The organism is Bradyrhizobium sp. i1.15.2 (assembly GCF_040548425.1).
GTDB classification, from domain to species: Bacteria; Pseudomonadota; Alphaproteobacteria; order Rhizobiales; family Xanthobacteraceae; genus Bradyrhizobium; species Bradyrhizobium canariense.
Genome location: NZ_JBEPRQ010000001.1, coordinates 519,391 through 634,733, shown reverse-complemented (window position 1 = coordinate 634,733; position 115,343 = coordinate 519,391). Strand labels below are relative to the sequence as shown.

The following is a 115,343-nucleotide window of genomic DNA, read 5'->3' as shown; positions in this document are numbered from 1 at the left end:
GCCAGGCATGGAGATGTCGAGCAGGAACAGATCGGGCCGGCAGTGCTGGGCCAGTGCCAGGCAACCAGGTCCGTCGGGCGCGCTGAGCAGGATGAAGCCGAGTGGTGTCAACACCTCGCGCAGGAGGTCGCGATGCACGGGATCGTCGTCGGTAATGAGGATGGTCTTGCGCGTGCCGTGATAGCCGGAGATCGGGGCCTCCACCGGCGCAATGCGCTGCGGATTGGTGACTTCCGAGAGCAGCATCTTGACCTTGAACGTGCTGCCGCTGCCGACCGTGCTCAAGACCTTGATGTCGCCGCCCATGACGCCGGCGAGCAGCCGGCTGATGGTCAAGCCCAGTCCGGTGCCGGTCTGTGGCTGCGAGACACCGAGCGCGCCGCGCTCGAACGGTGCGAAGATGCGTTCGAGATCGTCGCCCTGGATGCCGGGGCCGGTGTCGATCACCTCGAACTCCGCGACCGGGCTGCGATAGTGCACCACGAACTGCACACTGCCGGTCTGGGTGAATTTGATCGCGTTGGACAGCAGATTGATCAGCACCTGGCGCAGCCGCTTTTCGTCGGCATAGACCACGATCGGTAAATGCGCCGGACGCCTGAACACGAAGTCGATGCTCTTGGCGGCGGCCTGAAGGCGGAACATGCCGACGAGCTGGTCGAGGAATTCGGTCAAGCGCACCTCGTCGCGCGACAGGTACAGCCGCCCCGCCTCGATCTTGGAGATGTCCAGAATGCCGTCGATCAGGCCGGAGAGGTGATCGGCGCTGCGGCGGACGACGCGGACCTGGTCGCGCGGCTTGGTGTTGAGCGTGGTGTCCTGCTCCAGGAGTTGGGCATAGCCGCTGATCGCATTGAGCGGCGAGCGCAGCTCGTGGCTCAGGCCCACCACGTAGCGGCTCTTGGCGAGGTTGGCGGATTCGGCGATTTCCTTGGCGCGCTGGAGCTCTGCGTCGGTGCGCTTGTGGGCATCGATCTCCTGGATCAGCAGCGTGGTCTGGCGCCGGGTCTCGGCCTCGGCGGCCCGTCGGCTCTGCTGCGCCAGCACGAACAGCCAAGCCACGACCCCGATGATGATGCTGAGCGAGAAGAACACCTTCCAGAGCACGTTGGAGACGAGCATGTTCTCGCCTGGCACGCTGACCGAGGTCTGGAGGTAGATCAGCCCCAGCACCAGCGCGACGAGGCCCGCGGAGACCACGAACACACCGATGTAGTGGCCGAACTGCGAATTGATCCGCTGATAGATCGACTGCGGCAGGATCCTGGCGAGCGCGTCGGCGAACTGCACCTGCGCCCGCGCATGCGGTTTGCACAAATCATGGCAGCGCGCGTCGAGCGAGCAGCATAGCGAGCAGATCGGGCCGGCATAGGCAGGACAGGAGGTCATGTCCTCCGGCTCGAAATGGTGCTCGCAGATGCAGCACTGGATCGATTCGATATTGGCCCAGCTCCTCTTCGGCTTGCGCGCGATGTAGTATTTACCGTCAGTGAGCCAGGCGATGACGGGCGCGGTGACGAAGGCGACCGTCAGCGCGACGAAGGCCGCGAGCGCTTTCATGGTCGAGCCGAACAGGCCGTAGAATGCCGCGATCGAGACGATGGTCGCGATCGTCATCGCGCCGACGCCGACCGGGTTAATGTCGTAGAGATGGGCGCGCTTGAACTCCATCTGCGGTGGGCGCAGGCCGAGCGGCTTGTTGACCACGAGATCGGACACCAGCGCCCCGACCCAGGCGATCGCGACATTGGAGTAGAGCGCGAGCGTCTGCTCCAAGGCCTTGTAGACGCCGATCTCCATCAGCAGCAGCGCCACCATCACGTTGAACACCAGCCAGACGACCCGGCCGGGATGGCTATGTGTCAGACGCGAGAAGAAGTTCGACCAGGCGATCGAGCCTGCATAGGCGTTGGTGACGTTGATCTTGAGCTGCGACAGGATCACGAACGCGCCGGTGAGTGCCAGGGCCATGTCCGGCTGCGACAGCACGTAGCGAAACGCTTCGAGATACATGTGCGCCGGCTCGGCCGCCAGCTCGCTGGAGAGACCGTGGCTCAGCGCGAAGAAGGCGAGAAACGAGCCCAGCAGCAATTTCAGCGCGCCGAAGATGATCCAGCCGGGGCCCGCGATCAGCAGGGCGGCCCACCACGACGTTCGCGAGGTGCGGCGGTCGCGCGGCAGGAACCTGAGGAAGTCGACCTGCTCGCCGATCTGGGCCACCAGCGAAAACACCACGGAAGATGCGACACCGAACAGCAGCAGATCGAAATGTCCGCTGGGGTCGCCGTGCTCGCCGGCGAATTTCCGCCACTCCGTGAATGAGTAAGGATTGGCCCAGGCGATCGCCGCGAAGGGCAGGATGTGCAGGATGATCCAGATCGGCTGCGTCCAGAGCTGGAAGCGGCTGATCAGCGTGATGCCGTAGGTGACAAGCGGGATGATTGCGACGGCGCTGATGAGATAGCCGATCGGGCGCGGAATGCCGAAGCACATCTCGAGCGCCGTGGCCAGGATCACCGCTTCGATCGCGAAGAAGATGAAGGTGAAGGAGGCGTAGATGAGCGAGGTGACGGTCGAGCCGATATAACCAAAGCCGGCGCCGCGGGTGAGCAGGTCAATGTCGATGCCGCATTTGGCGGCATAATAGGCAATCGGAACGCCGCAGCAGAAGATGATGGCGGAGACGACGAGGATCGCGGCGGTGGCGTTGGTAACACCGTAGTTCAGGGTGATGGTGCCGCCGATCGCCTCCAGAGCGAGAAAGGAGATGGCGCCCAGTGCGGTGTTGGCGACGCGGGCGGCGGACCACCGGCGCGCGCTCTTGGCGGTGAAGCGCAGCGCGTAGTCTTCCAGCGTCTGGTTGGCGACCCATTGGTTGTACTGGCGCCTGACGCGATCTATCCGCTGCCGCCCTGCCACTTAACCCCCACTCCCGAACTCCCGCATCCCTCGCAAAACCTGTACCAAAAGCCTACGTCGTCATTTTGCGGTGCAGTATACGCGATCTTGCGTATGCTTGCAGTGCACAAATTCGAGCCATCCTCACGGCACCAATCGCGTGTCCTCGAACAACAGTGGGGTGCTCATGTCAGACGAAGCGAACAAGGGCCTGTTATCGCCGCTCCGGCGCAAATTATTGATGGGAATGGCGGCCGTGCCGGCCATCACCCTGCTACCGCGAGCATCTTTTGCGCAGGCCCCGGCGACCTCGGCGGTCAATACCACGGGTGTCGCGGTCACCGACACCGAGGTGACGGTCGGCATCCTGCATTCGGCGACCGGCACCATGGCGATCTCCGAGACCGGCTCGATCGAAGCCGAAAAGCTCGCCATCGAGCAGATCAACGCCATGGGCGGCGTGCTCGGGCGCAAGATCAAGTTCATCCAGGAAGACGGCGCCAGCGATTGGCCGACCTTTGCCGAAAAGGCCAAGAAATTGCTGGTCAACGACAAGGTCGCGGCGATCATGGGCTGCTGGACCTCGGCGTCCCGCAAGGCCGTGCTGCCGGTCATGGAGCAGTACAACGGCATGCTCTATTACCCGACCTTCTATGAAGGTCTCGAGCAGTCCAAGAACGTGATCTACACCGGCCAGGAAGCCACTCAGCAGATCCTCGCCGGCCTGAATTGGATCGCCAAGGAGAAGGGTGCGAAGTCGTTCTTCTTCATCGGCTCCGACTACATCTGGCCGCGCACCTCGAACAAGATCGCGCGCAAGCATGTCGAGAACGTGCTGAAGGGCAAGGTTGTCGGCGAAGAGTATTATCCGCTCGGCAATACCCAATTCAATTCGGTCATCAACAAGATCAAGCTGACCAAGCCCGACGTGATCTTCACCGACGTTGTCGGCGGCTCGAACGTCGCGTTCTACAAGCAGCTCAAGGCCGCCGGCATCGACCTCTCCAAGCAGGCGCTGCTGACGATCTCGGTGACGGAAGACGAGATCGACGGCATCGGCGGCGAGAACATCGCGGGCGCCTATGCCTGCATGAAGTACTTCCAGTCGCTCGACAATCCCAACAACAAGACCTTCGTCCCGGCGTTCAAGAAGATGTGGGGCGAGAAGACCGTGATCGGAGACGTCACCCAGGCTGCCTATCTCGGCCCGTGGCTGTGGAAGTTGACAGTGGAGAAGGCGGGCTCCTTCGACATCGACAAGATCGCGGCGGCGTCGCCAGGCATCGAGTTCAAGGGCGCTCCGGAAGGCTATGTGCGCATCCACGAAAATCATCACCTCTGGTCGAAGACCCGGGTGGGGCGCGCCAAGCTCGATGGCCAGTTCGAGCTGATCTACGAGACCGCCGATCTGGTCGAGCCGGATCCGTTCCCCAAGGGTTACCAGTAAGACCAGAGCTACCAGTCAGTCACGGCGTTCGCCGCCGTTTCCCTCTCAGGCAAACCCTCTCCCTGGCGTGGACCGCAAATCCACGCCCAAGACCCCCGCGTCGCGAACCTGCTCGCGACGCGGGACCCTTTCCCGACGGAGGACATCGATGTTCGGCGACTACTCGCTTGGTGACCTTGGCTCCATCTTCGTCATGCAGGGCTTTGCAGGACTGATCCTGTTCTCCGTCTACGTCCTGATGGCGCTCGGTCTTGCGATCATCTTCGGCCAGATGGGCGTCATCAACATGGCCCATGGCGAGTTCATGATCCTTGGGGCCTACGTCACCTGGATGACCTCGAGTTTCTTCCAATCCTATTTGCCGAGCCTGTTCAGCGGCTACTTCTTCCTCGCGATGATCCTGGCCTTTATCGCATCCGGTGCGTTGGGGATGCTGGTGGAATGGGTGCTGATACGGCATCTCTACAAGCGCCCGCTCGACACGCTGCTTGCGACCTGGGGCCTCAGCCTGATCCTGCAACAGGCCTATCGCTCCGTGTTCGGCGCGCGCGAGGTCGGCGTCGAGCTGCCGCAATGGATGCTTGGCTCGCTGCACGTAACCGACAGCATCGAAGTGCCGATCAACGGCGTCTTCGTGATGTGCCTCACCGTCCTGATCACCGTCGGTGTTGCCTACGTGATGTACAAATCGCGCTGGGGTCGGCAGGTGCGCGCCGTCGTGCAGAACCGCATCATGGCCGGTGCCGTCGGCATCAACACCGAAAAGGTGGATCGCTACACTTTCGGCCTCGGTTGCGGCATTGCCGGTGTCGCCGGGAGCGCCTTCACCATGATCGGCTCGACCGGGCCGACCTCCGGACAGCTTTACATCGTCGATACGTTCCTGGTGGTCGTGTTCGGCGGCGCGGCAAGCCTGCTCGGCACCATCGCATCGGCCTTCTCGATCTCGCAGACCCAATCCACCCTCGAGTTCTTCCTGTCGGGCTCGATGGCCAAGGTGCTGACGCTGCTTGCCGTTGTCGGAATCCTGATGCTGCGGCCGCAGGGTCTCTTCGCCCTCAAGGTCCGCAAATAACAAGAAGCAGGCAAGTCATGGTCATCAACTCACGCTTCTTCAATCGATCCGAGCTCATGGGCTTCCTCGTGCTGGCCGTTGTGCTGTTCGTGATCCTGCCGCTCTCGCTGGATGTGTTCCGTCTCAACCTCGTCGCAAAATATCTGACCTACGCCTTCGTCGCGCTCGGTCTCGTGCTGTGCTGGGGCTACGGCGGCATTCTCAGTCTGGGGCAAGGCGTGTTCTTCGGCCTCGGCGGCTATTGCATGGCGATGTTCCTCAAGCTGGAGGCCTCCAGCGTCGAGAATACCAAGATCCAGTCGACGCCAGGCATCCCGGACTTCATGGACTGGAATCAGATCACGTCACTGCCACTGTTCTGGCAACCGTTTCACAGTCTCACCTTCACCATCCTCGCCATCATCCTGGTCCCCGGCATCTTCGCGCTGATCATCGGCACTGCGATGTTCAAGCGCCGCGTCGGCGGCACCTACTTTGCCATCATCACCCAGGCGGTGGCGGCCATCCTCACCATCCTGATCGTGGGCCAGCAGGGCTACACCGGCGGCATCAACGGCATGACCGACCTGCGCACCCTCAAGGGTTGGGACATAAGGCCCGACCACGCCAAGGTCATCCTGTACTTCGTCGAAGTGGTGCTGCTGTTCGCCTGCATCGGCATCGCGCAGTTCATACGCCTGACCAAGCTCGGCCGCATCCTGGTGGCGATGCGCGAACAGGAGGACCGCGTCCGCTTCTCCGGCTACAGCGTCGCCAACTTCAAGATCTTTGCGTTCTGCATGGCCGCGGTCTTCGCCGCGATCGGCGGGGCCATGTTCGCACTCAATGTCGGTTTCATGTCCCCGTCCTTTGTCGGCATCGTGCCGTCGATCGAGATGGTGATCTACACCGCGGTCGGCGGACGGATGTCGATCTTCGGCGCGATATGGGGAGCCATTCTGGTGAATTTCGCCAAGACCAGCCTGTCGGAGTCCTTCCCGCAACTCTGGCTGTTCGGTCTCGGCGCGCTGTTCATCGCCGTCGTGCTCGCTTTCCCGAACGGCCTGTCGGGGCTCTGGGCCGACTATGTGCAGCCGCGCATCGACCGCCTGTTCACCTCGCGCAAGAAGCCGGGCTGGAGCGACAATTCGGTTGCCGATGGCGCACCGGCAGAGTGAGGAGACCATCATGCTTGTTGGACATCAGCCGAAGGAATTCCTGCTCGCGGTCTCCGGACTGACCGTTTCCTTCGACGGCTTCAAGGCCGTCAACGATCTCTCGTTTTACGTCGAGGAGAACGAGATCCGCGTCATCATCGGCCCCAACGGGGCCGGCAAAACGACGGTGCTCGACCTGATCTGCGGCAAGACCAAAGCGACCGAAGGCTCGATCCAGTTTCGCGGCACCGAGCTGACCAAGCTCAAGGAGAACGAGATCGTCAAGGCCGGCGTCGGCCGCAAGTTCCAGACGCCGTCGGTGTTCGAAGACCTCACCGTGTTCGAGAATCTCGAGATTTCGTTTCCGCGCGGCCGCACCGTGTTCGGCTCGCTCACCTTCCAGCGCGACCAGCCGGTGAAGTCACGCGTCGCGGAGGTCGCCGAGATGATCTTCCTCAAGGACAAGCTCAACACCTATGCCTCTGAGCTCAGCCATGGCCAGAAGCAATGGCTCGAGATCGGCATGCTGCTGATCCAGGACCCGGACCTGCTGATGCTGGACGAACCCGTCGCCGGCATGAGCGTGTCCGAGCGCGCCAAGACCGCCGAGCTGCTCAACCGCATCATCAAGAACCGCTCGGTGCTGGTGATCGAGCACGACATGAAGTTCGTCGAGGACATCGCGCACAAGGTCACCGTGCTTCACCAGGGCCAGATCCTCTCGGAAGGGACCATGGATAAGGTGAAGAACGACCCCAAGGTCATTGAAGTCTATCTGGGGCACTGAGATATGACGAATTCGGGCCAGTCTGTTGCGGCAATGACAGTGCACCTCTCCCCCTGTGGGAGAGGTCGGATCGCCCAAGCGATCCGGGTGAGGGGTATCTCTCCGCAGCTCAAACTGCCTCTCGCCTTCGCGGACGCAGACCCCTCATCCATCGCGGACTTCGCCCGCGCCACCTTCTCCCACAAGGGAGAAGGGAGAAAGTTCACGGCAGAGCGGCCTCACCAGAATTCATGCTGATTTAGGGAGCGATCATGCTGGCAATTTCCGATCTTCACGTCGCCTATGGCCAGAGCGAGGTGCTGCACGGGCTCAACGTCAAGGTCGCGCCCAACGAGATCGTGGCGATCATGGGCCGCAACGGCATGGGCAAGACCACGCTCATGAAATCGCTGATGGGCATCCTGCCGGCGAAGAGCGGCTCGGTGACCATGGACGGCGCCGAGCTCGGTGCCTTGCCGAGCTACGCGCGCGTCGCCAAGGGCCTCGCCTATGTGCCGCAGGGCCGCATGATCTTCTCAACCATGACGGTGAAGGAGAACATCGAGACCGGTCTCGTGGTCTCCGGCGGAACCGAGGTGCCCGGCGACATCTACGAACTGTTCCCGGTGCTGCTGGAAATGAAGGACCGCCGTGGCGGCAATCTCTCCGGCGGCCAGCAGCAACAACTCGCGATCGCTCGCGCGCTGGCGACCAAGCCAAAAGTGCTGCTGCTGGACGAGCCGACCGAAGGCATCCAGCCGTCGATCATCAAGGAGATGGCGCGCACGCTCAAGCGCATCCGCGACGAGAAGGGGCTTTCGATCGTCGTGTCCGAGCAGGTCCTGAGCTTCGCGCTCGATATCGCCGACCGTGTGCTGGTGATCGAGAACGGCGAGATCGTCCGCGACGATCCGCGCGACGCCGTCGATGCCGCGCAGGTCTCGAAATATCTGTCCGTCTAACCAACCGTGTAAAAGGGGAGCCTCTCGATGCCAGAGACACTGATCAAGGTCGATCTCACCAAGTCGGCCTATGAAAATGACATGGTGCATAACCGCTGGCACCCAGACATTCCGATCGTGGCCTGGGTCAATCCGGGCGACGACTTCATCATCGAGACCTATGACTGGACCGGCGGCTTCATCAAGAACAACGATTCCGCCGACGACGTGCGCGACATCGATCTGTCGATCGTGCACTTCCTCTCCGGCCCGATCGGCGTCAAGGGCGCCGAGCCCGGCGACCTCCTCGTCGTCGACCTGCTCGACGTCGGTCCGATGAAGGAGAGCATGTGGGGCTTCAACGGCTTCTTCTCCAAGCAGAACGGCGGCGGCTTCCTCACCGATCATTTCCCGCTGGCGCAGAAGTCGATCTGGGACATCAAGGGCCTCTACACCTCGTCGCGGCATATTCCGGGCGTCAACTTCGCCGGCCTGATCCATCCCGGCCTGATCGGCTGTCTGCCCGATCCGAAGATGCTGGACACCTGGAACAAGCGCGAGGCCGAGCTGATAGCGACCAATCCGACTCGTGTGCCCGGCCTTGCCAATCCACCGTTCGCGCCGACCGCTCATGGCGGCCGCGCCAAGGGCGAGGTCAAGGACAAGATCGGCGCGGAAGGCGCGCGCACCGTGCCGCCGCGCGAGCATGGCGGCAATTGCGACATCAAGGATCTCTCGCGCGGCTCGAAGATCTACTTCCCGGTCTATGTGCCCGGCGCCGGTCTCTCGATGGGCGATCTGCACTTCAGCCAGGGCGACGGCGAGATCACCTTCTGCGGTGCGATCGAGATGGCCGGCTGGCTGCATCTGAAGGTCGAGGTGATCAAGGACGGCATGGCGAAGTACGGTGTCAAGAATCCGATCTTCAAGCCGTCGCCGATCACGCCGAACTACAAGGACTATCTGATCTTCGAAGGCATCTCGGTTGACGAAGCCGGCAAGCAGCACTATCTCGACGTCACCATCGCCTATCGCCAGGCCTGCCTGAATGCGATCGAGTACCTGAAGAAGTTCGGCTACTCCGGCGCCCAGGCCTATTCGATCCTTGGCACCGCACCGGTTCAGGGCCACATCTCTGGCGTGGTCGACGTGCCCAATGCCTGCGCCACATTATGGCTGCCGACGGAAATTTTCGACTTCGACGTGATGCCGTCCTCGGCGGGTCCGATCAAGCACATCAAGGGCGATATCCAGATGCCGATATCGCCGGACAAGTAATCCCTGCGCGACGGGATGCGGGACGGCGTAGCTGTCGCCCCGCATCCTTCGCCGGAACTCTCTCACAGACAACAGCGTAGGGATGATGCGATGCCGGTCTATGAATATCTCTGTGACGATTGCGGTCCGTTCAAGGATCTGCGCCCGATGGCCGAATGCGACGATCCGCAGGTTTGTCCGCAATGTGAAATCATGGCGCCGCGCGTCATCCTGACCGCCCCGAACTTCTTCTGCATGCCGTCGGAGACGCGCAAGGCTCACGCCGTCAATGAGCGCAGCACGCACGCGCCGCAGACGCTGGCGCAATACAAGGCCTCGCATGGCCCCGGCTGCGGCTGCTGCTCGACGGGAAGAAACTCCTCGGACATGAACTCATCGGACAAGAAAAAGCCGGCGCGGCTGGTGACCAAGACCAGGAGCGGCGCGAAGGGTTTCCCGACCGCGCGGCCCTGGATGATCAGTCACTGATTCATGCGGCAATCTCAAACAGAGTAGAGGAGCAATTCAAATGCTTCACGGTGACATCTCCAGCAGCAACGACACCGTCGGCGTCGCGGTGGTCAACTACAAGATGCCGCGCCTGCACACCAAGGCCGAGGTGCTCGACAACGCCCGCAAGATCGCCGACATGGTGGTGGGCATGAAGACCGGCCTTCCCGGCATGGACCTGGTGATTTTCCCGGAATACTCCACCCAGGGCATCATGTACGACTCCAAGGAGATGTATGAGACCGCTTGCGCGGTCCCCGGTGAAGAGACCGCGATTTTTGCGGAGGCTTGCCGCAAGGCCAAGGTCTGGGGCGTGTTCTCGCTCACGGGCGAACGCCACGAGGAGCATCCGAACAAGGCGCCCTACAACACCCTGATCCTGATGAACGACAAGGGCGAGATCGTGCAGAAGTACCGCAAGATCATGCCGTGGGTGCCAATCGAGGGCTGGTATCCCGGCAACTGCACCTATGTCTCCGACGGCCCGAAGGGGATGAAGGTCAGCCTGATCATCTGCGACGACGGCAACTTCCCGGAGATCTGGCGAGACTGCGCCATGAAGGGGGCCGAATTGATTGTACGCTGCCAGGGCTACATGTATCCGGCCAAGGAGCAGCAGATCCTGATTTCGAAGGCCATGGCGTGGGCCAACAACGTCTATGTCGCGGTCGCCAACGCCGCCGGCTTCGACGGGGTCTATTCCTACTTCGGTCACTCCGCGATCATCGGCTTCGACGGCCGCACCCTCGGCGAGTGCGGCGAGGAAGACTACGGCATTCAATATGCCCAGTTGTCGAAGCATCTGATCCGCGATGCGCGCCGCAACGGCCAATCGCAGAACCATCTCTACAAGCTCGTCCATCGCGGCTACACCGGCATGATCAATTCCGGCGAAAGCCCGCGCGGCGTAGCGGCCTGTCCCTATGATTTCTACAGGAACTGGATCGCGGATCCCGAAGGCACAAGGGACATGGTCGAAGCGATGACGCGCGCGACGCCCGGGACCGCCGAATGCCCGATCGACGGCATCCCGAATGAAGCGGGACCGAGCAACTACTGAGCCATGGCTGCATCAACCACACGGTCCTACGCCGACAAGGGCGGCGTCATGCACTCCGCGTGATGAGGGTCTACCGTTTCTGCTGCGCCGGCTTGCGTGGCGGTCGCGGAGCGGCGGCCGGCGTGGATGTCCCGCTCATCTTGTTGGCGGCCTCGCTGACGTCGAGCAGCGATCGGCGGATGTCTTCGAGGAAGTTCGCCGATTTCTTTCTCATGGTGTCGGCGAGCTCGTGCAATCCCTGGATCTTTTCGAACAGCTCGTCGGCCTTGCCGTCGGCAAAGCCGGGCACTACGCCTTCGATCTTTGTGACCGCCTTGTCGAAGCCCGCGAAGGCGCTGTCGACCTTGGCCATGACGGAATCGATTTCGCCGCCCTTGCTCCTGAGATCGGCGGTGTAGTTCTCGAACGTGCGCAGGCCCTCCTTGATCGCCGGGGCGTTGCTGACGATCGTGCGGTCGACACTGTGCAGGGTGTCGACGATTGATTCGGCGTCGCTGAGATCGGCGGTCAGCACGGGGACGCCGTCCGAATCCAGCGGCACTGGCGGTGCGGAGGGCGCGCCGCCGATCAGCGAGACCGCGGCGACGCCGGTAAGACCGAGGAACTCGATGCCCGCGACGGTGTCCTTGCGGATCGGCGCGGAGTTGTCGAGCATCACCAGGGCCACGACCTTGCGCGGATTGTCCAGCTTGATCGACAGGATCTGGCCTGCGGGGACGCCGTCGAAATTGACCGGCCCGCCGCGGCGCAATCCGCTCGCCGAGCCGCCCTCGAACACGACGCGCAACTGGCTGCGGCTCTGGAGGGTGCGCCATTTCTGCACGCCGAGCACGCCGCCGAACGCCACGGCGATCACCGCCAGCGTCGCCGTTCCGATCACCAGATTGCTCGCGCGTGCCATGCAGGGTGATTTTACGGCCAAACGAGGGAAGTTGGAAGGAGCTGCAATGGTACGTAGGGCGGGTTAGCGAAGCGTAACCCGCCAACGCCTCGTGCGGCCGTGGAGCGATTTGGCGGATTACGCTGCGTTAATCCGCCCTACGGTCTCAATGCCCGGCGGCGCGCTTGGCCGCAGCATTGTTCAGCACGATCAGGGCATCGACGGCGACGCCGGTCCCGGCATTGATCAGGAACGGATTGACGTCGATCGAGGCGATCCGGTCGCCGGCATCCGCGATCAGGTTGGAGAGGCCGACCAGCGCCTTCACTGCGGAGGTCTCGTGCAAAGCCGGCTTGCCGCGATAGCCGCGCATCTTGATACCGGCTTTGGTGCGGCCGATCAGGAGCCGGGCCTCAGCCTCGTCCAGCGGCGCGCCGGCGAGCGCGACGTCCTTCATCAGCTCGATGTCGATGCCGCCGGTGCCGAACAGCACGACCGGACCCATCTCGGCATCGAGGGAGGCGCCGACCACGAGCTCCAGATCGGCCTTGACCTGTTGCGCGATCAGGATGCCGTCGAGCTTCGGCTTGCCCTTCAGCCTGCTCACCCGCGCGGTGATGTCGGCGAACGCCTTCTTCACTTCGGCCGGGTTGGTAAGATTCAGCACCACGCCGCCGATATCTGATTTGTGCAGGATCTCGGCGCTGACGACTTTTGCCACGACCGGGAAACCGATCTGCTTGGCGATCTTCACGGCCTCGGCTGCCGTCTGCGCGATTGCCTCCTTCGAGATCGGGATGCCATAGGCCTTCAGCAGCTTCTTCGAGGCGACCTCGTCGAGCGCGGCGCCCGTTGCCGATTTCAGCGCCTTCTCAAGCACGGCACGCGCGGCCGGCTTCGAGCTCGAGACGATATCGGGCACTTCCTTGCGCAGCTTGGCGTAGTCGAGCAGCGACTTGATCGCAGTCACCGCGCGGTCCATGCCCTGCATCACCGCAAGATGCGGCAGCGACTTGCGCAAGGTCTTGGTGAACTCGGTGAAGCCGATCGACATCGCGCTGATATAGATCACCGGCTTGCCGGCCCGGCTCGCCATCTCGTCGACGATGCGCAGATTGCGCTCGCGCAGCTCGTGCGGGGCTTTCGGCAGCTCGGCATCGATGATGACGATGTCGATTTCGGGGTCGTCGATCATCAGCCCGATCGATTTCAGGTAGACGGAGGGATCGACCACCGCGGCGAAGCCAGCGTCGAGCGGGTTGCCGACGATCGAGCCCGGCCCGAGCATCTTTGCCAGCTCCGAGCGGACATGCGAGCTGAGTGGTGCAAAATTCAGGCCTTCTGCATCGAAGGCGTCGATCAGCATGCCGCGCTTGCCGCCGGATAGCGTCACTGCGGCGAGCCGGTCCCCCCTGGGCACAGCGGCATGGACGAAGCATTCGGTGGTCTCGATCAACTCGTCGAGCCCGCCGACCCTGATGACCCCTTCGCGCGTTGCAATGGCGTCGAATGTCTCGATCGAGCCCGCGAGCGCGCCGGTGTGTGCCATCGCCGCCGCGCGACCACCCTCGGAGGCCCCGAGCTTGAGCGCGATCACCGGTTTGCTCGCGGCGCGCGCCGCCTTGCAGGCGTCCCGGAATGCCTTGGTGTTGCGTACGCCTTCGAGGTAGACCACGATCACCTTGATGCTCGGATCCTCGGCGAAATAGCGCATCAGGTCCGGCGTCTCGAGCCCGGCCTCGTTGCCGGTCGTCACCATGTAGCCGACCCCGGCACCGCGATCTTCCAAAGCTTGGCGGATCGCCATGACGATGGCGCCGGATTGCCCGGCAATCGCCACCGCGCCCTGTTCCATGGTGACGATACGGTCGTCGATATTGGTGAAGAGTTTTTCGCCCGCGCTCAAATTGCCGAGGCAGTTCGGGCCGGTGACCGCCAATCCCGTCTCGCGCACGGCCGCTTGCAGTTCGGCGGCGAGCTTCTGGCTTTCCTCATCCTGCAACTCGCTGAAGCCCGAAGTGACGATGGTGGCCGAGCGCGCGCCGGCCGCGGCGGCGTCGCGGATCACTTGCACGGCAAAGCGCGCCGGCACCAGCACCAGCACGTGGTCGGGTTTTTCCGGGAGGCTTGCAAAGTCCTTGTAGCAGGGGACACCCCAGATGGCGTCGCGTTTGGCATTGACCGGATAGAGCCCGCCCTCGTAGCCGTATTTGACCAAATTGTTCCAGATGCGCTCGGCGTAGTTGCCGGGCTTGTCGGTCGCGCCCACCAGCACGATGTTGCGCGGATGCAGCATGGCGTGGATGCCCTTGACGATGTCGCTGGCATCGGGCGCCGGAGACCATGGGCGCGACGAAGCTGAGGCGGCAGATACGCGAGCTTCCATGGTGTGACCTCACCTGTTGTTCTTGTTGGTGGTGCGTCACTCTGTTCTATGGCGAGTTCTTCGGACTGGCAACCACGTGGGCAGGTATGCCGTGCGGTGGAATGGGCGCGCGTCAAGCCCTGGTGGTGATCGACATCTTCGGATCTCTGCTCGCGCCGTGGTTCAGTATCTCAGCATGCCGAGTTTGTAGGCGTAGTGATAGGCCAACTGCTTCGCCAGATAAGGAGCGATGGCGCGCCGGATCTGCATCTGTGTCGGTTCGAAGCCGAGAACGCGTCGCCGCAGGACGCCCATCTCCCTGACGCCGACCGCATAGGTGGATGCCGTCTTTTGTGCGTCATGGATTCGGAAGCAGGCGAGAAATCGCGGCAAGCGTGCGAATTTGAATCCTGCGGCTTGCGCTCGAAGGATGAAGTCCCAGTCCATCGCGTAGTGTAAACTCTCGTCGATCGGCCCGATCCTGTCCCACACGCGCTTGCGCCAGAACATCGTCTCTTGCGGAATGTAGTCGGCATATCGCAACGCCTTGCCGTCGTGGGGCGGCAGCACGGCGCGGCCGACCTCGAGTCCCTCGCGATCGATGAAGACGCGATGGCCGTAGACGACGTCGACATGCGGATGTGCGATGAAGTAATTTGCGACATAGGCAAGCGTCCCGGGCAGCAGCATGTCGTCGCTGTTGAGATAGGCCATGATCTCGCTCTCGATGCCGGCGAAGCCGAGATTGATGGCGCTGGATTGCCCCTTGTCCGGCTCGCTCCTCCAGCGCAGGCTATCGCCGCGCCCCTTCAGGAGATCGAGCGTGCCGTCGATCGAGGCGCCGTCCTGCACGTGATAATACAGGTCCGGATAGTTCTGGCTGACGATGCTGTCGATCGTGGCGTCGAGATATTGCGCATGGTTGTAGCTCGGCGTGACCATCGCGATTCGGGGCGCGCCCGGATGGATCGCAGGTGCTGGCGGGAAAGCCGTCAGGTTGAGCAGGCGCGGCGGATATTGCTCGAAGGTCCACATCGGCGGGCGGCGCCAGAGGCTCCGAAGCGAGGAGCGTCTTCGCCCGGCGGCGATAAGATCCTGGTTCCTCTCCAGGAGCGCGACGCGGTTCTCGAGCTGTTCGAGACGCTGCCTGAACTCCTCATCCATCCCCGTTCTTCTCGCAAATTGCAGCGAAAATGCTCAATGGGCCATTCTGATAGGTCTCGCGTCGACGGCGCCGGTTCACGGGTTCCATCATGCGGGATTGTCCCTACAGGCCGGGCGGATTCAAGAGGGGGGTGCGGATCGATTGCGAACCGCTATTCATCGGTTCCGATCAGGGTGGCATGCAGGATGTAGCGCTCGGGGCCGGACACGACGGCGTCGAACGGCCAGCAGGTCGCGAGCACGAGTTCGGCAGCCCGTATCGCAGGATCGATGCCCGAGGCATCGAAGCGAACCACAGCGGAGGAATCCGCGCGAAAACGAAAGTGCTTGCCATCACTGCGTGTGACATCGATCAGGTCACCAATGGCGACATTCCGCAGGAAGCGGAAATGAGTGTCGCGGTGCGCTGCATATACGGCGACACCCCGCTCGCCCGCGTCAGCCGTTTGGCGGATATGGCCGGGACCGAAGGCGAGCGCCTGGCCGCTCGCGCCTTCCAGCACGATCGCGCTGGCGCCGATCCGCCTCACCTCGATCCGCGCGACCGGCCATGTGTCGGCCCATGACCATGGCCTGACCACTTCGCCGGTCGCAACGCTCTTGTCGAACGCGCGCTCCAGCAGCACCTGCGCGAGCCACGCCTTCGCATGGATGTAGGCGCCGTCGCCGAACAGGATGATGCCGATCAAGGCAAGAACCAAGGGAGAGATGAAGCGGGGCATTGTTTCCACACTCGTCATTGCGAGCGAAGCGAAGCAATCCAGAATCTTTTCGCGGAGGCAGCCTGGATTGCTTCGCTGCGCTCGCAATGACAACAAAAAGGCGCGCGCGGCCGTTGGTGTGGGACGGGCAGCCGCGCGCGCTAACAGAGGAGTTCGGGGAGCTCCTCTCTCAAGCGGCGTCAGTGAGCAAGGACTGACGCCGGTTGAACACGAACAGGATCATGGCGAGCAGGATCAGGATCACGCCTGCGGTCATCTTCAACTCGGCCGAGGTCGCGGTCTTGGGCAGGCGGATCGTATCGGTTGCCGCCGGCGTCGGCCGCCTCGTGGCCGACTGGCTGCGCGCATCGGCGTGACGCTCGCGGAGTTGCGCCGGGACCTGCTGGCGTTCGCCAAAGACCTTCGCGAAATCCCAGCCGGCCGGCAGGTTGATCGGCAATTCGCTGAGCTTGAGCGGCTCACCCTCGGGACGGCTCGGCGTCTTGTCGACCGCGACGAGGCTGGTGAGTCGGGTGACGATCTGATGGTCGAGCGCCAGTGCCAGGATCGCCTTGTCGGAATCTTCGGGCGTCATCTCGCGCAGGGTGCGCGCCACTTCGGCATCGTCGATCTTGCGCTTGGCCCAAAGCTTCGACAAGCCTTTGCCTTCGGCCGCATTTTGCAGCGGCAGCGTCACCGACCATGGGCGGTCGCCGACGCGGCCCTTGATCTCGACCGAGCCCGCGAGCGTGTCGAGCTTTGCGGCCAGCACCAGCGGCTCGTCGCGATAGAGGTCGGGAATGATCGCCGGTGTGACGTCGGCCTTGGCTTCGGAGAACTTTGCGCTCAGGCCGGTCACGGCCGGGTTCTCGAGCTTGGCAAACAGGCCGCGCATGCGCTCCTCGATCTGCTCGACCGAGCCGATATGGGTGAAGGCACCGCGGCCGAGCTCGGCGGCGCGCGTCATCAGATAGGTGTTGGGCGCCGACCCGATACCGACCATGAACACGCGCGAGCGGCCGCGCATCGCCGTGATCGTTTCGAACAATTGCTGCTCGTTGCCGATCGCACCATCTGTCAGGAATACGACCTGGCGAACCATGCCGGCGTCGCCGAGCTTGTCGGTCAGCGCGGCCCGCATCGCCGGCACCATCTCGGTGCCGCCACGCGCCTGCAGCGCGCTGACGAACGAGGTGGCTTCACCGACACGCTCGGCATCCGCCGCCATTGAGGCCGGAAACAGCACGTCCATGGTGTCGTCGAAACGGATGACATTGAAACGGTCGGTCGGCTGGAGACGGGAGAGCGCGTAGGTGAGGCTCGCCTTGGCCTGAACGATCGACGTGCCGCCCATCGAGCCGGAATTGTCGATCACGAATATCACCTCGCGCGGCCGTGGCTTCTGCGTCGCCTGCTCGGCGGCGGGCGGGGTGACGAAGGCGAGCAGATAATCGGTGTCGCCGACGCGCTCGCGGAATAAACCAACCGACGGCGCCTTCGCGGCGGCCGGCTTCCAGGTCAGTTCGAAATCGCGGTCGGCAGGCACGGCACCGTCGGCAAGCGTGACGATTCGCGTCGTATTGTCCGGGCTCTCGACCTTGACGTTGTGGTGGGGGCTCTTGACCTCGCCGAGCGCAAAGCCGGCGTTCAGGCGTATCGTGATGCTGGTCGGGTTGACCGGTGGATTCCTGGCGGGATCCAGCACGGGCGGCGAGATGCGGTCGCGGTCCGGCACCGGGTCCGAATTCGTCGCGCCCCAGCCGGAGCCATCGTTGCGGAAATCGACGCTCTGGACGATCGGCGCCGGATTGTAGCGCGGTCCGACCACCAGCGGCAGGCGCAGCGAATATTCGTTGCCGGATTGATGCACCGGTTCCTGATATTCGATCTGCACCAGCACGGTTTCTCCGGGACCGATATTGGCGACCGAGTTCGTGAAGATATTCGGCCGCTCCTGTTCGGTGAGCGCGGCCTTCTGGCCGGCCCGGCGCGCCTCTTCGTAGATCACGCGCGCCTGCTGCCGCTCCTTGATGTCGCCGACGATGACGCGATTGCCGACCACCATCTTCAGCGAATCGACGGCACCGCCGGCGGGGAGCGGATAGACATAGGTCGCCTCGGCCCAGTCCTTGGTCGGATTGCGGAAGATCTGGGTGACGCGGGCGCGCAATGTCGGGCCCGACACCGTGATGTCGACGTCGATGCCGAGGCGGATCGCTTCCGTGTAGGCGCGATCCTCCTTCAGAAGCAGGGTGCCGGACTTGGCGTCGCCGGGCTGAAGCAGGCTGGCCTGCTCCGTCGTCGCCGACCAGCCCGGCTCCAAGCTCACCAGCAGCGCCACGAAGGCGACCAGCATCACCGCGATGCCCTGCGCCAGAAGGAACAGTCCGACCACGATGAGTCTGCCCAGCCAAGGGTGTTCGTTGCTGTCCGTCGTGTCGTAGGTATCCATTTGGCCTGCTCCCGAGGATGTTTGCTGGCTCTGAGCATCGGCCAGGACGGCGCGGTTTCGCGAGCAGAATGATCGGCAATGTTCCGCCACGGCCGGCCCCGCCGGCCGCCTCCGAGATGGCCAAGTGCGGTTTTGTGCTGGTTTGTCCGCCCTGCTAGGATGCTGTCCTGGAGCAGGGCCACGATGCAGACGCAGGACAAATTCACCGACAAGCAGCTTTCGGACGAGCAGAGCCGCGAGATTGCGGAGACCATCCGTGAGGAGCTCGCCAGGCGCCGGATCTCCCGGCAGGCGCTGGCCGAGCAGGCCAAGCTCAGCCTGTCGACGCTGGAGAAGGTGCTCGGTGGCCGACGGCCGTTCACACTGGCGACCACAGTGCGGCTGGAGCAGGCGCTGGGCGTCTCCCTGCGCAGAAGCGCCGCCGTGGTGACGCCTCCGGCCGCAAACGATGTCGCGCCCGACAGCCTCGGCTCCTATGCGCATCGCGCGGTGACCTGGCTCGAGGACGTCTACATCACGTTGCGACCGTCGTTCGGCGACAAGGACGCGATCTTCGCCTACCGCACCGAGATCGTCTGGGAGCCGAAGGTCTCTTCACTGGTGTTCCGCGAGGGGGAGCGGACCGATGCCGCCTATGAACACACCGGCGAGGTCGCCGTGCCGCATCAGTCCGGCTTCATCTATCTCGTCATCATCAAGCATGGCCAGCATCGCGTAATCACCGTGTCGCGGCCGACGGTCGCCGGCGAAATGTACGGGATCATCTCGACGCTCCGCGCCGGCCCCGGCTCGCAGCTGACGCCGATCGCAGCGCCGATCGCCTATGTGCCGCTTCGAAACTTCGCGAAGCCCTCGCTGGGTCGGGTCGCGCCCGGCGATGCCAACCATGAACTGTACCAAAAGCACCTGCGCCGAACGGTGGAAGAATCGTTCGCGCTGTTTCTGTCGGTATAGTCCGCAGGAAATTATCCGGAATGACGCGGCATGCGTCTATAAGGGGACATGCAGGACGCGCCCGCACTCGATGACGGCGAATCTCCGCTGTTCTCAATCATTATCCCGCTCGAATCTCACCGCGGGCAGTGGGAGATGTCCTGGCTCGGCTGGACGTCGCAGACTGCCGACAAATCGCTCTACGAGATCATTTTGGTCGTGCCACCGGATTTCACGGCACGCGAGCAGTTGAAGACGCTGGCCGGCAACAGGGCTCGACTCGAATTCACCGATTCCGAACACGACATCGGGCTCTGCGCATTTGGCGCGACGAAGGCGCGCGGCAGCTATCTGTTCTTCACGGAATCGCACTGCCGGCCCGAACCCGACGTGATCGAACTCTGCATTCGCGCGATCGATGCTCATCCCGACTGGGCCGGCTTTTCCTGCCGTTCGATCCCGATCTGCCATAACCGGTTATCCGTGGCAGAGGCCGCCATGTACAAGGCCGACATCGAGTTCGGTATGAAGCAGCATCCCTGGCGCAAGGTGCTGGATCAGTGTTTCGTGACGCGGCGAGACGTCTACTGGGAATGCGGCGGCCTGCGCGAAGAGCTCGGTCATTTCGCCGAATGGGTGCTTGCCGCCGCCTATCACGCGAGAGGCCATTCCATCGGCTATCTCGAGGAGGCGCGCTTCCATCACTACTATGTCGGCGAGATCGACGAGCTGAAGCAATTCACGCTCGACTTCGTGCAAGGCGAGATTCGCTATCTGAGCGAGGCCCGCAACGATCCCGGCAGCGAGCTGCTCGACGTTCCGATCGAGTGGAGCTCGCGGAGTGAGGCCGGCACGTCGCTCGCCCGCAATGCACTGAACGCGCTCCTGCGCTACAGCCTCGCTGGCGGCGGCCGAGGACGGTCCGGCGAGAAATTGCTGGCGTTATGGCGTTGGGCCGTGCCGGCGCTGCTCGGCGATCTCGGCGCGCGCGCTTTCGCGCGGCTGGGGGCATGGCACGCGCGGGCCGTGCTGGTCGTTCTGACGGCCGCCGGATCGAGCGAGGCGATCGCGCGATGGATGCGGCGATACATCGCTGCGCTGATCCGGCATCAGAGACTCGATTGCATTCATCGTCTCGGGCGAGATGCGCGGTCTGTCGGCGGCTTTCTTGGTGGCCACGTTATCGCGCAGATCGGATTCCATGCCGAGGAGTTCTCCGCCGGTTACACTTTCCGCTGGAGCGAACCGGAGGCTGCCGTGCGCATCAAGGGGATGCCTGGCCGCACCATCCTTCGCGTTCGAAGCCCCGCGCTTCGCGCGCCGCTGGATACGATCGACACGCGATTCTATATCGACGGCACGCCCGTCGCCCCCGAAGCGGTCGTGACCGGTTATGACGGCTACACGCTGAGACTCGATCTGCCGCCGTCAGGCATCGCCACCCTCGCCTGGGCATGCCCTGTGTTCAGGGGCGTCGGCGATTCTCGTCGTCTCGGTCTGGCCGTCGCGGGCGTCGACGTCGGCCACGACATGATCGAGGTCGAAAGCGCGGGCCCCCCCGCGCTCACCGAAGAGAATAGCGGCCCTTCATGAAAATTCGTTAAAATTCCTTGGGGTTTCTTCTGGGTTGGAACACGCACGTCAAAAAGAAAAGCGCCCGCGAGAGAGCGCTTTCATCAGGCGTTGGCGGCTTTCTTGTCGACTTCGGAAGTGACCGAGAATTCCTTGCGCAAGGTCGGCTTGTGGATCTTGCCGGTGGCGTTGCGAGGTAACGCGTCGACGAAGCGGACCTGGCGTGGACATTTGAACCGCGCGAGATTCGCCGCGCAGTGTGCGAAGACATCGGCCTCGGTCAACCGCTGGCCGGGCTTGGCCGCGACGATGGCGAGGCCGACCTCGCCCCATTGCACATCGGGAATGCCGATCACGGCGGCTTCCGCGATGGCGTTGAGTTGGTGCAGGACGTTCTCCACTTCGGCCGGATAGACGTTCTCGCCCCCGGAGATGTACATGTCCTTCCAGCGGTCGACGATGTAGTAAAAGCCTTCCTCGTCGACGCGTGTCGCGTCTCCCGTGTGCAGCCAACCGTCGGTGAACGACGTTTTGTTCGCCTCCGGCCTGTTCCAGTAGCCGGGCGTGATGTTCGGTCCCTTGACCCAGAGTTCGCCGAGCTCGCCGACATCGGCGTCGCTGCCATCAGGACGTACGATGCGCACTTCCGTGTGCAGCACCGGCTTGCCGGCGGAGCCGGCTTTCCGTGCCGCATCCTCGCGGTCGAGCACCAGCACGGCCGGCGAGGTCTCGGTCATGCCGTAGCCCTGCTGGAGCGCGACGCCGCGCGCCTCCCACACCTTGAGCAGCGGCACCGGCATCGGAGCGCCGCCGACACCGCCGACGATCAGCCTGCCGAGGTGGGTGGTTGCGAAGGCCGGATGCTGGGCCATGAATTGGTAGATCGCGGGCACGCCGAAGAACACGTTGATGCCCTGCGCGGGATCATTGATCAGGCCAAGCGCCGTGCCGGGATCGAAGGCGCGCATGATCATCACGGTGCCGCCCGCATGCAGCACCGGATTGGTGTAGCAATTCAGGCCGCCGGTGTGGAACAGCGGCAGCACGGTGAGCAGCACCGAGGACGGCCCGATGCAGGCGGGGCCGCCGAGATTGACGCAATTCCAGAAGGTCATGCCATGGGTGATGGTGGCGCCCTTGGGATGACCCGTCGTGCCGGAGGTGTACATGATGGTCGAGACGTCATCGAGGGTCACTTCCTCGATTTTCTCGAGTGGCTTTGCGGCGGCGATGCCGGCCTCGTAAGTCCCGCCGGGGCCAAGCAGCAGGCTCGTCTCAATGCCGCAGAGCCTTGCCACGGCAAGCGCCGTTTCGGCGAGATCGGTGTCGTGGATCATCACCTTCGGGGCGCAATCTGCGGTGATGAACTGGAGTTCGGGAACGGTGAGCCGGGTGTTCAGTGGCACGAAGATCGCACCTAATCGCCCGCAGGCGAATTGCACCTCCAGCGTATCGGTCGTGTTCAGCGCCAGCACCGCGACCCGCTCGCCGCGCGAGACTTTCAGTGTATTGCGCAGGAATGAAGCGAGACGAGAGATGCGCGCGTCGAGCTGCGCATAGCTGAAGCGGCGCTCGCTCGCGAGGTCGATCACCGCAATCTTGTTCGGCGTGCGGCGGCCATGGTGGGCGATCCAGTCGTAGTAACGAACGGCCAAGAATTCCTCCCTCGGCGGTTTGGTGCCGCCCGCGTCCCTATTGCCATGCACCATGCCCGGCATGGCCCTGGGGCCAGCCGGAGTTTGTGCACCACGCCTTTTTTTGATCCGGAGTTGGCGCGCGAGCGGTGAAAATCGTCTTGCGTTGAGTTGCTAGAGCGGGCGCTGCTCGGAAGCGGCCGCCGGCCAGCCACTCCGCGCAAGTGAGCCGCCAAGGTTCCGGCCATGGTGGACGAGACGAATCCGCCAGCGAGGCGAGAGTGCGATGATGAGCCCGTTCTATACCGCCGAGCATGACGCCTTTCGCGAGGTGATGCGCCGCTTTGTCGACAAGGAGATTGCGCCCTTCGCCCACGAGTGGGACGAGGCCGGCGAATTCCCGCGCGCGCTCTATCGCAAGGCGGCCGAGATCGGGCTCTTGGGGCTCGGTTTTCCCGAGGAATATGGTGGGATCGCCGCCGACCAGTTCATGAAGATCGTCGCCAGCCAGGAGCTGGCGCGGGCTGGCGCCGGCGGCATCAGCGCCAGCTTGATGAGCCATACCATCGGTTCGCCGCCGGTCGCGAGGGCTGCGCGCCCCGAGGTCAAGGCGCGCGTGCTGCCTCAGGTGCTCGCGGGTGAGAAAATCTCTGCCCTCGCGATCACCGAGCCGGGCGGCGGCTCTGATGTTGCGGGCCTCCGGACCAAGGCGCGGCGCGACGGCGATCACTACGTCGTGAGCGGCGAGAAAACCTTCATCACCTCGGGTATGCGTGCCGACTATCTGACCGTTGCGGTGCGCACCGGCGGCGAGGGCGCCGGCGGCGTCAGCCTGCTCCTGATCGAGGGGGATACGCCCGGCCTGTCGCGGACAAAGCTGAAGAAGATGGGTTGGTGGGCCTCTGACACCGCGACGCTGCATTTCGACGAGTGCCGCGTACCGGCGGAAAACCTGATCGGCGAGGAAGGCCATGGCTTCAAGATCATCATGCGGAATTTCAACAGCGAGCGCATGGGCATGGCGGCGGGCTGCACCGCGTTCGCGCGCGTCTGCCTCGACGAGGCGATCGCCTACGCCAAGGAGCGCAAGACCTTTGGCAAGCCGCTCGCGCAGCACCAGGTGATCCGCCACAAGATCGTCGACATGGCGCAGAAGGTCGCCGCTTCGCAAGCGATGCTTGAGATGCTGGCCTGGCGGCTGGAGCAGGGCGACAGCCCGGTCGCCGAAATCTGCATGATGAAGAACCAGGCGACCCAGACCATGGCATTCTGCGCCTCGGAGGCCGTGCAGATTTTTGGCGGCGCAGGCTTCATGCGCGGCATCAAGGCGGAGCGCATCTATCGTGAGGTCAAGGTCAACGCGATCGGCGGCGGCACCGAAGAGATCATGAAGGATCTGGCGTCGCGGCAGATGGGGTTGTGAAGGACGCCGTCTTTCCGGGGCGGCGCGTAGCGTCGAACCCGGAATCCATCGAGCCGCAGATGTCGCAGAAGAATGGATTCCGGGTTCGCGCTTCGCGCGTCCCGGAATGACAAAGGGAAAGAAATGCTGTTCACCGCCGACCACGACGAGATCCGCCGTTCCTTGCAAAAATTCATCGCCAACGAGATCAATCCTCATGTCGATGAATGGGAAAAAGCCGACATCTTCCCGGCGCACGCGCTGTTCAGGGAGATGGGCAGCCTCGGCTTTCTCGGGCTGAACAAGCCGGTCGAATTCGGCGGCTCCGGCCTCGACTATTCCTATGCGCTGATGATGGCGGAAGAACTCGGCGCCATCAATTGCGGCGGCGTGCCGATGGCCATCGGAGTGCAGACCGACATGGCGACGCCGGCGCTGGCGCGGTTCGGCTCCGATGAAGTGCGGCGCGAGTTTCTCAGCCCCTCGATCTCAGGCGATTACGTCGCCTGTATCGGCGTCTCCGAGCCCGGCGCAGGCTCCGATGTCGCATCGATCAAGACCAATGCGCGCGGGGACGGCGACGATTATGTCATCGATGGCGGCAAGATGTGGATTACCAACGGCACCCAGGCCGACTGGATCTGCCTGCTCGCCAATACCGGCGACGGACCCGTTCACCGCAACAAGTCGCTGATCTGCGTGCCCATGAAGACCAAGGGCGTCACCGTCGCGCGCAAGCTCGACAAGTTGGGCATGCGCTCCTCCGACACTGCGCAGATCTTCTTCGACAACGTCCGCGTGCCCAAGCGCAACCGGATCGGCGAGGAGGGCAAGGGCTTTACCTACCAGATGATCCAATTCCAGGAGGAGCGGCTCTGGGGTGCGGCGGCCTGCCTGAAGGCGCACGAATACATCATCAACGAGACCATCGAATACACCCGCAATCGCAAGGCCTTCGGGAAGTCGATCCTCGACAACCAGGTGGTCCACTTCAAGCTCGCGGAGATGCAGACCGAGGTCGAGCTGCTGCGCGCGCTGATCTACCGTGCCGGCGAGGCGTTGGTGGCGGGCGAGGATGTCACGAAACTGGCGACCATGGCCAAGCTGAAGGCCGGCCGGCTCGGGCGCGAGCTCACCGACGCCTGCTTGCAATATTGGGGCGGAATGGGCTTTACCAACGAGACGCCGGTCAGTCGCGCCTATCGCGACAGTCGCCTGACATCGATCGGCGGTGGCGCCGACGAGGTCATGCTGATGGTCCTGTGCAAGACGATGGGCACGTTGCCCGGGAGTAAAGGTAACGCCTGATGATCACGCTCTATCATTGCGACGCCGCGCGCTCGTTCCGTCCGCTCTGGATGCTGGAGGAGATGGGGCTGCCCTATGAATTGAAGATGCTGCCGTTCCCGCCGCGGGTCTTCGCCAAGGAATACCTCGCGCTCAATCCGCTGGGCACGATTCCCTTCATGGTCGATGGCGAGACGAAAATGACCGAGTCCTCCGGCATCTGCCACTATCTCGGCACCAGGCATGGACCGACGCCACTGATGGTCAGACCCGAAGATCCCGCCTATGGCGCGTTCCTGAACTGGATGTATTTCAGCGACGCCACGTTAACCTTCCCGCAGACGCTGGTGCTCCGATACACCCAGCTCGAGCCGGAAGAGCGCCGCAATCCGCAGGTCGCCGGCGACTATGCCAAGTGGTTCTTGGGCCGCCTGCGCGCGGTCGAGGCAGCCACCGCAAATACCGAGGCCTTGTGCGCGGGCCGCTTCACTGCCGCCGACATCGTGATCGGCTACGCGCTCCGCCTCGCGGACAATATCGGGCTCGCCAAGGATTTTGGGCCAAATGTCGCAGCCTATTGGGCGCGCTTGCAGCAACGCGATGGCTTCAAGCGCGCGGTTGCTGCGGAGCAACAAGCCGGCGTCGAGCAGAACGTGGCAGCAAGAGTGAGGGCGTAATTATCGTCCTGGCGAAAGCCAGGACCCATTACCCCAAGGATTTGTTTGGCGACGAGTCGCGGTTGTCGCCCTGGCGCTGCAACTTCCCACTGGAGTAATGGGTCCTGGATCGGCGCTCCGGTCCGCTGCGCTTGTCCAGGACGACGATGTTGGCACGAGTTCCGGGTCGTCCACCACGCTCCCGGACTGCCGCTGTTTTGCGCTTCATGATAGCGCTATCCCGCCGTGACAGCGCCCAGATTTCCGCTAAGGTGACCTCCGTCCGCAGCGGCCAAAGAGCCGCGCGAGGAGGATCCCAATGGAAGATACCGGTCGCGAATCCGACCATTTGATGCTGATCACGCCGGAGCGGGTGTTCTATGCCGGCCTGCTCGGCCGCCCCCGCAAGCGAACGCCCGGCTGCTGTCATGTCTATGTCGCGGTCAAGGGCAGCCTGCATCTGACGATCGACGATGCCCTCGCCACCGGCGAGCTGTTCGTTACCTTGCCGAACCAGCGGCATTCCATTGCCAGTGACTACCGCACCGCGATCAGCGTGACGCTGGAGCCGGAGAGCATGCCCGATGGCGTGATCGAGATCCTGGCCGAGCGGCTCACCGGACCCGACAGGGCCGTCTATGCCCGCAAGATCCTCGCCGCCTACGCGCTGCTGCGCCAGCGTCGCTACGGCGACATCACCACCGCCGAATTCGACGAGATGTGTTTTGGCGAAGCGCTGCCGCGCCGCGTGCTCGATCCCCGTGTGACGCGCGCGGTCGCCCGGATCGGCCGCTTCACGGGTGAGCCCTTGACGGCGGACACTTGTGCGGCGGACGCCGGACTTTCCGCTTCGCGTTTCCTGCATCTGTTCAAGGAAGAGACCGGCATCTCGTTCCGCTCCTTCCGCGCCTGGAAGCGTGCGCGTCACCTGCTGCACTTCGCCAACCAGGACCTCAACCTCGCCCATCTCGCGCAGGACATCGGCTATCCCGATTCCACCCATTTCAGCCACTCGATCCGCCGCTTCTACGGCCTGAAGCCGCGCGCGATCTTCGTCGGCTCGCGGGATCTTGCGATTTATCGCAGCACCGAGACGGTGAGGCTGGCGGAGGCGAGTTGATCGCTTCGTATGGTGGATTAGCCGAAGGCGTAATCCACCAATTCTGCCTCCGAGGAAGCTTAAGAGGTGGGTTACGCCTTCGGCTAACCCACCCTACGGCATCTCGTTTTCCAGCTTCTCCGCGCAAGAAGCCGCATGCCGCCCATCACATGATCGCAAACGTTGAACTATCAACGTGCGAGACATTCAAGGCATGAGCGACAAGGCTGTCATCACCTGCGCGCTGAACGGCGTGCTCACCGACCCGAAGCAGCACAACGTGCCTGTCACGCCCGAGCAGATGGCGCGCGAGGCCAAGGCTGCGTTCGATGCCGGCGCGTCCATCATGCACATCCATCTGCGCCAGCAGGCACCGGACAAGGGGCATCTGCCGTCCTGGGAGGTCAGCGTCAGCAAGGAGATCCAGCAGGCGATCCGCGAAGCCTGCCCCGGCGTGATCATCAACCACACCTCGGGCGTCTCCGGGCCGAACTACAGCGGTGCCCTGGATTGCATCCGCGAGACCAGGCCGGAGATCGCCGCCTGCAATGCCGGGTCGCTGAACTATCTGAAGGTGAAGGCCGACAATAGCTGGGCCTGGCCGCCGATGATGTTCGACAATGCGGTCGAGAAGGTGAAGGATTACCTCGACGTCATGAACGCGGTCGGCACCATCCCCGAATTCGAATGTTTTGACGTCGGTATCGTCCGCTGTGTCGGCATGTACCGCCAGGTCGGCATGTACAAGGGCCCGCTCGAATATAATTTCGTGATGGGCGTCGCCTCCGGCATGCCGTCGGATCCCGATCTGTTGCCGATCCTGATCAAGCTGAAGCGTCCCGAAGGGCATTTTCAGGTCACCGCGATCGGCCGCGAAGAGATCTGGCCGCTGCACCAGCGCTGCGCCGAACTCGGCGGTCATCTGCGCACCGGTCTCGAAGATGCCTTCTATCTCGCCGACGGCAAGAAGGTGACGTCGAACGGCCAGCTGATCGAGGCCATCGCCGCCTGCGCCCGTCGTGCGGGCCGCGAGATCGCGAGCCCGGCGGAAGCGCGGAAGATTTTTGGGACGAATCGCTGAATGTAGCCCCAGCCGTCATTGCGAGCAAAGCGAAGCAATCCAGAATCTTTCTGTTGAGGCAGTCTGGATTGCTTCGTCGCTTCGCTCCTCGCAATGACGGGTAGGAAATAATCATGTCCATTCTCGAAAACACCATTTCCCCCGGCAGTGCCGCCTATCGCGCCAACCGCGACGGCATGCTCGGCCTGATCGACCGCATGCGCGCGCTGGAAGAGCGCACGCGTGCGGCGTCGGCCGCGGCGAAGGATCGCTTCCACAAGCGCGGCCAGCTGTTGCCGCGCGAGCGCGTCGCGCTGGTGCTCGATCCTGGCGCGCCCTTCATCGAGCTGTCCACGCTCGCCGGCTACATGTTCGACGTCTCAGATCCGGACAAAAGCGTGCCCGGCGGCGGCGTCATCGCCGGCATCGGCTTCGTCTCGGGCATCCGCTGCATGGTCAGCGCCAACGATTCCGGCATCGATGCCGGCGCGCTTCAACCTTACGGCCTGGACAAGACGCTGCGGGTGCAGGAGCTCGCGCTGGAGAACAAGCTGCCCTACGTCCAGCTGGTTGAGAGCGCAGGCGCCAATCTCCTGCGCTACCGCGTCGAAGACTTTGTCCGTGGCGGCAACATCTTTCGCAACCTCGCGCGGCTTTCGGCGGCCGGGCTGCCCGTCGTCACCGTGACGCATGGCTCTTCGACCGCCGGCGGCGCCTATCAGACCGGCCTGTCGGATTACATCGTCATGGTCCGTGGCCGCACCCGCGCCTTCCTCGCCGGGCCGCCGCTGCTAAAGGCCGCCACCGGCGAGATTGCGACCGAGGAGGAGCTTGGCGGCGCCGAGATGCACACGCAGGTTTCCGGTCTCGGCGATTATCTTGCCGAGGACGACCGCGACGCCCTGCGCATCGCGCGCGAGATCATGGCGGCGCTGGAATGGGAGCGGCCGGACAAGGGAGCCGCGCAATACAAGCCGCCGCGCTACGACCCGGACGAGCTGCTCGGCATCATGCCGATGGACCACAAGCGCTCCGTGGACATGAAGCAGGTCATCGCGCGCATCGTGGATGATTCCGACTTTACCGAGATGGCGCCGAACTACGGCCCGGCCACCGTCTGCGGCCATGCCCGCATCGAGGGCCAGGCGATCGGCATCGTCACCAACAACGGCCCGCTCGATCCGGCGGGTGCCAACAAGGCGACGCATTTCATCCAGGCCTGCTGCCAGACCCGCACGCCACTCCTCTATCTGAACAACACCACCGGCTACATGGTCGGCAAATCCTACGAAGAAGCCGGCATGATCAAGCACGGCTCCAAGATGATCCAGGCGGTGACGTCGGCGACGGTGCCGCAGATCACCATCTATTGCGGGGCTTCGTTCGGCGCCGGCAATTACGGCATGTGCGGGCGCGGCTTCCATCCGCGCTTCTGCTTCTCCTGGCCCAACGCCAAGACCGCCGTGATGGGCGGTGAGCAGGCCGCCGAGACCATGGCGATCGTCACCGAAGCCGCCGCAGCCCGCCGCGGCAAGCCGGTCGAAAAAGAAAAGCTCGATGCGATGAAGGCGCAGATCATCGGCGTGTTCGACGGCCAGATGGACGTGTTCTCGACCAGCGCGCGCGTGCTCGACGACGGCGTGATCGATCCGCGCGACACCCGCGCGGTGCTGTCGGAAGTGCTCGCCATCTGCCGCGAGGGCGACGCGCGCACACCCCAACGCATGCAGTTTTCGGTGGCTCGCCCATGAGGAACGGTTCAACGCAGCACCGGCCGTTCTTCAAGGTCCTGATCGCCAATCGCGGCGAGATCGCGCTGCGGGTGATGCGCAGCGCGCGGCGGCTCGGCCTCGGCGTCGTCGCGGCCTATTCGGATGCGGATAGCAATGCGCTTCATGTGCAACAGGCCGATCAGGCCGTACGCATTGGCGAGCCGCTGCCGGCGCAGTCCTATCTCAACATTCCCGCGATCGTTGCGGCCGCAAAGGCCAGCGGCGCGGATGCCGTTCATCCCGGCTATGGCTTCCTCGCCGAGAACGAGGAGTTTGCGCAGGCCTGCAAGGATGCCGGGCTCGTCTTCATCGGCCCCTCGCCGCAGGCGATCGAGGCGATGGGTAACAAGGCCGGTGCCAAGGAGATCATGAAAAAGGCCGGCGTCCCCGTCGTGCCCGGCTATCAGGGCGCAGACCAGGGCGACGAGGTGATGCTCGTGGAGGCCAAGAAGATCGGCTTCCCCGTGATGATCAAGGCGGTCGCCGGCGGCGGCGGGCGCGGGATGCGGCTCGTGGCGGATGCCAATTCGTTCCCCGACGCACTGCGGAGCGCGCGGTCCGAGGCGAAGGCGGCGTTTGGCGATCCGACGGTGATCCTCGAACGCGCCATCCAGAATCCCCGTCACATCGAAATTCAGGTGTTCGGCGACAGCCATGGCAATGCCATCCATCTTGGCGAGCGCGACTGCTCAGTGCAGCGGCGGCACCAGAAGCTGATCGAGGAGGCACCGTCGCCCGCAGTGACGCCGGAACTGCGCGGAAAGATGGGCGAGGTCGCGGTCGCCGCGGTGAAGGCGCTGCGCTACGAGGGCGCCGGCACGCTGGAGTTTCTGCTCGACGCGAGCGGCGAATTCTATTTCATGGAAATGAATACGCGCCTCCAGGTCGAGCATCCCGTGACCGAGGCGATCACCGGGCTCGATCTCGTCGAATTGCAGCTGCGCGTCGCGCGCGGCGAGCCGTTGTCGGTCAAGCAGCAAGACATTCACTTCACAGGCCACGCCATCGAGGTGCGGCTGTGCTCCGAGGATGCCGCGCATGATTTCATGCCGCAGTCCGGGCGCATGGCGCGCTGGCAGGTGCCTGACGGCATTCGCGTCGAGCACGCGCTGCAATCAGGCTCCGAGATTCCGCCGTTCTACGATTCCATGATCGCCAAGGTCATCGGCCATGGCGCGACACGCGAGGAGGCGAGGGCGCGCCTGATCGTCGGCCTGGAGCAGCTCACCGCTTTCGGCGTCACCACCAATCAGGTCTTCCTGATGGCATGCCTGCGTCATTCCGGCTTCGCCAAAGGCGAGGCGACCACGGCGTTCATTGGCGCGCACCGCGACGAGTTGCTGGCGCCGCGCGCGGACGCCGCATTCGATATCGCTTTGGCCGGCCTGCTGCTCTACGTCACGAACCCGCAGGCACCGGCGTGGCGCCGCGGACGGAGCCTCGCGGCAACGTTCCCGCTACCGGCGAAGATCGAGATCGCAGGCCATGGGTATGAGCTCGAACTCTGGCGCGAACGCGATGGCAGCTACATTGTTGGCAGCGACGGCCGGCAGGACAAGTTCGAGATCGACCAGCTCGATTTCGACGTGATCCGCTTCCGCCATGACGGCGTGACGGACAGCGCGAAATTCCTGCGCGACGGCGACCGGCTGTACGTCCAGCGCCGCGGGATCCCGGTCGCTGCCGCCGATCTCACGCTCGCCGCGCCAAAGGCGGCCGCAAGCAACGGCGGCGACGGCAAGGTCCGTGCCGCCATGAACGGCCGCGTCGTTGCCGTCCTGGTCAAGCCGGGCGACCGCGTCACCGCCGGTCAGCCGGTGCTCACGTTGGAAGCGATGAAGATGGAGCACGTCCACAAGGCCGGCATCGATGGCGTCGTCGCCGCGATCGACGTCGCCGAGGGCGAGCAGGTGACGACGGGGAAGATTGTCGCCGAGATCGGGGCTGGGTAGAGCGGCAAGTGTAGCTATCGTAGGGTGGGCAAAGGCGCGCAGCGCCGTGCCCACCATCGTGCGGCGATTGCGATTGAATGGTGGGCACGCTTCGCTTTGCCCACCCTACGGCGTCGCATTTGGTCGCCCCGTCCCTTCGTTGAGCAAGCACGCCACCCGGTGCCCGTCACCGGCATCCACCAACACCGGCCGCTCTATCCTGCATCGCTCCATCGCAAACCGGCAGCGGGTGTGAAACGCGCATCCCGGCGGCGGATTGACCGGGCTTGGCACGTCGCCGTCGACCAGCGGCACGAGCTTTTTGGCGAGGGGGTTGGCGACCGGCACCGAGGCGAGCAGGGCCTGTGTGTAGGGATGCCGCGGATTGCGGAACAGCTCGTCTTTGTCTGCAATCTCGACGATGCGACCGAGATACATCACGGCGACGCGGTGGCTGATATGGGCGACCACGGCGAGGTCGTGCGCGATGAAAAGATAGGAGAAACCGTGCTGCCGTTGCAGATCGATCAGGAGGTTGATCACCTGCGCCTGGATCGAGACGTCGAGCGCGGAGACCGGCTCGTCGCAGACGATCAGGCGGGGCCCGAGCGCCAGCGCGCGAGCGATGCAGATGCGCTGGCGCTGGCCGCCGGAGAATTGGTGCGGGAAGTTGCGCATCTGGTCGGGCCGCAAGCCAACCTGCTCGAACAGGTTTGCGGTACGCGCCTCCAGCGCTTTCCCGGTCGCGAGCCCGTGCACGAACAGCGGCTCGCCGACGATGTCGCCTGCGGTCATGCGCGGGTTGAGCGAGGCGAACGGATCCTGGAATACGATCTGCATCGAACGGCGGTGCGGCCGCAGCGCGGACTTGGAGAGATGGGTGATGTCTTCGCCCTCGAGCCGGATCTGGCCCGAGGTCGGTTCGACCAGCCGCAGCACGCTGCGCGCCACTGTCGACTTGCCGCAGCCGGATTCGCCGACGAGGCCCAGCGTCTCGCCCACCTCAACCGAAAACGAGACGCCGTCGACTGCATGCACTGTGCCGATTTGTCGGCGCAACACGCCGGCGCGCACCGGATAGTGCTTCTTGAGATCGGTGACTTCGAGCAGCACCTCGGTCATGCGACCTCCGCAATCTCGGCCGCGCGCCAGCAGGCGGCGAGATGGCCGCCGCCCCAATCGATGAGCGGCGGATATTCGGCTTCACAGCGCTTGATCGCGAGCTTGCAGCGCGGCGCGAAGGCGCAACCCTTTGGCAGCCGCACCAGCGACGGGACCGTGCCGGGAATTTCGTTCAGCCGCGCCGGCGCGGCGACGCCCGGCGCTGGCACCGTCGGGATCGATGCCATCAATCCGCGCGTGTAGGGATGCTTTGGCGCGGCGAACAGTGCCTCGACGCTCGCTTCCTCGACCTTCCGTCCCGCATACATCACGATGACGCGCTGTGCGGTCTGCGCGACGACACCAAGATCATGCGTGATCAGCACGAGGCCGGTGCCGAGCTCCTTCTGGAGTTCCAGGATCAGCGCCAGGATCTGCGCCTGGATGGTGACGTCGAGCGCGGTCGTCGGCTCGTCCGCGATCAGCAGCGCCGGCCGGCACGCCAGCGCCATGGCAATCATGGCGCGCTGGCGCATGCCGCCGGAGAGCTGGTGCGGATATTCCCGCGCGCGCCGCGCCGGCTCGGGGATGCGCACCAGGCGCAGCATCTCGACTGCGACATCCTGAGCCTCTCGCTTCGACATCTTCCGGTGCAGCCGCACGGCCTCGACGATCTGGTCGCCGATTCGCATCACCGGATTGAGCGAGGTCATCGGCTCCTGGAAGATCATCGAGATGCGGTTGCCTCGAACAGCCCGCATCTCTGCTTCGTCCAGCGTCAGAAGATCAGTGCCTTCAAGCATGACGGAGCCGCCGACGATGCGGCCGGGCGGATCCGGCACCAGCCGCATCAGCGATAGTGCAGTGACGCTCTTGCCACAGCCGGATTCCCCGACGATCGCCAGGGTTTCGCCGCGCATCACCGTGAAGGAGACATCGTCAACGGCCTGGAAGAGACCGGAGTTGGTGAAGAACACCGTCTTCAGGTTCTTCACCTCGAGCACGAGATCGGATTTATCAGCCATCAGCCGCGCTGCCGGGGATCGAGGATGTCGCGCAAGGCGTCGCCGAACAGATTGGCGCCGAACACCGCGAGACTGATGGCGATGCCCGGGAAGATCACCAGCCAGGGCGCCGTGCGGACATATTCGGCGGCGGATTCCGAGAGCATGCGGCCCCACGACGGGTAAGGCTCGGGAATGCCGAGGCCGAGGAAGGAGAGCGAGGCTTCGGTGAGGATGGTCGAGCCGAGCTGGGCGGTCGCAAGCACGATCAACGGCGCCAGCGTGTTCGGCAGCACGTGGCGGAGCGCAATGCGTACTTCGCTCATGCCGATCGACTTGGCGGCCTCGATGAATGGCAGCTCGCGCAGCGCCAGCGTGTTGGCACGGATGACGCGCGAGACGGTCGGGATCAGCGGAATGGCGATCGCAATGATGACGTTCGGCAAGGACGGCCCAAGCGCTGCGGTCATGATCAGGGCGAGCACCAGCAGCGGCAGCGCCTGGAGAACGTCGGACACACGCTGGAATACGAGATCGACCCAGCCGGAGAGATAGCCGGAGGTGAGGCCCACGATCACTCCGATCGAGCCACCGAGCGCCGTCGAACCGATGCCGACCGTGAGCGAGATCCGCGCGCCATGAATGATGCGGCTGAAGACATCGCGGCCGAAGGAGTCCGTGCCCATCCAGTGGGTCAGGCTTGGACGCGCCAGTGCCCGGGCGGCGTCGATCGTCAGCGGATCGTAACGCGCGATGAACTCGGCGAATATCGCGGTGAACACGAACAGGGTCATGATGACGAGCCCGGCCGCACCCAGCACATGCCGCTGCGCCAAAAACAGCACGCGGCGCCAGCCGACGGTCGCGTGCGCCCCGGCGCGCCTCAGTTCAACGTCATAGTCGATCGCAGCCAACAATCTCTCCTAATCCGTGTACCGGATACGCGGGTCGAACACGGCGTAGAGCATGTCGACGATGAAATTCGCGCTCACCACGACGATGGCAATCAGCATCACCAGGTTCTGCACGATCGGATAATCGCGCCAGCGTATAGCCTCGACCAGGAAGCGGGCGACGCCGGGGATGTTAAACACGGTCTCCGTCACGATAAGGCCACCGATCAGGAACGCTGCCTCGATGCCGATCACGGTGATGACGGGCAAAATCGCGTTCTTGAGCGCATGCTGATAGTTCACGGCGGCGTCCGATGCGCCCTTGGCACGCGCGGTGCGGATATAGTCCTGCCGCAACACCTCCAGCATCGAGGATCGCGTGATCCGCATGGTCAGTGCCGCGCTGCGGAAGCCGACGGCGGCGGCGGGTACGGCGTAGGTCGCGAAGGCTTCCAGCCATGTCGCCGGATTCGGGTTGAAGATCGGCATCTGGTTGAACATCGCCACCGAGGCGGTGAGGATGAGCAGGCCGAGCCAGAACGAAGGCAGCGACAATCCGCTCAGGCTCACCACACGCAACGCGTAATCGAGCCTCGTTCCCTGTTTCACCGCGCTGATCACGCCCAGGGGAATGCCGATCGACGCCGAGAACAACAGCGCCAGGCCGGCGAGCCGTGCGGTGATCGGAATCCGTGGCAGGATTTCCTGAAGCGCCGGCTTCTCCGAGACATAGGAGTAGCCGAAATCGCCGCGCAGAAAACCGCTGATCCAGTGCCAATATTGCACCACCAGTGGCTGGTCGATGCCGAGCTCTTTCTCCAGATTGGCCTTGTCGGCGGGATCGACATAGCCGGCCGCGGCAAACAGGATGTCGACGATATTCCCGGGAACGATACGCAGCAGGAAGAAGATGACGACCGAGATCCCGAACAGGGTCACGAGCATCAGAAACAGGCGCCGCACCAGATAGGCAAACATCCCGCGCCCTCCTGTCGAGCCGCTAGTCGTCAGTCTTGCGCGCTACTTGTCGAGCCAGACGTCCTCGTAGCGAAAGCCGTTATAGGAGCTGTTCGACATGATCGTCACGCCCTTGACATAAGGCTGCCAGCAGGTGCCGGCCCGCGCATGGAAGATGATCGGGCGGGCGACATCCTCCTGCAGCTTCTTGTCGATGTCCCAGACCAGTTGCTTGCGCTTGCCGACGTCGATCTCCTGCGATTGCAGGTCGAACAGCTTCTCGATCTCCTTGTTGCAATAATTGGTGTAGTTCCGCTCCGAGCCGCAGGAATAGTTTTCGTAGAAAGACTGGTCAGGATCGTCGACGGAATTGCCGGTCAAGTTGAGGCCGAGCATGTAATCCTTGCGTGCAACCTTCGGGAACCAGTTCGCGGTTTCCACGACGTCGAGCTCGCCGTCGATATAGATGCTCTTGAGCTGGTCGATCAGGATCACCGCGGGATCGCGATATTCCGCGAGATTGCGCGTCGAGACCTTCACCGCCAAGTGCTTGTCGGGACCGTAGCCCGCCTTCTGCATCAGCTTCCTGGCCTCATCCCGGCTCGCATTCACGTTCGGGCCATAGCCTGGAATGGTCTCCAGCTTGTCCTTGGGCATGCCCCAGATGCCCTGCGGCGGCGGCAGCATAGTGCCACCGATATCGGCCTGGCCTTCGAACAGGATGTCGACGAAGGCCTTGCGGTCGAGCGCCATCGCCATGGCCCGGCGGATGTCGATGTTGTCGAACGGCGGGGACGCCGAATTGACGATGATGTTGGTCGAAACGTTGGTCGGCTCGACGACGCAGAGGGCGTTCGGCGCCTGCGACTTGATGTCCTTGAGGAGCGGGATCGTGATGTGCGTCGGGAAGGTCATGTCGAACTTGCCGGCGACGAAGGCGAGGATCGCGGTGGAGCGGTTCGTGATGATCGTGTACTCGATGCCGTCGAGATAGGGCAGGCCCTTCTTCCAATAGTCCGGGTTTCGCGTCAGCTTGATCGATTCATTGGCCTTGAACTCGACGAATCTGAACGGGCCGGTTCCGACCGGATGGGTGCGCATCTCCGCCGGCGAGACGTGACAGGGATAGATCGGCGTATAGCCGGATGCGAGCATCGCCAGCAGCGAAGGCTGCGGCCGCTTCAGATCGAAGGAGACCTCGAAATCACCGTTCGGCGTGACATCGTTAACCTCGCTGTACCAGGCTTTGCGCGGATTCTGCCGCAGCTTTTGTTGCGATTTGCCCATCAGGAGATCGAAGGTGCATTTGACGTCGGCCGACGTGAACGGCTTGCCGTCATGCCACTTGACGCCCTGGCGCAGTTTGAAGGTCAGCTTCTTGTTGTCGCCGCTCCAGGACCAGCTCTCGGCCAGCTCTGGCCTCAGGGTATCAGGGCTATTCTGCGCAATGTGCTGGTCGTAGATGACGAGATTGTTGAACACTCCCATGAAGGGCACGTTGATCGAATATGTCGCGCCCTCCAGGATGGACGCATTGGCCGGGCTGTCGCGGTGATACATCCGCAGGATCCCGCCCTGCTTTGGTTCGCCGGCCGATGCGATCGTCGAAAACGCCAGCAAAGACAGCGCCGCCGTCGCGGCGAGCGCCCGTACGCTCCGCATCCTCGTCCTCCCTGGACTTAGTCTTTTCGGCCTTTTGGCCTGTTTGTCAGGACGATAGCGACGCAGGCGCGGTGAGGCAACCGGCAAGGACGGAGGGCCTCTCGGCAATTCGGATGACGGCGGGCGCAGGGGCGGTTCTCTCACAAATTGTGAGAAGTCCCTCCGGCGTCGTCCTGGCGAACGCCAGGACCCAACACCCCAGGGAGGTGTTTGGCGAAGATTGGCCGCTCCGGATTGCTACCTTCTTCAGTTGTGAGATCACGCGGTATGGGTCCTGGCTTTCGCCAGGACGACAGCTGCGACTTCACACAATCCGCGACGCCTTGTTCCCCCAATACCGGTCCCTTAGCAGCCGCTTGTACAGCTTCCCCGTCGGCAGCCGCGGCAACTCCTTCTCGAAATCGACCGAGCGCGGCACCTTCTGCCGTGACAGCGACGCCCCGCAGAACGCGATCAGCTCTTCGACGAGCGCCTCGTCCGGCACGACGCCGGGCATCGGCTGCACCACCGCCTTCACCTCTTCACCGAGATCGGGATTGGGCACGCCGAACACCGCGGCGTCCGCGACCTTCGGATGGGTGATCAGCAGATTTTCGCATTCCTGCGGATAGATGTTCACGCCGCCGGAGATGATCATGAAAGTCGCGCGGTCGGTGAGGTACAGGAACCGATCGGCATCGACATAGCCGACGTCGCCAACCGTGCTCATGCTGCCGTCGGCCGAGCGCGCTTCCTTGGTCTTCTCCGGGTCGTTGAAATATTCGAACGGTGAGGCCGTCTTGAACCAGACCTGACCCGGCGTGCCTGTCGGGCATGGCTTCATGTTTTCGTCGAGAATATGGAGGTCGCCGAGCAGCACCTTGCCGACGGTGCCGCGATGGGCCAGCCATTCCGCGCTGTCGCAGGCGGTGAAGCCAAGGCCTTCGGTCGCACCGTAATATTCGTGGATGATCGGTCCCCACCATTTGATCATGTCGTCCTTCACCAGCGCCGGGCAGGGCGCGGCGGCATGGATCGCGATCTCGAGCGAGGAGAGGTCGTAGCGCGTGCGCACCTCCTCCGGCAGCTTCAGCATGCGCGAGAACATCGTCGGCACCAGCTGCGTGTGAGTGATACCCCATTGCTCGACGAGCTGGAGGTAACGCTCGGGATCGTAATTCTCCATGATGATCGCGGTGCCGCCCATCCGGATTGTCAGGTTGACCGCGGCCTGCGGCGCGGAGTGATAGAGCGGCGCCGGCGACAGATAGACCATGCCCTCGCGATAGTGCCAAAGCTTGGTCAGGAAATCGAACAGCGGCAGATTGTGCTTCGGTGGCTCCTCCGGCAGCGGCCGCAAAATGCCTTTCGGCCGTCCCGTTGTGCCCGATGAATAGAGCATCGCGGTACCCAGACATTCATCTGCAATCGGCGTCGTCGGCAGATCGGCCGTGACCTCGGCGAGGCCGACGATACGGTCACTCTCGCCGGGGCCGTCGGCGACGACGCAGAGCCTGATATCGGGGCAGGCCTTGATCGCCTCCCGTGCGATGTCGAGCTTCGCCATCGACGTGATCAGGATCTTCGACTGGCTGTTGACGAGGAGATAGGCGAGCTCGCCCGGCGTCAGGAAGGAGTTGATGCAGGTGTAGTACAGCCCGGAGCGCTCGCCGGCGCCGCAGGCTTCGAGATAGCGCGAATTGTTCTCCATGAAGATCGAGTAGTGGTCGAGCCGCTTCAAGCCGTGCCTGCGGAACAGATGCGCCAGACGATTGCTGCGCGCCTCCAACTCGCGATAGGTGACGGCCTCGCCGCTCGCCGCCATGATGAAGGCGGGCTGGAGCGGACGCAGGCGGGCATGCTGACCTGGATACATCGGTCCTCCGGCTTTAGATCATGCGGCAAGAAGCAGGATTTCGCGCACCTGCGCGGGACCGTCGATCTTGCGCGGGTTGCGCGGCACCCAGGGTGTGCGCATCGCCTGTTCGGCGATGGCGTCGAAATGCTCCGGCGTGACGCGTACATCGGCGAGGCTGCGCGGCATGCCGAGCGAGCGGATGAAGGCATCGAGCACGTCGGCCGCCTTGTGACCCGGAAAGCCCATTGCGGCCGCCACGATCATCTGGCGCTCGGCATTGTCGGGCGCATTCCAGCGCATCACGGCCGGCAGCATGATGCAGGAGGTGTAGCCATGCGGCACGTCGAAGGCCGCGCCCAGCACGTAGCCGATGCCGTGGCTTGCGCCCATCGGCACGCCGGCGGCGAGGGCGCCCATCGACAGCCAGGTGCCGATCTGCGCATCCATGCGCGCATCGAGGTCAGCAGGGTCAGCCTTCACCCGTGGCAGCGCGTCGGCGAGCATCGCGAGGCCCTTGACCGACTGCGCGTCGGCATAGGGATGCGTCTCCGGCGAGCAGATCGCCTCGACGCAATGATCGATGGCGCGGATGCCGGTCGAGAGGAACAGCCATTCCGGCGTGTGCACGGTGATGGCGGGGTCGAGAATGGTCGCGCGCGGCACCGTCAGCGGATGGCGCAGCATCTGCTTCACGTGCGTGCTGCGGTCGGTGACGCCAGCGATCGCGCTGAACTCGCCGCCGGCGATCGTGGTCGGCACGCTGATCTGGCGCACGACAGGCGCCGTCATTTCCGGCGCGACGCCCTTGTGCACGCGGATGCGCTCGATGCCGTCGACATCGTCGATGCCGTTGGCGAGGCAGAGCTGCACCGCCTTGGCGCCGTCGGTGATCGAGCCGCCGCCCACGGTGACGATCAGGTCGGCGCCGGCCTCGCGCGCCGCATTGGTGGCGGCGATCACCGCCTCCCGCGGGGTGTGCGCCGGCATGGCATCGAAGACGCCCGCGCAATTTGTGCCCAGGGCTTGTGTGATCTTCGCGATTTCGTCGGTCTGCCGGTTCAGCGTGCCCGACACCATCAGGAAGGCACGGCGCGTCCCCAGCCGGTCCATCTGGGCGACCACGGCCTCGGCCGCGGGGTGGCCGAACACGACTTCCTCGATCGCGCCGTAAACGACACGTCCCTGATGCACGTCTGTCCTCCCCGGACAATTCGTCTTGTTTTTGTGGGGGTAGTCTAACCGCGCTGGCGGCATTCGTCATGCGCGAAGACGCTGTCGCTCTCTCCTCCCCCTCTCCCGCTTGCGGGGGAGGGCTGGGGTGGGGGTGTCTCCGCGTCGGGATTGTCGAGAATTGCGGAGGATGTCCCTGCGTGGTGAGAGCCCTCACCCGCCGCGCGCGGGACGATGCTGCGCATCGCCCGGGGCGCGTCGGCCCCTCCCGCAAGCGGGAGAGGGGAGCAAGCCCGCGCTCCTCGTGAAATCCATATGCGATTGCCTTGCGGTTTACCGGGAGAGGCAAACAAGCCCTGTCAACCCGTCATCCGGCCAGGGCATTCCTCCGAGCATTGCCCGCGCTTTGGTCTTGAAGAGTTCATGATTGAAACCCATCTTGTGGCGCCCGCGGGTACGGGCGTACCCTGCTATTACCGCGGTTTTTATGCGAGGACCTGGGATGACTGGACCGGACGGAAGCGAGCAATTTGTCAAAACGCACGATTTCGTTTCGCCTCGGCCTTACGCCATGGTCGGCCTTCTCGCCGCGGCCTTTGCGCTCACCGGCTGCGGCCAGCCGGCCTCGCAAGCGAGTGCTCCCCCGCCGGCGCCGGTGACCGTCGCCCAGCCGGTCAAGCGCACCGTCACCGATTGGGACGAATTCACCGGCCGCTTCGAGGCGGTCGAGGAGGTGCAGGTCCGCCCGCGCGTCGGCGGCTTCGTCAACTCCGTCGAATTCCAGGACGGCGCCATCGTGCATCAGGGCGATCTGCTCTACGTCATCGACCCGCGTCCATTCGAGGCGGTGGCCGAGCAGGCAGACGGCCAGCTCTCCGATGCGCGCGCCAAGGTGGAGCTTGCCAAGCGCGAGCTCGACCGCGGCCTCAATTTGGTGCAGACCAGCGCGGTCTCCGAGCAGGCCGTCGACCAGCGACGCCAGGCCTTACAGGCCGCGCACGCCGCGGAGACGCAGGCCGCTGGCGCGCTGAAGGCCGCGCGGCTCAACATCGAATTCACCCATGTGACCGCGCCGCTCACCGGCCGCGTCAGCCGCCATCTCGTCAGCCCCGGCAATCTGGTGCAAGGCAGCGATACCGGCTCCTCGACGCTGCTCACCTCGATCGTCGCGCTCGATCCGATCTACGTCTATTTCGACATGGATGAGGCAACCTTCATCAAATACAGCAAGCTGTGGTTCGAAGGTAAGCGCCCGAGCTCGCGCGACACGGCGAACCCGGTGCAGGTGACGCTGGCCGGCGAGAGCAAGCCGTCGCATGAGGGTACCATCAACTTCCTCGACAACCGCCTCGACGTCTCCACCGGCACGCTACGCAGCCGCGCCGTGGTCAAGAACACCGATCTTTCGATCCTGCCCGGTCAGTTCGGGCGCATCAGACTGATCGGCAGCGCGCCCTATGAGGCGCTGCTGATCCCCGACGTCGCGGTCGCAACCGACCAGTCCCGCAAGATCGTGTTCGTGGTCAAGCCGGACGACACCGTCGAGGCGCGTCCCGTGACGCTCGGGCCGCTCGACGAGGGCCTGCGCGTGATCCGCGAGGGATTGAAGGCGGACGACCGCGTCATCGTCAACGGCATCCAGCGCGCCCGCGTCGGTGCCAAGGTCGCTCCGCAGACGGCACCAGCGCCCGCCGGTGGCAAATCATGAATCTTGGCCGTCTCTCCATCAACCAGCCCATCCTGGCCATGGTGCTGTCGATCGTGCTGCTGATCGTCGGCGCGCTCGCCTACACCACGCTGCCGGTCTCCGAATATCCGCAAGTGGTGCCGCCGACCGTCGTGGTCACTACGCAATATCCCGGCGCCTCCGCGCAGACCGTGTCCGACACCGTTGCCGCTCCGATCGAGCAGCAGATCAACGGCGTCGAGGACATGCTGTATCTCTACAGCCAGGCGACCTCGAACGGCCAGCTCACCATCACCGTCACTTTCAAGCTCGGCACCGACCTCGACAAGGCCCAGGTGCTGGTGCAGAACCGCGTCGCGATCGCGCAGCCGCAACTTCCGGACGAAGTGCAGCGCAACGGCGTCGTCACCCGCAAGAACTCGCCCGACATCCTGATGGTCGTGTTCATGCTGTCGCCCGACGACACGTTCGACCAGCTCTACATTTCCAACTATGCGCTGCTCCAGGTTCGCGACCAGCTGCTGCGGATCGACGGTGTCGGCGACATCCAGATTTTCGGCGCGCGCGATTATTCGATGCGGCTTTGGCTCGATCCTGACCGGATCGCCAATCTCGGCCTGACTTCGGCCGAAGTGCTCGCCGCGATCCGCGCGCAGAACGTGCAGATCGCGGGCGGCCAGATCGCCGAACCGCCGATCGCCGACCGCGCCTTCCAGCCGAACCTCACCTTCACAGGGCGTTTGAAAGACCAGAAGCAGTTCGAGGACATCCTGATCAAGGCCGGCTCCGACGGCCGCACGGTACGCCTGCGCGACGTCGCCCGTATCGAGCTCGGTGCTCTCGCGTACTCCACCAACAGCTTCCTGCTGCGCAAATCGGCGGTCGCGATGCTGGTGACGCAGCGGCCGGGATCGAATGCGCTCGCGACCGCGAAGAACATTTCGGACACGATGGCGAAGCTGAAGGAGACCTTCCCGAAAGGCCTCGACTTCAATATCGGCTACAACCCGACCGAGTTCATCGCGCAGTCCGTCCATGAGCTGATCAAGACCATCTACGAGGCCATGTTGCTCGTGGTCATCGTGGTTCTGGTGTTCCTGCAAGGATGGCGGCCCGCGATCATCCCGATCATCGCGATCCCGGTGTCGCTGGTCGGCACCTTCGCGGTGATGGCGGCGCTCGGCTTCTCCATCAACAATCTCACGCTGTTCGGTCTCGTTCTCGCCGTCGGTATCGTGGTCGACGACGCCATCGTGGTGGTCGAGAATGTGGAGCGGCATCTCGAGCACGGCATGAGCCGGCGCGACGCCGCGCTGAAGACCATGGAGGAGGTCGGCGGCGCATTGGTGTCGATCGCGCTGGTGCTCTGCGCGGTATTCGTCCCGACGGCGTTTCTGGGCGGAATTTCCGGTCAGTTCTTCCAGCAATTCGCCGTCACCATTGCGGTCGCAACCGCAATCTCCTGCTTCTGCTCATTGACGCTGTCGCCGGCGCTGGCCTCGCTTCTTCTCGTTCCGCACGAGGAGAAGCGGCCGCCGGCGCGCTGGAATTTTCTCGCACGCGGCTGGAACGCTTTCACGGGCGTGTTTAACCGCGTGTTCGACCGTCTCGCGCATGGCTACGCCGGCCTCGCCAATTTCGTGATCCGGCATTCGGCGGTGATGATCCTGATCTACGTCGTGCTGATCGGCAGCGCCGGCTGGCTGATCGGGACCACGTCGCAAGGCTTCATTCCGGCGCAGGACCGCGGCTACGTCATCATCTCCGTGCAATTGCCGGGCGCGGCGTCGCTGGCACGCACCACCGAGGTCGTGCGCGAGATCGAGCGGATCTCGCTGGATACGCCGGGTATCATCCGCGTTGCCGCTTTCGCCGGCTTCTCCGGCGCGACGCGCACGCAGGCAGGCAATGCAGCGGCGCTGTTCCCTGTTTTCGACGAGCCAGAGGCGCGGATCAAAAAGGGGCTGACTGCGAACGCCATCACGGCCGAGCTGCGCAAGCGGCTCGCTGCAATCCAGGGCGCGTTCATCATTGTCATTCCGCCGCCGGCCGTGCCCGGCATCGGCACCGGCGGCGGCTTCACCATCCGCATCCAGGACCGCCAGGGACGCGGGCCGGAGCTGCTCGCCGCGGCCACCGACGAGCTGGTCGCCGCGGCGCGCAAATCGCCGTCGCTGCTCGCTCCCACGGTGTTCTCGCCGTTCTCGGCCAACACGCCGCAGCTCTTCGTCGACATCGACCGCACCAAAGCGCAGAAGCTCGGCGTTCCCATCGCCAACATCAACGACACGATCCAGACCTATTTCGGATCGACCTATGTCAACGACTTCAACCTGTTCGGCCGCACCTACCACGTCACCGCACAGGCCGACTTCCCGTTCCGGAAAGAGCCGAGCGATCTTGCGCGGCTGCGGACGCGCAACGCCTCCGGGGACATGGTCATGCTCGGCAGCGTGGTCGACTTCAAGGATGTTTCCGGCCCTGACCGCGTCGCGCGCTACAATCTCTATGCAGCATCCGAGCTCCAGGGCGAGCCAGCCCCGGGTACCAGCTCGACCACTGCGCTCAACGCGATCAAGAAGCTCGCCGACGACACCTTGCCGAGCGGCTTTACCTTCGAATGGACCGATCTGTCCTATCAGCAGATCACCGGCGGCAATGCGGGACTGCTGGTGTTCCCGATCTGCGTGCTGTTCGTCTATCTCGTGCTCGCCGCGCAATATGGCAGCTGGACCTTGCCGTTCGCGGTGATCCTGATCGTGCCGATGTGCCTGCTGGCCGCCACCATCGGCGTGCGCATCATGGGGCAGGACGTCAACATCCTCACCCAGATCGGCTTTGTCGTGCTGGTGGGCTTGGCGGCGAAGAACGCGATCCTGATCGTGGAGTTCGCCCGCGACATCGAGAATGAAGGCAAGCCGCGGCTGGAGGCCGTGATCGACGCCTGCCGCCTGCGCTTGCGGCCGATCCTGATGACGTCCTTCGCTTTCATCCTCGGCGTGCTGCCGCTGGTGATCTCGTCCGGCTCCGGCTCGGAGATGCGGCAGGCCGTCGGCGTCGCCGTGTTCTTCGGCATGATCGGCGTCACCTTGTTCGGGCTGTTGTTCACGCCGATCTTCTACGTCGTGGTGCGGAACCTGGCCGAGGGGAAGAACGAGGGCAAGCCGAAGGCGCTGGCTTAATTCCTCTCCATGTCGTCCTGGCGAAAGCCAGGACCCATTACCCCCAGGGAGTGGTTGCTGTGCGAGCTGCTCACTCCGAGACTTCGCCAAACTGCTCCCTGGGGTAATGGGTCCTGGATCAGCGCTCGCTCCGCTCGCTTGTCCAGGACGACGGCAATTCATCAAAAATGGCCGCGCCCATACTAACGGCCTAGGCCGAAATGGATGGGCAGGCGCGGGGTTCTTCACTAGTATCCGCGCGATTTCAAAACAGAAAACTGCTGGGAGCTAACACATGAAATCAGCCCTTTTGGCCGCTGTCGCAATTTCGGCTTTGCTGCTGGCCGCGCCGGCCTCCGCCCAAGGCGTCAAGATCGGCATCCTCAACGACCAGTCCGGCGTCTACGCCGATTACGGCGGCAAATGGTCGGTCGAAGCCGCCAGGATGGCGATCGAGGATTTCGGCGGCGAGGTGCTCGGCCAGAAGATCGAGCTCGTCACCGCCGACCATCAGAACAAGCCGGATCTCGCGACCTCGATCGCGCGGCGCTGGTACGACGTCGAGAACGTCGACATGATCACGGAGCTGACGACCTCATCGGTCGCGCTCGCGATCCACGAGCTCTCGAAGGAAAAGAAGAAGATCGACATCGTCGTCGGCGCTGCGACCTCGCGCCTCACCGGCGATGCCTGCCAGCCCTACGGTTTCCACTGGGCCTATGACACCCGCGCGCTCGGTGTCGGCACCGGCGGCTCGCTGACCAAGGCCGGCGGCGACACCTGGTTCTTCCTCACCGCGGACTACGCCTTCGGCTACGCACTGGAGAAGGACACCAGCGAGATCGTCGCCGCCAATGGCGGCAAGGTGCTCGGTTCGGTGCGCGTGCCGCTCAACTCCTCGGACTTCTCCTCCTTCCTGCTCCAGGCGCAGAGCTCGAAGGCGAAGATCGTCGGCCTTGCCAATGCCGGCCTCGACACCACCAACTCGATCAAGCAGGCGTCCGAGTTCGGCATCGTCTCCGGTGGCCAGAAGCTCGCGGGCCTCTTGATGACGCTCGCCGAAGTGAACGGCCTCGGCTTGCAGGCCGCGCAAGGCCTGGTGCTGACCGAGGGCTATTACTGGGACATCAACGACCGCACCCGCCATCTCGGCGAACGCTTTCTCAAGCGCACCGGCCGGATGCCGAACATGATCCAGGCCGGCACCTATTCGGCAACGCTGAGCTATCTCAAGGCGGTCAAGGCCGCCGGCAGCAAGGATCCGGATGCAGTCGCCAAGAAGCTGAAGGAGCTGCCGGTCGACGACGATTTCGCGCAAGGTGGCAAGGTGCTCGAGAACGGCCGCATGGTCCACGACATGTATCTGTTCGAGGTCAAGAAGCCCTCGGAATCGAAGAAGCCCTGGGACTATTACAAGCAGCTCGCGGTCGTTCCCGGCGAGAAGGCGTTCTTCACGGCCAAGGAGAGCGGCTGTCCGCTGACGAAATAGGATGACGGCGGCTTAAAAAGCGCGATGTCGTCCTGGCGAAAGCCAGGACCCATTACCCCGATAGCGACTTGTTGAAACAAGCTGTCGCCACCATCGTGCCCATAGCTGCGCCCTGCGGCTATGGGTCCTGACCTTCGCCAGGACGACGGCGGGGCAAGTGGACGCATGTCGGCTACCTCACACCAGCCGCAGCACCGCCGCTCCCAGCGCCCCGGCCCACAGCGCAATGGCCGCGATACCCTGAATAAAAAATCCCGGGCCGCGTTTTGCTGCGGCCTTCGAATAGCCGATGAAGTAGACGATGCGGCCGACGATCCAGAGCGCGCCGATCGCCGCCGCGCCGGAATCGCTGATATAGATAGCGAACAGCCAGAGCGACGGCAGGAAGATCGGCATCCATTCCAGCGTGTTCATCTGGATCCGGAACGCGCGCTCGAAATCCGGATGGCCCGCCATCGCCGGCGCCTTGACGCCGGTTTTGGTGCGCGAGCGCGACACGTTGATGGTGATGAAGAAGTAGAACAGGATCGTCAGCAGCGTGACGAGGGCAGTGAGGTGATACATAACGGATTCCTTGGAGGACGCTGCGCTTCAATACCCGGTCAGCTCGAGATAGCCAACGCCGTCATGCGTGCCGGTAAAGCTGATCGGCCCTTCCCAATAGGAAAAACCGGTCCCCATCCACGCCTTTGGATTGAGCGGCTTGCACTGGATCGAGAACGACCGCGAGGGGATCGCGATCTGCCACTCCACCGGCAGCTTGCGCCCGGCCACCTCAGCCGTCGCTTTCGGAATCATCCGGATATCGGCACCCACGATCATCTGCGTGTCGCCTGTGGCGCTGATCCAGTTGCCGAATGGATAGTCCATGCCGTCCTTCTGCCGCAGCCGGTATAGCATCAGCTTGTCGCCGGACGCGAGATGCAGCGACAGCCAGTCCCAGCCGGTCTGGTCGGTGTCGAGCGGCTGGCTGCTCCATTCGCGGTCCATCCAGGCCTGGCCGGAAACATCGACCGGCCTATCATCGATGGTGAGCGTGCCGCGGGCGCGATAGAACGGCTGGCTGTAATAGTAGGAGGCCTGTCCGCGCTCCGACTTGCGGCTGTAGCCGCGATCGCCCTGCAGCACCACGGGACGATCGGCCTCGAGCGTCAGCGCGTAACTGAAGTCGGCGCCCGAGGCCTTCAGCGTCAGCGGCGCCAAAGCGCGATCTTCGGTGCGCTCGGATCCGTTCATCGCCCAATCGTCGATCCAGGCTGAGAACGGTTTCGCCGTGACGCCGGCCTGTCCCACGCCGCCGCGTGAAAACAGCTCGCTGAAGCGGTGGGTGTCGGCCCGCGTCACCGCCGCATGCGCCATCCACACCTGCTGGTTGGCCCAGCCCTCGCCCTGCGGTCCCGGCTGCGTCGCCTGGCGAAACAGCGTCCATTGCAGGCCGCAAGCCGCGCCGCTGCTGTCGACGAGATTCGCCGTGAGATACCACCACTCGATGCGAAACTCCGGATGCGGGCCGTGATCGGCGGGGAAGGAGAACGTCTTTCCCGGCTCGACCTTCGCAAAGCCGTCGGCGGTTTCACCGAGCCCGGCATAGCCCTGCGCGCCCGCACGGCGGGTCGCCACCAGCGCGGCGATGCCGCCGGCGAAGGTGCGTCGCGAGATGCTGTCAGCGCTCATTGGCAAACACCTTGACGAGGCTCGCCGGCTGCATCCGCGCCAGCCGTATCATTGGCAGCAGCGCGGCAAGCAACGAGGCGAACAGCGCGACCGCGACCAGCTCGACCAATTGCAACGGAAACACATGGAACGGCAGCCGCCAGCCGAACGCTTTTACATTGACGATCGCGATCAGGCACCACGCCACCAACAGCCCGAGCGGCACGGCCAGGAGTGACGTGAACAGCGCGACCGACAGCGTCTTGGTCAGTTCGATCGCGGCAAGGCGGGGCCGCGTGATGCCGATTGCCCAGAGCGGCGCAAGCTGCGGCAGGCGCGAATTCGCCAGCGTGAGAAGGCTGGTCAGCAGCGCGATCCCAGCGACGCCGAGCGTGAACGCATTCAGCGCCGACGTCACCGCAAAGGTGCGGTTGAAGATCCGGATCGACTCCGCTTTCACCGTCGCCTGATCGGCGACGCTGCGATCGTCGAGCGCAAACTGCTTCTGCAGCGCCATGATCAGGCCGGGGATATTCTCCTTCGCGACAATCAGGCCGATGCGCGTCTGCGGCGTCTGCGGAAACTGCCGGATCAGCGCCGCGACATTCACCGCAAGCTGGCCCTTGGGGTTGCCGTAGTCGGCATAGATGCCGACGATGTCGAGCTGCCAGGTCCCGCCCGGCGCCGGCACGTCGATGACGTCGCCGACGCGGACGTTGAGGCGGCGGCTCAGCTGCTCGCTGATGAACGCGGCATTGCCGGGTATGAGTTGTGTCCAGGCACGGGGCGCGGCTTCGAGCAGCGGCCAGCGCTCGCGATAGAGTGCATGATCGGGCAGGCCGAGCAGTTCCACCGGCTGCCCCTGAACCTGCGCCTCGGCGCGTCCGCCCGACAGGATCGCCTGGACATCGCTGCGCTCCTTCAGCCAATTGCGGATCGCGACGCCTTTCGCATTGTCGGAGGCGCTGATGTAGACGTCGGCTGCGAGCCGCCCGTCGAGCCAGCCGACAAAAGTGCGGCTGAACGTTTCCACCATGGTGGATACCCCGACATTGACGGCGAGCGCGAGCAGCAGCGCCATCAGCGCCAGCGACAATCCCGAGAGCTGCTGCCGGCTATCCGCCCAGAACCACAGGGCGAGCGGCTGTCGCGCGAAACGCTGCCCGGTCCGCAGGATGATGTCGAGGAAGGCCGGCAGGATCAACGCGGCGCCCAGCATCAGCGCTGCCAGCACGCCAAAGCCCGCGATCAACGATTGCCCGTACTGGAGCAGCAACAGCGCGACCGCGAACACGGCGCAGGCAGCCCCGCTTTGCAGGATCAGCCAACGGCGCTGCCGCTGTTGCCAGGCGCGCGGCTGCGCGGTCGCCAGCACCGGCATCCTGACAGCCTTGATCAGGCTGGTCGCCGCGGCCACCAGCGCGCCGGCAATGCTGATGCCGATCCCGGCGAGCCACCATTCGGGTCGCAAGCTGAGCTGCCCCGGGATTTGCGCGCCATAGAGTCCCCGCAGGGACGCCGCGACGTCGGGCAAGAGCGCAGCCGCAATGAAATAGCCGCAGGCAAGCCCGATCAGGCCTGCGACCAGCGACAACGCCACGAGTTCGACCACCAGCACGGTGTTGACCAGTCGCGCCGAGGCACCGCAGGCCCGCAGCGTGCGCAGCATCGGCAGCCGCTGCTCGAAGGCGAGACCGACGGCAGAATTGACGATGAAAAGACCGACGAAGAACGACAGCAGGCCAAACGCAGTGAGATTGAGGTGAAAGCTGTCGGTGAGGCGCTCCAGCTCGGTCTCCGCATTGGGCTCGACCCGCTGCAAGCGGTCGCCGACGACGCTCGCCAATGGCGCGGGCTTGCCCCTGGGCTTGCCGATCAGAAGTCGCGAGATTTGCTCCGGCTTGTTCAGCAGCCGCTGCGCCACGCCGATATCGACCACCAGCACGTCGGGCACAAGCTGCGGCAGCACGCGCAGTGGCGGCAGTTTTGCGCCGCTGCTGATCGCTGGTGCCGCGCCCTCCTGCTCCTGCAAATCGTTCAGCGTCTCCCGTGCCACCAGCGTCTGGCCCGGCGGCGCGATGAAGTTGCTCAGATCGGCGGCGCCTAGGCGCGGTGCATTGCCGACATCGACCGGCAGCGTCACCGGCTCGATGCCGAGCAGCCGGACCGAGCGCCCGTTGACCTGGATGCGTCCCTCCAGCATCGGTGAGACCGGCCAGCCGGCGCGGCGGAGCTTGACGAACAGCTCCTGCGGAAAAGTCGCGGCGTCAGGCGCGACCAGCATCGGCGTGCGCGCGCCGCCGAAGGTTGCCGCGGCGCGGTCATAGGCGTTGCGGGCCTGCTGGTTGATCGCCTGCACGCCGCTCCACAGCGCGGTCGCCGCGATCAGCCCGATCAGGAGCGTCGCGAACTGCATCTTGTGGCGCCGCCAATGGCTGAGCAGCACGGCGAGGACCCAGAGCGCGCGCCTCATGCGATCCGCCCGGCATGCAGATTGACGTGGCGATCGAGTGTCGCGGCCAGATGCAGGCTGTGCGTCACCATCAGAAAGCCGCAGCCGGTGCGCGTGACGAGGTCGCGCGTCAGGGCAAGCACGTCCTCGGCGGTGGCCTCGTCGAGATTGCCGGTCGGCTCGTCCGCCAGCAGCAACGACGGCTTTGTCGCCAGCGCCCGGCCGATCGCGACGCGTTGCTGCTGTCCGCCTGATAATTGTTCTGGATAACGCTTGAGCAGGCCGCCAAGCCCGAGACGCTCGATCAGCTCTTTATACCAAGCTGCGTCGTACCGGCCGGCGATCCGCGCCTGAAACACCAGATTGTCTCCGACCGACAGACTCGGGATCAAATTGTATTGTTGAAACACCAGGCCGATCCGGTCGCGCCGCAGGCCGGCGCGTCCCGCATCGGACAATTTGGTGACCTCGGTATCTTCCAGTCGGATCGTGCCGCTATCGGCGGCATCGAGCCCTGCGATCAGGTGCAACAGCGTGCTCTTGCCGCTGCCGGACTCGCCGGTCAGTGCGACGCGTTCGCCGGCCTTGAGGTCGAGATCGACGCCGCGCAGCACATGGACCGGCTCACCGGCCGAAGAGAACGTCTTGGAGAGGTTTCGGATGCTCAGCACGATGAATGGCGCCGGACGGAATTACTGGAATTGCTGCGTAGCACACCTGCTGCGGAAATGCCGGGTTGCGTTGGTCTTGAAGCCGTTGTTAGCTCCTAAGAGGACTACATCAAAAAAGTGCCAAAAACGGACGACGGGGAGAATGATGAGCGCTCAGGGAACGCCCGAGGTGGCGGGCAAGACGACTGGAACGCCTAAGGGCGCCTGGACCGTTACATTTCTGCTGTTTCTTTTCATGCTGGTGAACTTCGCCGACAAGATCGTCGTCGGTCTCGCGGGCGTTCCGATCATGACTGAGCTGAAGCTCGAGCCCGAGCAGTTCGGTCTGCTCGGCTCGTCGTTCTTCTTCCTGTTCTCGATCTCTGCGATCGTGGTCGGCTTCATCGTCAACAAGGTGCCGACGCGCTGGGTGCTGCTCGCGCTCGCGGTGGTCTGGGCGCTCGCGCAGTTTCCGATGGTCGGCACCGTCTCCTTCACCACGCTCCTGATCTGCCGCATCGTGCTCGGCGCCGGCGAAGGCCCGGCCTTCTCGGTCGCTGCGCATGCGATCTACAAATGGTTTCCCGACGAGAAGCGGACGCTGCCGACCGCGATCCTGTCGCAGGGCTCGGCCTTCGGCGTCATCCTCGCTGTGCCGGCGCTGAACTGGATCATCGTCAATCATTCATGGCACTATGCGTTCGGCGCGCTCGGCGTCGTCGGCCTGATCTGGGTTTGCGCCTGGCTCGCATTCGGCAAGGAAGGCCCGCTGGAGGACACACAGGCTCAGGCTGCGGCCGAGACGAAGATTCCCTACCTTCAGCTGCTCACCTCGCGCACCTTCCTCGGCTGCGTCGCGGCGACCTTCGGTGCTTACTGGGCGCTGTCGCTCGGGCTGACCTGGTTCACGCCGTTCATCATCAAGGGCCTCGGCTTCTCGCAGAGCCAGGCCGGCTGGATCTCGACCCTGCCCTGGGTGTTCGGCGCCACCATTGTGATCCTGACCGGCTGGATCTCGCAACTGATGATGGCCCGCGGCTCGACCACCCGCGTCGCACGCGGCGTGCTCGGCTCCGTGCCGCTGGTCATCGGTGGCCTGATCCTGGCCGCGATGCCGCATGTTCAGGGCGCGGGCTTTCAGCTCACCTTGCTTGTGGTTGGAACGGGCTTGTGCGGAGCGATCTACGTGGTCTGCCCGCCGATGCTCGGCGAGTTCACGCCGACGTCGCAGCGCGGCGCGATCCTCGCGATCTACGGCGCGCTCTATACGCTCTCGGGCATCATCGCGCCCGCCGTGATGGGCACCGTGATCCAGCGCGCCGGCAGCATGCTGGACGGCTACATGACCGGCTTCACCATCAATGCGGTGGTGATGGTCGGCTCCGGTGTGGTTGGCCTGTTGTTGCTGTGGCCGAACACCGAGCGCGCCAGGCTGACCGGCACCGCCGCGCCGCAGGCCAGCGCGCTGAAGGGCGCGGTATCGCCGACGTAAGGGGCCACTTCGGTCAACCCAATCACAACGTCATCCCCGCCCCTGTGCGCAATTGCGCGCAAGGCCGGGGCGACAATTGAGCTTGTTGCTCAAGCAGCGATTGGCCGCTTCCGCTCCGTGAACGGCGACAGCACCACGGTCGCGACCATGAAGATCACGGACGCCCCGAACACCCAATGCGGCGCGCTCTGGTCCATGATCCAGCCGAACAGCAGCGGGCTGACGATGCCGCCCAGATTGAAGCCGGTGGAGACGATGCCGAAGGCGCGCCCCGCAGCACCGGGAGGTGCTGCATTGCGCACCAGCATGTCGCGCGAGGGCGCGATCACGCCGGAGAGGAAACCCGCGGCCGCCATCGTGGCGGTCAGCGCCCAGCCCGGGAGCGTGACCAGCGCGATCAGCAGCACGATCGCCGCGTTCGCGGCAAAGCAGGCGGCGGCGACATAGCCGTGGCGCTCGGTATGGTCGGCGAGAAAGCCGCCCGCGAGCACGCCGGCGGCGCTTGCACCGAGGAACGCGGTGAGCGCGACATTGGCCGCGGAATAGGTCACGCCGTAGCCACTCATCAGCGCCACCACGCCGAAATTGTTGATGCCGGCGACCGACAGGCTGAGCAGCATGAACAGCGCCGTCAGCGTGATCAGCGCCGGCGTGATCACGGCTTGTTTTGGTGCGTTCTCGGTGCCCGGCTTCGTCTTGTGCGCGCCGGCATCGGGAATGTTCATCGTCACCAGCAGCAGCGCGACCAGAACACCGATCGCCCCCGATGCGATCAGCGCGCCGGCACCGCCAGATACGGTGACCAGCGCGGCGACGATCGCCGGCGCCACCGCGCCGCCGAAATAGCCGGCAAAGGTATGGATCGAGAAAGCACGGCCCATCCGCGCTTCGTCCATGTGCTCGGCGAGAATGGCGTAATCGGCGGGATGGTAGACGCTGTTGGCGAGCCCGAGCAGCACGGCGCAGGCGATCAGCGAGGCATAGCTGAGGTGCAGGCCGAGCAGGATCAGCGCGAGGCCGCCAAGCGTGAGGCCGCCCAGCAGGATTCTTCGCGCACCAAAATGGTCGACGAGATAGCCGGTCGGCGCCTGCGTCAGCCCCGAGACCACGGCCGACACGGTCAGTGCAAAGCCGAGCTCGACATAGCCGACGCCGAGTTGATTCTTGAGGAACGGAAACAGCATCGGCAGGACCAGCAGATGGAAATGGCTGACCCAATGCGCGATCGAGATTCCCGTCAGCGTGCGTAGCGCGCTGTCCGCCTTGCCTTGTTGCGGTGCGGCGAGAACGTCGACCATTGCAGTTCCGTTTCACGTCCTTTGGAGACGCGCAAACTATCGGGCAGAGCGGTTATTTGTCCATGAACGCAGGCGCATGGCAGGTAGTGTGGGTGGGAGATTCCCCGCCGTCGTCCTGGCGAAAGCCAGGACCCATTACCCCAGGAAGCAGTTTGGCGAAAACTCGTGGTCCGGTACTGCGACCATCCACGATCGAGAGATCACGCGGTATGGGTCCTGGCTTTCGCCAGGACGACAGTTGAGAGCGAGGCAAGAGCCGAGCCCTCAAAACGGCTCGTCATCCGGCCCGTAGCGGTCTCGCTTTGGTGTCGCGATGTCGCCGTCTTCGTAATCATCGTCTTCGGTGTCGCGCGGAGGCGGAGGCTTCTTCGCCTTGTCTTTTGCTGGCGTGTCGTCCGCAATTTTGGGCGGCGCGCTCGGCTTGCCGATCTTGGCCATGGCTGGTCCCGGATGGTGATGCTGCGGCCGATCCTATCCGGAAGATATGTGCGGTTCCTGACTTATCTCAAGTCGTCAGTGCACCACCGGCCCGCCGGCCTTCTTCCAGGCGTCGATGCCGCCGGCGATGTGGGCGGTGTTGGTGAGCCCGGCCTCCTTGGCGGCGGCGACGGCCATCGCCGAGCGTTCGCCGAAGGCGCAGAAGAACACGACGCGGCGGCCGGTGGCGGCCGCGACCTCGCGCAGCATGCCGCCGGGCTTGAGGCTGTCCTCGACGGACGGATAGGGCGTATGCAACGCGCCTTCGAGCATGCCGTGCTTCATCCGCTCATTGGTCTCGCGCAAATCGACCAGCAGGATATCGGGACGGCCGAGGCTGCGGATCGCCTCGACGGCGCGGAGCGCGCGGCCCTCTTTCTCCAGCTCCTCCTGGTGCAGGCCGACATGCATGTTGGCGGGCACCGCGACGTCCATCATCTTCGGGTTGGGCAGCTTCAGATTGGCCATCAGCTCGATATAGTCGTCGACCGAGCGAACCTGGAGCCGCGGATTGTAGCGCTTCTCCTCGCCGATGGTGGAGACGGTGTCGCCCTTGTAGTCATGCGCTGGGAACACCATGGTCTCGTCGGGCAGCTTCAGCAGCCGATTGAAAATAGACTCATACTGCGCGCGCGAAGAACCGTTCTGGAAATCGGTGCGGCCGGTGCCGCGGATCAGCAGCGTGTCGCCGGTGAAGACGCGGTCGCCCATCAAATAGGAATAGGAATCGTCGGTGTGGCCGGGCGTGTACATCACGTCGAGCGCCAGGCCCTCGATCGTCACCTTGTCGCCGTCGGCAACCCGCATCGCCACCACGTCGGCCTTGGTCTGGTCCCCCATCACCGTCATGCAATGGGTGCGGTCGCGCAGCTCGCCGAGGCCGGTGACGTGGTCGGCATGGAGATGGGTGTCCACGGCCTTGACCAGCTTGAGATCGAGCTCGCGCAGCAGCTGGCAGTAGCGGTCGACCTTCTCGAGGACGGGATCGAGGATCAGCGCCTCGCCGCCGGGGCGGCTCGCCAGGAGATAGCTGTAGGTACCCGAAACACTGTCGAAGAGCTGACGGAAGATCATGGCAAGACCCGGCGTGAATTACCCGGAGATTCTACTACATTTCGGGCTCACAAGAGAAGCAATTCACTGTGTAAGCAAGAAAATTTGGAAGATTTTTATTCCTGTGACCGGCGAGTGGGCGTCACTTGGCCACCGCTGTCATTCCCCGCGAAGGCGGGGAATCCAGTACGCCGCGCCCTTTCCGTATCCCTCGCGGTCTCGGAGTACTGGATCGCCCGCCTTCGCGGGCGATGACACCGACTGTGCCGCGACGCTTTGCCCCGACAAAAGGCTCAGGGCCGCACCAATGTGTACCCGTTCTCGCTGAGAAACAGGATCTGCCCGACTCCGACCTGCACCGGCGTGGCGGCGGGGATGAAGTCCGGCCGCTTGCCCGTTTCTCGCTCGATCGTGTCGACGGTGTTGAGACAGATGTCGAAGCGTACGCCTTGCGCGATCAGGCTCTCGACCTGCTTGCGGCGCTCGCTGCCTGATAACAGGAGATCGATGCCGGGACCGAACGCCACCACCTCGATTGCGACCTTGTCGGGGTCGTAGGCCTTCAGCAAATTGTTGGCGACGCTGAGCACCAGAGCTTGCTTCCTGGCATCGCCATCGGAGAGCTGCAGCACGATCTTGTGCTCGGCGAACGGCTTGTCCTGGAGCGGCACCTGTTGCGCAAACGCCGGCGGCATCGCCGCCCAGGCGAACAGCGCCAGTAGCATCGCGGATAGGGCTTGCGACCGCATCATCCCTGTCCTGCAATGCCCGGATTACCCTCGACGCCCTTTAGCGTGACGCCGGAGCCGAGCCGCTCCTGAAACATCCGGCCGGACCGCAGATATTTCGCCACCACATCCCACACCGGCGCGCCTTGCTGGCCGTTGACCGAGGCCCAGCCCGCGACCTTGTAGCGGTGGCTGGCACTGAGCGCCTTGCCGCCATTGAGCTTCAGCTCCGAGATGCGGCTGCCGATCGCCGCCGTCGGCGTACAGGTGTAGCTGAGCCCGCCGGCGCGGACCATGTCGCCGCCCTGCTGGTAGTAGGGATCGGTATTGAAGAGATTGTCGCAGACGTCTTCCAGCACGTCCTTGATCTGGGCTCCCGTCATCTCCTGCACATAGGTCTCGGGATAGCTGATCGCGGTTTCCGCGAGCAAATCCTCCATCGTCAGCGCCTGGCCGGACAGCCCGGTGACGCCCCAGCGGAAGCCCGGCGACAGCGCGATCTCGGCGTCGAGCTCGGTGCGCAGCGCGCTGCAGATCAGCTCGTCGACCGGGCCGGCGAAATTGTCGCGGCGATACAGCAGGCGATCGGGCGTCGCGATCTTTTCCGACCAGTCGTTAGCGAAGGGCGCCCGCAACCGGCCGATCAGTTCGGCCATCCCAGGATCGGGTTTCAACAGCTCGGAATAAACCGGCAGCAGATGATATTTGACGTCGCCGACCTTGCCTTTTTCGAGCGCGAGATCGAGCACGGCAAGAAATTTTCCGTTGGAGCCGGCATTGGTGACGAGCGTCGTGCCGCTCGCATTCTTCACGGCGATGGGCTGCGGGATCGCATCATGGGTATGTCCGCCGAGGATGACGTCGATGCCGGTGACGCGGCTTGCAAGCTTGAGATCGACGTCCATGCCGTTGTGCGACAGCAGGATGACCGCATCGACCTTGTCGGTGCCGCGCAAGCGGTCGACATGCTTCTGGAGTTCCTCCTCGCGGATGCCGAAGGACCAGTCCGGCGTGAACCGTTTGGGATGCGCGATCGGCACGTAAGGGAAGGCTTGGCCGACGATCGCGACGCGATGGCCGCCGAGCTCCTTGATCAGGGAGGGCTTGAACACGCGCCCCGTCGCCTTGTCGAAGGCGGGGGCGTCGTTGAATGCGGCTTCCTCCGTGAGAAAGACGTTCTGCGCCAGAAACTCGCCCTTGAAGCGCGCGAGATTGTCGCGCAGCGCCTGCTCGCCGTAGGTGAATTCCCAATGCCCGGTCATCGCCTCGATGCCGAGCAGGTTTGCGGCCTCGACCATGTCGCGGCCCTGCATGATGTTGGCGAGTCCCGTGCCTTGCCAGAGATCGCCGCCGTCAACGAGCATGGAGTGTTTTTCGCCGGCATCGCCGCGCAAGCGGTCGATCAGCGTCTTCAGATGGGCGAAGCCGCCGAGCTTGCCGAAACGGCCTGCGGACTTCTCGAACTCGAAGCAGCTGAAGGCATAGGCGTCCGCGCTGTCGGGCCTGATGCCGAAACGGTCGAGGAAGGCGCGGCCGACCAGATGCGGCGGCCGTCCTGCCATCTCGCCGATCCCGATATTGACGCTGGGCTCGCGAAAATAGACCGGATTGAGTTGCGCATGCGTGTCGGTGAGGTGAAGGATACGCGCATTGCCGAACCGTTCGAGGTCGTAAATGCTCGCGGCCTCAGCACCGCGCGCAAGCCGTGGCAGGCTGAGCGATGCGGCAGCAAGGCCTGCATTCTTCAGGAAATCGCGGCGGCGGATCGCCATCCAGAAATTCTCCGCGCCCTCTCATGGTCGCAAGGCTGTTGCAGGAGCGAACAGTCTAGCGGATTTCCATCGCCTTCCAGGCTTCTTTTTCGGAAATCGCCTGGAAGATCGACGCTTTCGCCAGCGCCTCGGCCTCCCTGGCTGCGGCCACGGCGCGGTCGTAATCGCCGCCATCGGCCGCCTTCTTCGCGGCGGCCAGCGTCGAGACGGTCACGGTCCACTGGTTGCGCATGCCGGCGGCCTCCTTGGAGGAGGCCTCGGCGGCGGCATAGGCCGTCTTGTAATCCGCCTCGTTTGCCGCACGCGCCGCCGGCGCGAGGCTCAGGGCGAGCGGCAAGGCAAGCACCACGGCGAGAGCAAGCGACCGCTTCATGGCCGCGCTCCCGGTCCCGATATCGGCAGGCCGTTGGCGACGTAGGACAGGAAATATTCGACGTCGCGATATTCATCCGCCTGCGGCTCCAGCGGAACCGCGCGGGTCTGGCTGTTACAGGTGACGAAGCGGCGACTGGTCGTGCCCATGCCGCTCCATTCGGAGCGGTAGATCGGCATCGCGTTCAGAATGCCGAGCGCCGGCGCCAGGATCTCGGCGCGGATGCGCTCGCCCGGGCTCTGCACATGGCAGCTCGCGCAGGAGAAATTCAATTGGCCGCGGCGGGTGTAGAAATAGCGCTTGCCGTTCTCGAATGCCGCAAGCGCGCGAGGATCGTCGGGGATCTTGATGTCCATCGGCTTGCCGCGCGAGGTGAAGGCCATGTAGGCGGTGAGCGAGGCCATCTCGTCCTTGACGTAGGAATAGGGCGCCTCGCCATTGGCCTCGCGGCAGCGGTTGAGCGCCAGCTCCAGCGTGACGACCTTGCCTTCCTTCTCGTCGAAATAAGGATAGTTCTGGCGGATGCCGATGCCGCCGTTCGGGAAGCAGTCGGCATAGGTCTTGCCGTTCTTGAACGGGGTGGCGAACATTTCCTTGCCGGCGTCGAGCGCGAACTCGTAGGGCGGGAATTCCTCCTTCTCCTGCCACTGCCGCTTCATATCCTTGTTCATGGAATAAGGACCGTTGACGAAATCTTCGTGCTTCACGGTCGGAAACTTCTGGAAGAAGAAGTTCTGGAACGCCTTGGCATCGGCGACGGGATCGACCTTGTCGGCCGCCACCACGCGCGGAGAGGTGAGGGCCAACGCGACGAGCGCGGCGCTCAACGAACCAAGCAGGATGGAGGTGCGGGCCTTCATCACGAAATCTTCGCGGTGGTCGTGTCCGACGCACCCTTGTTATCCGTCCAGGAGACCTTGAGATCGTCGCCCTTCTTGGCCCCCTTGAAGCTGAACTTGACATAGGGGTCCTTCGAGATCGCGGTGCCCCAATCGGCAACGAAGACGTCCTTGCCGTTACATTCGAATTTCAGCTGCTGGATGTAATGCGCCGGGATCAGCTCGCCCTTGGCGTCCTTGACGAAGCCGGTATCCATGGGGTGCTGAATCAGCGCCTGCACCTCGGTGATGTCGCCGTTGGCGGTGGCGCGGACGCGAATGCTGGATGCCATCTCGATCTTCCTCGCTTAGCCGCCGCAGCCGCCGACGGTGACCTTGACCTCTTTGGTCGCGCTGTAGAGCTTGCCGTCGGCCTCCACGATCGCAACGACGTTGGTGGTCTTGGCCATCTTCAGCCGGTTGGCGACAGCAGGGATCGTGCCTTCGGGAATCCTGTAGGACGCGGCCAGCGCGCTGGGATTCTCGGCCACGAAGAACGAGATCGAGGTGACCTTGTCGAGCGTCGTCGCCACCGAGATCGGCACCACGCCGCCGTTCTCGGCGATCTCGGGGGCGTCCAGCTTGACCTTGTCGGACGGCTCGGCGGTTTTGCCGTACAGCGCCTTGATGGCGTCCGCCTCGCTCTTCTGCTTGAAGGCCTCTTCGGGATATTTGTCGTTGGCCGCAGCGCGCGCGGGCGCGGCGCCGAACGGCAGATTGCCGAGGCCGAGCAGCGCGACCGAGGCTGCGCCCTGAAGGATCAGGCGCCGCGTCGCGCTTGGGCCGGTGAGTGTGGTCATCTCGGGTCTCCCAACCAAATCTCGTGGCGTGCCTGAAGTCACAGGGTCTGCAGGAAATCAACGATCGCGCTGATCTCCTGTTCGGTCAAAATCCGGTTCCGGCCGAACGGCGGCATCATGGTCTGCGGATTGCGCTTGGTCTCGTCGAAGATGATCGCGGCCAGCTCGTTGCGATCGGGGTACTTGGCCTTGAGGTCCTTCAGTTCCGGCCCGATCGTTCCCGGCAGGTCGCCCCCCTTGATCACGTGGCAGGTCAGGCAATTGCCCTTGCCGCGGTCGAAAGCGAGTTTCTGGCCGTCGGCCACAGCGGACTGCGCCCACGCCGGGCTGGCGAGGCCGGCGGCAATGGCCAGCAAGATGAACAGAACGGGCGTCCGGGAAAAGGCGGTCACGGCGTTATTCCGAGGCGTTATATCGATGGTCTCGATCGCGAAATAGAAGCGTTTCCAAAGCACAAAGGGCACCGCCTGACAATCAAGACTATGCACGCGACAAAATGAAGTTAATATCTTCCCCATTGCAACTAATGAGATTATTTGTTCAGCCGATTTGGCCCGAGAGTTAAGGGCTGTGGCGCGGGCCGGCTGTTTCCCGAGCGTTTGGGCGCTCAACCTGTTTTCATCGCGTTCTCGTTTTTTCAAGGGGACCTCACTTGGCTGAATATGTCGTCGAATTCGGCAGGGATGGCGGTCGGGTCGAGTCGGATGGTCGGCTCGATGCACCGGCATTTCATCGCAATCACGAGCCGCTCTGGGCGGCGCTGGAGAAGCATCTCGCCGGCTGCACCGGCAACGTGGTCGAGCTCGGCAGCGGAACCGGCCAGCACGTGGTCTACTTCGCCCGTCACACGCCCGGCCTGATCTGGTGGCCCAGCGATCTCAACCAGCGCCACCTCAAGAGCATCGAGGCCTGGCGTGTTCATTCAGGCCTGAAAAACATCCGCTCGCCGCTGCGGATCGATCTCACCGATCCGGACTGGTGTCCGGAGATGAAAAGCGGGCAGGCACCGTCGAGTCTTGCCGCATTGTTCTGCGCCAATGTCATCCACATCGCGCCATGGAGCGTCGCCGAGGGTCTGTTCGCCGGCGCCGGCCGCTATTTGCGGACCGACGGCAAGCTGTTCCTCTACGGCCCGTTCAAGCGCGGCGGCAAGCACATCGCGCTCAGCAACGCCGTGTTCGACACCTCCTTGCGTGAAGGCAATCCCGACTGGGGCGTGCGTGACATCGCCGATGTCGAGGCGCTCGCGCGCGGCGCAGGTCTTCGCCTTGTCGATACCATTGACATGCCAGCGAACAATCTCACGCTGGTGTTTTCGCGCTAAGCCTAGACGGCGCTGCGCTCCCTCCCTCGCCTGCGGGGGAGGGTTGGGGAGAGGGTGTCTCCGCAATGGGGTATCCCCTAGAGGATAGAACCCTCACCCGGCGCTTCGCGCCGACCTCTCCCGCAAGCGGGCGAGGTGCACCGCCTGCTGCGCTCCCACTGATTCAATCAAGAGGTCGTCAGCCCTCGCCGTCCTTCCACCCGATCTTGTCCTTCAAGAACCGAAAGCCAATCACCTCGAACCCGGCGCGCTCCTTGTTGTCCTTGCCGTAGCCGTGGCCGCCCGCTTCAGGCTCGTAGAACCAGGCCTCGTAGCCCATGGCCTGGAGCTTTGCCGCCATCTTGCGCGCATGCCCGGGATGGACACGGTCGTCGCGCCGCGTGGTGGCGATCAGGATCGGCGGATAGGGCTGGCCGGCTTTGACGTTGTGATAGGCGGAGTAGGTCTTCAGCCAGTCCCATTCCTCGGGCTTGTCGGGATCGCCATATTCCGCGATCCAGCTCGCGCCGGCGAGCAGCTTCGTGTAGCGGCGCATGTCGATCAGCGGGATGGTGCAGAACAGCGCGCCGAAACGTTCGGGGTATCGCACCAGCATGTTGGTGATGAGGATGCCGCCGTTGGATCCGCCCTGCGCGGCGATGCGCTTTGCCGTCGTCACGCCGCGGCGGACGAGATCGGCGGCAACGGCGGCGAAATCATCGTGCGACAGCTTCTTGCCGGCGTATCGCCCCGCATCGTGCCAGCGCGTACCGAATTCGCCGCCGCCGCGCAAATTCGCCTGCACCGTGGTGCCGCCGCGCTCCAGCCACAGCTTGCCGAGCGACGAATTGTAGTACGGCTTCACGGCGAGGCCGAAGCCGCCATAGGCGCTCATATAGACCGGTGCATCGCCGGTCTCGCCGCTGGGGCCGGTCTGCACATAGGGAATGCGCTCGCCGTCGATCGAGATCGCCTCGTGCTGGGTGACCACGAGGCCGTCGGCGTTGAATGTTTTCGGCGCCTGCTTCAGCACGATCGGGCTCGCGACGCCGCGCTCGATGAGCAGCAGCGACGGCGGCGTCAGCGGATCCTGCACATTGGCAAGCAGGTCGCCGTTGCTCTCGGAGGGATGGCGATCCAGCGGCCAGATGTCGACCACGCCGATCTGCGGCAGGCCGCCAAGTGATTCGCGGCTCCAGCTTGTGGCGGACGGCGTGCAGATCTCGAATTGCGGCTGGAGCTCGTCGAGGATCGACAGCACCAGCCTGCCCCCGGCCCAGAACAGGCCTTGCAGGGCACGGCGAGGTTCGGGCGCGAACAGCACCGCGAAATCGCGGCTGCCGGCGAGGAAGGCCGGGAGCGAGATGCCGAGCACGGTGTCGGCGGCATAGGTTCTGCCCTCGATCGACCAGGCCTCGCGCAGCTTCATCGCGAACCAGTCGCCATGCGCCTGCAACCAGATGCCGGTCGGCAGATCGAGCTTCGTCGTCGTGCCGTCGGCGTCGCGCAGCCAGAGCGCATGATTGAAGAAGTCGATCTGGTCGACGATCCAGCTGCGCGGGGCCGCAGCGGTGTCGTCGACGATGCCGGAGATCGCCATATGATCGGCCGTGGTCTCGATGATCATTTGCGCCTGATCGACAGGCTGGCCGCGCCGCCACAGGCGAACCGTTCGCGAATATCCGGAAGCAGTCGCCATGCCTTCGCCATGGGCGCTCGACAGCAGCAGCGTGTCGGCATCGAGCCAATCGGCGCCGCCCTTGGCTTCCGGCAGCGCAAATCCGTCCGCCACGAAACTCTTGGTGCCGAGGTCGAATTCCCGCAAGGTGACGGCGTCGCTGCCGCCGCGCGACAGACTCAAAATGGCGCGCGCGCTTCCCGGCTGAGTGGTGATGCCGCTCAGCAGCCAGTCCTCGCCTTCGCGTGCCGCGAGCTGGTCGACGTCCAGCAGGATTTCCCACGCGGGATGCGATTTGCGAAACTCGGCGAGCGAAGTCTTCCGCCACAAGCCGCGCGGGTTGGTGGCGTCCTTCCAGAGATTGTGCAGTTCGTCGCCGCGCCGGCTGACATAGGGAATGTTGTCGGGACGATCGTAGATCGCCGCGAGCATGTCGCGGTCGCGCGCGAAGGCGGTCCCGCCGAACGCGTCGAGCGTCAGGCTGTTCTGCCGCGTGACGAAATCGAGCGCCTGCTTGCCTTCGATCTCCTCCAGCCAGAGCCAGGGATCGTCGTCGGGAGCGCTGAGCGTAGGCCTGTCGTCGACGGACATGAACGAAACTCCGGAAGGTCGCGGCGGATAGGATTTGATCGAGCGCAAGCCGTCAAGTGCGCGGCCCATTATCATCGGCCCGATTGCGTCAGAGGCATGGCCTGCGCCCGTTTGCGCCGGTTGCCCGCCCTCTCGCGTCCCGCCATAGTGGCGGGAATCAAGCGAGCCTTTGAAAGCCTTTGAAGCCCCTCGAAAGCCCGTTGGGGCGGAAATGCCGATGCTGGATGTGACTGCAGCCAATGAGATCGCCGCCGACGCCCGCGTGCGTGCCAATGTGGTGCGCCTTGCCGCCGCGCAGGCGCTGACCGGCGCCAACTCGGCGGTGATCTTCGCAACCGGCGCGATCGTCGGCGCGACGCTCGCGCCCGACGTCTCGTTCGCAACCGTGCCGATCTCGATGTATGTGCTCGGCCTCGCCGCCGGCACGCTGCCGACCGGCGCGATCTCGCGCCGCTTCGGCCGCCGCGTCGCTTTCATCGTCGGCACCGGTGTGGGCGCGCTGACCGGTCTGCTCGGCTGCTTCGCGATCCTGCACGCTTCGTTTCCGTTGTTCTGTCTGGCGACTTTTCTCGGCGGCCTCTACGGCGCGGTGGCGCAGTCCTACCGCTTCGCTGCCGCCGACGGCGCCAGCGCGGCGTACCGGCCCAAGGCGGTGTCCTGGGTGATGGCGGGCGGCGTGTTCGCCGGCGTGCTCGGTCCACAGCTCGTGCAATGGACCATGGATGTCTGGCAGCCCTATCTGTTCGCCTTCAGCTTCCTGGTCCAGGCGGCTGTCGCGCTCATCGCGATGGGCATCGTCGCCGGGGTCGACATGCCGAAGCCGGCACCGGCCGATCTTCACGGCGGGCGGCCGCTGCTCGAGATCGTGACCCAGCCGCGCTTCATCGCGGCGGCGCTGTGCGGCGTCATCTCCTACCCCATGATGAATCTGGTGATGACCTCGGCGCCGCTCGCCATGAAGCTGTGCGGCTTGAGCGTTTCCGATTCCAATTTCGGCATTCAATGGCACATCGTCGCCATGTACGGGCCGAGCTTCTTCACGGGTGCGCTGATCGCCCGCTTCGGCGCGCGGAAGGTTGTTGCCGCCGGCCTGCTGCTGGAGGCCGGCGCGGCCGGCATCGGCCTGTCCGGCATCACCGCGATGCATTTCTGGGCCACGCTGATCATGCTCGGCATCGGTTGGAATTTCTCCTTCATCGGCGCCTCCGCGCTGGTGCTGGAGACGCACCGGCCGCAGGAGCGCAACAAGGTGCAGGCCTTCAACGATTTCCTGGTGTTCGGCATGATGGCGATCGGCTCGTTCTCGTCCGGCCAATTGCTCGCCAGTTACGGCTGGTCCGCGGTGAACATGGTGGTGTTCCCGCCGGTGCTGCTCGGGCTCGCCGTGCTCTCGCTGGCGTCCTGGACCCGCCGCCGCAAGGCGCGGCTGGACGCGGCCATGGGCGAGTTTCCGGACGCGATCTGAGATGGCGGGAGGCTGTCAGCAGCGTTGATAGTTCGATCCAGGCCGAAGTGATTTCCGGGGCGAGTTGCTTAGATGTCATCATGGCCGGGCTTGTCCCGGCCATCCACGTCTTGGGCGCCCGGATCGAAGAACGAGGATGCTCGGAACAAGTCCGGGCATGACGGAGTAAGCGGCATGCTCGACAATCCTCAACATCCCACGATCGACGAGTCCTCTCTCCGCTACGAAGGCTGGCGCATCGTTGCGGTCTGCTTCCTGCTCGCGACCTTCGGCTGGGGGCTCGGCTTCTACGGCCAGAGCGTCTATGTCGCCGAGCTCCAGCGCGCGCACGGCTGGTCGGCCTCGCTGATCTCGTCCGGCACCACGTTCTTCTATCTGTTCGGCGCGCTGCTCGTCGTCTTCGTCGGCGAGGCCGTCAACACATACGGCCCGCGCCTCGGCCTGATCGCGGGGACGCTGGCGATGTCCGCCGCGGCGGTCGCGATCGGCGCGGTGCGTGAGCCGTGGCAGCTTTATCTCGCGAACGCCGTGCTCGCCTTCGGCTGGGCCGGCACGAGTCTGGCCATGATCACCAACACGATCAGCCTGTGGTTCGACCACAAGCGCGGTATGGCCATCAGTCTCGCGCTGAACGGCGCAAGCTTCGGCGGCATCGTCGGCGTGCCGCTGCTGGTGACGTTGATCGGCCATGTCGGCTTCGCCAGCGCGATGTTTATCGTCGCCGGCGCCATGCTGGCGTTGCTCGTGCCGGTGATCCTGGTTGTCGTCGGCCGCCCGCCCGATCTCCATGGCCGGCGCGCCGCGACGAAAACGAAACCGCAATCGTCGGCGCAGATTCGCAGCCAGGCGTTGCGCGATGTCGGCTTCCTCACGGTGACAATTGCCTTTGCTTTGGTGCTGTTCGCGCAGGTCGGCTTCATCGTCCACCTGATCTCGTTCCTCGATCCCGTGATCGGGCGCGAGCGCGCGGCCGTCGCGGTTGCGGTGCTGACCGCGATGGCGGTGATCGGCCGGGTGCTGTTCTCGCTGGTGATCGACCGCCTCAATCAGCGGCTTGCCTCGGCGCTGTCGTTCCTGAGCCAGGCCGTCGCGCTTCTCGTCGTCATCAATTTGCACAATGATTACGTGCTGATCGCCGCCTGCGCATTGTTCGGCTTCTCGGTCGGCAATCTCATCACGCTGCCGTCGCTGATCGTGCAGCAGGAATTCGATTCCGCCTCGTTCGGCGTGCTGATCAGCCTCAACACCGCGATCAACCAGGTGACTTATGCATTCGGCCCCGGCGTGGTCGGTTTTCTGCGCGATTTCTCCGGTGGCTATGAGCTGCCGTTCTATTTGTGTATTGCGCTGGAGCTGGTAGCGGCGGCGCTGATCATGGTGCGGGGGAAGCCGCATGCGACGACTGCGTAGAGGCGCGGCGTCGCTTCAACATCCTCCGTCATTGCGAGCGCAGCGAAGCAATCTAGACTGCTACGGCGGAAAGATTCTGGATTGCTTCGTCGCTTCGCTCCTCGCAATGACGAGGAGAGAGTTGAGTTTAAGCCTCCCGCTGCTTCAGCAGCCCGTCCACATCCAGCCGCTTCGTAAACATCGCGAGCTTGCCATCCGGCCCGAACGGCCATTGCTCCCGCGGCTTGTCCCAATACAGCTCCACGCCGTTCTGGTCCGGATCGCGCAAATACAGCGCTTCGGACACGCCATGGTCGCTCGCCCCGTCGAGCGCAATGCCGGCCGAGAGCACGCGGTGCAGCGCATCCGCCAGCGCGGGCCGGGTCGGATAGAGGATCGCGGTGTGATAGAGCCCGGTCGTGCCTGGCGGTGGCGGCGAGCCGCCCTTGCTCTCCCAGGTGTTGAGCCCGATGTGGTGGTGATAGCCGCCGGCCGAGATGAAGGCCGCGCCCGAGCCCATGCGCTGCATCAGCTCGAAACCGAGCACGCCGCAATAGAAGCCGAGCGCGCGATCGAGATCGGCGACTTTGAGATGGACGTGGCCGATCCTGGTGCCGGCGGCGACGGCTTGGTTCTGCGACATGCGGCTGCTCCGTTGATGGACTCCACATAAGCCCGGGCTCGGAACAGTGCTACTGACCTATCCCGAAACCCAGCGTTTCCGGATAGGCAACTTACGACAGCTCCCGCGCCTCGCCCTCCGGCAGCTCGAACTCGAACGTGTTCAGCGTCATCGACACCAGCGTGTAATAGCCGCAGAGACCAATCACCTCGACCACGCCGCGCTCGCCGAGCAGCTTTACCGCCTCATCATAGAGACCCTTCTCGACGCCATGGCCCTCATGCAGCGACTTCGCGACGTCGTAGATCATCTTGCCCTTGGGATCGTCGAAGACAGGCGTGCGGCGGTCGCGGATCGCGTCGATGATGTCGGGGTCCATGCCGCCGGCAAGCGCGAGGCGCTTGTGCGCGTACCATTCGTAATGCGCGGTCCAGTGCCGCGCCGTCACCAGGATCGCGATCTCCGAAAGTTTTGCGGGGAATATCGTGTCGTAGCGCAGGACCTCGCCGAGCCGCGTGGCATGACGGGCCATGTCGGGACTGTTCAGCCACGCCATCATCGGTGCCGGCGGCTTGCCGCGCTTGCCGGCAATCGACTCGTCATAGGTCTGCCGCTGGCTCTCGTTCATTTCGCCAGGCGAAAGAAGCTTCAGGCGCATTGTTGTTTCCTCTTTGTTTTCAAGCTCGCCGTGGCCGCGACTATAGCGGATGCGTGACACGGAAGTGGTTGAATTCCGCGGGAGCTTGGCCCAGAGTCGTGCCCAACAAGCCGATTTTGAATGATGGAAACGACCCATGACTGACTCCAGGGCCAGCGAGACTGAGACCGCCGATCTCGAAACATTCCGCAGCGAAACGCGCGCCTGGTTGGAAGCCAATTGCCCGCCGGAGATGCGCAAGCCCGCAACGTCCGACGCCGACGTGTTCTGGGGCGGACGTAACGCAAAATTCTCGTCCGAGCCGCAGCGCATCTGGTTCGAGCGCATGCGCGACAAGGGCTGGACCGTACCCGATTGGCCGAAGGAGTACGGCGGCGGTGGCCTGAGCGCCGCCGAGCACAAGGTGCTGCGTGCGGAGATGGGACGAATCGGAGCGCGCCCGCCGCTGTCGAGTTTTGGCATCTGGATGCTCGGGCCGGCGCTGCTGAAATACGGCAACGACGCGCAGAAGAAAGAGCACCTGCCGAAAATCGCAGGGGGCCTGATCCGCTGGTGCCAGGGCTATTCCGAGCCGAACGCCGGCTCCGATCTTGCCTCGCTGCAGACCCGCGCCGAGAGCGACGGCGACGATTTCGTGATCACTGGGTCGAAGATCTGGACGTCCTATGCCAATTACGCCGACTGGATCTTCTGCCTCGTCCGCACCGATCCCGCCGCGAAGAAGCATGACGGCATCAGCTTCATCCTGTTCGACATGGCCTCGAAGGGCGTCTCGACCAAGCCGATCCTGCTGATCTCCGGCTACTCGCCGTTCTGCGAGACGTTCTTCGACAATGTCCGCGTGCCGAAATCGCATGTGGTCGGCACCGTCAATCGCGGCTGGGACGTCGCGAAATATCTGCTCCAGCATGAGCGCGCGATGATATCAGGCATGGGCGAGCGCGGCGTCGGCCGTCCGCTAGGCCAGATCGCGGCCGATTCCATCGGCACCGATGCGCTGGGACGGCTCGACGATTCCATGCTGCGCGGCCGGATCGCCAGCTTCGACGTCGATGAAGCCGCCCTTGCAGCCTGCGCCGAACGCGCGGTCGATCTCGCCAAGGCGGGGCAGGCGCATCCGGCGTTCTCGTCGGCAATGAAATATTACGGCACCGAGCTCAACAAGCGCCGTTACGAGATCCTGATGTCGGCCGGCGGTGTCGATGCGCTGGAATGGGAGAGCGAGCGCTCCAGGCAAGGCGCCCGTCCGCGCGCCTGGCTGCGCACCAAGGCCAACTCAATCGAGGGCGGCACGACCGAGGTCATGCTCGGCATCGTCGCCAAGCGCATTTTGGATTTGCCGGGGGCCTAGCAAAAGTCCTCATCCTGAGGAGCGGCCGTCAGGCCGCGTCTCGAAGGATGAGTGGGGCCTGCATGGTTCGAGACGGCGCTTTGCGCCTCCTCACCATGAGGTTCAACCACCGAATTCAGTCGAACCTCATTTTGTTGGAGCCCGTCATGGCCCTCGTCCTCACCGAAGAACAATCGATGCTCCGCGACAGCGCGCGCGGGTTGATCAGCGACAAGGCGCCGGTGTCGCATTTGCGGCATCTGCGCGACAGCAAGGACCCCACCGGCTTTTCCAGGGAGTTTTGGCATTCCTTCGCCGAGATGGGCTTTGCCGGCTTGCTGGTGCCGGAAGAGTTCGGCGGCAGCGGCCTCGGCTATGTCGAGGCCGGCGTGGTGATGGAGGAGATCGGCCGCACGCTGATGCCGTCGCCCTTCCTCGCCACCAGCGTGGTCGCGGCCTCGGCGCTGAACCGTGGCGGCAATGCCGCGCAGAAGTCGGAATATCTGCCGAAGATCTCCAACGGCTCCCTGCTGGCGACGCTCGCGATCGACGAGGGCGCAAAGCATCGCCCGTTTCAGACCAGCCTCCAGGCCGTACGCGCCGGCAACGGCTTCAGGCTCTCCGGCGCCAAGGCGCTCGTCGTCGACGGTCACGTTGCCGACCTTCTCATTGTCGCGGCACGCACCGCCGGCTCGGCCGGCGAACGCGAGGGGCTGACGCTGTTCCTGGTGAGCCCTGCGGCCAAGGGCGTTGCGATCGAACGCACCATCATGGTCGACGCGCACAATGCGGCGCGGATCGAGCTTGCCAATGTCGAGGTCGATGCCGACAGCGTGCTGGGCGAGATCGACCAGGGCGCCGCTCTGCTCGACGGCGTGCTCGATATCGGGCGCGGCGCGGTGGCCTCCGAAATGGTCGGCTTGAGCGAAGAAGTGTTCAACCGCACCGTCGAGTACCTCAAGAGCCGCAAGCAGTTCGGCAAGTTGATCGGCGAATTCCAGGCGCTGCAGCACCGCGCCGCCGAACTCTATGTCGACATCGAGATCACCCGCGCCGCCGTGATGAAGGCGCTGCAAGCGCTCGATACGGACGTCGCCAAGGCGGCGTCAAGCGTCGCAGTGGCAAAAGCCCGCGCCGGCACCACCGCCACGCGCGCGGTGCAGGAAGGCGTGCAGATGCATGGCGGCATGGGCATGACCGACCAGTTCGACATCGGCTTCTTCATGAAGCGCGCGCGCGTGTGCGAGGAATTGTTCGGCGATGCGAACTACCACACCGAGCAGCTGGCGAGGGCGCGGGGGTATTGAGGCGAGACGGGTGTGAGGTCCAGGGCGTCGCCTCACAGGCGGTGTCGTCGCCCGGCTTGACCGGGCGACCCAGTACGCCGCGGCTTCTCGATTGATCGCAACCGTCTCTGGAATACTGGATCGCCCGGTCAAGCCGGGCGACGACAGTTGAGATTGTGGATAGCGCGCCCGCCCCAAGCTCGTCATTGCGAGGAGCACTTGGGACGAAGCAATCCAGACTGTCACCGCGGAGGGATTCTGGATTGCTTCGCTACGCTCGCAATGACGGTGGTTAGACCGTCTTACCGCACCGGCGGGGCATACTGCACGCCGCCCGCATTCCACAGCTGGTTCATCCCGCGCGGGATCTTCAGCTTGGACTTCTCGCCGACGTTGCGCTCGTACATCTCGCCGTAATTGCCGACGTTGCGGATGATTCGGACGACCCAATCCTTGGTGAGGCCGAGCTGCTCGCCGTAATTGCCCTCGGTGCCGACCAGCCGCATCACTTCCGGCTTCTTCGACTTCAGGGCCTCGTCGATGTTCTCCGAGGAGACGCCGAGCTCCTCGGCGTTGATCATCGCGTACAGCGTCCACTTCACGATCATCATCCAGTCGTCGTCGCGCTGGCGCACGACGGGCGCAAGCGGCTCCTTTGAGATCATGTCCGGCAGGATCATGCTGTCGCCGGGCTTCGACAGGTTGATCCGCAGTGCGTAGAGCTGGGAGACGTCGGCGGAGAGCGTGTCGCATTTGCCGGTGTCGTAGGCTTTCACGACGTCGTCCAGCTTGTCGAACTTCACCTCTTCATACTTCATGTTGTTGGCACGGAAGTAATCCGCGACGTTGAGCGCCGTGGTGGTCCCGGTCTGGACGCAGACCTTGCTGCCGGTCAGGTCCAGCGCGGTTTCCTTGTTGCGCGCGCGCGGCAGCATGAAGCCTGCGCCGTCGTAATAGGCGACCGCGGGGAAATAGAGATCGTAGTCGAGCTCGCGCGCCATGCTCCAGGTCGAGTTGCGCGAGAGGATGTCCACTTTCCGGCTCTGCAATTCCTTGAAGCGCTCGCTGGCATCGAGCGCGACGAACTTCGCCTTGCTCGGGTCGTTGAAGATCGCGGAGGCCACCGCGCGGCAGAAATCGACGTCGAAGCCGGTCCAGTTGCCCTTGTCGTCAGGGATCGAGAAGCCCGGCAGGCCCTTGTTGACGCCGCACAGCACCTCGCCACGGCGGACGGTGCGCTTCAGCGTGCGGGTGTCGTAGAATTCATAGATGATGGCCAGGACGGCGACCAGCACGGCGACTGCGAGCCCGATCAGCAGGCCGCCACGAAAAGTGCGCATCATGTTGCTCTCTCGAAATAATCGGGAAAAGGAATATTCGCCAGGGCGAGGAGATCAGAGTTCGGGCTTCTGCCGGATGACCACCTTGGTGCCGACCGGGACGCGATCGTAGAGATCGGCGACGTCGCGGTTGACGAGCCGGAAGCAGCCCGAGGAGACCTTGGTGCCGATCGTGTCGGGCCGATTGGTGCCGTGGATGCGGTAGACCGTGGTGCCCAGATACATGGCGCGTGCGCCGAGCGGATTGCCGGGGCCGCCGGCCATGAAGCGCGGCAGATAGGGCTGGCGCTGGATCATCTCCGGCGGCGGCGTCCAGTCCGGCCACTCCTTCTTGTTGGTGATGTTCACCAGCCCTTGCCACTGAAAACCATCGCGGCCGACGCCGATGCCGTAGCGGATCGCGCGACCACCGGGCTGCACCAGATAGAGATGCCGTTCGGCGGTCGAGATGATGAGGGTGCCGGGCGCTTCAGTGGTGCGGAAGTAGACGACCTGCTTCTGCCATTCCGGATCGAGCTCATAGGCATCGTCGGCGACCAGGCCCGGCTCGTCGCCGCGGTCGGGCTGCTGGGCGTAGGCATGGGGCGCGGACAGGATCAGGCCGATCGCAGCCACAAACATCCCGGTCAGGCGACGAAAATCCGTCATTTCAAGCTCTCCCCCACTGCCACAGCAAATATCGTTCGGAACCATCTGAACCCAGCGGCAGCTTCATGGCAAGTTGATGGCGCGCCCGGCTGGCATGTCACGAGAATGCTTTGGTTTTTTGACGGACCGCCGGCAATGCCACAAACAGGGGATGGCGCGAAAAGCAGTGAGCTGGGCACGATGTGCTCCCTCCCCCGCCTGCCTGCGGGGGAGGGTCGGGGAGAGGGTGTCTCTGCAATGGGGCACTCCCAACGTGGAGAGAACCCTCACCCGTCGCGCGGGACGATGCTTCGCATCGCCCGGACGCGCCGACCTCTCCCGCAGGCGGGAGAGGCTCAGACCGAATTCGCGGCGAGATCAAACTTCGCCAATCGCACTGGATCCCAGCTAGATCTGGTTGTTCTCCGGCGCGATCCCGAGCCGCCGGACGATCTCCGTCCCCACGGCCCGGGCCTCTGGCCTTGACCCGATGCGAGGGCTGCGAAACCGTCGTCCCGACTGCAATCGGATCACGACGATGCAGTGCTCGTCCTCGGAGCGGCCGCGGCGCTCGACCGTGATCGACTTCACGTCGCGCCCCTCGATGTGGTCGGCGCGCAGCGTGCCGTCGCCCCACAGGCGTTCGACGCGGATATCGCCCTGGCGGATGATCCAGAAGGCGCCGGTCACAAGGTTGGCATATCGATAAACGCCGATAGCGGCGATCGCGCCGACCGGCAGCAGCATGATGTCCACCGGCCCGGGCGACAGGCCACGCCAGAGCCTGTAGGCGTAGGGAACGGCGCACAATGCGACGACGATCAGTGCGACGATCCTGATGTCTCTTGCGGAAAACGGCTCGAGGGGGTCGCCGAGGCGCATCTCGGGATTGCTGGCATCGAGAGGATTGACCGGAGACTCGACCTCGGGAACGTCGAATTGCGTGGCGATCCGCGCCACCGTCTCGTGCACGTGGGTGACATCGGCGATCGGCGGCGATGTCAGCCGCTCACCGGAGGCCAGCGTGAAGGCGAGCTGGAAGCGGGCTTTCGCCCTCTTGCTGCCGGGAACCTGTAATCCCTTGATGTCGTCCTTGGCGACGATCCGCGTCCGGAGTTTTCCGAACGGGCGCTGCTCCCCGATCAGGATCTCGTCTGGCGTGATGATCCACACCACCGCCGGCGCCAGCATGATGATTCCGACGAACGCTGCTCCCACCAGCAGCGCGACCACGGAGATGATCACCTCCAGGGGGTCGTGCGTGAACAGGCCCGGCGTGAAGCACAGCGCAACGGCAGCCGCAAAGCCGGACATGACCAGCCGCTGCGCGATCGAGGCGCCTTCACGAAGGCGAATGTCAGTGCTGCTGGTGGCGTCGTCCATCGCGGGCGGCTGATTACGTGGCCCGCGAAACTCCACGGACGGGTCCGTGGAGTCAAGCAACAACGGCGAGACCCGCGCCGGGTGTTAGCTATTGGCGTTCAGCAGCTTTGCCACGGTGCGGTCGATCTCGTCATAGCGGCCCTCGCCCGCGTGCTGGAACACGATCTTGCCGTTCTGGTCGATGATGTACTGCGCCGGCCAATACTGGTTGCTGTAGGCGTTCCAGGTCCTGGAATCATTGTCCTGCGCCACCGGATAGGTGATGCCGTGCCGCTTCAGCGCCGCCTGGACATTGGAGGCCGAGCGCTCGAACGGGAATTCCGGCGTGTGCACGCCCACCACGACGAGACCCCGGTCCTTGAACTTGGCGTAGAGCTCGGTGACGTGCGGCAGCGTGTTGACGCAGTTGACGCAGCCATAGGTCCAGAAGTCCACCAGCACGACCTTGCCGCGGAGGTCGGCGAGGCTGAGCGGCTTCGAGTTGAACCAGTTGTTGATGCCGGTGAAGTCGGGCGCAGTCTGCTGGCTTGCGGCAGCGGTGACGACAGGGACAGCGCGCGCGGCCTCGCCGCAGATGCCGGGGATGACAGCGCCTGTTACGGCGATGCCGATCAGTGCGGCGGAGACGGCGAGCAGTTTGAAAGTCATGGACGAGTCCTCCGGTTGAGATGCGCGATGATCACAGGCCGATCTGGCCGGTGGGATAGAAGCCGGTGAGCCACGCCACGATCAGCGTGTCGTATTGGAAATAGGCGGCGAGCGCGAAGCCGATCACGACGACGCCAAAGCCCTGCTGCAGCCGCGGCGACATGCGCGCGAGGCTGCGCACCCGCGTCGTCGCGGCCTGCCCGCCATAGGCAATCGCCAGCATCGGGATCGCCGCGCCGATCGCGTAGGCGATCAGCAGCGTGCCGGCCCAGCCAAAATTCTTCGTCGTCGCGACCAGCGTCAGGATCGAGCCGAGCACCGGGCCGGCGCAGGGCGTCCAGACCAGGCCAAGCGTGGTGCCGAGCACGAGCCCGCCGAGCGCACCCTCGCGCTGCGTGGCGCCGGAATTGCCGAGATCGAGCCAGCCGTTGAGCCGGATCGACAGCCATTCGAACGGCGCCGGCCACAGCATCAACAGGCCGAAGCCGAGCAGCAGGATCGATGCCGCCTCGCGCAGCACGTTCGGATCGAAAGCAAACAGCCGCGTGATGGCGCCGAGCAGCAGCGCGGTCGCGGAGAACGACACGACGAAGCCGAGCGCGATCATCGCGGGCCGCAAATGCGAGCTGCGGCCGATCGAGGCGCCAAGCAGGATCGGCAGCATCGGCAGCGTGCAGGGCGCGGCGATGGTGAGGATGCCGGCGAGGACAGCGAAGAGAAGTTCGAGCATCAGGGCACTCGTGATGGGGGTCACGAGGATGGTTCGGCGGTGATGGGCGGATTGTTACGAGTGTCACGTGCTCGTGACGGAGGAGGTGCCGGCCAAGGGCGGCGGTGCGTTCCCTCCCCCCTTGTGGGGGAGGGTTGGGGTGGGGGCTCTCTCCGCGAGCGAGACTCCCCAAGAGGAGAGAGCCCCCACCCGCCGCAAGCGGGAGAGGTGCACCGTCCCCGCGGTCAGCTCTATCGCCCCACAGACCCCCAAACACAAAACGACCCGGAGGGGGGCATCCCGTCCGGGTCGTTGGAGGTCTTGGGAGGTTTAACGAAACCGTATGTGAGCTTTATAGGAGGGAAGTTTTTCCGCCTGATGTTGTGCTTTGTTTCAATTGTTTCGTCGGCGGTAACACTTCCGTGTCCGGGACAGGGCCAAAACAGATGTCCTATCCCATTGAAATATCTGAACTTCAGGCGGCGAAGCGCTCGACGCCACAGCCCTTGAGCAATTCGGCGAGTTGCTTGCGGGCATAGAACATCCGGGTCTTCACCGTGCTCTGCGGGATGCCGATGATCTGTCCGACCTCCTCCACCGACTTCTCATGATAGTAGACCAGAGTGATGATTTCCCGATGCGCGGGTGACAGCTTCTGAACGCAGGCGCGCAGGATGGCGCTGGTGTCGCTGCGGTCGAGCGAGGTCTCCGGCGTGTCGCAACCATCGGCGATCTGGCGCACGTCTTCCTGGTCGATGTCCTCGAAGCGACGCTGGCGCATCGCGGTCAGCGCCTTGAAGCGGGCGATCGAGAGCAGCCAGGTCGAAACCTGCGACCGGCCCTGGAATTGGCCAGCGGTCCGCCACACGTCCAGAAACACCTGGCTGACGAGGTCTTCCGCCGTGGTGGCGTCGCGCACGATCCGCAGGATGAAGCGGTAGACGCGCACATTGTGCCGGCAATAAAGGATGTGCATGGACGTCCGGTTGCCGTCGGCAATGCTTTCGAGAAGCATGTCGTCCGAGGTCGCCTGAGCGGCAATGATGCTCTGGCTGGCTTGGGCGTTGATGGCGATCACGTTCGGCATTGACTTGGCTCCCCGTAGCGCCGCAACCGAGCGGCGTTTCCTTCGACCAAAGTGTTAATGAGCCAACGTTTCGGGACGTCTGCACGAAAAGGGGAAAATGGTTTCGTGCGCCGCCAAATTGTTTCGTCGGATTAGTCGCGACGAAACATTCGGGGCAAAAAAGCGTGGAATTTCAATGTACGGAAAATACGGGGTGGGGATGAGGCGACAAGCGGAGGCGCCGGGAACGTATTTCGGGCTTTTGCGTTCGCGCTCCCGTGTCGTCCTGGACAAGGGAGCAAAGCGAGCGCCGATCCAGGACCCATTACCCCAGGGAGACGTTTTGCGACGACTGGCGATCACCAGCCGTGTGCCAAATTAGCCGTCGGGGTAATGGGTCCTGGCTTTCGCCAGGACGACGATGGGGCCGCTACGCCTTCTCGCCCGCCGGCGAGAACAAATAGCCGCCGCCGCGGATGGTGCGGATCACGGCGGGCTTTGCCGGATCGGGCTCGATCTTGCGGCGGATGCGCATGATGCGCAGGTCGACGGCGCGGTCGAAGGCTTCGGCATCGCGCGCGTTGGCCAATTCCAGCAGGCGCTCGCGCGACAGCACGCGTTTCGGATTGGCCGCGAACACTTTCAAGAGCCCGAACTCGGATGCGGTCAGCGGGTGCTCGTTGCCCTCGTCGTCGCGCAAGGCCTGCGCTTCGAGATCGAGCCACTTCGTCCCGAACCGTACCAATTGCTCCTTGTCCGATTTCGCAGCCGCCGTTTCCGCCACCGCTTTCGCCGGCGCGCTCCGGCGCAGCACCGAGCGGATGCGCGCCATCAGCTCACGCAGCTCGCACGGCTTGGCCACGTAATCGTCCGCGCCGAGCTCGAGGCCGACGACGCGGTCGATCGGGCTCGCCGTCGCCGTCAGCATGATCACCGGCACGTTGATGCGGCTCTTGAGGTCGCGGATGATCGAGAGCCCGTCTTCCTCCGGCATGTTGAGGTCGAGCACGACGAGGTCGGGCATGCTGCCGTCGATCGCCGTGCGCAAGGACTTGCCGCCGTCGCACAGCGTCACGGTGAAGCCGTGCATCTTGAGGTAATCGCCGACCATCTCCCGGGCCGGGGCCTCGTCGTCGACGATCATGATGTGCTGGCTTTGGGTCATGGTCCTGAGATCACGGAATTTCGGTCGCGGGGAGGGTGATGGTGAAGGTCGAGCCCTTGCCGGGGCCCTCGCTCTCGGCGGTCACCTCGCCGCCGTGCATGTCGATAATACGCTTGACGATGGACAACCCAAGCCCGGTCGAGCTCTCACCGGCGGTCGGTTTTGCCGACAGTCGCTGGAACCGGCCGAACAGGCGGCCGAGATCCTCCGGCGACAGGCCGGCGCCCTCGTCGCTGACGCGGACGATGGTGTCGCCGCCTTCATGGCTCACGATGACGCCGATCTTGCCGCCGATCGGTGAGTATTTGATGGCGTTGCTGATCAAATTGTCGATCGCCTCGCGGATGCGGTCGGTGTCGCACATGGTGACGATGTTGACGGGCGCGGTGACGCTGATCGCCTGCTGCTTGTTGACGGCGAGCGGCTGGTTGGCCTCGGCGACCTCCTTGACCAGAGCCGCGACGTCGACGGGCTCGCGGCGGATGGTGATGTCGAAGGCATCGGCCATCGCGTCCGAGATCAGATGATCGACCATCGTGGTCAGGCGCTTGGTGGCATCGCGGATGTGATCGACCTGGGCCACCACGCCGCTTGACGACGCGCCGGTCGAGATCAGCTCCTTCAGCATCTCGGTGCGGCCGAGGATGACGCCGAGGGGATTCTTCAGATCGTGAGCAACGGTGCCGAGAATTTCGTTCTTGAAGCCGTTGGCGCGCTGCAGCCGCAGCCATTGCGCCGAGAGGCGGCGGTTCGCCTGCATCAGCGCGCGGGTGCGCTGGGCGACGCGGTCTTCCAGCTGGGTGTTGGCGGCCTGGAGCTGCTGGTAGAGGATGACGTTGTCGAAGGCGATCGAGAGCCGGCTGGAGAAGATCTCGACCAGCGAGCGGTCGGTCTCGGACAGCTCGCGCTCGGCCTGCAGCAGCACCACGACCTCGCGTCCGCTTCCGGTGCGCAAATAGATCACGCTGCGGTGGTCGGCGAATTCGTTCTTGCGGCCCTGGAAAGCGGCTTCCACCATTGCGCGCAGATCGGGGTCGAGCGCCTTCGACGAGGTCGTGCCGATGAAGCGGCTGTAGCAGCCGCTGCCGGCGAGCACCGAGAGCTCGGGGTCGATGCCGCCATTGTCGCGCAAGACCAGGATGCCGGCGCAATCGACGTTGAGCAGCGAGGCGAGCTGGGTCAGCACGCCCTCGGCGAGCCGTTGCATCGACTTGAAGTCGTACAGCGTGGAAGCCGCGTCGATGATGATCTCGAGCCCGCGCCGGGTTTGCAGCATGCGCTCGAGCTGCTGGTAGGAGCGCAGCGCCGCGGTCAGCGATGTGAACAGCTTGTCGGCGGTGAGCTCGGTCTTGGCCTTGTAGTCGTTGATGTCGTACTGCACGATCACGCGCCGCTCGGGCGCCTGGCCGGGCTGTCCGGTGCGCAGGATGATGCGGACGGTCTCGTTCTTGAGCTCGTTGCGGATGTACTCGACCAGCTCGAGGCCGGCGACATCAGTCTCCATGATGACGTCGAGCAGCACGGCGGCGATGTCGCTGTGCGCGGCCATCAGCTTGCGACCTTCGCCCGCGGAATGGGCGGAGAGGATCTCCAGGCCCTGGCCGTTGAGGTTGTAGTCGGACAGCGCGAAGCGCGTGCCGTCATGCACGGCCGGATCGTCGTCGATGACGGCGATCTTCCATTTCCGGGCGTCAACATCCTCCGATGCGGTACCGGTGTCGTCGATCAGGTGGAGGACATCGTCCTGTTCGGCCATTGAGAAGTCCCGTCAGTCTCTGTGCTTTGCCCGCCGCCCCTGGCGACCCGGGGCATGATAATGCGAAATGTAGTGCCTTGTCCCAGCTTGGATTCCAGCATCATGCGACCGCCGAGCTGCTGGGTGACGAGGTTATAGACGATATGGAGGCCGAGTCCCGTGCCACCTTCATTGCGCCTGGTGGTAAAGAATGGGTCAAAGGCCTGGCGCTGCACGTCGGAGGTCATGCCGGCCCCGTCATCGGTGAATATGATCTCGACGTCGTCGGCCCCGCGCGGCCGCGCCGAGATCGTGATCGTGCCGGCGCGGCCGTCGGCAAAGGCGTGGTTGGCGGCATTGAGGAACAAATTGGTCAGGATCTGGCCGTAGGAGCCGGGATAGCCATCGAGCAGCAGCCCCTCGGGCATGTCGACATGGAGCGTGATCGGCGACCGCTTCAGCACCGGCCGCAGGCTCGCGATGATCTGGTCGGTGGCTTCGCTGAGTGAGAACTGCCGCCGCTCGGCATGGGAGCGGTCGACCGCGACCTGCTTGAAAGACTGGATCAGTTCGCCGGCGCGCTGCAAATTGGCGACGAGCTGCTGCGAGGCGTCGCGTGAGGACTGCACGAATTCTTCCAGCTGCGAGCGGCGCAGGCCGCCTTCGCCCTTGAGCTGGGCCTCGAAGATCTCGGTGCGCCGGGCAAAACTCGACGCAACGGTGAGGCTGATGCCGATCGGGTTGTTGACCTCGTGCGCGACGCCGGCGACGAGGCCGCCGAGGGCGGCGAGCCTCTCGGCATCGATCAGATTCTGCTGTGCGGCGTTGAGCTCGAGTAGCGCGCTTTCGGCCTTCTCCTTGGACGCGCGCAGCTCGTCCTCGGTCTGACGCTTCGCGATCGCGTTCTCGCGGAACACTTCCACCGCGCGCGCCATGGCGCCGACTTCGTCGCGCGCGCGCGTGCCCTGCACCTCGCGGCCGAGGTCGCCGAGCGTGATCGCGCGCATCGCCGCCATGATCTGCTGCAGCGGCAGCCGGATCGACAGCGCGATCAGCACGCCGGCGGTGAGAATGATGCCGAGGAAGATCACGGCGATGGAAAGAACGCGACGGGAAATGTCCGCCAGCGTGCGGTCGAACGTCTCCTGCGCCTTCTGCTCGCGCTGGCGCATCTTGGTGGAGAGATCGTCGATGGCGCCGATCGCCTCGGCCTGGTTGGCGTCGATGGTGTTGCGCAGCAGCTCGGTGCGGTTCGTGAGCTGCTCGGAGAGCTTTGCAAAGCCTTCGCGCAGCGCGGCGGTCCGGGCCGCGAGTCGTCGCAGCGCCATGCGCTGGAGGTCGTTGTCGGCGAGATCGATCATCACGGGGATGGTCTTCTCGATCGTCTCGGTGTTGCGGCGGGCGTCGTCGGCCGCACCCGATGACAGCGACAGATAGTAGGAATTGGCCGCGACCAGCATCGCGGTGAAGGCCTCGCGCGACTTGCCCAGCGAAGGCCAGATCAGCGCGTCGCGATGGCCGGTGGCGCCTTCGATGATGGAGTAGAGCCCGGCCATGTCTCTGGCCGGTCCCTGCACCTGATCCTCATAGGTCCTGGCGATGGTCGCCTGCACGCCGCGCAGCTCGCCGAAGCCGTTGAGGAAGCGGTCGGTGGTGCGCTCCAGCTCCTCGACCGAGCCCGACAGCATCGGGTCCTTGGCGGCTCGGTTGCTCAGTGTCCCCAGCACCGCCTCGCGCAGCAGCAGGATCTCGGCGAACAGATCGGGGCTCGGCTGGTTGATGTAGCGGTGGATCAGATTGTGCAGCCGTCCCGTCTCGCTTTCGAGCAGCGCCAGGATCCGGTCGGACTCGCGCACCTGGCGCACGTCGTCCCAGGCCGAGCCGAGCACCTGCGAGCCGTTCCAGATCAGCCCGACCAGCACGATGACCACGGCGGAGTTCAGCGCCGCGATCGACAGGATGCGCCAGCGGATCGGCACCGCCCGGAGCACGCCGACCAGCCGCGCGCGCAGCCGCCCCATCGGGCCGGGCGACCTGTCTGCATGCTCGCTGTGTCCAAGCCCGGGCAAGTGGCCTCACTCCACCTTGCGAATGCGTTCGATCAGCGCGGCCGCGACCGGATCCTGCCCGGCCTTGGCGTAGATCGCGACCATCGCGTCCTCGAACGGCTTGCGGTCGATATCCCTGACGATGGTGACGCCCGCTGCTTCCGCCTTGCGCTGCGACTGCTCCTCGAGGTCGCGCCATTTCTCGCGCATGAAGCGGCTCGACCGCTGCGCGGCTTCCCTGAAGATGGTCTGGTCGTCGGCCGACAGGCTCTTCCAGGCCTTCAGCGAGATCACCAGCACTTCGGGGCTCATCGTGTGCTCGGTGAGCGCGAGGTAGCCGGCATGCTTGTAATGGTCCGTCGTCACGTAGGAGGGCCAGTTGTTCTCGGCGCCGTCGATCAAATGGTTGGCAAGTCCGGCGAGCACCTGCCCATAGGGCATCTCGACCGGCTCCGCGCCGAGCGCGCGGATCATCTGGCTCATCAACTCCGACTGCTGCACCCGGATCCGCAATCCCTTGAGGTCCGCGACACCCCGCACAGGCCGGACGCCGTTGTAGATCGACCGCGCGCCGGAATCATAGAAGGCGAGGCCAACGAAGCCATATGGCTCGAAGCTGCCGAGGATCTCGCTGCCGATCGGCCCGTCCAGCACCTTCTGCATGTGCTCGATGGACCGGAACAGGAACGGCATCGCCAGCACGTTCATCGCCGGGACGAAATTGCCGATCAGCGCCACATTGGTCCGGTTGAGGTCGATCGCACCGACCCGGGTCTGCTCGATGGTCTCCTTCTCCTCGCCGAGTTGGCGGGAGTGAAACACCTTGACCTCGTGCCGGCCGCCGCTGCGCTCGGCGATCAGGGCGCCCATGTAGCGCAGCGCCTGCACGGTCGGATAATCCTCGGTCTGGGTGTCGGCCGCGCGGAATTCGCGCGCAGCGGCTCCCGTCGCGCAGATGGCGATCAGAAGCGCGACGAAAACCACCCCGGTCCGCGAGCGTTCGGCACGGTTCAACACTGGCACACTCAACCCCTCAGTGGTGGAGTCTATGGCGGGAGGAAAAGGTTCAATGCAATCTAGCAGATGGTCGTGGGAAGGCCATCCCGCCCGGCGCAGCGGCGTGATTGTGCGGCGCGGCCGGGGCTCATTCCCGGTTGAAACCGCAAATGCCGCGCCTTAAGCAGGGACAGCCGCTTTCGTCGTGCGGCATGGAAAGAGCCATCGTGACTTCAGCATCGCGCCTTTTGCAGGTCGTCGCCGCCTTTGCGGTCCTCTCATTGGCCGCGCCGGTGCGTGCCGCGACCGACATCGCGTGGTGGCACGCCATGTCCGGCGAGCTCGGCCGGCAGCTCGAGAAGCTCGCCTCCGACTTCAACGCCTCGCAGCCGGATTATCGCGTGGTGCCGACCTACAAGGGCAATTACACCGAGACGGTGACGGCCGCGATCTTCGCCTTCCGATCGCGCAGCCAGCCCGCGATCGTCCAGGTCAACGAGGTCGCCACCGCCACCATGACGGCGGCCAAGGGCGCGATCTATCCCGTGTTCAGCCTGATGCGGGACATGAACGAGCCGTTCTCGCTCAATGACTACCTTCCCGCCGTCTCCGGCTACTACACCGATGCCGCAGGCAATCTCTTGTCGTTCCCGTTCAATTCGTCGACGCCGATCCTCTATTACAACAAGACCATGTTCCGCGACGCAGGGCTAGATCCGGAGACGCCGCCGAAGACCTGGCCGGAGCTTGGTGCTGCTGCGAAACGCCTGCGCGATCGCGGCGCGGCGTGCGGCTTCACCACGTCCTGGCCGTCCTGGATCCATGTCGAGAATTTCTCCGCCTTCCACAATCTGCCGCTGGCGACGCGGACCAACGGCTTCGCCGCGCTCGATGCCGAGTTGACCATCAACAATCCGTCTCTGGTGCGTCACGTCTCCGAGCTCAGCGAGTGGCAGAAGACCAAAGTGTTCGACTACAGCGGCCGCGGCCAGTCGGCCGAGCCGCGCTTCCAGAACGGCGAATGCGGCATCTTCATCGGCTCCTCGGCGACGCGCGCCGACATCAAGGCGAATTCGAAGTTCGAGATCGGCTACGGCCTGATGCCGTATTGGCCCGACGTGAAGGGCGCGCCGCAAAACTCGATCATCGGCGGCGCCACGTTGTGGGTGCTGCGCGACCGCCCCCGCGAGGAATACAAGGGCGTGGCGCGATTCTTCGCCTATCTGTCGCAGCCCGGCGTGCAGGCCGCCTGGCACCAGAACACCGGCTATCTGCCTGTGACGCGCGCGGCCTTCGAGCTGACGCGCGCGCAAGGTTTTTACGAGCGCAATCCCGGCTCGGCGATCTCGTTCGAGGAGATCACGCTGCATCCTCCGACGGAGAATTCGAAAGGGATCCGGCTCGGCTCCTTCGTGCTGATCCGCGGCGCGATCGAGGACGAGCTGGAGCAGGCCTTTGCCGGCCGCAAGAGCGCGCAAGCCGCGCTCGATGCCGCGGTCGAACGCGGCAACAAAATCCTGCGCCAGTTCGAACGCGCCAGCCCGGATCGGTAGCGGGCGCTGAGCGCACGCCTCGTCCTTCGAGACGCCCGCTGGCGCGGTCTCCTCAGGATGAGGCTAAGCGGCTTCGCTGCCCGCCAAAATTGTTGTCGCGCACTCCGTCCTCATCCTGAGGAGCCCGCCAAAGCGGGCGTCTCGAAGGATGGGCCGCGGGGAAACTACTCTTGAAATGTATTAGGTTACGATGTCGATGTTACTCCCCCACTTCGCCGACGCCGAGAGCTTTCGCGCGTTTCGCGCCGACCCTCCGCGATGGCTGCCGATCGCGCTCGACATCGCCCGCAGCCACGATCTCGATGTCAGCGCGCCGCACGTGTTTACCACCGGCACCAATCTCGTGGTCGGGCTCGGCGATCGCTTGATCCTCAAAATCTTCCCGCCGCTGCTCCGCGCGCAATTCGTCTCCGAGCGCGGCTCGCTGGCCCAGCTTGCCCGCCGCCTTGACCTGCCGATCCCCGAGATCGTCGCGGAAGGCGAGCGCGATGGCTGGCCTTATCTCGTCATCACGCGCCTTGCCGGCACGCTCGGCTCGGAGGTCTGGCCGTCGTTGCCGGAAGCGCAGAAGGAGCGCGTGCTGCGCCAGATCGGCGAGACCATCGCGTCCGTGCAGCGCGCGCCGCTCGGTCCGCTCGCGCAGATCCAGCCGCGCTGGGACGACTTCATGCGCGCCCAGATGCAGGGCTGCGAGGCGCGCCACACGCGTCTCGGTCTTGCGCCGAAATTCCTCGCCGGCCTCGACGATCTCCTGCGTGATGCGGCAAAACTGATTCCGACGGATGCGCCGCCGGTGATCCTGATCGGCGAATACATTCCGGAGAATTTTCTGCTCGCCTGTCATGACGATCAATGGTCGCTCGCCGGACTGTTCGACTTCGGCGACGTGCTGGCGGGATGGCGCGACTACGATCTGCTCGGCCCCAGCGCCTTCATGGCAGCGGGCCGGCCGGGGAGGGTGCGCAGCCTGCTCGAAGGCTTTGGCTACGCCAAGCCCGACTTCGCGCTCAAGCGCCGCCTGATGGCGCTGATGCTGCTGCATCGCGCCAGCGACCTCAACAGCCACATCTGCATCGAGGGCTGGCAGGACAAGGCGAACGATCTGGTCGAGCTGCAGGAGCTGATCTGGGCAGAGTAATTCACCGCTGCCGACCTCATCAACGCTGTCGTCCTGGACAAGCGCAGCGCTGATCCAGGACCCCTTACCCCAGGGCGGGGGTTTGCGAAGACTCGTGGTTGCCAGCTTCGCGCCGCAACTTCTCCCTGGGGTAATGGGTCCTGGCTTTCGCCAGGACGACGGCGGTTCAATAAGCCGCCCGCCAAACAAGCGAAGCTCAATTCAGCTTATTTTATGAGCAAATGCGCATCTTTGTATGCAACGCCCCAAATGATTGGCCCTTGATCGACGGTCCGGTCAATGGCTGTTTCATGTAGATATATCAGTGGCTTATGCTGGTTTAAACGCTCCTTAAGCCTTGGCACGAACCTTGCGAATCCAGTTCCAACCAGAAAACTTTGTGTTGGAGCCATTTCATGAAGCGCCGCGATTTCCTCAAGTCCGTTTCCGGATTGGCCGCAGGCGCGGCGCTTCCGGCCATGCCGTCCGTGATCTCGTCGGCCAAAGCCGATGCGCGCTCGGAGACGCTGCTGATCGTCTCGGAAGGCGGCCCCAACAATCTCGACATCCACGGCGTCGGCACCAACGTGCCCGGCTACGAGGTGTCCTGGAATTGTTACGATCGCCTGCTCAGCCACGAGATGAAGACCGGCCCCGGCGGCGTGCCCTATTACGACCGCGACAAGTTCAAGGGCGAGCTCGCCGAGGACTTCAAGATCGACGACATGTCGGTCACCTTCAAGCTGAAGAAGAACGCCAAATTCCACGACGGCGCGCCTGTCACCGCCAAGGACGTGAAGTGGTCGCTCGACCGCGCCGTCAGCGTCGGCGGCTTCCCCACCTTCCAGATGAGCGCGGGCTCGCTGACCAAGCCTGAGCAGTTCGTCGTGATCGACGACTACACGGTGCGTGTCGACTTCCTGAAGAAGGACAAGCTGACGATCCCCGATCTCGCGGTGATCGTGCCCTGCATCATCAATTCCGAACTGGTGAAGAAGAACGCCAGCGAGAAGGATCCCTGGGGTCTCGAATTCACCAAGCAGCAGACCGCGGGCTCGGGCGCCTACAAGGTGACGAAGTGGACCGCCGGCACCGAAGTGGTGATGGAGCGCAACGACGACTGGGTCGGTGGCCCCCTGCCGAAGATCAAGCGCGTGATCTGGCGCATGGTGCCGCAGGCCGGCAATCGCCGCGCGCTGCTGGAGCGCGGCGACGCCGACATCTCCTATGAGCTGCCGTTCAAGGACTTTCAGGAGATGAAGGCGAGCGGCAAGCTCAACGTGGTGTCGCTGCCGTTCTCCAACGGCATCCAGTATATCGGCATGAACGTGACCAAGCCGCCGTTCGACAATCCCAAGGTGCGTCAGGCGGTCGCCTACGCGATTCCCTATCAGAAGATCATGGACGCGGTGATGTTCGGGCTGGCGAACCCGATGTTCGGCGCGCCGAAGGACAAGCCGACCGAAGTCGCCTGGCCGCAGCCGCACAAATACAACACCGACATGGACAAGGCGAAGGCGCTGCTGGCCGAGGCCGGTTATCCCAACGGCTTCGAGACCACGATCTCGTTCGACCTCAACTTCGCGGGCGTCAACGAGCCGCTCTGTGTGCTCGTGCAGGAGAGCCTGGCCCAGATCGGCATCAAGACCACCATCAACAAGGTGCCCGGCGCCAATTGGCGCACCGAGTTGAACAAGAAGGAGATGCCGCTCTTCACCAACGTGTTCTCGGGCTGGCTCGATTACCCCGAATACTTCTTCTACTGGTGCTATCACGGCAATAATTCCGTCTTCAACACCATGAGCTACAAGTCGGCGGAGATGGACAAGCTGATCGACGGCGCACGCAATGCTGCCGCCACAGGCGACACCGCGACCTACGACACCGACGTGAAGGGCTTTGTCGACCTCGCCTACAGCGACATCCCGCGCATCCCGCTGTACCAGCCCTTCGTCAACGTCGCGATGCAGAAGAACATCAGCGGCTACCAATACTGGTTCCACCGGAGGCTGGATTATCGCGCGATGGCGAAGGGGTGAGGGCGGATGGCGGGCGCTGTCCTTCAGAGTGAGGTGAGCACGCTCTTCGGGCTCCCTCCCCCCTTGTGGGGTCCGAGGCGAGCGAAGCTCGCTCTCGAGGTTGGGGAGAGGGGTAGCCACAACCTCAGACCTCTCGCGGAGCCACCCCCCTCCCTAGCCCTCCCCCACAAGGGGGGAGGGAACGCAGTGGAGCGAGCCGCGCGAGCGTGCTCACCAGCGCAGCCCAGGAGGAGCACCCCATGCTGACCATGATCGGCAAGCGCCTGATGTTCGCGATTCCCTCGTTGATCGGGGTCGTCATCGTCACCTTCCTGCTGACCCGCGCGCTGCCCGGTGATCCCGCCGCGTATTTCGCCGGCCCCGCCGCGACGAAGGAAGCCGTCGAGCAGATCCGCAAGAAGCTCGGCCTCGACAAGCCGCTGATCGAACAGTTCTTCCGCTACACCAACGATCTCGCCCATGGCGATTTCGGCAACTCGCTCACGACCGGCCAGCCGGTCGCGGCCGAGATCCGCAACCGCCTGCCGGCCTCCGCCGAGTTGACGCTGCTCGGCCTCATCGTCTCGATCGTGATCGCCATCCCTCTCGGCGTGCTGGCGGCGACGCGGCCGGGATCGTGGGTCGATCATCTCTGTCGCATCACGACGACGGCCGGCGTCTCGCTGCCGGTATTCTTCACCGGTCTCGTGCTGGTCTATGTCTTCTATTTCCGGCTCGGCTGGTCGCCCGCGCCGCTCGGCCGGCTCGATGTGTTCTACAGCGCGCCGCCGACGGTCACAGGCTTCTATCTGATCGACACCCTGATCGCGCGCGACTTCGAGGCGTTCCGTTCCGCATGCAGCCAGCTCATCCTGCCGGCGACGACGCTTGCGATCTTCTCGCTGGCGCCGATCGCGCGCATGACGCGCGCCTCGATGCTGGCGGTGCTGTCGTCGGAGTTCGTGCGCACCGCGCGCGCCAGCGGCCTGTCGCCGGCGACCGTCATCGTCACCTACGCCTTCCGCAACGCGATGCTCCCCGTCATCACCACGCTGAGCATGGTGTTCTCCTTCTTGCTGGGCGCCAACGTGCTGGTCGAGAAAGTGTTCGCCTGGCCCGGCATCGGCTCCTATGCGGTCGAAGCGCTGATCTCGTCGGACTTCGCGCCGGTGCAGGGTTTCGTACTGACCATGGCGGTCATGTACGTGCTGCTCAATCTCGTGATCGACATTCTTTATGGGGTGATCGATCCGCGCGTGCGCTTGGAAGGGTAGGGGGACACAATGAGCACCGTTGCGCCTGCTGTTGAACCTGTCGGTCCCGCGCGGACCTCGGGATTCGTCGCGCTCCTCGACCAGACCCGCTACGTGCTCGGCGAGAACAAGGTCACCGGTTTTGCCTTCGCACTGCTGATCGTGATCCTCCTTGCCGCGATCTTCGGTCCCTATGTGGTGCCGTATGACCCGCTGGCGTCCGACACCGCGGCGTCGCTGAAGCCACCCTCGGCCGCGCACTGGTTCGGCACCGACCAGTTGGGCCGCGATATCTTCAGTCGCGTCGTGGTGGCGACGCGGCTCGATACGTTCATCGCGGTCGCCTCGGTCGTCCTGGTGTTCCTGATGGGCGGGCTCGCCGGCATCGCGGCCGGCTATTTCGGCGGCTGGACCGATCGCATCGTCGGTCGCATCGCCGACACCATCATGGCGTTCCCGCTGTTCGTGCTCGCCATGGGCATCGTCGCCGCGCTCGGCAACACCGTGCAGAACATCATCCTGGCCACCGCCATCGTGAACTTCCCACTCTATGCCCGCGTCGCGCGCGCCGAAGCCAATGTCCGCCGCAACGCCGGCTTCGTGCAGGCCGCGCGTTTGTCCGGCAACGGCGAATTCCGCATTCTCCTCGTGCATATCCTGCCAAACATCATGCCGATCATGATCGTGCAGATGTCGCTGACCATGGGCTATGCCATCCTCAATGCCGCCGGTCTCTCGTTCATCGGCCTCGGCGTCCGTCCGCCGACGGCGGAATGGGGCATCATGGTCGCCGAAGGTGCCGGCTTCATGGTGTCAGGCGAATGGTGGATCGCGCTATTCCCGGGCCTCGCTCTGATGATCGCCGTGTTCTGCTTCAACCTCCTCGGCGACGGCCTGCGCGACATCGTCGACCCCCAGCGGAGGACGTGATGGCTGGATTCCGCGCAAATTTTCGCTCAAAATTCTCCAATGATTTCAATCCCGTTCTACTGTGCATGGGGTTGTTTTCGACGTTTTTGTTTGGGAGGCACCCATGACCGCCCAGCCGCTGCTCGACGTCCAGGACCTCACGGTCGAATTCACCACCCGCCGCGGCATCGTCAAAGCCGTCCAGCACGTCAACATCTCCGTCGCCAAGGGCGAGACGCTGGCGATCGTCGGCGAGTCCGGCTCCGGCAAATCGGTGACCTCCTATGCCGTGATGCGCATTCTCGATCGTGCAGGGCGGATCGCCGAGGGCTCGGTGATGTTCTCGGGCATCGACGTGAAGGCCGCGACCGAAGACCAGATGCGTGATTTGCGCGGTCGCGAAGTCTCGATGATCTTCCAGAACCCGCGCGCCGCGCTCAACCCGATCCGGAAGGTCGGCGACCAGATCGAAGACGTGCTGCGCACCCATGTCCAGCAGGCCATGGTTTCCGATCGCGGCGAAAAGGCGATCGAGGCGCTGGAGCAGGTCAAGATCGCCCGCCCGCGCGAGCGCTATCACGCGTATCCGTTCGAATTGTCCGGCGGCATGTGCCAGCGCGTCGTCATCGCGCTCGCGCTTGCCTGCAATCCGCAGCTGCTGATTGCGGACGAGCCGACGACTGGATTGGACGTCACCACGCAGAAGGCGGTGATGGATCTGATCGTCGAGCTGACCAAGCGCAAGGCGATGTCCACCATCCTGATCACGCATGATCTCGGCCTCGCCGCAGCCTATTGCGACCGCGTCGTGGTGATGGAAAAGGGCCGGGTGGTCGAGACCGCAAAGGCCGCCGACATCTTCGCCAACCCGCAGCACCCCTATACGAAGAAGCTGATGCGCGCGACGCCGCGGCTCGGCGTGAGCCTGCGGGATCTGTTGCCGGAGGAGGAGACTCTTGCCTCTCCCAGCACCGTGCCCGCGGAAGCAGCCCCTCACCCCAACCCTCTCCCCGTGAAGGACGGGGAGAGGGAGAAGACGCCTCTTCTCCTCATCGACAAGCTGGTCAAGGAATATCCCCGCCAGGGCGCGACCGCCACGCTCGGAAAATTGTTCGGCCGCAAGCCGCCGGTCGAGCCGGATGTGTTCCGCGCGGTCGACGGCATCAGCTTCACGGTCGGCCATGGCGAGAGCGTCGGCCTGGTCGGCGAGTCCGGCTGCGGCAAATCGACCACGTCGATGATGGTGATGCGGCTGCTGGACCAGACCTCGGGCCTGATCCAGTTCGACGGCGAGGATATCGGCGCCATCGCGCCCGCCGGCTTTGCCCGGCTGCCGCAGCGCAGCCGCATCCAGATGGTGTTCCAGGATCCGACCGACAGCCTCAACCCGCGCTTCACCGCCGTGCGTGCCATCGCCGATCCCATCATGCAGCTTGGCGACATCAGGGGGCGGGACGCGCTCCGCGCCCGCTGTGAGGAGCTCGCCACCATGGTGGGCCTGCCGCACAATCTGCTGGATCGCTTCCCGCACCAATTGTCGGGCGGCCAGAAGGCCCGCGTCGGCATCGCCCGCGCCATTGCCCTGCACCCGAAACTCGTCATCCTGGACGAGCCGACCGCCGCGCTCGACGTCTCGGTCCAGGCGGTGGTCCTTAATCTGCTCCAGGACCTCAAGGCGCGGCTAGGTATGAGTTATCTGTTCGTCTCGCATGATTTGAACGTAGTGCGCTTGTTGTGCGATCGTGTCATTGTCATGCGGTCGGGTCGAATCGTCGAGGAAGGATCTTCCGAGAGGGTCTTGAGCGATCCGCAGGACGATTACACCAAGGAGCTGCTGACGGCGATCCCGCATCCGCCGCTGCAGACACTGGGCGCACACTGAGAGCTTGTTTGGGAGCGTGATGGCCGAACCGCTGGACGATTATATCGACGCTGTTACGAAAGCGTTGGCGTTGCCTGTCGAGGAAGCATGGAGGTCGTCCATTCGCGCCAATCTCGAGGTCTCGCTACGGCTCGGCCGCCTCGTCGACGAATTCGCGCTGCCGGACGAGACCGAGCCGGCGCCCGTCTTCACGGTCTGACGCCGCCATGACGACCAAGCCAGAGATGACGGCCTCCGAGATCGCGAGCGCGGTTGCGGGCCGCAAGATGTCGGCGCTCGATGCGACCGAAGCAGCGCTTGCGCGTATCAAGCAGCACGACACCATCCTCAACGCCTTCACCGACATCACCGCCGATCGCGCCCGCGCCAAAGCGCGCGCGATCGATGCCGACATCGCCGCCGGCAAGACCGTCGGCCCGCTCACCGGCGTGCCCTTCGCGGTGAAGAATTTATTCGACGTCGCAGGCCTCGCCACCCGCGCCGGCTCGAAGATCAACCGAGACCGCGCGCCCGCGACGCGCGATGCCACGCTGATCGAGCGTATGGAAGCGGCTGGCGCCGTGCTGGTCGGTGCGCTCAACATGGGCGAATACGCCTATGACTTCACCGGCGAGAACGTCCATGACGGTCCCTCGCGCAATCCGCATGATACCACGCGGATGAGCGGCGGCTCCTCCGGCGGATCCGGCAGCGCCGTCGGCGGCGCGCTGGTGCCGATCGCGCTCGGCTCCGACACCAACGGTTCGATCCGCGTGCCGTCCTCGTTCTGCGGCATCTTCGGCCTGAAGCCCACCTATGGCCGGCTCTCGCGTGCGCGCTCCTTCCCGTTCGTCGCGAGCCTCGATCATCTCGGCCCGTTCGCGCGCTCCGCCACCGATCTCGCGCTCGCCTACGACGCGATGCAGGGGCCGGATGCGGACGACGCCGCCTGCACCACCACACGTGGTCTGGAGCCGACGCTGCCGCTGCTCGCCAATCCGGTTTCGGACCTGCGCATCGCAATCGCCGGCGGGTACTTCCAGCAGAATCTGTTTCCGGAAGCCGTCGAAGCCGTCAGCCGCGTCGCCAAGGCGCTGGGCGCAACGCGCGTGGTGGACGTGCCGGAAGCCGCGCGCGCCCGCGCGGCGGCCTATGTCATCACCACCACGGAAGGCGCCTCGCTGCATCTCGACCGGCTCCGCAAGCGGCCGAACGATTTCGATCCCGCCGTGCGCGACCGGCTGATCGCGGGCGCTATGGTGCCGGCGCCGCTGGTCGACCGCGCGCAAAAATTCCGCCGCTGGTATCGAACGCAACTCGCCGAGATATTCAAGTCGGTCGACGTGCTGATCGCACCGGCGACGCCGTGCACCGCGCCGAAACTCGGCCAGATCAATTTCAATCTTGGCGGCGTCGAGCTGCCGGTGCGCGCCAATATCGGCATCCACACCCAGCCGATCTCCTTCATCGGCCTGCCTGTGGTTGCCGTGCCGGTGCCGCTCGAACCGCTGCCGATCGGCGTGCAGATCATCGCCGCGCCATGGCGCGAGGACATCGCGCTGCGCGTCGCATACGCGTTGGAGAAGATGGGCGTCGCCGCCGCGCCCAGCGCAAAAGGATTTTGAGATGGAGATCGATCTCCCCGACGTGATCGCGGACGTCAAAGCCGCGTTCGATCGCTATGAGCAGGCGTTGATCACCAACGACGTCGCGGTGCTCGGCGAGCTCTTCCGCAACGATCCCCGCACGCTGCGTTATGGCATCGGCGAGAATCTCTACGGCTATGAGGCGATCTCCGGATTCCGCGCCGGGCGCTCGCCGGTCGGCCTCAATCGCCGCACCGCGAAAACCATGATCACCAGCTATGGCCGCGACACGGCGGTCGCCTCCACCCTGTTCTATCGCGACACGATGCCGGGCAAGGTCGGCCGGCAGATGCAGACCTGGGTAAAATTCCCGGAGGGCTGGCGCGTCGTCGCCGCCCATGTCAGCATCATCGACGAGTCGAAAGAGACCTGACCGTATGACGCTTGACGATCTTCCGCCCGGAGCGCTGCCGGCCGATCCGGCGGTGCCGCGTGTCGACCGGGCGTCACCATCAGCGCACAAAATCACGCGCGCCGAGGAGCTGCGCCTGCAGCTCGCCGACGAGATCGTGCGCGGAGCTCTGCCGCCCGGCGCGCCGCTTGACGAGACCGACATCGCGCGCCGCTTCAGCGTCTCGCGCACACCGGTGCGGGAAGCGCTGCGCCAGCTCGTGGCAAGCGGCCTCGTCGAAGCACGCGCCCATCGCGGCGCGGTGGTGGCACAGCCTTCGTTCGAACGGCTGACGGGCATGTTCGAGGCGATGGCGGAGCTGGAAGCGCTGTGCGCGGGTCTTGCCGCCGAACGCATGTCGGCCACTGAGCGTCACGGTCTGGAAGCCATCCACGAAGAGCTGCGGGTGTTGAGCTACGCCGGCAATCCCGAGCGCTTCCACGAGGTCAACGAGCGCTTCCACAACGCGATCTATGCGGGATCGCAGAACGGCTACATCGCCGAGATCACGCTGGCGACGCGCGTGCGCGTGCAGCCGTTTCGTCGCGCCCAGTTCCGCAACCTCGGCCGATTGGCAAAGTCGCAAGCCGAGCACGACCGCGTCGTCGTCGCCATCATGCGCGGCGACAAGCAGGGCGCCGCCGCCGCGATGCGCGCGCATATCGAGCTGGTGCGCGGGGAGTACGAGATCTACGCGGTGTCGGTGTAGGGCCGCGCGCACGGTGCCGTAGGATGGGCAAAGGCGCAAAGCGCCGTGCCCACCATCTACCCAAGCTGACGGTGATGGTGGGCACGCTTCGCTTTGCCCACCCTACGAGACCTATGCCGTAGCGGCTTCCGCCATAAACTTCCGCCATCCACCATAAGCCGTGATATCTCGCGCCTCGCCCAGCACCTCGGGCTCGACGAGAAATCCCTTCACGCTGCGGCCATCCGCCAGCCGCACGGTGCCAATCGCCATCGGCGCGGGAATCGCGTTGACGAACTTGCCGAAGGCGGACGACGACAGCATCCAGATCTCCAGCTCGATCGACGCGCCCTTGCCGGTTTCGACGCGCAGCATGCCCGGCTTCGGCGGCGTGGTCTTCAATGCGTAGAGCTTGTAGTCCGCCGCGGTCCTGGTCGCCTCGATCAGCTGGCCGTTCAGCGCTTTCAACTCGCCGTTCAACGCCATGCCGGACAGATGCGCGCCGACCACGGCGATGGGAATCTCGTCGATGCCGTTTGCGGCAAGCGGCGCCAGCGCTGCTTGCGCCGCACCCTTTGCGCCAAGCGTCAGTTTGGTATCGGCATGAAACACGCGTCCGATGCTCGCGAGCAGCGCGTCGTGACCCGTGGGTGCAAGGAGCGTGATGCCGAACGGGATGCCGTCGGCGCGCATCGCCGCCGGCAGCGCGAGACCGCAGAGGTCGAGCAGATTCACAAAATTGGTGTAGGTGCCGAGCCGGCTGTTGAGCTCGATCGGATTGGCCAGCACCTGCGCGGTCGTATAGGCCGTCGGCGCCGTCGGCAGCACCAGCGCGTCGATATTGGTGAAGGTTCGCTCGGCGATCTTGCGCAGGCCCTGCAGGCGATAGAGCGCGGAGAAGGTCTCCGCCGCCGTCAGCCGCGCGCCGGCAGCAGTGATCTCGCGTGTCACCGGATGGATCGTATCCGGCGCGGACGCCAGCAGGTCGCGGATCACGAGATAGCGCTCGGCGACCCACGGTCCTTCGTAGAGCAGCCGCGCCGTCTCGTAGAATGGCTCGAGGTCGAACTCGACGAGGGTTGCGCCAAGCGCGGTCCAGCGCTTCAACGCGTCGGCGTAAGCCGCTTCCGCCTTCTTGTCGCCGAAGAAGATCAGCTGTCCGCTGCGCGGCACGCCGAGGCGCAGGTTTGCCGGGAGCGGGGTGATCGCGCCGAGCGGCCGGTCGCGCGAGAACGGATCGGCCTGATCGGGACCCGCCATCACCGACAGTGCGAGCGCGGCGTCGTCGACCGTCAAAGCGAACACCGAGATACAGTCGAGCGTCCGGCAGGCCGGCACCAGGCCAGCGGTCGAGATCATGCCGAGGCTCGGCTTGAGACCGACGATGTTGTTGAGCATCGCCGGCACGCGCCCGCTGCCGGCGGTGTCGGTGCCGAGCGACAGCGGCACCAGCCCGGCGCCGACGGCGGTAGCCGATCCCGAACTGGAGCCGCCGGGAATGAGGTCCTCACGGATCGCGTTTCTGGGGATGCCATAGGGCGAGCGCACGCCGACAAGGCCGGTCGCGAACTGGTCGAGATTGGTCTTGCCGATGATGATCGCGCCGGCGGCGCGCAGCCGCTGCACCGCCGTCGAATCGTGTGTCGGGATGTACGAGAAGGCCGGACACGCCGCAGTGGTCGGAAATCCCAGCGCGTCGATATTGTCCTTCACCACGACCGGCACGCCATAGAGCGGCAGGCCGGCGGCCTCCCCGGTGGCGAGCTTCTCGGCCTCCGCGATCGCGTCCTTTTCGTCGCGCAGGCTGATGAAGACGGCGGGATCGTTGTGGTCGCGGATGCGCTGATAGGTGCGCGCGACCGTCTGCGCCGGGGTGAGCGTGCCCGCGCGGTGCGCGGCCACGATCGCGGCAATCGTTTCAGGCTGCTCAGCCCCCATTTCAGCCCTCATGGCGACAAAACTCCGGCTACGTCTCTTCACCCGGATCGAAGCAAGCGATGTGCCATTGTGTACAGAATCCGGGCAGGACAAGTGCTGCGGATATTATCGATGGATCAGTGGCTTGGGGGATATTTCGAGCGCCGGCGGGCCTGCGTGTCAGCGCCCTGTTACGGGCATTTGCGCAAATAATGGGCAGCTCACCGGCCTCGAGCTTGCGCCCCAACAATTGTCGTGGCCAACATGCCGGCCAACGCGGTCCGCGACGAGGCTGCGGTCGATCCCGGCTTCCAGGCGAGGAGGAAACCATGACAGCCGCCCCTCGCGGTGATGCTTCGAGCCTGTTCGCGACACCCAGAACCGTTGCCGAGCATCGCGCGGACGGCAGCATCGTGCTGCGCTCGCCCGAGGCCCTGCGCGATGGCGCGCGTTGCGTCGGCGACTGGCTGGAGCAATGGGCGCGGCAAAAGCCCGACACGGTCTTCCTCGCTGAGCGTGACAGCGCCGATACGCCCTGGGCCACCATGACCTACGCGGGGGCCTTGCGGAGAGTCCGCGCGGCCGCGTCGTGGATTTTGGCGCAAAGACTCGGCGCCGAACGCCCGCTCGTGATCCTATCCGATAACAGTATCGACCATGCGCTGCTTGCGCTCGCGGCCCAGCATGTCGGCGTGCCCTCGGCCGCGATCTCGCCAGCCTATTCGCTGATGTCGAAGGATTTTGACAAGCTCAGGAGCATGATCTCGTTGCTGGAGCCCGGCGCGATCTATGTCTCCGCGACCAAGCCGTTTGCGGCGGCGCTGGCCGCGATCAAGCCGCTGCATCGTGCGCAGGTCATCAGCGGCAACGCGAGCGACGCCGATGCGCTCGCCTTTCGCACCGTTGCGGCGACGCCTGAAACGGCGGACGTCGCAAGAGCCTTCGCCGCTGTCACACCGGACACCATCGCAAAATTCCTGTTCACCTCGGGCTCGACCGGCACGCCGAAAGCCGTGATCAACACCCAGCGCATGCTGACGTCGAGCCAGCAGGCCAAGGCGCAGACCTGGACGTTTCTCGAACAGGGGCGCGACGATCTCGTCATTCTCGACTGGCTGCCCTGGAGCCACACCTTCGGCGCCAACCACAATTTCAATCTCGTGCTGCGCAATGGCGGCTCGCTCTATATCGACGGCGGCAAGCCGGCGCCCGGTCTGTTTGCGATGTCACTCGCCAATCTCAGAAGCGTGATGCCGACGGTCTATTTCAACGTGCCGCGCGGCTTCGATATGCTGATCGCGGCGCTGCGCGGCGACGGGGAACTGTGTCGCCGCTTCTTCAGCGAGGTGAAATTCGCGTTCTACGCCGGTGCCGCGTTGCCGCAGAATCTCTGGGACGCGCTCGAAGAACTCTCCGTCAAGACTGTTGGCCGCGCGATGCCGATGGTCTCGGCCTGGGGCTCGACCGAGACCTCGCCGCTGGCCACCGACTGCCATTTCCTCGCGGAACGCTCGGGCAACATCGGCGTGCCTATCCCCGGCACCGAATTGAAGCTCGTCACCTCGGGCGACAAGCTGGAGGTGCGCGTGCGCGGCCCCAACGTCACGCCGGGCTATTGGAAAGCGCCGGAGCTGACCAGGCAGGCGTTCGACGACGAGGGATTTTATCTCATCGGTGACGCCGTGAAGTTCGCCGATGCGAAGCGGCCCGAGCGCGGCCTGTTCTTCGACGGCCGCGTCGCGGAGGATTTCAAACTCAATTCCGGCACCTGGGTCAGCGTCGGCACGCTGCGCCTCGCCGGCATCGCCGCGCTGGCGCCGCTCGCGCAGGATATCGTCATCACCGGCCATGGCGGCGACGAGGTGCGCTTCCTGGTGTTTCCGAACATCGCTGCGTGCCGCGCGCATGCCGGCCTGCCTGAGACCGCAGGCGTCAACGACGTGCTTGCGCATGACAAGGTCAGAGCCGCGATCGCGCAGGGTCTGGCGAAGCTCAAGCAACACGGCGCCAACTCCTCCGGCCACGCCACGCGTGCCCTGCTGCTCGACGAGCCGCCGTCGGTGGACGGCGGCGAGATCACCGACAAGGGCTACATCAATCAGCGCGCGGTGCTGACGCGGCGTGCCGATGCGGTGGCGCGGTTGGATGACGCTGCGCCAGGCGAGTGGATCGGTCTGTAGGGCTTGGGCCCGTGCCCCGGAAGCAGCGCAGCACCCAGTGATGCGCTGCAGAGCCGGGCCTATCTCGTTTGTGCGCGCGGTCGCGTGGATCCCGGCTCTGCGCAGCAGCGCTTCACGCTGCAGCGCGTCCGGAACACGAGAGCGGGGCAAAGAAAAAGGCCAGCCAACCTGCCGCATTATCCTGCATGATTCTTTTGTTGCCTAAGCAACTAGTTTGTGCGAACCGTTCCAGACTAGGATGACGGCGGGAGAACCGCCGCGTCGGATCGGAGGAAGCTATGCTCGGCAGAGAGGGTACCGCCGGCGAACGACGGTGCATGCCCGGACATGACAGGGCTCAGCGCTCGCTGCGTGGTTCGTCAGGTCTCGGTGCTGCCGGTGACCGCGCCGAGATTTTCGTGCAGACGGCGCAACAGGTCGATCAGCACCTCGCGCTCGTCTTTGTCCAGGCAGGACAACAGGCGCCGTTCGCGCTCGAATGCCGCGACGATCACCTTGTCATGGATGGCGCGGCCCTTCGCCGTCAGCGAGATCGAGTGGGTGCGCCCATCGTTGGGATCGGTGCGGATCGAGATCAGGCCCCGCTTTTCCAGACCGGCCAGCGTTCGGCTCACCGGGCCCTTGTCGAAACCGATGACGTGGCAGATGCGCGACGCCGGAATGCCGGGCTCGATCGCCAGCAGCGACATGATCCGCCATTCCGTGACGTTGACGCCGAACTGCCGCTGATAGAACGCCGTGGCGCTGTTCGAGAGCTTGTTGGCGATGAAGGTGATGAACGCGGGGACGTAGCGGTCGAGATCGAGCGTCGGTCCCGTATCGGCGGGCGCAGGTTTCTGGCGGGCTCTGGTCGAAGACGGCGGCATATCGGGATTCTGTCTCGCGGCGTGTCCGAAAGACCTAAGGGTAAGCGCCGCCCTTGCACAAGATCAAAATAAGTGAGGACTTCCATGAGCGCTTCCAGCTCCCCGGAAATCAACGGTTCGTCGGCCGTCCCGCATCTCGACGTCGATCCTTTCGCGATGGATTTTTTCGCCGATCCCTATCCCACGCATGAGCTGCTGCGGGAGGCGGGACCTGTCGTCTATCTCGACAAGTGGAACGTCTATGGCGTCGCGCGCTATGCCGAGGTCCATGCCGTCCTGAATGATCCCGCGACCTTCTGCTCCAGCCGCGGCGTCGGCCTGTCCGACTTCAAGAAGGAGACGCCGTGGCGGCCGCCGAGCCTGATCCTCGAAGCCGATCCGCCCGCGCACACCCGCACCCGCGCGGTGCTCTCAAAGGTGCTGTCGCCGACGGTCATGAAGGGGCTGCGCGACCGCTTTGCCGCGGCAGCGGAACAGCGTGTGGACGCGCTGCTGGAGAAGCGCAGCTTCGATGCCATCACGGACCTCGCCGAGGCCTATCCGCTGTCGATCTTCCCGAATGCGCTCGGGCTGAAGCCGGAGGGGCGCGAACATCTGATTCCCTATGCGAGCGTCGTGTTCAACGCCTTCGGCCCGCCGAACGAGCTGCGCCAGGAAGCCATCGCGCGCTCGGCGCCACACCAGGCTTACGTCACCGAGCAGTGCCAGCGGGACAACCTCACGCCCGGCGGCATCGGCGCCTGCATCCACGCCCATGTCGACGAGGGTGCCATCACCGCCACCGAAGCGCCGCTGTTGGTGCGTTCGCTGCTGTCGGCGGGCCTCGACACCACCGTCAACGGCATCGGGGCTGCGGTCTACTGCCTCGCGCGCTTCCCTGAGCAGTGGCAGCGCCTGCGCAACGATGTCACGCTGGCACGCAACGCTTTCGAGGAGGCCGTTCGCTTTGAAAGCCCGGTGCAGACCTTCTTCCGCACGACAACCCGCGAGGTCGAACTGTCAGGCGCGACCATCGGTGAGGGTGAGAAGGTGTTGATGTTCCTGGCGGCTGCCAATCGCGATCCGCGGCGCTGGGACAAGCCTGACAGCTACGACATCACCCGCCGCACGTCCGGCCATGTTGGCTATGGCTCAGGTATTCACATGTGCGTCGGCCAGCTGGTCGCGCGGCTCGAAGGCGAGACAATGCTTGCGGCGCTGGCTCGCCGGATCGCGAAGATCGAGATCACGGGCGAGCCACAGCGCCGCTTCAACAACACGCTGCGCGGTCTTGACAGCCTGCCTGTAACGATCACGCCGGCCTGATGCTACTGGCGTCGAAGACAATCAATACGACAGGGGAGGGAACCATGAGACATTTGAAGTGGACGCTTGCGCTGGCCGCGAGCCTGATTGGCGGTGCGGCAAATGCCGAGATATCGGACAATGTCGTGCGCGTCGGCGTGCTCAACGATATCTCGGGCATCTTCCAGGACACCAACGGCATGGGTTCGGTCGAGGCCGCGCGCATGGCCGCTGAGGATTTCAACGGCGGCGGCAAAGGCATCAAGGTCGAGATCGTCTATGCCGATCACCAGAACAAGGCCGACGTCGGCAATGCCATCGCGCGCAAATGGCTCGATGTCGAAGGCGTCGACGCCATTGTCGACGTGCCGAATTCGGCGGTCGGTCTGTCCATCAACACGCTGCTGCGCGACAGCCGCATGACGTTCCTGGCATCGTCGACCGCGAGCTCCGATCTCACCGGCAAGGCCTGCTCCCCCAACACCATCCAATGGGTCAACGACGCCTGGGCCACCGGCAACACCACGGCGGCCGCGATGATGTCGCGCGGCGGCAAGGACTGGTATTTCCTCACGGTCGATTACGCGCTCGGCAAGGGCATCGAGGCGGAAGCCCAGAAATACATCGAGGCGCATGGCGGCAAGGTGTTGGGGTCCTCCAAGCATCCGCTCGGCACCTCCGACTTCGCCTCCTTCCTGTTGCAGGCGCAGGGCTCGAAGGCGCAGGTGATCGGGCTCGCCAATGCCGGCGGCGACACCATCAATGCGGTGAAGCAGGCCGCCGAGTTCGGGATCCAGCAGGGCGGACAAAAGCTCGTCGCCTTCCTGCTCTTCATCAACGACGTCCACGGCATGGGCATCAAGGTCGCGCAAGGGCTCCAGCTCATGGAAGCCTTCTACTGGGACATGAACGACGACACCCGCGCCTTCGCCAAGCGGTTCGCCGCGCGGCCCGGCATGAACGGCAAGATGCCGAGCGGCAACCAGGCCGGGGTCTATGCATCCACGCTCGCTTATCTCAACGCGGTCGCCGCGACCGGCAGCGACAACGCCAAGGACGCCGTGCCCGAGATGAAGAAGTTTAGGGGTAAGGACAAGCTGTTCGGCGACACCACGATCCGCCAGGACGGCCGCGTCGTGCATCCGATGTATCTGTTCGAGGTGAAGAAGCCGGAGGAATCGAAATATCCGTACGACTATTACAAGCTGGTCTCGACGATCTCTGCGGAGCAGGCGTTTCGACCGTTGGCGGAAGGTGGGTGCGGGTTGGTGAAGTAGTGATGTAGCCGCGAGCGCCGCTGCACCCTCTCCACCTGTGGGAGAGGGTGGCTTCGCAAAGCGAAGCCGGGTGAGGGGTTCTCTCCGCGAGTCATTCTCTTTCGAGCGCGCTGAGACAGACCCCTCATCCGGCGCTTCGCGCCACCTTTTCCCGCAAGGGGAGAAGGAAGAAAAAGCTACACCACCTTGCTGCTTCCCTGCGTAATCAGCCGCGCGGCGCGCTGGTCGCGGGCGTAGATCCAGAGCCAGCTCAGCGCGACGCTGAGGCGGTGGCGCAAGCCGATCAGGAAGTAGATGTGGGCGATGCCCCAGATCCACCACGCGATGGTGCCGCGCAGCTTGATGCGGCCGAAATCGATCACCGCGAGCCGCTTGCCGATCTGCGCGAGGCTGCCGGAGTGTTTGTAGCGGAACGGCCCGGTCGGCTCCTGGCGCAGCCGGGCCTTGATGGTCTCGGCCACGTGACGGCCCTGCTGCTTGGCGGCCGGCGCGATGCCGGGCACCGGCTTGCCGTCCCAGGCGTTGATCAAAACGGTGTCGCCGATCGCAAAGATTTCTGGATGACCGGGGATGGTGAGATCGGCTTCCACTTGGACGCGTCCGGCGCGATCGGCCGGTGCGCCCAGCCATTCCGCGGCGGGCGAGGCACGGACGCCGGCGGCCCAGATCTTGGTTTTGGCATCGAGCCGCTCGCCGCCGAACACCACGCCGTCGCGGTCGATCTCAGTGACGGCCTGTCCCAGCACGACCTCGACGCCGATTTTCTCCAGCGAGGCCTGCGCATAGGCCGAGAGATCATCGGGAAAGCCTGCGAGCACGCGCGGACCCGCCTCGATCAGCACCACCCGCGCCTTGTTGGTGTCGATATTGCGGAAGTCGGCTGGCAAGGTGTGGTGCGCCATCTCGGCGATGGTCCCCGCGAGCTCCACGCCCGTTGGACCGGCGCCGACGATGACGAAAGTCAGCCGTGCCGCGCGTTTGGCCGGATCGGTCTCGCGCTCGGCGCGCTCGAACGCCACCAGGATATGACGGCGCAAGGTGGTCGCGTCCTCCAGCGTCTTCAGGCCGGGCGCGAACTGCTCCCATTCGTCGTGGCCGAAATAAGCGTGCCGCGCGCCAGTGGCGAGCACCAGCGTGTCGTACGGCACCTCGCTGCCATCGTCGATCAGCACGCAGCGCCTGTCGGCATCGACGCCGCTGACGGTCGCAAACAGCGTCGTCACGTCGCGCCGGTCGCGCATCAGGTGCCGGACCGGCCAGGCGATCTCGCTGGTGGCGAGCGAGGCGGTCGCGACCTGGTAGAGCAGCGGCTGGAACAAATGATGGTTGCGGCGGTCGATCAGCGTGATCTCGACCGGGCTGCCGGCGAGCCGGTAGGTCGTCTCCAGCCCGCCGAAGCCGGCTCCGACAATGACGACGCGGTGCGGTGTCGTGGTCATGATGCGCCCTCGAATCTCGCTGCTCTATTCTCTCATTTAAGTGCGGATTGGGCGTGGCGGTCCAATAGCCGTCATCAATGGACGGATAGGCTAAGGGTATCGAGTGTATCGCTATCCCGCTAAAAAGCGCCGCATGCTCCGCCGAAGTGAGTAGAATTATATTTCTTGCTATCGCCGATCGGGGCGAAATATGGTGCAGGGGCGGGCGCCGAGCCATTGGCGGCGCGAGAGATTTTGCGTTCAATAGAGATGACCCGGGGCGGCAATCACCCCGCTTCCGGGCATAATAATATGGAGGGGAGTGGTTATGAGGACGGCATTCTGGCTGGCGGGCGCAGCGGCGCTGGTGCTGGCAGGCCCGGCATCCGCCGGCGACACCATCAAGATCGGTTTCGTTTCGACCTTCAGCGGCCCGACCGCCGTGATCGGCAATGACATGCGCAACTCGTTCGAGCTCGCGCTCGATCATCTCGGCCGCAAGATGGACGGCAAGCCGGTCGAGGTGATCTACGAGGACGACGGACAGAAGCCCGACGTCGGCAAGCAGAAGACCGAGAAGCTGGTGCAGTCCGACAAGGTCGACTTCATCGTCGGCTATATCTGGTCCAACGTGCTGCTGGCCTCGCTGAAGACCGCGGTGGACTCGCAGACTTTCCTGATCTCGGCCAATGCCGGCCCGTCGCAGCTCGCCGGCGATCTTTGTTCGCCCTACGTGTTCTCGACCTCCTGGCAGAACGACCAGACTCCGGCTGCCATGGGCCTCTACATGAACCAGAAGGGCGTCAAGAGCGTGTTCCTGATCGGCCCGAACTATGCCGCCGGCAAGGACATGCTCGCGGGCGTGAAGAGCACGTTCAAGGGAGAGGTCAAGGGCGAGGAATACACGGTCTGGCCGAGCCAGCTCGACTTCTCCGCCGAGCTGTCCAAGGCGCGCGCCTCGGGGGCCGAGTCGATCTTCGTGTTCTATCCGGGTGCAGCCGGCGTGCAGTTCCTCAATCAATATGCGCAGGCCGGGCTGAAGAGCACGATGCCGCTCTACACGGCTTTCACCGTCGACGAGCTGTCGCTGCCGCTGCAGAAGGAGAATGCGCTCGGCGTTCCCGGTGCGCAGGAATGGGTGAATGATCTGCCCAACGAGCAGAACAAGCGCTTCGTCGCCGACTATCGCAAGAAATACACCGGCCTGCGTCCCACCTATTACGGCGCGCAAGCCTACGACGCGGCCCAGCTCATCAACAGCGCGGTGGTCGCGGTGAAGGGCGACACCAGCAAGAAGGACGCGATGAAGGCCGAGATGGAGAAGGCCAACTTCAAGTCGCTGCGCGGTCCCTTCAAGTACGGCAAGAACCACATCCCGGTGCAGAGCTTCTATCTCCAGGACGTGGTCAAGGACGGCGAGGGCCAACTCTCGCTGAAGACGGTCGCGACCATCGTCGAAAACGACCAGGATCGTTTCCACGACAAATGCGCGATGAAGTGAGCTGATTGCTTCTCCCTCTCCCCGTCCTTACGGGGAGAGGGGTTCTCAGCTCTCTCTCTCGTCATTGCGAGCGTAGCGAAGCAATCCAGAATCTTTCCACGGAGGGATTCTGGATTGCTTCGTCGCAAGGGCTCCTCGCAATGACGGCCACTACACCCGCGGCATGCTCACAGGCCGCACCTCGCGAGCCTGCGCGGCAAGCCTGATTCCGGCATTGGCCGCACCAAACCCCTGATAATCCCGCCGCTCCACGATCTCGAAGAAGAAACGCTCATCGAAGATGTGGGTGTAGACTTGGAAGAACTCCCCGTCGCCTTCGCGGTCGTAGAGAATATGGTTGGCGCGCAGCTGCGCCATCAGCTCGGGTGCGAGGTCGTATTTGGCTTCGATGTCATCGTAGTAATTGTCCGGGATATCCAAAAAATCCGCGCCCCGCTTGCGCATTTCCGCGACCGCCGCAAAGATGTCGCGGCAGGAGAATGCAACGTGCTGCACGCCCGAGCCGAAAAACTCCGAGATGAAACGGGCCGGCAGCGTGCGGTTGGCGGATGAGCCGTTGAGCACGAAGCGCAGGCTCTGGTCGCCGTTGATGACGGCCTGGCTTTGCACGAGGCCTCTGGGATCGGCGATCTCCATCTGCGGCAGCCGCTCGAGATCGAGGATGCCGGTGTAGAACAGCAGCCAGGACAGCATCTCGTCGTAGGGCATCGACTGCGCGATGTGATCGACAGCTAGCAGCGCGTCCGCGCCGGCGTCGCTCGGGACCGGTTCGAAATCCGTGTTCCAGTTCTTGCCGGCTTGGTCGAGAAAATACAGCAGGCTGCCGCCGACGCCGTGAATTGCGGGAATCTCGAGCTCGCCCGGCCCGACCGGCTGGTAGAAGGTGCGCGCCTTCAGTGTCTCGGCGCGCTGCATGACGAGGCCGGCATTGTCGACGTCGAGCGCGATGGCGCAGACGCCGGGGCCATGCGTCACGTAGTGCGAATGCGCAAAGCCGTCGGTCTCGGAGTTGACGACGAGCTCGACCTTGCCTTGCGACCATCGCTCCACCGCCTTGCTGCGATGCTTGCCGGTCTTGCAAAAACCGAGTTGCGCGAGCAGGCGGGCCAGTTCGCCGGCCTTGGTCTCGTTGACGGCAAACTCGATGAATCCCGTGCCTCCACTTTTGGGCTTGGGCGCCAAGGGTTCGCTGACGAGCTTTGGCCAAGCCGGTGCAAGCTGGTCCTCCAGCAGGATCAGCGAACGCAGGCCGTCGACCGCGGTCTGTATGGCCGAGCCGGCGCGGAATTGGTCGTTGAAGATCTCCAGCGACAGCGGCCCGGCATAGCCCGTCGCCGCGATCGCCGCCATGAACTCGCCGACCGGCAGGTCGCCCTGGCCGGGGAAGGAGCGGAAGTGCCGGCTCCACGACAAGATGTCGAGCTCGAGCTTCGGCGCGTCCGCAAGCTGGACCAGGAAGATCTTGTCGCCGGGGATCGAGGCCATCGCGCGGACTGGAAAGCCGGGGGCCAGTGCGTGAAAGCTGTCGAGGATCACGCCGATCGCGGGATGGTCGGCGCGCCGCACGATCTCCCAGGCGTCGCGGTAATCGTTGACGTGGCGTCCCCAGGCCAATGCCTCGTAGCCGACGCGCAAGGACCGCTTGGCGGCGTGCTCGCCAAGCTTGCGAAAATCGTCTGCGGCGCGGTCGATGCCGCCGAGCGCGGCCGGCGACACGTTGGAGCAGATCAGCAGCAGATCGGTGCCGAGCTCCTGCATCAGGTCGAACTTGCGTTCGGCGCGGGCAAAGTTGCGCGAACGCTGCGGCTCCGGCATGCCCTCGAAATCGCGGAACGGCTGAAACGCGCAAATCTCGAGATTGAGGTCCCCGCAGAGCTTTGCGATGTCGCGCGGGCCTGAGCCGAACGACAGCAGATCGTTCTCGAAAATCTCGACCGCGTCGAATCCGGCGGATGCGATGGCGCGGAGCTTTTCGTCAAGGGCGCCGGAGAGAGAGACCGTTGCGATCGAGCGTTTGGTCATGCTGCGTTGTCCTCCATGGCGCCGCCAAGGAACAATTGTCCGATGCGGGGATCATTCAAAATGCGCTTCGCACCGTCGACCATGCGGGTCTGGCCGAGCTCGAGCACGATGCCGATGTCGGAAATCTCCAGCGCCGAGCGTGCGTTCTGCTCGATCATCAGAATGGTGACGCCGCGGTCGCGCAGGGATTTCAGGATGTCGAAAGTCTGCTGCACCATCAGCGGCGACAGGCCGATCGACGGCTCGTCGATCAGCACGAGCTTCGGCTCGAGCAGCAGCGAGCGGGCGATTTCGAGCTGCTTCTGCTCGCCGCCAGATAGCGTGGAGGCCTGCTGCGTCGATTTCCGCCGCAGCGCCGGGAACAGGTCGAGCGCGGCCTCGATCCGGCTCTGCAGGTCGATGCCCTTGCCGGCGGAAACGCCGCCGAGCTCGATGTTGTGGCGCACCGACAGCTCGGGAAAGATGTTGCGGCCCTGCGGCACGTAGCAGATGCCGGCATTGAGCAGCGCGCGCTGGCTCAGATTGGTGACGTCGCGGCCGGCGAAGCTGATTTTGCCCTCGCGCAGCTTGAGCAGGCCGAAGATCGCCTTGAACACGGTGGACTTGCCGGCGCCGTTCGGGCCGATGATGGTGGTGATGGTGGCCTGCGGCACGGCGAAGGTGGTGCCGTTCAGGATCGTCATCTTGCCGTAGCCGCCGACGAGATTGTGAACCAAGAGGATCGGATCGCTCATGGTCGCTCTCCTAATGTCCGAGATAGGCTTCGATCACGGCGGGGTTCTTTCGGACCTCGTCGGGTCGTCCCATTGCCAGCACTTTGCCTTCCGCCATCACCATCACGCGCGAGCACAGCGACATCACGAATTCCATGTTGTGCTCGATCACGACGAAGGTGGCGTTCTTCTCGCGGTTGATCGCGACCAGCCGCTCCTTCAGGTCCGCCAGCATCGACGGGTTGACGCCGCCGGCGGGCTCGTCGAGCAGCACCAGCCGCGGTCCGCCCATGAAGGCCATGGCGGCGTCGAGTAGTTTTTGCTGGCCATAGGACAAACCGCCGGCCGGCTCGTCGGCAAGATGATCGAGCTTGAAAAAGCCGATCATCTGGTTGGCGGCCTCCGTCAGGCCGGCATCGGAGCGGCCGACCAGCCGCGAGGCCATGCTGCCCTGGTGCTCCTGTCCTGCGAGGATCAGGTTCTCGCGCACCGAGAGTTTTGGGAACACCTGCAGGAGCTGGAAGGTGCGGCTGACCCCGAGCTTGTTGAGCTCGGCGGGTCGCAGGCCCGTCACGACCTTGCCGTCGAGCTTGACCTCGCCGCCGCTCGGCGTGAGCTGGCCGAGGATGCAGTTGAACAGGGTCGACTTGCCGCAGCCGTTCGGTCCGATCAGGCCGAGGATCTCGCCCTCGCGGACGTCGAAAGAGACGCCGCCGACGGCGCTGATGCCGCCAAAATTCTTCTTGATGTCGGAGACTTCGAGGACCGCGCTCATTGCACTGTCTCCAGCCGGGACTTTGCGACGGCGCGCTGGGCCGAGGCCGCCTTGGTTCGGCGCTCGGCGAGATAGCGGTCGAGGATTCCCAAAATGCCGGTCGGCGACCAGATCAGCAGCCCCATCACCGCGATCGCGTACAGCATCAGATAATATCCCTCGGTGAAGCGCAGCCATTCCGGCAGCAGCACCGCGATCATCGCGCCGAGGAACGGACCCAGGAAGAAGCCGGCGCCGCCGACGATCACCATCATCAGGAGGTCGAGCGAGAGCGACAGGTTGAACGGCACGGGATCGATATATTGCGTCAGCGGCGCATAGAGCGCGCCAGCGACGCCGCCGAGCGCCGAGCCGATCGCGAATGCCATCAGCGTATAGCGGCGCGTGTCGACGCCCAGGGACTGCGCCCGCAGCGGGTTTTCACGCAACGCCATGAAGGCGCGGCCCCAGGGCGAGCGGATCAGCCACCACACTGCAAGCGACACGATCGCGAGCGAGCCGAGACAGACATAGTAGAACGGCAGCGGCTTGTTGGTCGCGATGCCGAAGATGTGCGGCCGCGGAATGTTGGAGATGCCGTAGATGCCGCCGGTGAGCCAGCTCTCGTTGCGAAACACCAGGAAGGCCAGCGTGGAGAAGGCGAGCGTGACGAAGGCGAGGTAGTGGTGCTGCACCCGCAGCGCCGGATAGCCGAGCACCCAGCCGACCGCGAAGCTCAGGCCGATCGCGACGACGATCGCCGCCGGCAGCGGCCAGCCATGCGTGGTCATGATCGCTGCCGCGTAAGCGCCGATGCCGACGAAGGCGCCCTGCGCCAGCGAGACCTGGCCCGCATAGCCAAGCGTGAGGTTGAGGCCCATCGCGGCGATGGCCATCACCGCCCATTGGCTCAGGATGAACAGGCCATAGCGGTTGAAGTTCATGGGGACTGCGATCAGCGCAGCGATGACGATGAGGCCGAACGCGATCTTGAGAGGTTTGGCGAAGCCGCTCATACGGTGCGCTCCTCGGCGCGGCCGAGCAGGCCCTGCGGCCGGAACAGGATGACGGCGATCAGGAAGATCATCGGCACGGCGGCGCGATACTGCGTCGAGACATAGGCGGCTGCGAGATTGTCGAGCACGCCGATCAGGAGGCCGCCTGCGATCGCGCCTCGCACCTGGTTGAAGCCGCCGATGATCGCGGCGATGAAGGCAGCCTGGCCCAGTACCTCGCCGGACGTGAATTTCGCGAGGTAGATCGGCGTGATCAACAGCGAGGCGAGCGCGACCAGGAACGCGTTGATCAGGAAGGTCAGGAGAATCATGCGCTCGACAGGGACGCCGATGATGCGCGCCACCGTCGGGTTCTGCGCCGCCGCCTGCATCTGGTGGCCGAGCGAGGTGCGGTCGAGAAGCGCAGTCAAGCCGAAGACGGCAAGGATGGCGAGGAGGAGAACGCCGATGCTTTGCAGCGAGACGGCATGGCCGAGGATGGAGATATCGCCGGTCGGCACGATCGAGGGGAAGGGTGAGGCTTCGGCGCTGAAGAACTGCTTGACGGCCTCCTTGAGGCCGATCGCGAGCGCCATGGTCGCGATCGCGAGCGGCAGCACGCCGTGGCGTAGCATCGGATCGACCAGTAGCATCTTGAAGGCGAGGCCGAGCAGGAGCATCGAGAGCAGGATGCCGAGGATGATCGCGAGCCAGAACGGCGCGCCGGCATGCATCGCCGCCAGCATCAGGAACGCCGGCAGCATCACGAACTCGCCCTGCGCGAAATTGATGGTCTGCGAAGTCTGCCACAGCAGCGTGAAGCCGACCGCGACCAGCGCATAGATCGCGCCGGTGGCAAGTCCCGCGACCAGAAGATCGAACAGATTGGACATTTTCCCCTCTCGGCGCTCGCGCTCTGTCTTCTCGCTCTCCCCGCTCTTCCTTTTCTCCCTCTCCCCGCGAAGGGCGGGGAGAGGGAGACGAAAGATCTCGCTCCGCATCCGCCTTCGCTAAACCTTCGGCGGACAGGCGCGGCGAGAGGCAAAGACCTCACTTCACCTTCGGCAGCACCTGCTTCACCACTTGCTTGCCTTCGACCACTTCCACCAGAAAGCTCTGGCGGTCGATGTCGCCGGTGTCGCTGAAGGTGACGTCCATCAGGATGCCCGGCTCGTCCGCGGCCTTAATGGTCAGGCCGTGCAGGGTGTCGGCGAACGCCTTCGAATCCACCTTCCCCATCTTGTCGGTGGTGGCCTTCACCATGTAGACCGCGAGATAGCCTTTCAGCCCGTTATGGTCGGGCACGTAATTGTACTTCTTCGCGAACTTGTCGCGAAACGCCTTGATCAGGTCGACCGGCGCATCGGTGGTGAGACCGACATGGCCACGCGCGCCGTTGGCGGCATCGCCCGCGAGCTCGATCACCTTCTGCCCGATCAGCGTGGTCTCGCCCATCAGCGGCGCGGTGACGCCCTGACGTTTCAGCTCCTTCAGGATACGTGCGCTCTCTTCCTCGTTCAAATAGACGAACACGGCATCGGGATTGGCGGCCTTGATCTTGCCGACGTCGGCGGCGAAATCGGCCTGACCTGCTTCGGTCGAGAGATCGGCGACCACCTTGGAGCCGAGCCGGTCGAGCTCCTTGACGACGACATCGCGACCGCCGCGGCCAAAATCGTTGTTGACCCAGACCACGGCGACCGACTTCGCCTTCATGTCGTCGTGAATGTATTTGGCGACCTTCGGCATCGACGATTGCTGGCCGAACGAGGTGCGGAACAGGAATTTGTTTCCGCCTTGCGTCAGCTCGGCGGCTTCGCCGCCCATGATCTGCGCGATGCCGGCTTCGGCCGCCAACGGCGCGGTCACCTTCACCGAGCCGGAATAGCCGGGTCCGAGCAGCACATAGGGCTCGGCGTCGAGCGCCTTTTGCACCTGCGCGCGCGCGACGCCGGGGTTGGATTGCGAATCCGCATGAGTGACTTCGAGCTTGCGGCCGAGCACGCCGCCCTTGGCGTTGATCTCCTCGATCGCGAGGTCGATGCCGTTTTTCCAGTTGGTGCCGACGGTGGCGCCGCCGCCGGACAACTCGGCGACGTCGGCGAGCTTGATCGCCTGGGCGTGGACGCTGGTTGCAGTCGCGAAGGCAAGCAGGGCGCCGGCCAGAATGGTCGATTTCATGGTCTCTCCTCCCATTTTTCGTTGATGTTGTGCGCGGCCTTGTGTCCGGCCGCTTCGGTTACGCTGCGTGATAGGCCGAGCTTCGTGCCGCCATCACCTCGTCGAATGCCTCTCCCATGATCTCGGTCGATGGGGCAAGACCCGTGAACAGTTCGAAAGCGTCGGCGGCCTGGTAGATCGCAAGCTCCCGGCCGGTCATGATCCGCGCGCCCTTGGCTTGGGCAGCCACCAGCAGCGGCGTGATCAGCGGTGAGTAGACGGCGTCGGCGACCCACAGGTTTTGACGCAGCAGCGTCGGCGAGACCGGCGTTTCCCGGTTCGGCAGCATGCCGACCGGTGTGCCGTTGACGAGGCCGGTTGCGCCGTCGAGCGCATCCTCGACGCTTGCGGCGACCCTGGCGCCCCCCTGCTTGACGAGCAGCGCGGCGAGTTTTTCGGCGCGTGCCGGCTCGCTGTCGAAGATGCGGATGTCGGTCACGTCAAGGCTCGCCAGCGCAAAGGCGATCGCCTTGCCGACGCCGCCGGTGCCGATCACGGCCACCGCGTTGCCGGACGGCGCCAGCAGCGGCGCGACGGCGCGCGCAAAGCCGGTCGTGTCGGTGTTGTGGCCGGTCAGCCGTCCGTTCCTGACGACGACGGTGTTGACCGCCCCCATGGCGGCCGCACCCGGTGCCAGTTCATCGAGCAGCGGGACCACCGCCTCCTTGTAGGGAAAGGTGACGTTGACGCCGGCAAAGCCGAGGCGCCGCACGCCTTCCAGCATCAGCCGGAGCCCGGCCGTATCGGCGCCGGCCACTTCGATGAGCTGATAATGTCCGCGCAGGCCAAGCCCCTCCGCGGCGCGCTCATGCATGGCAGGGGAGGCGGAATGCGCGATGGGTGCGCCGATCAGGCCGGTCAGGAGCTTTTTGGATGCGGCGGGTCCGCGCTTTGACATGGTTCGCTATCGTCTCGTTGGGAGCGTTCGGTCCCGGCCATTAGCGGGGAAATCCGCCCAATTCCAAGGGGCTTCCCCTAGGAACGATAGTCTTTCCTCGGCCTAACACAATTACCCTTTTGTCCTGCAAACCTAACATAATGTTATCTCTTCCGCCCCCGTGCCGCCGCGGCCCTGCCTTTGCCCTGCGACGGCTCGACCGCGCGCATCTCCGCGCGCAGGGACTCGATGAAATACTCGACATGAAGCGACAGCGGCGCGCCGCGCTTCACCGCGATATAGGTCTCGAATCGCGTTGGCTCGGTGATCTTGATCAGCTCGATGCCGGGATAGCCGCCATGGGCCACCGTGAACTGGTCGATGACGGCGATGCCGAGCCCCGCCTTCACCAGCGCGCAGACCGTGGTGCCGAAGCGGGCGCGGATGGTGATGTTGTATGCGAGGCGGTGGCGCGCGAAGATCTCGGCCATGATCCGCCCGTAGGGATCGTTGGGATCAATGCCGATCAGCGGATAGCGCGTGATCTCGGCCGCGGAGACCTGCTTGCGGCCGGCGAGCTCGTGGCCCGGCGGCACGATGCAATAGAGCTCGCCTGAGGCGAGCGGCATGAAGTCGAGCCCGGAATGCTCCAGGCGGTAGCTCATCGCCACGCACTCGCCGCGGCCGAGCATGAGGTAGTCGATGGCTTCCTCGAGCTTGAGGATGTTGATGTCGATGCCGAGATCCGGATAGCGCCGCCGGACCCGCTCGATCGCGCGCGGCACCATGACTTGCGAAATGCTCGGCACCGAGCCGATGCGCAATTCCGACAATCCGCCGCGTCCGATCTTGGAGATGATCTCGGAAAGGTCGTCGACCTTCTTGTAGACGCCGTTGATCTGCTCGAAGATGTTCTCGGCTTCCGGGGTGGGGAAATAGCGTCCGTTCTGGCGCTGGAAGAAGCGGATGCCGAGCGAGCGCTCGGTGTATTTGACGAGGCGGCTGATGCCCGGCGCCGAAACGTTCAGCAGCTTCGCCGCGCCGCCGATCGTGCCCGTCACCATCACGGCACGGATCACTTCAACCTGGCGCAGCGTCATCATGTCCTAGGCATCCAAAAGATAATCGTGGGCGGCGCTGCCGTTCCCTCTCCCCTTTGTGGGAGAGGGTGGATCACAGCGATAGAGCGAGACGGGTGAGGGGTTCTCTCCCGCGCGAGCCTCGCGCATTTGAACGCGTGGAAACAACCCCTCATCCGGCGCCATAGCCGATGCGAAGCATCGGCGTTTTGTTTTAAGAACGGCGGCCGAAGGCCGCCTATGCCACTTCTCCCACAAGGGGAGAAGGAAGGAAACATTCGCGTTCGGTTGTTCGGTTCAGAGGAAGGCATGGCACCGAACGGACCGTTCGTGCGCTCACAGCGATTGCGTGCTAGCTCGCCGGTCCGTCCGGCGAGGCGCTCTCTGCTGGCTTGCTGCGCTCGCTTTGCAGCACCCCGCGCGCGAACTCGATGATCTTCTGCTTGTTTGCCGTTTCGCGGACCGCGAAAAATACGCGGTTGAGTTCCAGGCCGAGCACGCTGTTGAGGGCGATGTCCTCGTCTTCCATCGTGGTTTCCCCGCTTCAGACATTGTAGGTGTATCTTGACGTCGCTTCTTCCACAAGTAGATTAAACCTTCTTGGTCAATGGGATACCGGGAAACTACGGAAACCGTGAATTGAGGCAGTGCCCAAAGACGTGCTATATCGCACAGCGAGGGTCAGGAAACGCACCGATGTCCGCCGTGGATTATGGCCGGGAAGCGCTCGACTTCATTGAGGGGCTAGGGGCCTATCGGAGGGTTCCGGACGCTATGAATGCGCTCGAAGGGGCCTTCGGGCGCTTCGGCTTTGAAACCATCATCGTGACAGGGTTGCCGAATCCCGACCAGCGGTTCGCACAGATGGTGCTCGCCAAGCGCTGGCCCGCGGAATGGTTCAGCCTCTACACCCAGAACAACTACGACCGCGTCGACCCCGTGGTGCGGATGTGCCGACAATCGGTCAACCCATTCGAGTGGTCGGAAGCGCCCTATGATGCCGAACTCGATCCGGGCGCGGCGGAGGTCATGAACCGCGCCGGCGATTTCCGCATGTCGCGCGGCTTCATCGTGCCGATCCACGGGCTCACCGGCTATGAAGCCGCCGTGTCGCTCGGCGGCATCCATCTCGATCTCAACGCCCGCAGCAAGCCGGCATTGCACCTGATGGCGATGTATGGCTTCGACCACATTCGCCGTCTGCTCGATCCGGCGCCGTATCCCTCGACGCGCCTCACTCCGCGCGAGCGCGAGGTGATCTCCTGGGCCTCACAGGGCAAATCGGCCTGGGAAATCGGCGAGATACTGCACATCACGCAGCGTACCGCCGAAGAGCATCTCGCGACCGCCGGGCGCAAGCTCGGAGCCGTGAACCGTACGCATGCGGTTGCACTGGCGATTCGCAACAAGATCATCAATCCCTAAGCGACGTACTGGGAAATTTCCCAATATCGAACCATTCTCTTTTCGCAGAGGGTGCCCTCCATTGAGGACGAATGGGGGCTTTCATGATTCACGCCATTTCTGCAGTAAATCGCCACCTTTACGAAGATGTACTCGATCAGCATTTCCGGCTGCGGCACGACATCTTCGTCGAAGAGCGGCGCTGGGAGACGCTGCGCAGGCCGGATTATCGCGAGATCGATGCTTATGACGACGAGGACACAGTCTATCTGCTTGCGCTGGAGGGACGCCGTGTTATCGGCGGTCACCGGCTCTACCCGACCACCAAGCCTTCGATGATGAGCGAAGTCTTTCCGCATCTGGCATCGGTTCGCGGCTGTCCTTCGGATCCGCTGGTCTGGGAATGGTCGCGCTACTTCGTCGTGCGCGATCGCCGCGACGGCGCGCTCAACCTGCAACTGATGGCGGCGGTGCAGGAGTTCTGCCTCGGTCAGGGGATCGCGCAGGTCAGCGCGATCATGGCAACCTGGTGGTTGCCGCGCTTTCATGAGGCCGGCTTCGTCGTGACCCCGCTCGGCCTACCGGCTCTGGTGGAGAATGCGTGGACCATGGCGGCGACGATCGACATTCGTCGCGAGACGCTCGATGCCCTGCATGATCGCATCGGCGTGCCTTCTATCGTGCAACAGGACGGCCCGCGTCTGGACGCCGTCGCCCGTGCCAACCTCTGCGGCCTCGCTGCCGCGCAACGAAAGAGCGCCTGAGATGTCGAACAT

At 64.3% G+C, this 115,343-nt stretch carries 96 protein-coding genes (2 of these 96 only partly in view); 43 read left to right on the top strand and 53 right to left on the bottom strand.

Annotated elements, in window-relative coordinates:
• On the bottom strand, window positions 1-2,919 hold the 5' portion of the coding sequence (locus tag ABIB80_RS03000) for a hybrid sensor histidine kinase/response regulator (RefSeq protein WP_007598080.1). 453 nt of this gene lie to the left of the window's left edge; only the first 2,919 of its 3,372 coding nucleotides appear in the window; its start codon is at window positions 2,917-2,919; the stop codon falls past the left edge of the window.
• A gap of 166 nt (window positions 2,920-3,085) precedes the next feature.
• On the opposite strand from ABIB80_RS03000, the gene urtA reads away from it, so the two are divergent.
• The 8 genes from urtA (at window position 3,086) to ABIB80_RS02960 (ending at window position 11,090) form a co-directional block, all read left to right on the top strand.
• Entirely contained in the window at window positions 3,086-4,345 is a 1,260-nt protein-coding gene (gene urtA / locus ABIB80_RS02995; protein WP_354127074.1) for an urea ABC transporter substrate-binding protein, read from the top strand.
• Between the two features lie 148 nt (window positions 4,346-4,493).
• Window positions 4,494-5,420 (top strand): urea ABC transporter permease subunit UrtB, encoded by a 927-nt coding sequence (urtB, locus tag ABIB80_RS02990; protein WP_007598078.1) that lies wholly within the window; start codon window positions 4,494-4,496, stop codon window positions 5,418-5,420.
• Between the two features lie 17 nt (window positions 5,421-5,437).
• Window positions 5,438-6,577: an urea ABC transporter permease subunit UrtC gene (gene urtC / locus ABIB80_RS02985; RefSeq protein ID WP_007598077.1), complete on the top strand. Its 1,140-nt coding sequence runs from the start codon at window positions 5,438-5,440 to the stop codon at window positions 6,575-6,577.
• 10 nt (window positions 6,578-6,587) lie between these two features.
• Window positions 6,588-7,343, top strand: coding sequence for an urea ABC transporter ATP-binding protein UrtD (gene urtD / locus ABIB80_RS02980; protein WP_007598075.1), 756 nt, complete (start codon window positions 6,588-6,590; stop codon window positions 7,341-7,343).
• Window positions 7,344-7,594: 251 nt separating this feature from the next.
• Window positions 7,595-8,284, top strand: coding sequence for an urea ABC transporter ATP-binding subunit UrtE (gene urtE, locus ABIB80_RS02975; protein WP_007598073.1), 690 nt, complete (start codon window positions 7,595-7,597; stop codon window positions 8,282-8,284).
• A gap of 27 nt (window positions 8,285-8,311) precedes the next feature.
• On the top strand, window positions 8,312-9,541 hold the full coding sequence (fmdA, locus tag ABIB80_RS02970) for a formamidase (protein WP_007598072.1): 1,230 nt from the start codon (window positions 8,312-8,314) through the stop codon (window positions 9,539-9,541).
• A 90-nt stretch (window positions 9,542-9,631) separates the two neighbouring features.
• Entirely contained in the window at window positions 9,632-10,009 is a 378-nt protein-coding gene (locus ABIB80_RS02965) for an FmdB family zinc ribbon protein (RefSeq protein ID WP_007598070.1), read from the top strand.
• 40 nt (window positions 10,010-10,049) lie between these two features.
• Entirely contained in the window at window positions 10,050-11,090 is a 1,041-nt protein-coding gene (locus ABIB80_RS02960) for an aliphatic amidase (RefSeq protein WP_007598069.1), read from the top strand.
• Window positions 11,091-11,160: 70 nt separating this feature from the next.
• Here ABIB80_RS02960 and ABIB80_RS02955 read toward each other — a convergent pair whose 3' ends face one another.
• The 5 genes from ABIB80_RS02955 to ABIB80_RS02935 all read right to left on the bottom strand — a co-directional run bounded on the left by ABIB80_RS02955 (window position 11,161) and on the right by ABIB80_RS02935 (window position 18,652).
• Entirely contained in the window at window positions 11,161-11,991 is an 831-nt protein-coding gene (locus ABIB80_RS02955; RefSeq protein WP_354127073.1) for an MlaD family protein, read from the bottom strand.
• Between the two features lie 145 nt (window positions 11,992-12,136).
• A complete protein-coding gene (locus tag ABIB80_RS02950) occupies window positions 12,137-14,356 on the bottom strand; it encodes an acetate--CoA ligase family protein (RefSeq protein WP_354127072.1) in 2,220 nt (739 codons plus the stop codon).
• Between the two features lie 162 nt (window positions 14,357-14,518).
• A complete protein-coding gene (locus ABIB80_RS02945; RefSeq protein ID WP_354127071.1) occupies window positions 14,519-15,499 on the bottom strand; it encodes a glycosyltransferase family 2 protein in 981 nt (326 codons plus the stop codon).
• Window positions 15,500-15,651: 152 nt separating this feature from the next.
• A complete protein-coding gene (locus ABIB80_RS02940) occupies window positions 15,652-16,221 on the bottom strand; it encodes a class GN sortase (RefSeq protein WP_219679686.1) in 570 nt (189 codons plus the stop codon).
• Window positions 16,222-16,390: 169 nt separating this feature from the next.
• On the bottom strand, window positions 16,391-18,652 hold the full coding sequence (locus ABIB80_RS02935) for a marine proteobacterial sortase target protein (RefSeq protein WP_354127070.1): 2,262 nt from the start codon (window positions 18,650-18,652) through the stop codon (window positions 16,391-16,393).
• A 183-nt stretch (window positions 18,653-18,835) separates the two neighbouring features.
• Here ABIB80_RS02935 and ABIB80_RS02930 point away from each other — a divergent pair, with 183 nt between their 5' ends.
• Together ABIB80_RS02930 and ABIB80_RS02925 are read left to right on the top strand one after the other, a co-directional pair.
• Window positions 18,836-19,606, top strand: coding sequence for a helix-turn-helix transcriptional regulator (locus tag ABIB80_RS02930; protein WP_007598058.1), 771 nt, complete (start codon window positions 18,836-18,838; stop codon window positions 19,604-19,606).
• Window positions 19,607-19,654: 48 nt separating this feature from the next.
• Window positions 19,655-21,178, top strand: a complete 1,524-nt coding sequence (locus ABIB80_RS02925) for a glycosyltransferase family 2 protein (RefSeq protein ID WP_219679679.1) — start codon at window positions 19,655-19,657, stop codon at window positions 21,176-21,178.
• Between the two features lie 83 nt (window positions 21,179-21,261).
• On the opposite strand, the gene ABIB80_RS02920 is transcribed toward ABIB80_RS02925, so the two are convergent.
• Window positions 21,262-22,812, bottom strand: coding sequence for an acyl-CoA synthetase (locus ABIB80_RS02920; RefSeq protein ID WP_354127069.1), 1,551 nt, complete (start codon window positions 22,810-22,812; stop codon window positions 21,262-21,264).
• A 265-nt stretch (window positions 22,813-23,077) separates the two neighbouring features.
• Between ABIB80_RS02920 and ABIB80_RS02915 the strand changes: the two genes are divergently transcribed.
• The 7 genes from ABIB80_RS02915 (at window position 23,078) to ABIB80_RS02885 (ending at window position 32,019) form a co-directional block, all read left to right on the top strand.
• The gene (locus ABIB80_RS02915) at window positions 23,078-24,214 is read left to right on the top strand and encodes an acyl-CoA dehydrogenase family protein (RefSeq protein WP_354127068.1); all 1,137 of its coding nucleotides are present in this window, start codon (window positions 23,078-23,080) and stop codon (window positions 24,212-24,214) included.
• 123 nt (window positions 24,215-24,337) lie between these two features.
• Window positions 24,338-25,501: an acyl-CoA dehydrogenase family protein gene (locus ABIB80_RS02910; RefSeq protein ID WP_354127067.1), complete on the top strand. Its 1,164-nt coding sequence runs from the start codon at window positions 24,338-24,340 to the stop codon at window positions 25,499-25,501.
• Window positions 25,501-26,157 carry a glutathione S-transferase family protein gene (locus ABIB80_RS02905; RefSeq protein WP_354127066.1) on the top strand — a complete coding sequence of 219 codons (657 nt, stop codon included), beginning with the start codon at window positions 25,501-25,503 and terminating at the stop codon, window positions 26,155-26,157. Before ABIB80_RS02910 ends, ABIB80_RS02905 begins: the two co-directional genes overlap by 1 nt.
• 298 nt (window positions 26,158-26,455) lie before the next feature.
• On the top strand, window positions 26,456-27,256 hold the full coding sequence (locus ABIB80_RS02900; protein ID WP_007598047.1) for a helix-turn-helix domain-containing protein: 801 nt from the start codon (window positions 26,456-26,458) through the stop codon (window positions 27,254-27,256).
• A gap of 193 nt (window positions 27,257-27,449) precedes the next feature.
• On the top strand, window positions 27,450-28,316 hold the full coding sequence (locus tag ABIB80_RS02895) for a beta-keto acid cleavage family enzyme (protein ID WP_219679653.1): 867 nt from the start codon (window positions 27,450-27,452) through the stop codon (window positions 28,314-28,316).
• Between the two features lie 113 nt (window positions 28,317-28,429).
• Window positions 28,430-30,046, top strand: a complete 1,617-nt coding sequence (locus ABIB80_RS02890; RefSeq protein ID WP_219679651.1) for an acyl-CoA carboxylase subunit beta — start codon at window positions 28,430-28,432, stop codon at window positions 30,044-30,046.
• Window positions 30,043-32,019 carry an acetyl/propionyl/methylcrotonyl-CoA carboxylase subunit alpha gene (locus tag ABIB80_RS02885; protein ID WP_354127065.1) on the top strand — a complete coding sequence of 659 codons (1,977 nt, stop codon included), beginning with the start codon at window positions 30,043-30,045 and terminating at the stop codon, window positions 32,017-32,019. The genes ABIB80_RS02890 and ABIB80_RS02885 overlap by 4 nt, the downstream gene beginning before the upstream one ends.
• A 105-nt stretch (window positions 32,020-32,124) precedes the next feature.
• On the opposite strand, the gene ABIB80_RS02880 is transcribed toward ABIB80_RS02885, so the two are convergent.
• From ABIB80_RS02880 to ABIB80_RS02850, 7 genes are all read right to left on the bottom strand, one after another.
• The gene (locus ABIB80_RS02880) at window positions 32,125-33,120 is read right to left on the bottom strand and encodes an ABC transporter ATP-binding protein (RefSeq protein ID WP_354127064.1); all 996 of its coding nucleotides are present in this window, start codon (window positions 33,118-33,120) and stop codon (window positions 32,125-32,127) included.
• Window positions 33,117-34,124, bottom strand: coding sequence for an ABC transporter ATP-binding protein (locus ABIB80_RS02875; RefSeq protein ID WP_354127063.1), 1,008 nt, complete (start codon window positions 34,122-34,124; stop codon window positions 33,117-33,119). Before ABIB80_RS02875 ends, ABIB80_RS02880 begins: the two co-directional genes overlap by 4 nt.
• Window positions 34,124-35,017: an ABC transporter permease gene (locus tag ABIB80_RS02870; RefSeq protein WP_354127062.1), complete on the bottom strand. Its 894-nt coding sequence runs from the start codon at window positions 35,015-35,017 to the stop codon at window positions 34,124-34,126. The genes ABIB80_RS02875 and ABIB80_RS02870 overlap by 1 nt, the downstream gene beginning before the upstream one ends.
• Before the next feature lie 9 nt (window positions 35,018-35,026).
• Window positions 35,027-35,974 carry an ABC transporter permease gene (locus tag ABIB80_RS02865; RefSeq protein ID WP_354127061.1) on the bottom strand — a complete coding sequence of 316 codons (948 nt, stop codon included), beginning with the start codon at window positions 35,972-35,974 and terminating at the stop codon, window positions 35,027-35,029.
• 42 nt (window positions 35,975-36,016) lie between these two features.
• Complete coding sequence (locus tag ABIB80_RS02860) at window positions 36,017-37,615, bottom strand: ABC transporter substrate-binding protein (RefSeq protein WP_354127060.1); 1,599 nt, start codon at window positions 37,613-37,615, stop codon at window positions 36,017-36,019.
• Between the two features lie 304 nt (window positions 37,616-37,919).
• On the bottom strand, window positions 37,920-39,470 hold the full coding sequence (locus tag ABIB80_RS02855; protein WP_354127059.1) for an AMP-binding protein: 1,551 nt from the start codon (window positions 39,468-39,470) through the stop codon (window positions 37,920-37,922).
• 18 nt (window positions 39,471-39,488) lie between these two features.
• Entirely contained in the window at window positions 39,489-40,643 is a 1,155-nt protein-coding gene (locus ABIB80_RS02850) for an iron-containing alcohol dehydrogenase (protein ID WP_007598037.1), read from the bottom strand.
• 481 nt (window positions 40,644-41,124) lie between these two features.
• Between ABIB80_RS02850 and ABIB80_RS02845 the strand changes: the two genes are divergently transcribed.
• The 3 genes from ABIB80_RS02845 to ABIB80_RS02835 all read left to right on the top strand — a co-directional run bounded on the left by ABIB80_RS02845 (window position 41,125) and on the right by ABIB80_RS02835 (window position 46,959).
• Window positions 41,125-42,330, top strand: coding sequence for an efflux RND transporter periplasmic adaptor subunit (locus ABIB80_RS02845; RefSeq protein ID WP_354127058.1), 1,206 nt, complete (start codon window positions 41,125-41,127; stop codon window positions 42,328-42,330).
• The gene (locus ABIB80_RS02840; RefSeq protein WP_354127057.1) at window positions 42,327-45,491 is read left to right on the top strand and encodes an efflux RND transporter permease subunit; all 3,165 of its coding nucleotides are present in this window, start codon (window positions 42,327-42,329) and stop codon (window positions 45,489-45,491) included. Before ABIB80_RS02845 ends, ABIB80_RS02840 begins: the two co-directional genes overlap by 4 nt.
• 274 nt (window positions 45,492-45,765) lie before the next feature.
• The gene (locus ABIB80_RS02835; RefSeq protein ID WP_354127056.1) at window positions 45,766-46,959 is read left to right on the top strand and encodes an ABC transporter substrate-binding protein; all 1,194 of its coding nucleotides are present in this window, start codon (window positions 45,766-45,768) and stop codon (window positions 46,957-46,959) included.
• A 177-nt stretch (window positions 46,960-47,136) separates the two neighbouring features.
• On the opposite strand, the gene ABIB80_RS02830 is transcribed toward ABIB80_RS02835, so the two are convergent.
• Genes ABIB80_RS02830 through ABIB80_RS02815 form a run of 4 tightly spaced genes read right to left on the bottom strand, consistent with a single transcriptional unit; the run spans window position 47,137 to window position 51,735 of the window.
• Window positions 47,137-47,523 carry an MAPEG family protein gene (locus tag ABIB80_RS02830; RefSeq protein WP_007598033.1) on the bottom strand — a complete coding sequence of 129 codons (387 nt, stop codon included), beginning with the start codon at window positions 47,521-47,523 and terminating at the stop codon, window positions 47,137-47,139.
• A gap of 27 nt (window positions 47,524-47,550) precedes the next feature.
• A complete protein-coding gene (locus ABIB80_RS02825; protein WP_354127055.1) occupies window positions 47,551-48,633 on the bottom strand; it encodes a lipocalin-like domain-containing protein in 1,083 nt (360 codons plus the stop codon).
• Complete coding sequence (locus ABIB80_RS02820) at window positions 48,623-51,085, bottom strand: ABC transporter permease (RefSeq protein WP_354127054.1); 2,463 nt, start codon at window positions 51,083-51,085, stop codon at window positions 48,623-48,625. The genes ABIB80_RS02825 and ABIB80_RS02820 overlap by 11 nt, the downstream gene beginning before the upstream one ends.
• On the bottom strand, window positions 51,082-51,735 hold the full coding sequence (locus tag ABIB80_RS02815; RefSeq protein ID WP_007598028.1) for an ABC transporter ATP-binding protein: 654 nt from the start codon (window positions 51,733-51,735) through the stop codon (window positions 51,082-51,084). The genes ABIB80_RS02820 and ABIB80_RS02815 overlap by 4 nt, the downstream gene beginning before the upstream one ends.
• A 145-nt stretch (window positions 51,736-51,880) precedes the next feature.
• Between ABIB80_RS02815 and ABIB80_RS02810 the strand changes: the two genes are divergently transcribed.
• Window positions 51,881-53,206 (top strand): MFS transporter, encoded by a 1,326-nt coding sequence (locus ABIB80_RS02810; RefSeq protein ID WP_354127113.1) that lies wholly within the window; start codon window positions 51,881-51,883, stop codon window positions 53,204-53,206.
• 89 nt (window positions 53,207-53,295) lie between these two features.
• On the opposite strand, the gene ABIB80_RS02805 is transcribed toward ABIB80_RS02810, so the two are convergent.
• From ABIB80_RS02805 to soxX, 10 genes are all read right to left on the bottom strand, one after another.
• Complete coding sequence (locus ABIB80_RS02805) at window positions 53,296-54,504, bottom strand: MFS transporter (protein ID WP_007598026.1); 1,209 nt, start codon at window positions 54,502-54,504, stop codon at window positions 53,296-53,298.
• Between the two features lie 264 nt (window positions 54,505-54,768).
• On the bottom strand, window positions 54,769-54,942 hold the full coding sequence (locus ABIB80_RS02800; protein ID WP_007598023.1) for a hypothetical protein: 174 nt from the start codon (window positions 54,940-54,942) through the stop codon (window positions 54,769-54,771).
• Window positions 54,943-55,017: 75 nt separating this feature from the next.
• Window positions 55,018-56,055, bottom strand: coding sequence for an MBL fold metallo-hydrolase (locus ABIB80_RS02795; RefSeq protein ID WP_007598021.1), 1,038 nt, complete (start codon window positions 56,053-56,055; stop codon window positions 55,018-55,020).
• Window positions 56,056-56,327: 272 nt separating this feature from the next.
• Window positions 56,328-56,786: a DsrE family protein gene (locus tag ABIB80_RS02790; protein ID WP_354127053.1), complete on the bottom strand. Its 459-nt coding sequence runs from the start codon at window positions 56,784-56,786 to the stop codon at window positions 56,328-56,330.
• A complete protein-coding gene (soxB, locus tag ABIB80_RS02785) occupies window positions 56,783-58,534 on the bottom strand; it encodes a thiosulfohydrolase SoxB (protein ID WP_354127052.1) in 1,752 nt (583 codons plus the stop codon). The genes ABIB80_RS02790 and soxB overlap by 4 nt, the downstream gene beginning before the upstream one ends.
• A gap of 55 nt (window positions 58,535-58,589) precedes the next feature.
• A complete protein-coding gene (locus ABIB80_RS02780; protein ID WP_354127051.1) occupies window positions 58,590-58,907 on the bottom strand; it encodes a hypothetical protein in 318 nt (105 codons plus the stop codon).
• Window positions 58,904-59,767: a sulfur oxidation c-type cytochrome SoxA gene (gene soxA / locus ABIB80_RS02775; protein WP_354127050.1), complete on the bottom strand. Its 864-nt coding sequence runs from the start codon at window positions 59,765-59,767 to the stop codon at window positions 58,904-58,906. Before soxA ends, ABIB80_RS02780 begins: the two co-directional genes overlap by 4 nt.
• Window positions 59,767-60,078 (bottom strand): thiosulfate oxidation carrier complex protein SoxZ, encoded by a 312-nt coding sequence (gene soxZ / locus ABIB80_RS02770; protein WP_007598011.1) that lies wholly within the window; start codon window positions 60,076-60,078, stop codon window positions 59,767-59,769. Before soxZ ends, soxA begins: the two co-directional genes overlap by 1 nt.
• A gap of 15 nt (window positions 60,079-60,093) precedes the next feature.
• A complete protein-coding gene (gene soxY, locus ABIB80_RS02765) occupies window positions 60,094-60,585 on the bottom strand; it encodes a thiosulfate oxidation carrier protein SoxY (protein WP_007598010.1) in 492 nt (163 codons plus the stop codon).
• 38 nt (window positions 60,586-60,623) lie between these two features.
• Window positions 60,624-60,977, bottom strand: a complete 354-nt coding sequence (gene soxX, locus ABIB80_RS02760; protein WP_219682792.1) for a sulfur oxidation c-type cytochrome SoxX — start codon at window positions 60,975-60,977, stop codon at window positions 60,624-60,626.
• A gap of 260 nt (window positions 60,978-61,237) precedes the next feature.
• Between soxX and ABIB80_RS02755 the strand changes: the two genes are divergently transcribed.
• Window positions 61,238-61,909 (top strand): DUF938 domain-containing protein, encoded by a 672-nt coding sequence (locus tag ABIB80_RS02755; RefSeq protein WP_354127049.1) that lies wholly within the window; start codon window positions 61,238-61,240, stop codon window positions 61,907-61,909.
• 178 nt (window positions 61,910-62,087) lie between these two features.
• Here the strand turns inward: ABIB80_RS02755 and ABIB80_RS02750 are convergent, their stop codons facing one another.
• Window positions 62,088-64,157, bottom strand: a complete 2,070-nt coding sequence (locus ABIB80_RS02750; RefSeq protein ID WP_354127048.1) for a prolyl oligopeptidase family serine peptidase — start codon at window positions 64,155-64,157, stop codon at window positions 62,088-62,090.
• Between the two features lie 217 nt (window positions 64,158-64,374).
• On the opposite strand from ABIB80_RS02750, the gene ABIB80_RS02745 reads away from it, so the two are divergent.
• Both ABIB80_RS02745 and ABIB80_RS02740 read left to right on the top strand, forming a co-directional pair.
• Window positions 64,375-65,622 carry an MFS transporter gene (locus ABIB80_RS02745; protein WP_354127047.1) on the top strand — a complete coding sequence of 416 codons (1,248 nt, stop codon included), beginning with the start codon at window positions 64,375-64,377 and terminating at the stop codon, window positions 65,620-65,622.
• Window positions 65,623-65,796: 174 nt separating this feature from the next.
• Window positions 65,797-67,032: an MFS transporter gene (locus ABIB80_RS02740; protein ID WP_007598001.1), complete on the top strand. Its 1,236-nt coding sequence runs from the start codon at window positions 65,797-65,799 to the stop codon at window positions 67,030-67,032.
• Between the two features lie 127 nt (window positions 67,033-67,159).
• Here the strand turns inward: ABIB80_RS02740 and ABIB80_RS02735 are convergent, their stop codons facing one another.
• Window positions 67,160-67,654, bottom strand: a complete 495-nt coding sequence (locus tag ABIB80_RS02735; protein WP_219678950.1) for a VOC family protein — start codon at window positions 67,652-67,654, stop codon at window positions 67,160-67,162.
• 91 nt (window positions 67,655-67,745) lie between these two features.
• Entirely contained in the window at window positions 67,746-68,291 is a 546-nt protein-coding gene (locus tag ABIB80_RS02730) for a carboxymuconolactone decarboxylase family protein (protein ID WP_007597998.1), read from the bottom strand.
• 136 nt (window positions 68,292-68,427) lie between these two features.
• Here ABIB80_RS02730 and ABIB80_RS02725 point away from each other — a divergent pair, with 136 nt between their 5' ends.
• Window positions 68,428-69,642, top strand: a complete 1,215-nt coding sequence (locus ABIB80_RS02725; RefSeq protein ID WP_007597997.1) for an acyl-CoA dehydrogenase family protein — start codon at window positions 68,428-68,430, stop codon at window positions 69,640-69,642.
• A 146-nt stretch (window positions 69,643-69,788) separates the two neighbouring features.
• On the top strand, window positions 69,789-70,928 hold the full coding sequence (locus tag ABIB80_RS02720) for an acyl-CoA dehydrogenase family protein (RefSeq protein ID WP_354127046.1): 1,140 nt from the start codon (window positions 69,789-69,791) through the stop codon (window positions 70,926-70,928).
• 281 nt (window positions 70,929-71,209) lie between these two features.
• On the opposite strand, the gene ABIB80_RS02715 is transcribed toward ABIB80_RS02720, so the two are convergent.
• The 10 genes from ABIB80_RS02715 to ABIB80_RS02670 all read right to left on the bottom strand — a co-directional run bounded on the left by ABIB80_RS02715 (window position 71,210) and on the right by ABIB80_RS02670 (window position 82,651).
• Complete coding sequence (locus tag ABIB80_RS02715) at window positions 71,210-72,247, bottom strand: amino acid ABC transporter substrate-binding protein (protein ID WP_354127112.1); 1,038 nt, start codon at window positions 72,245-72,247, stop codon at window positions 71,210-71,212.
• A gap of 54 nt (window positions 72,248-72,301) precedes the next feature.
• On the bottom strand, window positions 72,302-72,895 hold the full coding sequence (locus tag ABIB80_RS02710; protein ID WP_007597994.1) for a L,D-transpeptidase: 594 nt from the start codon (window positions 72,893-72,895) through the stop codon (window positions 72,302-72,304).
• A 387-nt stretch (window positions 72,896-73,282) separates the two neighbouring features.
• On the bottom strand, window positions 73,283-74,257 hold the full coding sequence (locus ABIB80_RS02705) for a hypothetical protein (RefSeq protein WP_354127045.1): 975 nt from the start codon (window positions 74,255-74,257) through the stop codon (window positions 73,283-73,285).
• 84 nt (window positions 74,258-74,341) lie between these two features.
• On the bottom strand, window positions 74,342-74,905 hold the full coding sequence (locus ABIB80_RS02700; RefSeq protein WP_354127044.1) for a thioredoxin family protein: 564 nt from the start codon (window positions 74,903-74,905) through the stop codon (window positions 74,342-74,344).
• Window positions 74,906-74,936: 31 nt separating this feature from the next.
• A complete protein-coding gene (locus ABIB80_RS02695; RefSeq protein ID WP_354127043.1) occupies window positions 74,937-75,635 on the bottom strand; it encodes a cytochrome c biogenesis CcdA family protein in 699 nt (232 codons plus the stop codon).
• A 454-nt stretch (window positions 75,636-76,089) separates the two neighbouring features.
• The gene (locus tag ABIB80_RS02690; protein ID WP_018456005.1) at window positions 76,090-76,701 is read right to left on the bottom strand and encodes a sigma-70 family RNA polymerase sigma factor; all 612 of its coding nucleotides are present in this window, start codon (window positions 76,699-76,701) and stop codon (window positions 76,090-76,092) included.
• A 409-nt stretch (window positions 76,702-77,110) separates the two neighbouring features.
• Window positions 77,111-77,845: a response regulator gene (locus tag ABIB80_RS02685; RefSeq protein ID WP_007597984.1), complete on the bottom strand. Its 735-nt coding sequence runs from the start codon at window positions 77,843-77,845 to the stop codon at window positions 77,111-77,113.
• Between the two features lie 10 nt (window positions 77,846-77,855).
• Complete coding sequence (locus ABIB80_RS02680; RefSeq protein ID WP_354127042.1) at window positions 77,856-79,601, bottom strand: ATP-binding response regulator; 1,746 nt, start codon at window positions 79,599-79,601, stop codon at window positions 77,856-77,858.
• On the bottom strand, window positions 79,571-81,601 hold the full coding sequence (locus ABIB80_RS02675) for a sensor histidine kinase (RefSeq protein ID WP_354127111.1): 2,031 nt from the start codon (window positions 81,599-81,601) through the stop codon (window positions 79,571-79,573). The genes ABIB80_RS02680 and ABIB80_RS02675 overlap by 31 nt, the downstream gene beginning before the upstream one ends.
• A 54-nt stretch (window positions 81,602-81,655) precedes the next feature.
• The gene (locus tag ABIB80_RS02670; protein WP_354127041.1) at window positions 81,656-82,651 is read right to left on the bottom strand and encodes a TRAP transporter substrate-binding protein; all 996 of its coding nucleotides are present in this window, start codon (window positions 82,649-82,651) and stop codon (window positions 81,656-81,658) included.
• 185 nt (window positions 82,652-82,836) lie between these two features.
• Here ABIB80_RS02670 and ugpB point away from each other — a divergent pair, with 185 nt between their 5' ends.
• The 10 genes from ugpB to ABIB80_RS02620 all read left to right on the top strand — a co-directional run bounded on the left by ugpB (window position 82,837) and on the right by ABIB80_RS02620 (window position 94,081).
• Window positions 82,837-84,177 carry a sn-glycerol-3-phosphate ABC transporter substrate-binding protein UgpB gene (gene ugpB / locus ABIB80_RS02665; RefSeq protein ID WP_354127110.1) on the top strand — a complete coding sequence of 447 codons (1,341 nt, stop codon included), beginning with the start codon at window positions 82,837-82,839 and terminating at the stop codon, window positions 84,175-84,177.
• Between the two features lie 190 nt (window positions 84,178-84,367).
• Window positions 84,368-85,315: an aminoglycoside phosphotransferase family protein gene (locus ABIB80_RS02660; protein ID WP_354127040.1), complete on the top strand. Its 948-nt coding sequence runs from the start codon at window positions 84,368-84,370 to the stop codon at window positions 85,313-85,315.
• A gap of 395 nt (window positions 85,316-85,710) precedes the next feature.
• Entirely contained in the window at window positions 85,711-87,333 is a 1,623-nt protein-coding gene (locus ABIB80_RS02655) for an ABC transporter substrate-binding protein (protein WP_007597970.1), read from the top strand.
• Window positions 87,334-87,572: 239 nt separating this feature from the next.
• A complete protein-coding gene (locus ABIB80_RS02650; RefSeq protein ID WP_106941332.1) occupies window positions 87,573-88,586 on the top strand; it encodes an ABC transporter permease in 1,014 nt (337 codons plus the stop codon).
• 9 nt (window positions 88,587-88,595) lie between these two features.
• Window positions 88,596-89,495 (top strand): ABC transporter permease, encoded by a 900-nt coding sequence (locus tag ABIB80_RS02645; protein WP_354127039.1) that lies wholly within the window; start codon window positions 88,596-88,598, stop codon window positions 89,493-89,495.
• A 103-nt stretch (window positions 89,496-89,598) separates the two neighbouring features.
• Complete coding sequence (locus ABIB80_RS02640) at window positions 89,599-91,356, top strand: dipeptide ABC transporter ATP-binding protein (protein ID WP_354127038.1); 1,758 nt, start codon at window positions 89,599-89,601, stop codon at window positions 91,354-91,356.
• 19 nt (window positions 91,357-91,375) lie between these two features.
• On the top strand, window positions 91,376-91,555 hold the full coding sequence (locus ABIB80_RS02635) for a DUF4089 domain-containing protein (RefSeq protein ID WP_007615797.1): 180 nt from the start codon (window positions 91,376-91,378) through the stop codon (window positions 91,553-91,555).
• A 7-nt stretch (window positions 91,556-91,562) separates the two neighbouring features.
• Window positions 91,563-92,960, top strand: coding sequence for an AtzE family amidohydrolase (locus ABIB80_RS02630; protein ID WP_354127037.1), 1,398 nt, complete (start codon window positions 91,563-91,565; stop codon window positions 92,958-92,960).
• A 1-nt stretch (window position 92,961) separates the two neighbouring features.
• Window positions 92,962-93,354: an oxalurate catabolism protein HpxZ gene (gene hpxZ / locus ABIB80_RS02625; RefSeq protein ID WP_219678985.1), complete on the top strand. Its 393-nt coding sequence runs from the start codon at window positions 92,962-92,964 to the stop codon at window positions 93,352-93,354.
• Window positions 93,355-93,358: 4 nt separating this feature from the next.
• Window positions 93,359-94,081, top strand: a complete 723-nt coding sequence (locus tag ABIB80_RS02620; RefSeq protein WP_007597956.1) for a GntR family transcriptional regulator — start codon at window positions 93,359-93,361, stop codon at window positions 94,079-94,081.
• 111 nt (window positions 94,082-94,192) lie between these two features.
• Here the strand turns inward: ABIB80_RS02620 and atzF are convergent, their stop codons facing one another.
• Window positions 94,193-95,998, bottom strand: a complete 1,806-nt coding sequence (gene atzF, locus ABIB80_RS02615) for an allophanate hydrolase (protein WP_354200164.1) — start codon at window positions 95,996-95,998, stop codon at window positions 94,193-94,195.
• Between the two features lie 308 nt (window positions 95,999-96,306).
• Here atzF and ABIB80_RS02610 point away from each other — a divergent pair, with 308 nt between their 5' ends.
• Entirely contained in the window at window positions 96,307-98,157 is a 1,851-nt protein-coding gene (locus tag ABIB80_RS02610) for a feruloyl-CoA synthase (protein WP_354127035.1), read from the top strand.
• A 359-nt stretch (window positions 98,158-98,516) separates the two neighbouring features.
• Here the strand turns inward: ABIB80_RS02610 and ABIB80_RS02605 are convergent, their stop codons facing one another.
• Window positions 98,517-99,023, bottom strand: a complete 507-nt coding sequence (locus ABIB80_RS02605; RefSeq protein ID WP_007597952.1) for a MarR family winged helix-turn-helix transcriptional regulator — start codon at window positions 99,021-99,023, stop codon at window positions 98,517-98,519.
• An 84-nt stretch (window positions 99,024-99,107) separates the two neighbouring features.
• Between ABIB80_RS02605 and ABIB80_RS02600 the strand changes: the two genes are divergently transcribed.
• On the top strand, window positions 99,108-100,328 hold the full coding sequence (locus ABIB80_RS02600) for a cytochrome P450 (protein WP_354127034.1): 1,221 nt from the start codon (window positions 99,108-99,110) through the stop codon (window positions 100,326-100,328).
• Between the two features lie 44 nt (window positions 100,329-100,372).
• The gene (locus tag ABIB80_RS02595; RefSeq protein WP_354127033.1) at window positions 100,373-101,584 is read left to right on the top strand and encodes an ABC transporter substrate-binding protein; all 1,212 of its coding nucleotides are present in this window, start codon (window positions 100,373-100,375) and stop codon (window positions 101,582-101,584) included.
• Between the two features lie 176 nt (window positions 101,585-101,760).
• Here ABIB80_RS02595 and ABIB80_RS02590 read toward each other — a convergent pair whose 3' ends face one another.
• Window positions 101,761-103,023 carry an NAD(P)/FAD-dependent oxidoreductase gene (locus tag ABIB80_RS02590; RefSeq protein ID WP_354127032.1) on the bottom strand — a complete coding sequence of 421 codons (1,263 nt, stop codon included), beginning with the start codon at window positions 103,021-103,023 and terminating at the stop codon, window positions 101,761-101,763.
• A 307-nt stretch (window positions 103,024-103,330) separates the two neighbouring features.
• Between ABIB80_RS02590 and ABIB80_RS02585 the strand changes: the two genes are divergently transcribed.
• The gene (locus ABIB80_RS02585; RefSeq protein ID WP_007597947.1) at window positions 103,331-104,503 is read left to right on the top strand and encodes an ABC transporter substrate-binding protein; all 1,173 of its coding nucleotides are present in this window, start codon (window positions 103,331-103,333) and stop codon (window positions 104,501-104,503) included.
• A 150-nt stretch (window positions 104,504-104,653) separates the two neighbouring features.
• On the opposite strand, the gene ABIB80_RS02580 is transcribed toward ABIB80_RS02585, so the two are convergent.
• The 9 genes from ABIB80_RS02580 to ABIB80_RS02540 form a co-directional block, all read right to left on the bottom strand.
• Window positions 104,654-106,525 (bottom strand): bifunctional sugar phosphate isomerase/epimerase/4-hydroxyphenylpyruvate dioxygenase family protein, encoded by a 1,872-nt coding sequence (locus tag ABIB80_RS02580; RefSeq protein ID WP_354127031.1) that lies wholly within the window; start codon window positions 106,523-106,525, stop codon window positions 104,654-104,656.
• Window positions 106,522-107,259: an ABC transporter ATP-binding protein gene (locus ABIB80_RS02575; RefSeq protein ID WP_007597945.1), complete on the bottom strand. Its 738-nt coding sequence runs from the start codon at window positions 107,257-107,259 to the stop codon at window positions 106,522-106,524. Before ABIB80_RS02575 ends, ABIB80_RS02580 begins: the two co-directional genes overlap by 4 nt.
• A gap of 10 nt (window positions 107,260-107,269) precedes the next feature.
• Entirely contained in the window at window positions 107,270-108,013 is a 744-nt protein-coding gene (locus ABIB80_RS02570) for an ABC transporter ATP-binding protein (protein WP_219678996.1), read from the bottom strand.
• A complete protein-coding gene (locus ABIB80_RS02565; protein ID WP_354127030.1) occupies window positions 108,010-109,008 on the bottom strand; it encodes a branched-chain amino acid ABC transporter permease in 999 nt (332 codons plus the stop codon). Before ABIB80_RS02565 ends, ABIB80_RS02570 begins: the two co-directional genes overlap by 4 nt.
• A complete protein-coding gene (locus ABIB80_RS02560; protein ID WP_354127029.1) occupies window positions 109,005-109,880 on the bottom strand; it encodes a branched-chain amino acid ABC transporter permease in 876 nt (291 codons plus the stop codon). Before ABIB80_RS02560 ends, ABIB80_RS02565 begins: the two co-directional genes overlap by 4 nt.
• 157 nt (window positions 109,881-110,037) lie before the next feature.
• Window positions 110,038-111,168: an ABC transporter substrate-binding protein gene (locus ABIB80_RS02555; protein WP_007597937.1), complete on the bottom strand. Its 1,131-nt coding sequence runs from the start codon at window positions 111,166-111,168 to the stop codon at window positions 110,038-110,040.
• A 58-nt stretch (window positions 111,169-111,226) separates the two neighbouring features.
• Window positions 111,227-112,105: a shikimate dehydrogenase gene (locus ABIB80_RS02550; protein ID WP_354127028.1), complete on the bottom strand. Its 879-nt coding sequence runs from the start codon at window positions 112,103-112,105 to the stop codon at window positions 111,227-111,229.
• A gap of 143 nt (window positions 112,106-112,248) precedes the next feature.
• Complete coding sequence (locus ABIB80_RS02545; protein ID WP_219679008.1) at window positions 112,249-113,187, bottom strand: LysR family transcriptional regulator; 939 nt, start codon at window positions 113,185-113,187, stop codon at window positions 112,249-112,251.
• A 328-nt stretch (window positions 113,188-113,515) separates the two neighbouring features.
• Window positions 113,516-113,692, bottom strand: coding sequence for a hypothetical protein (locus ABIB80_RS02540; protein ID WP_007597932.1), 177 nt, complete (start codon window positions 113,690-113,692; stop codon window positions 113,516-113,518).
• Between the two features lie 167 nt (window positions 113,693-113,859).
• Between ABIB80_RS02540 and ABIB80_RS02535 the strand changes: the two genes are divergently transcribed.
• The 3 genes from ABIB80_RS02535 to ABIB80_RS02525 all read left to right on the top strand — a co-directional run.
• Window positions 113,860-114,588 carry a helix-turn-helix transcriptional regulator gene (locus ABIB80_RS02535; protein ID WP_007597931.1) on the top strand — a complete coding sequence of 243 codons (729 nt, stop codon included), beginning with the start codon at window positions 113,860-113,862 and terminating at the stop codon, window positions 114,586-114,588.
• A gap of 83 nt (window positions 114,589-114,671) precedes the next feature.
• Complete coding sequence (locus ABIB80_RS02530) at window positions 114,672-115,331, top strand: acyl-homoserine-lactone synthase (protein WP_354127027.1); 660 nt, start codon at window positions 114,672-114,674, stop codon at window positions 115,329-115,331.
• 1 nt (window position 115,332) lies between these two features.
• On the top strand, window positions 115,333-115,343 hold the 5' portion of the coding sequence (locus ABIB80_RS02525) for a hypothetical protein (protein WP_027514447.1). 208 nt of this gene lie beyond the right edge of the window; the window shows 11 of its 219 coding nt (coding positions 1-11); its start codon is at window positions 115,333-115,335; its stop codon lies beyond the right edge, outside the window.

Excerpts from the sequence above, each read along its gene's own strand:
- ABIB80_RS02655 (WP_007597970.1), top strand. The coding sequence starts at position 85,711 with ATGAAGCGCCGCGATTTCCTCAAGTCCGTTTCCGGATTGGCCGCAGGC.
- ABIB80_RS02885 (WP_354127065.1), top strand. The coding sequence starts at position 30,043 with ATGAGGAACGGTTCAACGCAGCACCGGCCGTTCTTCAAGGTCCTGATC.
- ABIB80_RS02570 (WP_219678996.1), bottom strand. The coding sequence starts at position 108,013 with ATGAGCGCGGTCCTCGAAGTCTCCGACATCAAGAAGAATTTTGGCGGC.
- urtD (WP_007598075.1), top strand. The coding sequence starts at position 6,588 with ATGCTTGTTGGACATCAGCCGAAGGAATTCCTGCTCGCGGTCTCCGGA.
- ABIB80_RS02685 (WP_007597984.1), bottom strand. The coding sequence starts at position 77,845 with ATGACCCAAAGCCAGCACATCATGATCGTCGACGACGAGGCCCCGGCC.
- ABIB80_RS02790 (WP_354127053.1), bottom strand. The coding sequence starts at position 56,786 with ATGATGCGGTCGCAAGCCCTATCCGCGATGCTACTGGCGCTGTTCGCC.
- ABIB80_RS02860 (WP_354127060.1), bottom strand. The coding sequence starts at position 37,615 with ATGCGGAGCGTACGGGCGCTCGCCGCGACGGCGGCGCTGTCTTTGCTG.
- soxZ (WP_007598011.1), bottom strand. The coding sequence starts at position 60,078 with ATGGCATCCAGCATTCGCGTCCGCGCCACCGCCAACGGCGACATCACC.
- ABIB80_RS02560 (WP_354127029.1), bottom strand. The coding sequence starts at position 109,880 with ATGTCCAATCTGTTCGATCTTCTGGTCGCGGGACTTGCCACCGGCGCG.
- ABIB80_RS02880 (WP_354127064.1), bottom strand. The coding sequence starts at position 33,120 with ATGACCGAGGTGCTGCTCGAAGTCACCGATCTCAAGAAGCACTATCCG.
- urtC (WP_007598077.1), top strand. The coding sequence starts at position 5,438 with ATGGTCATCAACTCACGCTTCTTCAATCGATCCGAGCTCATGGGCTTC.
- ABIB80_RS02940 (WP_219679686.1), bottom strand. The coding sequence starts at position 16,221 with ATGCCCCGCTTCATCTCTCCCTTGGTTCTTGCCTTGATCGGCATCATC.
- ABIB80_RS02695 (WP_354127043.1), bottom strand. The coding sequence starts at position 75,635 with ATGCTCGAACTTCTCTTCGCTGTCCTCGCCGGCATCCTCACCATCGCC.
- ABIB80_RS02795 (WP_007598021.1), bottom strand. The coding sequence starts at position 56,055 with ATGATCTTCCGTCAGCTCTTCGACAGTGTTTCGGGTACCTACAGCTAT.
- ABIB80_RS02640 (WP_354127038.1), top strand. The coding sequence starts at position 89,599 with ATGACCGCCCAGCCGCTGCTCGACGTCCAGGACCTCACGGTCGAATTC.
- ABIB80_RS02900 (WP_007598047.1), top strand. The coding sequence starts at position 26,456 with ATGGAAGATACCGGTCGCGAATCCGACCATTTGATGCTGATCACGCCG.
- ABIB80_RS02825 (WP_354127055.1), bottom strand. The coding sequence starts at position 48,633 with ATGAGCGCTGACAGCATCTCGCGACGCACCTTCGCCGGCGGCATCGCC.
- ABIB80_RS02800 (WP_007598023.1), bottom strand. The coding sequence starts at position 54,942 with ATGGCCAAGATCGGCAAGCCGAGCGCGCCGCCCAAAATTGCGGACGAC.
- ABIB80_RS02855 (WP_354127059.1), bottom strand. The coding sequence starts at position 39,470 with ATGTATCCAGGTCAGCATGCCCGCCTGCGTCCGCTCCAGCCCGCCTTC.
- ABIB80_RS02905 (WP_354127066.1), top strand. The coding sequence starts at position 25,501 with ATGATCACGCTCTATCATTGCGACGCCGCGCGCTCGTTCCGTCCGCTC.
- ABIB80_RS02575 (WP_007597945.1), bottom strand. The coding sequence starts at position 107,259 with ATGAGCGATCCGATCCTCTTGGTTCACAATCTCGTCGGCGGCTACGGC.
- ABIB80_RS02875 (WP_354127063.1), bottom strand. The coding sequence starts at position 34,124 with ATGGCTGATAAATCCGATCTCGTGCTCGAGGTGAAGAACCTGAAGACG.
- ABIB80_RS02595 (WP_354127033.1), top strand. The coding sequence starts at position 100,373 with ATGAGACATTTGAAGTGGACGCTTGCGCTGGCCGCGAGCCTGATTGGC.
- hpxZ (WP_219678985.1), top strand. The coding sequence starts at position 92,962 with ATGGAGATCGATCTCCCCGACGTGATCGCGGACGTCAAAGCCGCGTTC.
- ABIB80_RS02530 (WP_354127027.1), top strand. The coding sequence starts at position 114,672 with ATGATTCACGCCATTTCTGCAGTAAATCGCCACCTTTACGAAGATGTA.
- ABIB80_RS02550 (WP_354127028.1), bottom strand. The coding sequence starts at position 112,105 with ATGTCAAAGCGCGGACCCGCCGCATCCAAAAAGCTCCTGACCGGCCTG.
- fmdA (WP_007598072.1), top strand. The coding sequence starts at position 8,312 with ATGCCAGAGACACTGATCAAGGTCGATCTCACCAAGTCGGCCTATGAA.
- ABIB80_RS02965 (WP_007598070.1), top strand. The coding sequence starts at position 9,632 with ATGCCGGTCTATGAATATCTCTGTGACGATTGCGGTCCGTTCAAGGAT.
- atzF (WP_354200164.1), bottom strand. The coding sequence starts at position 95,998 with ATGGGGGCTGAGCAGCCTGAAACGATTGCCGCGATCGTGGCCGCGCAC.
- ABIB80_RS02740 (WP_007598001.1), top strand. The coding sequence starts at position 65,797 with ATGCTCGACAATCCTCAACATCCCACGATCGACGAGTCCTCTCTCCGC.
- ABIB80_RS02620 (WP_007597956.1), top strand. The coding sequence starts at position 93,359 with ATGACGCTTGACGATCTTCCGCCCGGAGCGCTGCCGGCCGATCCGGCG.
- ABIB80_RS02735 (WP_219678950.1), bottom strand. The coding sequence starts at position 67,654 with ATGTCGCAGAACCAAGCCGTCGCCGCCGGCACCAGGATCGGCCACGTC.
- ABIB80_RS02650 (WP_106941332.1), top strand. The coding sequence starts at position 87,573 with ATGCTGACCATGATCGGCAAGCGCCTGATGTTCGCGATTCCCTCGTTG.
- ABIB80_RS02630 (WP_354127037.1), top strand. The coding sequence starts at position 91,563 with ATGACGACCAAGCCAGAGATGACGGCCTCCGAGATCGCGAGCGCGGTT.
- ABIB80_RS02725 (WP_007597997.1), top strand. The coding sequence starts at position 68,428 with ATGACTGACTCCAGGGCCAGCGAGACTGAGACCGCCGATCTCGAAACA.
- ABIB80_RS02565 (WP_354127030.1), bottom strand. The coding sequence starts at position 109,008 with ATGAGCGGCTTCGCCAAACCTCTCAAGATCGCGTTCGGCCTCATCGTC.
- ABIB80_RS02950 (WP_354127072.1), bottom strand. The coding sequence starts at position 14,356 with ATGGAAGCTCGCGTATCTGCCGCCTCAGCTTCGTCGCGCCCATGGTCT.
- ABIB80_RS02715 (WP_354127112.1), bottom strand. The coding sequence starts at position 72,247 with ATGCGCACTTTTCGTGGCGGCCTGCTGATCGGGCTCGCAGTCGCCGTG.
- ABIB80_RS02945 (WP_354127071.1), bottom strand. The coding sequence starts at position 15,499 with ATGGATGAGGAGTTCAGGCAGCGTCTCGAACAGCTCGAGAACCGCGTC.
- ABIB80_RS02745 (WP_354127047.1), top strand. The coding sequence starts at position 64,375 with ATGCTGGATGTGACTGCAGCCAATGAGATCGCCGCCGACGCCCGCGTG.
- ABIB80_RS02535 (WP_007597931.1), top strand. The coding sequence starts at position 113,860 with ATGTCCGCCGTGGATTATGGCCGGGAAGCGCTCGACTTCATTGAGGGG.
- ugpB (WP_354127110.1), top strand. The coding sequence starts at position 82,837 with ATGGAAAGAGCCATCGTGACTTCAGCATCGCGCCTTTTGCAGGTCGTC.
- ABIB80_RS02810 (WP_354127113.1), top strand. The coding sequence starts at position 51,881 with ATGAGCGCTCAGGGAACGCCCGAGGTGGCGGGCAAGACGACTGGAACG.
- ABIB80_RS02635 (WP_007615797.1), top strand. The coding sequence starts at position 91,376 with ATGGCCGAACCGCTGGACGATTATATCGACGCTGTTACGAAAGCGTTG.
- ABIB80_RS02610 (WP_354127035.1), top strand. The coding sequence starts at position 96,307 with ATGACAGCCGCCCCTCGCGGTGATGCTTCGAGCCTGTTCGCGACACCC.
- ABIB80_RS02895 (WP_219679653.1), top strand. The coding sequence starts at position 27,450 with ATGAGCGACAAGGCTGTCATCACCTGCGCGCTGAACGGCGTGCTCACC.
- ABIB80_RS02830 (WP_007598033.1), bottom strand. The coding sequence starts at position 47,523 with ATGTATCACCTCACTGCCCTCGTCACGCTGCTGACGATCCTGTTCTAC.
- ABIB80_RS02675 (WP_354127111.1), bottom strand. The coding sequence starts at position 81,601 with ATGGGGCGGCTGCGCGCGCGGCTGGTCGGCGTGCTCCGGGCGGTGCCG.
- ABIB80_RS02540 (WP_007597932.1), bottom strand. The coding sequence starts at position 113,692 with ATGGAAGACGAGGACATCGCCCTCAACAGCGTGCTCGGCCTGGAACTC.
- ABIB80_RS02680 (WP_354127042.1), bottom strand. The coding sequence starts at position 79,601 with ATGGCCGAACAGGACGATGTCCTCCACCTGATCGACGACACCGGTACC.
- urtB (WP_007598078.1), top strand. The coding sequence starts at position 4,494 with ATGTTCGGCGACTACTCGCTTGGTGACCTTGGCTCCATCTTCGTCATG.
- urtA (WP_354127074.1), top strand. The coding sequence starts at position 3,086 with ATGTCAGACGAAGCGAACAAGGGCCTGTTATCGCCGCTCCGGCGCAAA.
- ABIB80_RS02545 (WP_219679008.1), bottom strand. The coding sequence starts at position 113,187 with ATGATGACGCTGCGCCAGGTTGAAGTGATCCGTGCCGTGATGGTGACG.
- ABIB80_RS02910 (WP_354127067.1), top strand. The coding sequence starts at position 24,338 with ATGCTGTTCACCGCCGACCACGACGAGATCCGCCGTTCCTTGCAAAAA.
- ABIB80_RS02600 (WP_354127034.1), top strand. The coding sequence starts at position 99,108 with ATGAGCGCTTCCAGCTCCCCGGAAATCAACGGTTCGTCGGCCGTCCCG.
- ABIB80_RS02580 (WP_354127031.1), bottom strand. The coding sequence starts at position 106,525 with ATGACCAAACGCTCGATCGCAACGGTCTCTCTCTCCGGCGCCCTTGAC.
- ABIB80_RS02805 (WP_007598026.1), bottom strand. The coding sequence starts at position 54,504 with ATGGTCGACGTTCTCGCCGCACCGCAACAAGGCAAGGCGGACAGCGCG.
- ABIB80_RS02605 (WP_007597952.1), bottom strand. The coding sequence starts at position 99,023 with ATGCCGCCGTCTTCGACCAGAGCCCGCCAGAAACCTGCGCCCGCCGAT.
- ABIB80_RS02820 (WP_354127054.1), bottom strand. The coding sequence starts at position 51,085 with ATGAGGCGCGCGCTCTGGGTCCTCGCCGTGCTGCTCAGCCATTGGCGG.
- ABIB80_RS02690 (WP_018456005.1), bottom strand. The coding sequence starts at position 76,701 with ATGCCGAACGTGATCGCCATCAACGCCCAAGCCAGCCAGAGCATCATT.
- ABIB80_RS02840 (WP_354127057.1), top strand. The coding sequence starts at position 42,327 with ATGAATCTTGGCCGTCTCTCCATCAACCAGCCCATCCTGGCCATGGTG.
- ABIB80_RS02890 (WP_219679651.1), top strand. The coding sequence starts at position 28,430 with ATGTCCATTCTCGAAAACACCATTTCCCCCGGCAGTGCCGCCTATCGC.
- ABIB80_RS02555 (WP_007597937.1), bottom strand. The coding sequence starts at position 111,168 with ATGAAATCGACCATTCTGGCCGGCGCCCTGCTTGCCTTCGCGACTGCA.
- ABIB80_RS02925 (WP_219679679.1), top strand. The coding sequence starts at position 19,655 with ATGCAGGACGCGCCCGCACTCGATGACGGCGAATCTCCGCTGTTCTCA.
- ABIB80_RS02585 (WP_007597947.1), top strand. The coding sequence starts at position 103,331 with ATGAGGACGGCATTCTGGCTGGCGGGCGCAGCGGCGCTGGTGCTGGCA.
- ABIB80_RS02915 (WP_354127068.1), top strand. The coding sequence starts at position 23,078 with ATGATGAGCCCGTTCTATACCGCCGAGCATGACGCCTTTCGCGAGGTG.
- soxA (WP_354127050.1), bottom strand. The coding sequence starts at position 59,767 with ATGAAGGCCCGCACCTCCATCCTGCTTGGTTCGTTGAGCGCCGCGCTC.
- ABIB80_RS02955 (WP_354127073.1), bottom strand. The coding sequence starts at position 11,991 with ATGGCACGCGCGAGCAATCTGGTGATCGGAACGGCGACGCTGGCGGTG.
- urtE (WP_007598073.1), top strand. The coding sequence starts at position 7,595 with ATGCTGGCAATTTCCGATCTTCACGTCGCCTATGGCCAGAGCGAGGTG.
- ABIB80_RS02780 (WP_354127051.1), bottom strand. The coding sequence starts at position 58,907 with ATGAAGCGGTCGCTTGCTCTCGCCGTGGTGCTTGCCTTGCCGCTCGCC.
- ABIB80_RS02865 (WP_354127061.1), bottom strand. The coding sequence starts at position 35,974 with ATGTTTGCCTATCTGGTGCGGCGCCTGTTTCTGATGCTCGTGACCCTG.
- ABIB80_RS02930 (WP_007598058.1), top strand. The coding sequence starts at position 18,836 with ATGCAGACGCAGGACAAATTCACCGACAAGCAGCTTTCGGACGAGCAG.
- ABIB80_RS02835 (WP_354127056.1), top strand. The coding sequence starts at position 45,766 with ATGAAATCAGCCCTTTTGGCCGCTGTCGCAATTTCGGCTTTGCTGCTG.
- ABIB80_RS02590 (WP_354127032.1), bottom strand. The coding sequence starts at position 103,023 with ATGACCACGACACCGCACCGCGTCGTCATTGTCGGAGCCGGCTTCGGC.
- ABIB80_RS02935 (WP_354127070.1), bottom strand. The coding sequence starts at position 18,652 with ATGGATACCTACGACACGACGGACAGCAACGAACACCCTTGGCTGGGC.
- ABIB80_RS02710 (WP_007597994.1), bottom strand. The coding sequence starts at position 72,895 with ATGACGGATTTTCGTCGCCTGACCGGGATGTTTGTGGCTGCGATCGGC.
- soxB (WP_354127052.1), bottom strand. The coding sequence starts at position 58,534 with ATGGCGATCCGCCGCCGCGATTTCCTGAAGAATGCAGGCCTTGCTGCC.
- ABIB80_RS02660 (WP_354127040.1), top strand. The coding sequence starts at position 84,368 with ATGTCGATGTTACTCCCCCACTTCGCCGACGCCGAGAGCTTTCGCGCG.
- ABIB80_RS02700 (WP_354127044.1), bottom strand. The coding sequence starts at position 74,905 with ATGACTTTCAAACTGCTCGCCGTCTCCGCCGCACTGATCGGCATCGCC.
- soxY (WP_007598010.1), bottom strand. The coding sequence starts at position 60,585 with ATGACCACACTCACCGGCCCAAGCGCGACGCGGCGCCTGATCCTTCAG.
- ABIB80_RS02750 (WP_354127048.1), bottom strand. The coding sequence starts at position 64,157 with ATGTCCGTCGACGACAGGCCTACGCTCAGCGCTCCCGACGACGATCCC.
- ABIB80_RS02730 (WP_007597998.1), bottom strand. The coding sequence starts at position 68,291 with ATGCGCCTGAAGCTTCTTTCGCCTGGCGAAATGAACGAGAGCCAGCGG.
- ABIB80_RS02720 (WP_354127046.1), top strand. The coding sequence starts at position 69,789 with ATGGCCCTCGTCCTCACCGAAGAACAATCGATGCTCCGCGACAGCGCG.
- ABIB80_RS02705 (WP_354127045.1), bottom strand. The coding sequence starts at position 74,257 with ATGGACGACGCCACCAGCAGCACTGACATTCGCCTTCGTGAAGGCGCC.
- ABIB80_RS02960 (WP_007598069.1), top strand. The coding sequence starts at position 10,050 with ATGCTTCACGGTGACATCTCCAGCAGCAACGACACCGTCGGCGTCGCG.
- ABIB80_RS02845 (WP_354127058.1), top strand. The coding sequence starts at position 41,125 with ATGACTGGACCGGACGGAAGCGAGCAATTTGTCAAAACGCACGATTTC.
- ABIB80_RS02645 (WP_354127039.1), top strand. The coding sequence starts at position 88,596 with ATGAGCACCGTTGCGCCTGCTGTTGAACCTGTCGGTCCCGCGCGGACC.